Here is an 81174-nt window from a genome sequence, read left to right as displayed (position 1 = left end):
ACTCGACGTCTACATCCACTGGTACAACGACGAACGCATCTCAATAAAGCTCAAGGGCCTGAGTCCGGTCCAATACCAGGCCCAGGCCCTCGCGGCTTAGGCTCCCTACGTCAGGGTCCAACTTTCGGGGACCACTTCACACGGCGTGGCGGGGCCTTTCGCGTCTTTTCAAGAAAGTTCCAAGCAGTCTGTCGCACTCTCTACGCCATGAAGAAGACGACAAGCACAATGCTGGGCGCGGTGTGGATCGCCGGTGCGGCGACGATCGGTTTCGCGGCGCCCGCCCAGGCAGGCGACGGTCCGGTGAATCTGCCGCTGACAGACGATGTTCGCGCCGAGCTGGTCCAAGCAGGTGCGGTCCTCACCGGGCATCCGGCGTCGGAGTTCACCGGTTTGCGGCCCGGAAAGTCCTTCTACGCATATGTGCCCGAGGGCGACGTGTATTACGCGGCTGCGAAATTGGACGGCGCAAAGACCGAGGAGGCCGCTATCAATCTGCAGGACCAGAACAGCTACATGATGTTCCGCAAAGCCGGCGATCCGGGAGCGACGTGGGTTCCGACCGCCGCCGGCTTCGGGCCCATACCCGCGGGTCAAGCTCCGTGCCCGATCCCACAGTCCGTTCGTGACGTCTGGCAGTGGCCGGCGGGCAAATGCTATCCGCCCACCGCCTGAGGCTCGCCGTGGCGGCGGCGCTCAGCGCGACACCGCTGTTCATGGCGAGTTGTGGGGCCACGCCCAGCCGCCAGGCCGCGCCCCCTCCCCCGCCGGCATATGCACCTCAGGTGGTGCTGCCCTTCGGCAACTTCATCAACCACCCAGCGGGTTTGGCGGTGGACGGCACGTCCAACATCTACGTGCTCGACTCGAAGTACGGCCAGGTCTGGAAGCAGACTGCAGGTGCGGATCGGCCAAGCCCGTTGGCCTTCGACCAGATCGGCCAGCCGACCGACGTCGCGGTCGACAACCAGAGCAACCTCTACGTCACCGACGGTTACCACCACCGAGTGGTGAAACTCGCACCGCCAGTGCGCAATCCGATCACACTGCCGTTCACAAGTCTGGACCAGATCGCCGGGGTGGCAGTGGATGCTGCCGACAACGTCTACGTCGCGGACATGGGCACCGATCGGGTGTTGCGGTTGACACCTGGCGCAAGCGCCCCGGCTGCCCTTCCGTTCACCGACCTCGGCGAGGTTTCCGGCGTCGCGGTGGACGCGGACGGAAACGCCTACGTCAGCGACTCGAAGGCCAAGCGCGTACTGAAGCTGTCGGCAGGCGCCACGACCCCGACGGTGCTTCCGTTCGGCGCCCTCACCCAACCGACTGCCGTCGCGGTGGACGCCGCCGGCAACGTCTACGTCTCGGACTACCGCGCGAACCGCGTGCTGGAGCTACCCCGGGGCGCCGATAGGCCGACCGTGCTGCCGTTCACCGGCCTCGACAAGCCCTCGGCGGTGGCGGTCGGCGGCTCCGGCGCGGTCTACGTGATGGACAGCGGGAACTTCCGAGTGCTCGAACTGCCGATACGCTCCAGCTAGCTTGCTAGCATGCTAGCCTCGTCGGTGTGGGCGAGGAGGACGTCAAACAGTTCAACGTGTACCTGCCGGTCAGCCTGATCAGACGGGTCAAACACCACGCGATCGAGACGGAGTCTTCTCTTTCCGCGTTGGTGGCCGATGCGCTACGGACCTACCTCGACGCGAACGGCACGCAATCGACCAAGGAGGGCTGAATGACGACCGAGGGCATGAAGCCGTGTTCCTGGAAACTCACAACTGGGGCAAGTCGGCGAAGTTCTTTCAGATGCTGGGCTATGAAACCGAATTCGCGACCGACCACAACTCCGGCCAACTGCGCCGAGGTGACGGCCCCTACCTGTTCATCGCCGAGGTGCCCGAGACCGAGCCCACCCGTAGGCATCTCGTGTTCGGGGTGCCTGATGCCGACGCATTCGAACTCGACGACTCAGTCGAGGTCGTCAGCGCATGGGAGGACACCCATTGGGGCACGCGGTTGATGACGGTTCGCGACCCCGACGGCCGCGAGTGGAAGCTGCAGGCGCCGAAGTGAGTACCACTTCCGCGCCCGACAGCACCGCGGTCCGCACTGCGCTGTGGCGCGCACTTCACGTCGAACTCGACGCGCCACCGCATGTGCTCGACGACACCGTCGGGTTGCGGCTAGCGGATCCCGATCCGGATTGGCGGGCGCGCGGCGACATGCATCCCGACGGCACCCGCGCGTTTCGTGCGTCGATCGTGGCGCGCGCACGGTTTCTGGACGACCTCGTGATCGACCGCGCCGCCGCTGGTGTCGGGCAGTACGTCATACTCGGCGCCGGCCTGGACAGCTTCGCGCAACGCCATCCCGACGTCGCGGTGCGGATCTTCGAGGTGGACCAACCCGGCACGCAGGACTGGAAACGACGCAGGCTCAACGAGATCGGCTACCCGCCAGGACCGAACCGGCAGTTCGTGCCCGTCGACTTCGAGCGCGGCGAGGCGTTCCCGGACGCGTTGCGGGCCAACGGCTTCGACACCGACCGCGCTGCGGTGGTGTCGTCCATGGGCGTCAGCATGTACCTGACCAGGGAGGCGACGGAAACCACGCTTCGGCAGATCGCCGCGTTCGCGCGCGGATCGGTGCTGACGATGACGTTCATGCTGCCGCTGGACCTGACCGACGCCGCCGAGCGCCAGATGCAGCAGTCGGTCGAGGCCGCCGCGGCCGCCTCGGGGACACCGTTCATCAGTCACTACGCGCCTGCGGAGATGGTCGAAATGTGCCGCGCGGCCGGGTTTTCCGAGGTCGAGCACGTCAGCCCCGACGATCTCGCAGCGCGCTACTTCGCAGGCCGCACCGACGGTCTGCGGCCACCGACAGCCGAACAACTGATCGTCGCCACCGTTTAGACTCTGGGCGCATGAGTAGCCAGCGAGTACCCGGCGGGGTGGTGCACAAGCTGCCCGCGGACCTGCGCACGGCGCTGATCGGCAACGCCACGGCATTGGCCGCGTGGAAGGACATCACGCCGTTGGCCCGCAACGAGTTCATCTGCTGGGTCGAGGACGCCAAGCAGCGCAAGACCCGCGAGCGGCGCATCCGCCGCACGCAGGAGGAGTTGGAGGAAGGCATGCGCAGGCCGTGCTGCTGGCCCGGGTGCAAACACCGCGAGCGCACGGGTAAGGCCTAACTCATCGCGCGGGCCAACGCGATGTGCCCCTCGAAGCCGGACCACTCGGCGCGAGCACGGTACCGATCGTGCAGGTCGCGGTAGCGGTCCTGGTCGCCGCGGGCTTTGGCCAGCAGTGCGTTGCACCGCAACAACGGCAGCTCGTGGTACAGGAATCCGGGCTCGGTGGGCATCGCCGCCAACTCGTCGATGGCGGTCTGCGCCGCGTCGAGGTCGCCTCGGCCGAGTAATGCCTCGACGAGGACGGTGGTGCACCATCCGCGATTCGTCATCTCCCCGGCCTGCATTTCGTCATGCAGTACGGCACGACACAGCGCGATCGCGCCGTCGTGATCGCCGAGTCGGGTCTTCTCCGCCGCGACGTCGATGTCGACGCACCAGGCGGCGACGATGAGGTTGCGGTGCTCGCGCGCCACCTGACGAGCCCTGTCGAGCAGTTCGAACCCCAGCGTTCGGTCGGCGCCCTCGCACCGCACCAGGACGAGCCCGCGCGTGAATTCCGCGTTGGTGAGCGTGAAGTCGTCCCCGAACTGGCTGGCGATCTCCAGTGCCTCGGCCGTATCTCGCAGCGCGTCCTCATCGGCCAGCAGCGCCCAACTCTGAGTGGCGATGTACTTGAACATGACGACCGCGCAGAACGTGAACTTGTCGGTGTCGCGGGCCAGGCGGACCGCGTCGTCGAAGTCTTCGCGCCAGCCGGGAACACCCAACGCACACCGCGCCGATGCACGCATCACAAGCGCGAATGCCAGCGGTGAGCCGACGATCAGATTGCCCATCGTGGGATCGCCACCGGACAGGTCGATGGCACGCTGGCTCAATTGCATGGCTTCAGTCACCTCGCCGACCGCCCACTTGACGATCATCGCGGTCATCAACAGGCCAACCGTCAGTTCGGGGTCACCGATCGAATCGAGGCGCTCCACGTGTTCTGAGGCCAATCGTGAAGCGTCCCGGTACTTTCCGTAGAACTGCATCAACGTGACGAGCCCCGTAGTCCCGATCACAAGGGAGCGTTTGTCGCCCGCGGTGGTCGTCAGGTCGCTCAATTCGTCGAAACAGGCGTCGTCCAGGCTGCCGCCGGCCCGCCATATCGTCGCGCACAACCAGGTGCGTGGGGCGATGCGCATGGCCATCCGGCCGTCGGCGTCGTCGGGCAACCGGTCGGCGACGGTCCGCGCGCGCTCCCAACTCATCCGCGCGCCAGCGATGTCGCGGTGCCGCAACCAGTCTCCGGCTCGCATATGCCATTCGAACGCCGCCGGCAAATCGTGCGCCGCCTCCAGATGGTCGGCGACCAACGCGGCATTCTCCTCCACCGATTCGGGATCGCGAGCCGCAATGGCGGCGGCCACCCGACGGTGCAGTTCGGCACGATCGGACTTCAGCTGCGATTCGTAGGCCACCGCACGGATCAGCGGATGGTGGAATGCGTACTCTTCGCCGGTCGACCCGACAGGATCGATCAGTTGGCCCGCCACCAGTGAATCGATGGTGGGCTCCACACCCAAGGCAGTGACCAGGTCCACGCGGAAACGCGCACCGATCACCGCCGCAGCACTCAACGTGCGCTTGGCCGACTGCTCCAGGCGGTCGATGCGGGCGGCGATCGTCGCCTGCAACGTCGCGGGAACGCTGACGTCTGCTATCTCGGCCGTGGACGTGTATGCACCTGGCTTGCCGTGCAACACTTTTCGCTCCGCCAGATCACGCACGATCTCTTCGGCGAAATAGGGTGTCCCGGCCGCTCTTTCGGCGATGATATGGCCGACAGCAGCGACGGTCGGATCAGTGCCGAGCAACTCGGCGATCAGAGTGGCGGCCTCGTCGTCGGTCAGAGGTTCGAGGGCAATGGTTCGCGCGCCCGATATCGCCGCCGGGGCGCCCCGGTATTCGGGTCGGTAGGTGACGATCACCAGCGACGGGGTCTGCGAGATGACGGCGAACAGGTCGACGAGCATCGACTCGCTCACCGCGTCGAGCCAGTGCGCGTCCTCGACCACATAGACTGCCGCGCGTTGCCGCTCCAACAACGTCGCAGTCACGAGAGCCGTCAGCCGCCGTCGCCGCGCATCCGGGTCGATGACGGGCAGTTGGGCAGCCGGGTCGGCGATTCCGAGCAGGTCGTCGAGCAGCAGCATGCTCTCGTCATCCGCCTCAGTGACCCTGTTGCGCAGGGACTCTCGGGCGGTCCGCGGGTCCAGCCCCGTTACGCCGTTGGCAGCTCGCAGGAGTTGAGCCACCGCGTAGAACGGGACGTGGCTGGCGTGCGATTCGCAGTGTGCGGTGAACACGTCGACACCGTGCGCCGTCGCGATGGCCGAAACCTCGCGCGCCAGACGGCTTTTCCCGATCCCGGGCGGACCGACCAGTTGCACCACCGAGCCATGGCCTTCGATCGCGTGGTCCAGTAACTCCTCGACCGCCTTCAATTCCGCCTGTCTGCCGACGAGATTGGATTCCACGCGTCTGACGGGTTCCTGGCGGTCTGCCATCCCCCGCAGCCGGTAGGCTGGGACCGGGTCACCTGCGCCCTTGATGTTCACCAACACCTGTTCGCTCAGAGTTGCCGTGTGCTCGACCAGCCGTGCGGTGGACGCGCTGAGCATCACGCCGCCCGGTGGTGCGACGGACTCCATCCGCTGGGCCATGCCTACTTGCTCACCGATCGTGGTGTAGCCGAACCGTCCGGTACCGATGTCACCGGCGATCACCTGACCCGAGTTCAACCCGACCCGCAGCCGCAGCTCGATGCCGTCGCGGTTTCGGACGTCGACGGCTAACTGTTTGACATCCTGCTGAATCGCCAGACCTGCGAGGCAGGCGCGCACCGCGTGATCCTCCAACGCCACTGGCGCGCCGAACATGGCCATGATTCCGTCACCGGTGAAGCTGCCGACGGTGCCGCCGAACCGCGCGACGGAGCGTGCGGACCGCTCGGCGACCTCCGCCATGATCTCGCGCAGTCGCTCAGCTCCGACCGCCGCGGCGATGTCCATGGAGTGCACCACGTCGGCGAACAGCACCGTGACTTGCTTGTACTCCGCCGAACGGCGCACCAGTGGCAGCCGGGCCCCGCAGTCGGCGCAGAACTTCGCCGCCGGGCCGTGCGGCGCGCCGCAGGTCCCGCAGATCAGCGCCGTCGCCCCACCGCCGACCTTGGCGTCCACGTCAGTATCGTGTCACCGCTAGCCAGCAATGTCAGGGATATCGAGGTGGTCATCGCCGATCTCAGCGAGCACGCGCGTCCGGCGCCATACCCGCGGCTGCGAAAACACCGGGAGCAGATAGCCTTTCGCGTTGGGCTGTCCAAAGACCGAGCACGAGGTTCGCCTAGAGTGAAGGCCGATCAGACAGGGGCGCACACTCGATAGCGTCTGGTGAATGATCACAACGCGTGAAGTCACCTATGACGCAGATGGTCTCACCATGGCCGCCTACCTGGCGCGACCGCAGGGCGACGAACTCCGGCCGGCGGTGCTCATCGGACACGACGGAGTTGGTCTTCTCGACTACCAACGTCGCCGCGCCGACGATTTGGCGCAGCGCGGTTACATAGCCCTGGCGATGGATTATCACGGCGGCCAAGTGTTCTACGGTGACCCGGATGCGATGCTGGCCCGGGTCATGCCGCTGATGGCAGACGCAGACCGAATGCGGGCCATCGGCTGCGCCGCACTCGACCTCCTACTCGCGGCGCCTGGTGCTGACCGAAACCGCCTCGTCGCTCTCGGCTACGGCGCAGGCGGTCGTATCGTGCTGGAACTCGCCCGCGGCGGAGTGCCGTTCAAGGCCGTCGCCGTAGTACATCCCGGCTTGCCAGAAGCCCGACCTGATGACTGGACGAATGTGACCGGTTCGTTCCTTCTGTGCACCGGCTCCGAAGACCCGATCTGCCGCCCCGACCAGCTCCTGACATTTACGCAAGCGCTCCAAGAAGCAGGGGCCGACTGGCGCGTGAACGTGTACGGCGGAGCCGAGCATGCCTTCTGGGCTCAGCCAACAGGCCCCGACGGGTTGCCCACTGCGGGAACCACTCACCAGACGCCCACCGTGCCCGGCGTGAGCTACCACCCGGAGCAGACGGTGCGAGCGTGGCGGGCAGTGCTCGACCTGTTCGACGAGACGTTCGCTACTCCAGCGTCGTCCGCCTGAGCAGGCCGCCATATCGGCGCGCTAGAAGTCCCAGTCCTCGTCTTCGGTGTTGACGGCCTTGCCGATCACGTAGCTGGATCCCGAGCCGGAGAAGAAGTCGTGGTTCTCGTCGGCGTTCGGTGACAGCGCCGACAGGATCGCCGGGTTCACATCGGTCTCGTCGCGCGGGAACAGCGCCTCATAGCCGAGGTTCATCAGCGCCTTGTTCGCGTTGTAGCGCAGGAACTTCTTGACGTCCTCGGTGAGCCCGACCTCGTCGTATAGGTCCTGGGTGTACTCGACCTCGTTGTCGTACAGCTCGAACAACAGCTCATAGGTGTAGTCCTTGAGCTCCTGCTTGCGGGCGTCGTCCTCGATCGCCAGGCCGCGCTGGTACTTGTAGCCGATGTAGTAGCCGTGCACGGCCTCGTCACGGATGATCAGCCGGATCATGTCCGCGGTGTTGGTCAGCTTGGCGCGGCTGGACCAGTACATCGGCAGATAGAAGCCCGAGTAGAACAGGAAGCTCTCCAGCAGCGTGGAGGCCACCTTGCGCTTGAGAGGCTCGTCGCCCTTGTAGTACTGCATGACGATCTCGGCCTTGCGCTGCAGGTTCGGATTCTCCTCCGACCAGCGGAACGCGTCGTCGATCTCAGCCGTCGAGCACAGCGTCGAGAAGATGTTGCTGTAGCTGCGCGCGTGCACCGACTCCATGAACGCGATGTTGGTGTACACCGCTTCCTCGTGCGGGGTCAGCGCGTCGGGAATCAGGCTGACCGCACCGACGGTGCCCTGGATGGTGTCAAGCAGCGTCAAACCGGTGAACACCCGCATGGTCAACTGCTTCTCGTGTGCGGTCAGCGTGTTCCACGACGGAATGTCGTTGGACACCGGCACCTTCTCCGGCAACCAGAAATTACCGGTCAGCCGGTCCCACACCTCAGCGTCTTTTTCGTCCTGCAGACGGTTCCAGTTGATGGCCGAAACACGGTCGATCAGCTTCATGCCATCACTCACGAGAACCCCATTTCGCCGCAGAAAGCCCTTTGCCGCTCAAGCCCGATGTCGCCGGCCGTGGCGGCTCCGAGCCCTTCCGACACTACCCCTGGGGTGCGACAACGGCCGGAACCGCGACATCTTGTGTTGGCGTGTCGCCTTACTTTGACGAGCCGGCCCCGAGGAACTTGTACTCCGAGGCCTTGAACTTGCGGGTCGACAGCCAGTACTGCCAGGTCATCCCGCTCCACAGCGTCCGGTTCACCCCGTGCTCGTCGAGGTACCAGCTCTGGCAACCGCCCGTGCTCCACACCGTGCCCGCCAAGTGCCGCTGCAGTTCGGCGTTGTAGGCGTCTGACGCTTCCCGCGTCGGTGCCAGGGCCTGCGCGCCGGCCTTCTCCACGGCGGCAATCGCGTGCGCGGCGTAGCGGATCTGCGATTCGATCATGAACACCACCGAGTTGTGTCCCAGCGCGGTGTTGGGGCCGAGCAGGAAGAACAGGTTCGGCATATCGGCGATGGTGATGCCGTGCAGCGCGGACACGCCCTCGCGGGTCCACCGGTCCCCCAAGTCCTCGCCGCCGGGGCCCTTGATGTCGACATAGGTATACGAGTCGGTGACGTGGAATCCGGTGGCGAACACGACGACGTCGACGTCGCGTTCGACCCCGTCGGCGGTGACGATGCCACGGGGCGTGAACCGGGCGATCTTGTCGGTGATCACCTCGGTTTTCGGGTTGGCGATGCCGACGTAGTAGGTGTCGGAGTTGAGGATTCGCTTGCAACCGGCGCGGTAGTTCGGGGTGAGCTTGCGGCGCAACTCGGGGTCTTTGATCGACCGCCGGATGTTGTAATTCCCCATCAGCTCACCGATTTTGAGCAGCCTGGGCTGTTTGGTCATGGCGAAGCCGACGGCCTCGTGGATCCAGTAGATGCCGGCCCGCATCGCCGCCCTGGTGCCGGGAACGTAGGTGAACACATCACGCATCCTCTGCGGGATCGGGTTGTTGGGCCGCGGCATCACCCACGCCGGGGTGCGCTGATAGAGATGCAGCGCACCGACGTCCTTGACGATTTCGGGCACGATCTGGATCGCACTGGCGCCGGTGCCGATCACCGCGACCCGCTTACCGGTCAGGTCGACGCTGTGGTCCCACTGTGCGGAATGGAAAGCGGCGCCTTCATATTCGTCGAGCCCCTCGAATTCGGGGATCAGCGGGATGTGTAGCCCGCCGACGCCGGAGACCACGAACTGCGCGACAAACTCGCGGCCGTCCTTGGTGAACACGTGCCAGCGCAACTCATCGTCGTCCCAGTGCGCACGGTCGACGTGGGAGTGAAACGAGATGTAGCGGCGCAGCCCGTACTTCTGGGTCACCCCCTTGAGGTAATCGAAGATCTCCGGCTGAAACGACCACATGTGCTTCCAGTCCGGCTTCGGCTCGAACGAGAACGAGTACATGTGCGACGGGATGTCGCAGGCGCAACCGGGATAGGTGTTGTCGCGCCAGGTGCCGCCGATCTCGCCGGCCTTCTCCAGGATCAGGAACTCGACGCCCCGGCGCTGGAACTCGATGGCCATGCCGAGGCCCGAGAAGCCGGTGCCGATGATCAGCGCGCGGGTGTGCACGGGCTGCTGTGTGCTTTCCGCAGCCCGCTCCGGGGCGACCGTCATTAGGAGTCCTTCCTGGGAACGCGGGTACCGGGTATTTCCGGCTCCCAGATTAGCGGTCGCGGCCCTCGCCGCCAACGATCCAGCCAATGGTGCTGATCAGGTGGCCGAAACCGCGCGGTCGGCGGAGCGGTGCCGATCAGGGTCGAACGTCTCGAAGTGGCCCGAGCCGACCATCCCGATTCCGCGCTGCGGCAACCGGAAGTCCCCGAGGCGGGCCTGGCGCAGCAGCGGTCCGGTGCGGCCAAGGTCGCGGCCGTCCAGCACTGCGGTCGAGTTGGCGACCACCCACAACTGCTTGGGCGCCATCGTGTAGCACTGCCCGTTCGGGGCACGGCCGGTCAGCCGGACGTCGCCGACGCCCAATGTGCGGCGCGCGAGGCGGCTCAGCCGCCTGGAGACGGTCGGGTCGGCCCATTTCTCGTCGGGCAGCCGGCCGCCGATCTTGCTCATCAGCCGGGTGGCTCGCGACGTCTCGAAGTCGACGGTCCAATGCAGTGTTCCGGGAATCCGGATCACCGCCGACCACGGTCCGACCCAGCCGACTTCGATATCGCACTGCACGGTGGGGTTGGCCGTGGCCGCGCTGAAATAGCGGGCACAGCTGTGCTGTCCCGGCGTGGTCGCGTAGAACGTCCAGTTGCACGACGGGTCGCGGTGCCACACCGAAACATACGGTGGCGCAAACGATGTCGCGGGAATATGGCGCATCGCCAAGTAGTGCCCGTTGTCGAACGGCAGTCCCATGATGCCGAATCCGACGAATCGCTCGTCGTCGCCGGCAGGCAGCATCGGGTTGGCCAGCACGGCCGCAACGGTGTCTTGTGGGGTGAGTTGTTTGGTCATGCACCGATGGTCAGCCGCGGCACGGCCGCACCACATGAGGCGTCTGCCCCAAATTTCGTCAGGCGACGTGCTCGCGGCGGCGCACACCCTCGTGCAGCGGCAGGTCGGCGTCGATCTTGATGCCGAGCAATTCGCAGGTGCCGTTGATGGACCCGACCATGATCGTGGTCAGGTGCGCGACGAACTCGTCGGGCGGCATCCGGCGGGGGCTGTCCTGTTCGGTGCCCAGCCACCAGTCGGTGGCCGAGGCGATCGAGCCGAACGCGGAGTAGGCGGCCAACTCGAGAGCGGTGGCGTCCAGTTCCATGTCCCGCAGCTCGTTGTCGAACATGTTGGCCATCGCCAACGTGATCTCGCGGCCTTCGTTGAGCGCACGCATGGTCGACTCGCTCTGCTCGGCGAAGCGGCCCTGGATCAGGAACCGCAGCACGTTCGGGTGCTCGTCGACCAGCCGGACGTACTGTTCGACGCTGCGGCGGATCACCTCGCGCGCGGGATCGGTGGACAGATTGATCGACGGGAAGATCGCCGCCCACAACATGTCGCGCAGCCGTTCCCCGACGGCCTGGAACAGGTCTGACTTGTCGGTGAAATGCCGGTAGATCTTCGGTTTCGCAGTGCCCGCCTCTTCGGCGATCTCACGCAGGCTCAATTCCGGTCCGAGCCGGTCGATCGCCCTGAACGCGGCGTCGACGATCTCCGACCGCACCTTCTTGCGGTGTTCGCGCCAGCGCTCGCTGCGGGCGTCCACCTTGACACCCGGCTCGGCCGAACGTGACCTGGACCCTCGTCGCACTCGCCCACTGTACCGCCCGAGGGTCGCTGACCTGCTCAGACCGACCGGCAACACCGGCTTCCGCCGCGCTGGCCAGCTGAATTTGCTTGCCAAACACCGACCCGTCACCCTGGGTAATATTCGTGCGACATCCCAAGAACGAGAGAGACGTATGACGCAGCGTTACGACCTGGTCATCGCGGGTGGCGGGCCCTCGGGCTCGGCCGCGGCGTGGCAGGCCGCGCAGACCGGCGCCAAAGTGGTGGTTCTGGACAAGGCCGAGTTCCCACGGGCCAAACCGTGTGGTGACGGCCTGACCGCCCGCGCGGTGAGCTATCTGCAGAAGATGGGCCTAGCCCACGAGGTCGCCGAATTCCACCGCGTCAACCGCGTCACGGTGTTCAGCCCCAGCCAGTGGGAGTTGTCCTTCCCGAAGCGGCCCGGCATGCCGGATCACGGCCACACCGTCAGCCGTGAGCACCTGGACACGCTGTTGCTCAAGCACGCCGAGTCGGCGGGCGCCGAGGTGCGTCAGTCGTCGGAGGTGACCGGGCCGATCGTCGAGAACGGCCGCGTAGTGGGTGTGACGTGCAAGAGCGGTGAGAAGGTGTACGGCGACGCGGTGATCGCGGCCGACGGCGCCTACTCCCCCATCAAGCGGGCGCTGAAGATCGACTCGGAGTACAACGGCTACTCGGCGATCGCGATCCGCTCCGAGATGCACGCCAACCGGCCGGATTCCGACAGCCTCGACATCTATCTGAAGCTGGCGTTCCAGGGCGATCAGCTGCCCGGCTACGGCTGGGTATTCCCAATGGGCAACGGCCTGTTCAACATTGGACTCGGTTACGTCAACAGCTACAAGAACTGGCAGTCCATCAACGCCACGCAGTTCCTCGGCGAGTTCCTGCGCACGCTGCCGCGCGAGTGGGAATTGCCGCCCATCGAGGAGTTGAAGAAGAACAAGAGTGTGCGTGCGTGGCGGCTGCCGATGGGCTTCACCGCGTGGCCGCCGTGGCGGCCCGGCGTGCTGTTCACCGGCGACTCGCTTGGTGCGGGTAAGCCGGCATCCGGTGCGGGCATCTCCAAGGCGCTGGAATCCGGTTTGGCCGCAGGCGAATGCGCGATCGCCGCGCTGCAGAACGGCGGCCCCGACGACTTCACCAACTATGCGCAGCGGATGGAAGCCGCGTGGGGCAAGGAGTACCGGCGTGGCCGCTACTTCCACAAGCTGCTTGGCTACCCGAAGTTCGCGAACGCGGGCATCAAGATGATCGACAACGCCGCCTTCCGCGACCGGATGCTCAAGGCGTTGTACAAGAAGGCGCAGGGCCCGCAGCACACCGTCAAGAAGTAATCGCTGTGCCCGAGTGGCCACTTACGGCACGCGAATTCGCTTGTCGTGTGCGATAACCGGCCATTCGGGCGGCGCGCTTACCCCGTCTTGAACAGCTGGGTGACCTTGATCAGCAGTTCGTAGACACCGTAGAGGAATGGGATACCAGCCCACGCCCACGCCAGCGCGATGTACACCTTCGGCACGGTGGGCTGGTATTCGTGGAGTTCACCCTCGGTCATCGCACAGCCTCCTCGACTGCCGCGTCGGATTCAACGGATTCGGTTGGCTCGTGCCACTTCTGGTTGACGGGCCTGATCAGTTCGTTGCAGACCAGGCCGACGACCAACAGCGCGATCATGATCGAGAACGACAGCGTGTACAGCGCCGGACCTGACTTGCCCGCGGCCTCCTGGCTGTCGGCGATCGCGTTGACGATGATCGGCCCGAGAATGCCCGCCACCGACCAGGCCGTCAGGAGCCGACCGTGGATCGCGCCCACCTGATGAGTGCCGAACAGGTCGCGCAGGTAAGCGGGAACGGTCGCGAAACCGGCGCCGTAGAACGACAGGATCAGCATGGTGGCGATCAGGAACACGACCTTGTTCGAGTTCTGCATCACCGTGAGCGTGAGATACAACAGCGCACCCACGCCGAGGTACATCCGGTAGGCGTTCTTGCGGCCGATCACATCGGACAGGCTTGACCAACCGATGCGGCCCAACATGTTCGACAGCGACAGCAGGGCCACATAACCGGCGGCGGCGGCGGCGAGCGCGGCAGCGGCGGCGTTGCCGGGGAAGAAGTCCTGATAGATCGGCGACGCTTTCTCCAGGATGCCGATCCCCGCAGTCACGTTGAAACACAACACCACCCAAAGCAGCCAGAACTGCGGCGTCTTCAGGGCGTTGTTGGCCGACACCTGGCCGACGGAGACCATCGTGCCCACGGTCGGGGGCGCCGGTGTCCATCCGTGTGGCTTCCAGTCCGATCGCGGCACCCGCACCAACAACCAACCCAGCGACATGAACACCGCATACACCAACCCATGCACCAGGAAGGTTTTCGAGATGCCTGCTGCGGTGGCGCCGAACAGGCCGAGCATCGCCGTCGACCACGGCGATGCGATCAACGCACCACCACCGAATCCCATGATCGCCAACCCGGTGGCCATCCCGGGCTTGTCGGGGAACCACTTCATCAAGGTCGAAACCGGGGAGATGTACCCGATGCCCCAGCCGATTCCGCCCAGCAGGCCATAGCCGAGCAGCACCAACCAGTACGTGTGCAGCGCCAGTCCGGCAGAACCGACCAACCAGCCGCCGCAGAAGCAGCACATCGCGACGAACATGGCGGCGCGCGGGCCTCTGCGGTCCACCCAGGTGCCGAAGACAGCGGCGGAAAGGCCGAGCATGACGATGCCGACGGTGAACGGAAGGGCGCTCAGGGTTCCGGAGATGTGCAGCGCGCCTTCCAGCGGTTTCTTGAACACGCTCCACGAGTACGCGGCGCCGATCGACAGGTGGATCGACAACGCGGCGGGCGGCACCAACCAGCGACTCCAGCCTGGCGGCGCGATGATTCGTTCCCGACTGAAAAATGGCGCATTCACAGGAGTGGTGTATCACGGTTGGGGACCTGCTGACACGTCGAGGTGATTCACGAAAGTTATTGTCGGACAGTAATATTCCGGCGTTTACTGTTGCCGGCCGCACTGCGGGCAACTTTGGTCTAATCCTCTGACTGTCAGCTTTCAGGCCGCAGGCAAATCTCGGCCCGGTCGCGGGCGACGGTGACCGAGTCGCCGCCCGCATCAGGCGTGTTCGCTTTCCGTAAAACAGCCGGCTACTCGGCGGCTCCCTAATCCCCTACTCGCGTTGCACGCCGTATCCCCGTCCAGCGACCGGCCGGTAGCGGTGTGTGCCCCGTTCCGGCGAGCGGTGCGTCTTTTCAAAATTGGCTGCACCAGGCCGCCAGCAGTGCAAACAGGCGGTCCCGCCCACGAAAAGAGACGCCCATGCACACCACCACCATGCGGCGGCTGATGGCCTCAGCCGCTCTCGCCACAGGACTCGCCGTCGGATTCGCAGCGGCTGCCGACGCCCAACCAAACAACTCGACGATGTCGGATTACTGGGAGTGCGTCGCCGACCATCCCGACAAGGTCGGCGCCGAAACGTGCTGCATCTTCTACGGCGGCACGTGGGACCCGAGCCAGTACATGTATGAGTGCAGTCTGGACCGCGGCGAACCGCCGAAATCCACGCTCGACACTGTTTCGGTCGACCCGGGTACCTCGGCGCCACCGAAGGGTCCGCGGGTCACGCCGGGTCGTCTCGCCGAGCTGGTGCGATGAACATCCAGGGCTCGTTGGTCGCCGCCGTGATGGTGAGCGGCCTTGCTATCGGACTCGCCGCGAACGCGGCCGCCGCTCCGGTGAGCGACGACTTCTGGGAATGCGTCGCCGATCATCAGGACACCGACGGCATCGGTGTGTGCTGCGTCTTCTACGGAGGCGACTACGACGAACGCACCGGCGAATGCTGGATCGACCACGAGGCGAAGCTAGAGGAGGCCGGCCCCGGCCCCAGCGTTCCGCCGAAGCACTCGGTGCTGACGCGGGTGGATCGCCTGCCCGTTTTCGCGATGGGCTAGCGCGACCCCGACGAGTGTGGACTCATTGCACGGTCACTTCCGCTTCGCGTGTACCGACTCCACACTCGTCGGGAGCGTTCGTGCGGGCCACGTTTTCGCGTTACGGTCACCAATATGAAAGGCGCCACGCGGCCGTACCGGATGACCGCGCGCGCCGTCAGCACCGCGCGTACGGCCACCGCGATACTCGAAGCCACTTGGGAACTGTTCGCCGACAGGCCCTTCGCTGAGATCACCCTTGCCGACATTGCCGCCCGTTCCGGAGTGCGGACGCAGACCGTGTTGCGTCGGTTCGGTGACAAGGATGCGGTGTTCGCCGCCATGTTCGCCGAAATGGGTAGCGAAGTGGTCGAACGCCGCGGCCGGGCCCGTCCCAATGTCCTCGACGACGTGGTCGCCAATCTGGTTCACAACTACGAACTCTCAGGCCGACTCACGCTCAAGATGCTCGCCGAAGAGGCCACTACCCCGGCGGTTCGCGACATCCTCGCCGCCGGCCGGACGGGCCACCGCAGATGGTGTGAGCAGGCTTTCTCCGACACTCTCGCCGGCCTGCCCAGGGCCGAGCGTAATCGCCGGTTGGCGCAACTGGTCGCCATCTGCGATGTGCACACGTGGGAGGTGCTACGGATCAACTCGGGACTCAGCAAGCGCGCGACCAAGGTGGCGCTCATCGAGATGCTCGCGCCGCTCGTGGTGGACCACGGTGCGTAACCGTTGGAGTCGGTCGTTGGCGCACCGGCAGCGGCCACCAGAACCACCGTCCCAGCAGCGCGGCGATCGACGGTGTCATGAACGACCGCACGATCAGGGTGTCGAACAGCAGACCCAGCGCGATCGTCGTCCCGATCTGTCCGAGCGCCCGCAGGTCGCTGTAGATGAAAGCTGCCATGGTGAAGGCGAACACCAACCCGGCGGCGGTCACCACCGACCCGGTGCCTGCCATGGACCGGATGATGCCGGTGTTGATGCCCGCGTGGATCTCTTCCTTGAACCGGGACACCAACAGCAGGTTGTAGTCCGAGCCCACCGCTAGTAGCAGGATGATGGACAACGGCAGGATCACCCAATACAACTGGATACCCAGGAGATATCGCCAGACCAACACCGATACGCCGACCGAGGCGCCCAGTGACAGTGCCACCGTGCCGACGATCACCAACGCCGCCACCAGGCTTCGGGTGATGAACAACATGATCAGCAGGATCAGGCTCAACGACGCGATGCCGGCGATGATCAGGTCGTAGTGCGCCATCTCGGCGATGTCCTTGTACGTCGACGCCGTGCCGCCGATATAGATCTTCGACCCCGCCAACGGTGTCCCCTTGACCGCTTCTTCGGCTGCGTGCCTGACCGGATCGATATGCGAAATGCCTTCCGGCGTCGCGGGATCCACGTCATGGGTGATGATCATCCGCGCGGCCTTGCCGTCCGGCGACAAGAACAGCTTGAGCCCGCGCAGGAACTCCGGGTTACTGAACGCCTCCGGCGGCAGATAGAACGAATCATCAGTCTTCGACGCGTTGTAGGCCGCCCCCAACTGCGTCGAGTTCTCCAACGCCTTGGCGGTCTGGTCGTAGATCCCCGACGTGGTCGCATGGTTGGTCATCGTCAGGTCGCGGTTGGTCTCCTGGTTGGCGATCTGCGGCGGAATCAGCGCCAACAACTTCGGCTGCAACTCATCGAGCTTGGCGATGCTGCCCGAGACGTTGGCCAGCTGATCGGTCAACTCGTTGATGCCGTCGAGCGCGTCGAACAGCGACCGCAACGCCCAGCACGCCGGGATGTCGAAACAGTGCGGCTCCCAATAGAAGTAGTTCCGCAGCGGGCGGAAGAAATCGTCGAAGTCGGCGATCTTGTCGCGCAGGTTCTGCGCGGTGGCCACAGTGTCCTGAAACGCCTGACTCTGCTCGTGGGTGATCGCGCTGGATTGCTGCTGCAACGCGTACTGCTGGCGCAGCACGTCGATCGAGTCGTTGATGACCTGAACCTGCCGCAGCAGGTCGGAGGCCCGATCCTGTTGGAACGGCAGGTTGTTGATCTGTGCGGCGCTGTTGGCGCTGAGCTGGAACGGGATCGAGGTGTTGTCCAGCGGCGTGCCCAACGGTCGGGTGATCGACTGCACCTGGGCGATGCCGTCGGTGTGGAACACCGCCTTGGCCACCCGCTCCAATAAAATCATGTCGGTGGGATTGCGCAGATCGTGGTCGGCCTCGATCATCAACAGTTCAGGATTCAGCCGCGCCTTGGAGAAGTGCCGCTCGGCGGCCGCATACCCCACATTCGACGGCGCACTGGCCGGCATGTACTCGCCGATGTCGTAGCTGACCTTGTACCCGGACAGCGCCGCCAGCCCGATGAACGCTAACGCCATCGTGGCGATCAGGATTGGTCCCGGCCACCGCACGATCGCGGTCCCGATCCGCCGGGAGGTGCGCGTGGCGGTCTTACGCTTGGGGTCCAACAGCCCGAACCGAGCGCCCACCGCCACCACCGCCGGTGCAAGGGTCAGAGAGGCGACCAGTGACACGAGCACGCCGATCGCCGCCGGGATGCCCAGGCTCTGGAAGTACGGCAACCGGGTGAAGTACAGGCACGCCGCCGCACCCGCGATCGTCAGCCCCGATCCCAGGATCACGTGAGAGGTCGACCGGTACATATTGTGGAAGGCAGCCTCTCGGTCCACCCCCCTGTTGCGCTGCTCGTGGTAGCGGCCGAGCAGGAAGATGACGTAGTCGGTGCTGGCGGCGATGACCAACAGTGTCAAGATGTTCGTCGAATACGTCGACAGCCCAATGAGTCCCACGTTGGCCAAAAACGAGACGAGCCCCCGCGCGGCCGCCATCTGAACCAGCACCGTGAGCAGTGCCAAAACCATGGTTACCGGCGATCGGTAGACGATCAGCAACATCACCGCGATCACCGCGACCGTCAGCAGCGTAACCGGCACAGTGCTCGCGTTGCCGATCTCGAATTGGTCGGCGATTTGCGCGGCCGAGCCGGCGACGTAGGCGTGAATGCCCGGTGGTGCAGGCGTTTTGGCGATGATGTCGCGCAGCGCGTCGACCGACTCCAGCGACAGCGCCTCACCCTGATTGCCCGCCAAAAACACCTGCACGTAGGCGGCTTTACCGTCCGGGCTCTGCGAGCCCGCCGCGGTTAGCGGATCGCCCCAGAAATCCTGCACATGTTGCACATGCTTGGTGTCGGCGTTGAACCGCTTGACCAACTCGTCGTAGTAGCGGTGCGCCTGCGCACCCAACGGCTGATTCCCCTCCAGCACCACCATCGCAGCGCTATCGGAATCGAACTCACCAAACACCTTGCCGATGCGCTGAAACGCCTGCAGCGACGGCGAACTCGGCGAGCTCAACGCCACGTTGTGCTCTTCGCCGACCTTCTCCAGCTGCGGCACGAACACGTTCGTGATCGCCGCGGTCGCCAACCAGAACAACGCGATCGGCACACACAACCGTCGCACCCATATGGCCAGGTGTTGGCTCATCCGGATTTGTCCAAGCAGTAGGTGAAGGCGTTCAACGCGTTGACCGTTCTCTCGTCCTTGACCACGTCGTCGATCTTGATCCGGCAGCCCAGCGAGTCACTGTCGCCCTGGGCGGAGACGTTGACGAAGACGGCCGGCTGGGTGGTGGTCGTGTCGTAGGTCCACGGCAGCGTCGCATTGTCGACCCGCTGCGGCTGGGCGTTGACATCGGTGTAGGTGATGGTCGCGACCGTGTCCGGCGGCCCGAACACCTCCATCACCACATGCTTCGGGTTGAACGCGTGAATCTCGTTGGCCGCCCCGCTCGGGGTCGAGGTGACGTCCTTGGAGCCGAATATCCCGTTCAGCCGATACACCGCGAACCCCGCCAACGCGGCCACCAGCACCGCCACCAAAACCATCCAATGCCGCAGCACTCGTGACTCAACCCGTGTGTACCGCAACCGAAATCAGCTATGCCGGCACGACGTTGTGGTTGAGGCGGAACATGTTGGTCGGGTCGTACGTCTTCTTGACGGCGGCGAGTCGCGCGTAGCATTGCGGCCCGTAAATCGCGATTGCGTCGGCCGCCTCTTCGGGAGCGAGGTTGTTCACCACCCGCCGGTCACCCTGCCACGGCGCCATGCCGTCGAGCAGCCCGGCGACCGATTCTTTGAGCCGCTGCTCCTCTGACAATGGACCGACTTCGACGCCCAGCAGGACGTACGGCAGCCCCCTGGTCGCCACTGCGTTGGGCACTTCCGGCTGCCGATCCCAGGCGCCGCCAAGCGCACGCAGCTCGGCGATCCACAGGGTGGTGTCGGAGTCCGCGCCGACGAGGTCGACCAACTTGTCCTGTGCCTTCTCGGGAAACTCCCGCAGCGTGATGCTGCGCTCGTAGTAAGGCAATGGGTCGGTCGGCTCGCTGTGGATCGACGCGACGTCGGCGTACGGCATGTCCGCGACGGTGTCGAGGACCGCCGGACCGATCGCCCGCAGCGGCGCAATCATCCGTTCGCCATCCTCGACGGTGCCCGTGTAGGCGATCCGTAGCGACACTGTGAACGCATCGCGCAGCGGTTCGGGTATTTCGGGCAGTGGCGGCAGGCGCAGCGCGGCGAATGAGGAACTCATGGTCTCCGGCGTGGTCGGGTGCCACGCCGTCCAGGCTCGCAGGACATCGGCCATGCGCTCGCCAGGGAAATAGAGCGCGCCGCCGTAGAGGCGGGGCACCGCGAACAGGTCGAATTCCAGCGCCGTGACGACTCCGAAGTTGCCCTTGCCGCCGCGCAGCGCCCAGAACAATTCCGGGTCCGAATCCGCGTCGACATGCCGCAGTTCGCCGTCCGCGGTCACCAGGTCGACTGCGCGCACGTGGTCTGCGGCGTACCCGTGAGAGCGGCCTAGGGTGGGACTGAGACCGCCGCCCAGGGTGTAACCGATGACCCCTACCGTGGGATTCGACCCGTTGAGCGGTGCCAGCCCCACTTCGGCCGCCTTCTGCACCACATCGGCCCAGATCGTTCCGGCGCCGACTCTGGCCGTGCGACGGACGGGGTCAATGGTGACTTCACTCATCCGGTGCGTCGTGATCAGCACGGCGCCGCGCGCTGTGCCGACTATCTGATGGCCGGTGGTCTTCACCAGGACCGGCCGGTGCTGTCCCGCCGCGAACTTGACTGCCGCCTGGACGTCAGCGGTGCTCTGTGCGACCACGATGACCGCGGGCGCCAGTTCGTGATTCAGGTTGAAGACGGCGCGTTCCGCGTCGTATCCCGCGTCACCTGGCAGCAGAACCTGGCCTGCCACCGCCCTTGCGAAGGCCTCGGCCTCCTCTCGCTGCACCGGCGGAAGAGACGAATCATCGAAAGACATGGGGGCGCTCTCCTTCTTTCAAGTGAGGTAGGCCAGAGCAGGGACGACAGACAGTCCGAACGCATCCGGCTCATGGAATGTCGTGTGCCCAAGCACCTTCTGGCTCGTGCGTCCCGCCACATCCCGAGCACGGCGGCGGCCGAGACTTTTCACGTTACCAACACTAACGCGAAATTCTGGCGGCTGGGACGTCGATCGGCTGCCTCAAAGCCCTGCGGGATTAACCCTCCCAGGCCTACCGCGAAGGGTGAAACATGCCCTGTTGGGTAGCACTCGTACGACGAATCACACTGCCCATCACTGCATTTCCTTTGATATCGCTGAAGCGGCCAGCGTTCGATTCAAGGTGGATCAGCGAACCATGAGGGCCGGGCTCGGCCGTCGACGACGGGCATGTTCGTGGCCAGAAACAGTGACGAGGAACACGATTCCCAACAGATGGGGTATCGAGATATTCGCGTTACTTCCATACAGGCGAAATGTGTTCAACGCCGTTGTCCTGAAACAAGGGTCGCCACAGCGCGCCTCGAGCCCGCTGCATCAGTGGTCATGAAAGTCAAGAGACGGAGCGCCTGCTATGGAGCCGACACGGCAAAGTTATGACTACATCGTGGTGGGTGGAGGAACGGCGGGTTGCGTCTTGGCAGCGCGACTATCCGAAGACCCGACCATTCATGTGCTGTTGATCGAGGCAGGCGCTCGTGAGCCATTGGAAGCCATGGCGGTGCCTGCGGCGTGGTTGTCATTGCTTGGAAGCACTGCCGTCTGGGGTGACAGTGGTGCGGTCAATGCCTTCACGGGTACGCGAGTCGCAACGCCTCGCGGTCGTGGCCTTGGTGGTTCGTCGAGCATCAACGGCCTCGTCTTCGTGCGCGGTCACCATACCGGCTACGACGCGTGGACACGATGCGGCGCACCCGGGTGGGGCTTTGACGACTTGTTGCCCTACTTTCGGCGCTCGGAGACTGCGACGAACGGTGACCCGGCTGTCCGCGGAGTCGACGGCCCGCTGATCGTGGGCACCCCGCCTACCCCTAATCCCATGATCGCCGCCGCTGTGGAGGCCGCCGTCGAGGTTGGTTGCGGACGAGCGGGCGACCTCAGCAGTGGCCTTGAAATCGGCTTTGGCTGGCCCGATTTCAACATCGTGAACGGGGCGCGCCAGAGCGCCGCCGACGCATACCTGATCCCCGCAATGAACCGGTCGAACCTCGACGTAGTGACCGACGCTTTGGTACGCCGTGTGGTGGTGGCCGATGGACGTGCCACAGGTGTTGAGTTCAAAACCGGTGGAACCACGGCGACGGTGGCCTGCACCCGCGAAATCGTGCTCACGGCGGGAGCTATCGGGTCGGCGCAGTTGCTCCTGTTGTCCGGCATCGGTGCGAGCGAGCACCTGCGTGCAGTGGGTGTGAAGCCCGTGCTCGAGCTACCCGGAGTCGGCGCCAACCTGCAGGACCACCCGTTGGCTTGGCTGACCTACGAGGCCAGTCAGCCCATTTCCTCGATACCGGCCAACGCAACGGGCGAAGCCATGGGGTTCATCCGCACGAGCCTCGAGTTCGACGGGCCGGACTTACAATTCGTGCTCCACAGCCTGCCGTTGCCTGTGCCGACGCTGCCGACACCGGAGCATGGCTACTCCATCATGTTCTCGGCGATCAACCCGCACAGTCGGGGCAGGATACGGCTCGCCGGCCCCGACGCCGGCATGCTGCCGGAAGTGGACCCCAATTACCTGGCCGATGCGCGTGATGTCGCGACCATGCGCGCGGGCTTACGGCTAGCCCGCCGAATCGGTGAGGGTGAAGCTCTGGCCGGTTGGCGCGGCGCAGAAGTCCATCCGGGACCGCACGTCGACGACGCCGACGACTCATTGGACGAATACCTTCGGCTCAGTCTGCGGTGTTACTTCCACTACGCGGGCACATGCCGGATGGGCGGCGACGAGATGGCTGTCGTCGATCCGCAGTTGCGGGTACGCGGCATCGAAGGTTTGCGCGTAGCCGACGCTTCGGTGATGCCCTCGATAGTCACCGCCAACACCGCCGCAACCGTCTACGGCATCGCCGAACGCGCCGCCGACCTGATCCGCACCCAGCACCACACGTAATCGACGATTGCTCAGTCACTTCAGACTGTTTCGTTCTCAGAGTCCAGCAGACTGCCGGACTCACCGTCGCGGGCGGCGGTGCGGAATCTGTCTCGATAGGCCTTTGGCGAGAGGCCGAGGTGGGCGATGAATGCGCGGCGGAGGCTCTCGGTGCTGCCGAACCCTGCCAAGTGCGCGGTCTCGGAGACGGTGCGGCCAGCGTCAAGCGCCGAGCGGGCGGCGTCGATTCGCGCCAGTTCGACGTAATTGGCTGGGGTTGTTCCGAGTTCGGATCGAAACAGCCGTGTCAACTGTCGGGTGCTCAGGGATGCGCGCGCGGCAAGACTTTTCACACTGTGGTCCGCGCCAGGGTTGTACGCAATCGCATCGGTGACCGCTCGCAGCGCGGACTGAGGTGGCGGACTGGCCTCGACCAGCGTCGAGAATTGTGATTGCCCCCCTGCGCGTTTCAGATACACGACCAACCAGCGGGCCACGTCGCGGACGAGGTCGGTGCCACAATCCTGTTCGACCAGGGCGAGCGCGAGGTCGATCCCCGACGACACCCCGGCCGAGGTGAAGACATCACCGTCACGGACGAAGATCGCGTCTGGCTCAACGGTGATGTCGGGAAAGGCGCGGGCGAGCAACCGAGTTTCGTGCCAGTGCGTGGTGGCACGTCGGCCGTTCAGCAGACCGGCCTGCGCGAGGATGAACGACCCCGTGCAGACGGACGCCAGACGCCGGGTCCGGCCGGCCACCGCTTTGACGGCCGCGACCAGCGTGGGATCAATCGCCCGCGCAGGCAGATTGTCACTGCCGGCGACCAGCACGGTATCGGCGACTTCTATTGACCAGAGGCTGTCAGTGACACCTAGCCGGGTTCCGATCGACGTCGTCACATCGCGCCCATCCACCGACGCGATCCTGAGCTGATAATCCGCGCCGAACCGGTTGGCTTCGGCGAAGACTTCGGCCGCCCCCGCGACATCTAACAGCGTCACCCCGTCGAAAACGACGACCACCACCACCCGCGAATGCGCATCGGCTTGCACCACGCATGCCATTGTGTCCCTTTTTGAGGGCATGAGGTCGCAATAGCCGTGCGTTTATGACATTGAACCGGCACAGAGTGGTAGATGCAGCCCCGCCCTAGGAGAGATGACCATGGCCCCTCAGCCGACCCACACCATTGCCGGCGTGGCGATCCCCGACACCGCACTGGTGCGCGAAGTGACTGAGTTCATTCGCGACTCCGAAGACGACGTGCTGTTCGACCACTCCCGCAGGGTGTTCCTGTTCGCCGCGCTGCAGGGCCGTCGCCTCGGCCTGCAGACAGATCCCGAATTGCTCTACGCCGGGGCGATGTTCCACGACTTCGGCCTCACTCGACGCTACCGCTCCTCGGTGCTGCGCTTCGAAGTCGACGGTGCCAACGCGGCACGCGACTTCCTGCTGGACCGCGGAGTCGACAGGGCTGACGTACGCAAGGTATGGCTGAGTATCGCGCTGCATACGACGCCCGGAGTGACTCAATTCCTTGACCCCGAAATCGCGTTGGTCAAGGCCGGTGTCGAGACCGACGTGGTCGGCGTCGGCCGCGACCAACTCTCTTCAGATGCGATCACAGCCATCACCACTGCTCACCCGCGCCCGGATTTCAAACGCAGCTTCCTCGCCGCCTTGGCCAACGGCCTAAAACACCGGCCGCACACCACCTTTGGCGTCATGAACGCCGACGTACTCCAGCACTACGACCCCACATTCGTCCCCGACGACTTCGTCGACATCGTCCTCAGCAGCTCCTGGCCTGAATAACCACCCCATCATCAGATCGACAAACGAGAAAGGTCCTCCGAAATGAGCATCCGATTTCTGGCAATGGTAGGAAGCCCGCCTACCGCGTCTTCGCCTCCCCTGCACGGTGCGGGGAACCCTCGCCAAGCCGCCGGGCACGGTGCGCGATGTTGAGCGAATTCCTTGTGGTTGCAAACACTCCGGGCGTGGGGTGCGCAGATGTGGAATAAGCGCGACGACATGATTGTGCGCAGCCAACTGCCGTACAACGCCGAGCCGCCACCCTCGGTGTTGGCGAGTAGTGAGATCACCCCGGTGGATGCGTTCTATGGCCGCAATCACGGACCCTTTCCGGACATCGCCATCGACGAGTGGCAGCTGACCGTCGACGGGCTGGTCGACAAGCCGCTCACCCTGGACTACGAGGACCTGACCACCCGGTTCAATCAGCACTGGGTGATAGCCACGCTGGCGTGTGCGGGCAACCGGCGCGCGGAGCTGCTGCGCGTGCGGCCGATACCCGGCAAGGCCCCCTGGGATCGCGGTGCGATCTCGACCGCCAAGTGGCGCGGCGTACGGCTGTCAGACATCCTGCATGCGGCTGGCGTCCATCAGGATGACGGCCTTCATGTGGCGTTCGTCGCGCCGGACGTCGCGCAGGAGGCGCGGCCCGTGCAGTCCTTCGGCGGCTCCATCCCGCTCAGGAAGGCGATGGCTGACGAGGTGCTACTGGCCTGGCAGATGAATGGCCAAGCGCTACCACGCGCCCACGGCGGCCCTGTGCGCGTCGTCGTCCCCGGATACATCGGGGCCCGCAGCGTCAAATGGGTCACCGGGATCACGGTTCAATCCATCCCGTCACAGAACTACTTTCAGGCTCTCGATTACCGGATCCTGCCACCCGAGGTGGACGCCGATACTGCGGGACCGGGCGAGGGCATTTCGCTGTCCACGCTCGAACTCAACTGCGACATCTTGGTTCCTGACGACGGTGACCAGGTCGCGCCAGGTCCGCTGACCATCCGCGGGTACGGGATCGCCAGCGACGGCCACAGCGTCGCGCGGGTAGACGTGTCCATTGACGGCGGGGGCAGCTGGCAGCAGGCCAACCTTCATCGCGCGCCAAGTCAGTGGGCGTGGCGGCCCTGGTCGCTCACCGTGGACGCGAAGCCCGGACCTTTGAGCGTCATCGCGCGGGCCTGGGACGACACCGGCCTGCTTCAGCCGGAGTCCGCGGCTTCGTTGTGGAATCCGCGCGGGTACGGCAACCATGCCTGGGCCCGCATCGAGCTGACCGTCGGGACCACATCGGAGTTGCGGCATCCCGATCCCGAACCGGAAAACGCGTAACGGTCGCGCACCACCCTCAAAGGAGAGCCGAAGATGAATGTTTTGGAGCTAAACTGCAGTGCAGCAGCGGATTTCGATCAGGGCGAGGTGTATTTCATAGGTAACGCCACCACCTTGATCCGGTTCGGCGGGCTGACGATCCTGACTGATCCCGCCTTCCTGCACAAAGGTGAGCACGTCCATCTGGGCCACGGCATCTGGGCTCGACGCGAGGTCGAGCCCGCCTGCCAGATCGCTGACCTGCCGCCGATCGACTTGGTGGTCTTGTCGCACTACCACGGCGATCATTTCGATGACGTCGCCGCACAGGAGCTCGACAAGAAACTGCCGATCGTCTCAACGGCCGACGCAGTGGAAAAGCTCGGCGGTCTAGGCTTCGAACAGGGCCATGCGCTGGGTACCTGGGAATCGCTCGTGGTGCACAAGGGCGACGCGACGCTGAACATCACCGCCATGCCGGCCAAGCACGCCACCGAGGAGGAAGTCGACGGGCTGTTGATGCCTGTCAATGGGCACCTGCTCGACTTCAGCAGGGGCTCCGATCACCTGTACCGGCTCTACATCACCGGTGACACGATGCTCGTCGACAGCCTCGAGGAGATCCCGCGCCGGTATCCCGACATCGACCTCGGTCTGGTGCACACCGGTGGCACCACATTCCTCCTCACCGTGGTCACGATGACCGGCGAGCAAGGAGTCAAGGCCGTCGAGATCACCAAACCGAAGACCGCCATCCCGATCCACTACAACGACTTCTCGGTCTTTCTCTCCGGACTCGACGACTTCAAGAAGGCCGCCCAGACCTCAACGGCCAGCGCCGAATTCGTCTACCTCGCGCACGGTGAGACCTACACGTTCAAACCGCATGGGTGAAGGTCCTACGCCAGCCGGCCTCATAGCATGCAGCTGACGCAACCCTCCACCTCAGTGCCCTCGAGAGCCATCTGGCGTAGCCGGATGTAGTACAGCGTCTTGATTCCCTTGCGCCAGGCGTAGATCTGCGCCTTGTTCACATCACGCGTGGTTGCGGTGTCCTTGAAGAACAGCGTCAGGCTCAGACCCTGGTCGACGTGCTGTGTCGCCGCGGCGTACGTGTCGATGACCTTCTCGTAGCCGATCTCGTAGGCGTCCTGGTAGAACTCCAGGTTGTCGTTGGTCATGTACGGCGCCGGGTAGTACACCCGGCCGATCTTGCCTTCCTTGCGGATCTCCACCTTCGACGCGATCGGGTGAATCGAACTGGTCGAATGGTTGATGTAGCTGATCGAGCCCGTCGGCGGAACCGCCTGCAGGTTCTGGTTGTAGATGCCGTGCTTGCCCACCGACTCCTTCAACCGAGTCCAATCCTCTTGCGTCGGAATGTGAATGCCCGCATCGGCGAACAACTGCTTCACCTTGTCGGTCTTCGGCTCCCACACCTGCGCGGTGTACTTATCGAAGAACTCGCCGGTCGCGTACTTCGACTTCTCGAAGCCCTTGAAGTGCGCGCCGCGCTCGATGGCGATCTTGTTCGACGCCCTCAGCGCGTGATACAGCACGCAATAGAAGTAGATGTTCGTGAAGTCGATGCCCTCTTCGGAGCCGTAGAAGATGCGCTCACGGGCCAGGTATCCGTGCAGGTTCATCTGCCCCAACCCGATCGCGTGAGAGTCGTTGTTGCCCTGCTCGATCGACGGCACCGAGTAGATGTGCGTCTGATCGGATACCGCCGTCAACGCTCGGATGGCCACCTCGATGGTCTGGGCGAAGTCCGGCGAGTCCATCGCCTTGGCGATGTTCAGCGAGCCGAGGTTGCACGAGATGTCCTTGCCCACTTTGGCGTAGCTCAGGTCATCATTGAACACCGACGGCGTCGACACCTGCAGAATTTCCGAGCACAAGTTGGAGTGCGTGATCTTGCCCTCGATCGGATTGGCCCGGTTCACCGTGTCCTCGAACATGATGTACGGGTAGCCCGACTCGAACTGCAACTCGGCCAGCGTCTGGAAGAACTCGCGCGCCTTGATCTTCGTCTTGCGGATCCGCGCGTCGTCGAGCATCTCGTAGTACTTCTCGGTCACCGAGATGTCCGCGAACGGAACGCCGTACACCCGCTCGACGTCATACGGCGAGAACAGGTACATGTCCTCGTTCTTCTTCGCCAACTCGAACGTGATGTCCGGGATCACCACGCCAAGCGAGAGCGTCTTGATCCGGATCTTCTCGTCGGCGTTCTCCCGCTTGGTGTCCAGGAAGCGGTGGATGTCCGGATGGTGCGCGTGCAGATACACCGCGCCGGCGCCCTGGCGCGCACCGAGTTGGTTGGCGTAGGAGAACGAGTCCTCCAACAGCTTCATGATCGGGATGACGCCGGAGCTCTGGTTCTCGATGTTCTTGATCGGCGCGCCGTGTTCGCGAATGTTGGACAGCAGCAACGCGACTCCACCGCCGCGCTTGGACAGCTGCAGCGCGGAGTTGATGGAGCGTCCGATCGACTCCATGTTGTCCTCGATGCGCAGCAGGAAGCAGCTGACCGGCTCACCGCGCTGCTTCTTGCCCGAGTTCAGGAACGTCGGGGTGGCCGGCTGGAAGCGGCCGTCCATGATCTCGTCGACCAGCTTCTCCGCCAGCGACGTGTCCCCCGCGGCCAGCGTCAGCGCCACCATCACGACCCGGTCCTCGAACCGCTCCAAATACCGCTTACCGTCGAATGTCTTCAGCGTGTAGCTGGTGTAGTACTTGAACGCGCCGAGGAACGTCGGAAACCGGAACTTCTTGGCGTAGGCCCGGTCCAGCAGCGTCTTGACGAAGTTGCGTGAATACTGGTCGAGCACCTCGCGCTCGTAGTACTCCTTCTGGATCAGGTAATCCAGCTTCTCGTCGTAGTTGTGGAAGAAGACCGTGTTCTGGTTGACGTGTTGCAGGAAGTACTGATGGGCGGCCTCGCGGTCCTTGTCGAACTGAATCTTGCCCTCGGCGTCGTACAGATTCAGCATCGCGTTGAGGGCGTGGTAGTCCGTCTCCCCCGGCAGCGCACCCGGCGCGTCGGTCGTTACAGGCTCTGCAGCTGTGACGGTTGGTGGCACGTCTGGTCCTTCCAAAAGTCTTCCAAGCCCGCGCGGACGGCTTCCACGTCGTCGGGGGTTCCCATGAGTTCGAAGCGATACAGATACGGCACACCGCACTTGCGGGAAACCACGTTGCCCGCGTAGGCGAACTCGGCGCCGAAGTTGTTGTTGCCCGCGGCGATGACGCCGCGGATCAACGACCGGTTGTGTTCGTTGTTCAGAAACGCGATGACCTGCTTGGGCACGTAGCCGCCATCGTTGATGTCCGGGGTGGCGCGCCCGCCGCCGTAGGTGGGCAGCACCAGCACGTACGGCTCATCGACCTCGATGCGTCCGTGCAACGGGATCCGGATGGCGGGCAGCCCCAGCTTCTCGACGAAGCGGTGGGTGTTCTCCGACACGCTGGAGAAGTAGACGAGGTTGCGCGGTGTCATCTCGACGTCCCCTCCTTTCCGCCTTTCGGAGTACCCCTTCTTTATGCCGTCGCCGCGACCGCCCCGGACAGGGCCTTGATGCGGTCCGGCCGGAACCCCGACCAGTGCTCGTTGCCGGCGACCACGACGGGTGCCTGCAGGTAGCCCAGCGCCATGACGTAGTCGCGGGCCTCGCTGTCCAGGGTGATGTCAACCTTCTCGTAGGCGATGCCCTGCTTGTCCAGCGCCTTGTAGGTGGCGTTGCACTGCACGCATGCGGGCTTGGTGTACACGGTGATCGAAGGTTGCGTCATCTTCGGTACGGCTCCTCTGCGGACGGACTGGCAACTGGTCGGTTACTGCTTGTCGCTGAAATTCAGCGGCCCTCGGGCCCTCAAAATTCCAGGCGTCCGGGGCTGCTGCCCGGTGCGTCTGGGAACCGACACCGCCGGACTTCTGGCCTCCGGCCGACCCTGGAAGGTACATGTACCGGTGGGGGTCTGTCGGTGCTCGAAACACTACACCTAGTGTCTGACATTACGAAGGGATACAAGATGTTCTGAATAACATTTCTGAAATTCCCTGGTCGTAAGCTGTCAGCCAGCGTTTGGCCGGGCGTGTCGCATGTCACATTCGGGTCGTGTCGCGGCGCGTCACCCTGGTCTACCACCGACCACCGACAGGCCTGGCGGCGCGAACTGTCACGGTGACGTAACAGCAAAGCGCAAATCAGCAGCGCGCCTTGGCGGGCTCACAGATCCGGGTACCGGGCGGAAGGGTCGGCGGGGCGCCAGCGGGCGAGGCCGGCTTGGCCCTCCCGATGCCCGAGACGACCGTCAGCACCATCAGCGACAGAGTCCGAGTGAATCCGCACATACCCGAATGCTGCGGCGCGCGGACCAGCGCCGTCACGAGTAGTGCACTACCCGACCTCGGCTGCCAGCTTCCCTACGACATCACGCACATTCGCGGCGATCTCCGCGTTCTCCCGGGGATGTCTGCCGTCGAACGCCGTCGTCTGCACCGACAGCTTGAGATCCTCCACCACCTGCACACCGGCGATGCCGAACGACTTGCGCGTCTCGTCGTGCGCCCACACGCCGCCGTAGCGGCCGTGCGCCGTTCCGATCACAGCGACCGGTTTGCCCTTCAGCGCGCCGTTGCCGAAGGGGCGCGACAGCCAGTCGATTGCGTTCTTCAGCACGCCGGGGATGCTGCCGTTGTATTCCGGGGTGACGACGAGCGCCGCGTCGGCGTCAGCGGCCGCGGCGCGCAGGGCCTTCACCGGCTCGGCAACGTCTTCGGTGTCGATGTCCTCGTTGTAGAACGGCAGCTCGCCAAGCCGGTCGAACAGCTGCAGGTGCACGCCTTCGGGGGCGGACTCGGTCGCGAGCTCGGCCAACTGACGGTTGATCGAGGCAGCGCGCAGGCTTCCCAGCAGCACCAACAACTTGGCGTCGGACATCTCTACGTTCCCTTCCATAGTCAGGAGATCATCGCACGCGCCAACCGGACCATGGTCCGATTTATTCCGCCTGAACTAAACTGCAAACATGACCGCTTCTCACCCGCTGCGCGAGTTGCAGGTCACCGATCAAGCGCCCCAGGAGCGGGGCGACGCTGCCCGCAACCGAACGTTACTGCTCGACGCCGCTCGCCGCCTGATAGCCGAGCGCGGCGCCGAGGCGGTCACCACCGATGACATCGCCACGGCGGCAGGGGTTGGCAAGGGCACGCTGTTCCGGCGCTTCGGCAGCCGAGCCGGGTTGATGATCGTGCTGCTCGACGAGGACGAGAAGGCTCAGCAGCAGGCCTTCCTGTTCGGGCCGCCGCCGTTGGGCCCCGGTGCGCCCCCATTGGATCGGCTGCTTGCCTATGGCCGCGAGCGGTTGCGGTTCGTGGTGGCCCACCAGGCGCTGCTGTCGGATGCCAACCGCGACCCGCTGGTGCGGTTCAACGAACCGATGATGCTGCATCATCGGCACATTCAAGTGTTGCTCGAACAGGCAGGCACCACCGGCGACCTCGACGCCCAGGCGTACGCCCTGCACGCCCTGCTCGACGTCGACTACGTGCATCTCCAATTGAACGAACGCGGCCGGACACTCGACCAACTGGGCGACGCGTGGGAAAGCGTGGCGGGCAAGCTCTGCGGCCGATGACGCCTCGTTGGATCCTGCACGTCGACCTCGATCAGTTCCAGGCCGCCGTTGAGGTGCGTCGCAGGCCCGACCTGGCCGGGCTCCCGATCATCGTCGGCGGCAACGGCGATCCCGACGAGCCACGCAAGGTGGTCACGTGCGCGTCGTATCCGGCCCGTGCGTTCGGCGTGCACGCGGGCATGCCGCTTCGCACCGCGGCCCGCAAGTGCCCCGACGCGACGTTCCTGCCGCTCGACACCGCGGCCTATGACGAGGCCTCCGAAGAAGTGATGAACCTGCTGCGCGACCTCGGCCACCCCGTCGAAGTATGGGGCTGGGACGAGGCCTATGTCGGCGCCGACGTCGAGGACCCGGTGCGACTGGCCGAACAGATCCGACAAGTTGTAGGCCAGACGGAGTTGTCCTGTTCAGTGGGTATCAGTGATAACAAGCAGCGCGCCAAGGTGGCCACCGGCTTCGGCAAGCCGGCGGGAATCTACCGACTCACCGATGAGAACTGGATGGCCGTGATGGGCGACCGCGAGGTCGATGCGCTGTGGGGCGTCGGCCCGAAAACCGCCAAAAAGCTTGCGGGACTCGGCATCACCACCGTCGCCGACCTCGCCGCGACCGATGCCACGCTGCTGACGTCGACGTTCGGGCCGACCACCGGGCTGTGGATACTGCTGCTGGCCAAGGGCGGCGGCGACACCAACGTCAGCGCCGAGCCATGGGTCCCCCGCTCACGCAGCCACGTCGTCACCTTCGCGCAGGATCTCACCGACCGCGCCGAAATGGCGTGCGCGGTAGACGATCTGGCTCAGCAGACGCTCGACGAGATTGTCGAACAGGGCCGTGTCGTCACCCGGGTCGCAGTCACCGTGCGCACCAAGACCTTTTACACCAGGACGAAGATCCGCAAGCTCCCCGCGCCGACCACCGACGCCGAGCCGGTCAAGCGGACCGCGCAGGAACTGCTCGCCCAGTTCGAGCTCGACCGCCCCGTCCGACTGCTCGGCGTGCGACTGGAACTCGACGCACCGGAAGGCGGGCACTGAACGACATGCTGCAGACGGTCGCAATTCGCGGGTACCGCTCGCTGCGCGACATCGTGCTGCCACTTTCGCGCCTGACAGTCATCACAGGCGCCAACGGCACCGGGAAGTCGTCGTTGTATCGGGCGTTGCGCTTGCTCGCCGACTGCGGCCGCGGTGAGGTGATCGGCTCGCTGGCCCGCGAAGGCGGCCTGGAGTCGGTGTTGTGGGCGGGCCCGGAACAACTCGGTGGCGCGCGCCGGACCGGACGGGTCGAGGGCACGACACGCACCGGGCCGGTGTCGCTCGAACTGGGTTTCGCCTCAGACGATTTCGGCTATCTGATGGACCTCGGACTGCCACAGATGGCGGGGCACAGATCGTTGTTCGCCCTCGACCCCGAGATCAAGCGCGAAGCGGTGTTCGCCGGTCCGGTGATGCGCACAAGCACCACACTGGTGCGCCGCACCCGCGACTACGCGGAGGCCAACGCGGAATCCGGCAGGGGGTTCGACGAGATGACGCGCTCGCTGCCCGCCTACCGCAGCGTGCTCGCCGAATACGCGCACCCCGGTGCGCATCCCGAACTCGCCGCCGTCCGGCATCGGCTGCGTAGCTGGCGGTTCTACGACGGCTTCCGCGTCGATGCGGCCGCGCCGTCGCGCCACCCGCACGTCGGCACCCGCACGCCCGTCCTCTCCGACGACGGCAGCGACCTGGCCGCAGCGGTGCAGACCATCATCGAGGCCGGCTTCGATGACCTCGCGCGCGCAGTGGCCGACGCGTTCGACGGTGCCACGCTGTCGGTGGCGGTCCGCGACGGGTTGTTCGATCTGCAGTTGCAGCAGCGCGGCATGTTGCGTCCGCTGCGCGCCGCCGAATTGTCCGATGGCACATTGCGTTTCCTGTTGTGGGCCGCCGCCTTGATGTCCCCCCGGCCCCCTTCCCTTATGGTGCTCAACGAGCCGGAGACCTCACTGCATCCGGAGCTGGTGCGGCCGTTGGCCTCGCTGATCCTGGCGGCGGCGGCGCATACTCAGGTGCTGGTGGTCACCCATTCGCGGGCGATGCTGGAGTACCTGGACACGGTGCCGGTCGCCGAGGCCGACGGGGACAGCGTGGTCGAGATCGAGTTGTACAAGGAGCTCGGTGAGACGCGGGTCAAGGGCCTTGGCATGCTGACCGCCCCGCCATGGGACTGGGGTAAGCGCTAGACGCGGGACTGCCGCAGCGCACGACTGAACAGCACGTTGGCCTGCCGCATCGCAACGCTGTAGGGCCACCACGCCGTTCGCTTGAATAGATACAGCGCACGTATGTCGGCCGACGTGTAGATCAGGAAGCGGTTGCGGCGCACGCCGGCGAGGATCTTGTCGGCGGCGCGTTCCGGCGACACCGCGTGCCCGCTGAACCGGTCCGTCCACCGCTTGACGTTCGGGTCCTCGCGATCCACCCCTGCGATCTGAACCGTCTGCACCAGGGGCGTTTTCACCGCACCGGGCACCACCACCGACACCCCGATGCCGTATCGGGCCAGGTCGAAGCGGAGCACTTCGGACAATCCGCGCAGGCCGTACTTGCTTGCGCTGTAGGCCGCATGCCACGGCAGCGCGACCAGCCCGGCGGCCGACGACACGTTGACCAGGTGCCCGCCATTGCGCGCGGCCAGCATGGGCGGAATGAATGTCTCGATGACGTGGATGGGCCCCATCAAGTTGATGTCGATCATCGACTTCCAGTGCTCGTGGGTGAGCTTGTCGACTGTGCCCCAAGCGGATACGCCCGCGATGTTCATCACGACGTCCATCGGCGCGTGGTTCACGTGAATGTGGTCGGCGAAGGCGGCGACGTCGTCATAGCTGGCGATGTCGATCACCCGGGACTCGGGCACCTCGGCGCCAAGCGCCCGTGCGTCGGCGACCGACTTCTGAAGGCCCTCGGCGTCACGGTCGGTGAGGTACAACTCGGCACCCTCGACGGCCAGCTTCAGCGCGGTCGCCCGGCCGATGCCGCTGGCGGCTCCGGTGATGAAACAACGCTTATTCGCAAAGCCGCTTTCCCGGAAGACGCCAGCCATGGCGCTGAGACTACCGGTCAGGCCAGAACGCACTGAGCCACAGTCGCTCCACGATGTCGATGGCGCGCGCCGGATCCTGCCCGCGGCCGACGAAGGTGCTGTCGTGCGTGAGCGTCATCGTCGTCACCGCGGCCATCGTCCGCACCAGCGCGGGCACGTCGTCGGAGATCGGCCTGGCGTCGGGATCCTGTTCGAGCAGGGTGATCAGCTTCTCGATCACGCTGTCGTAGAAGTCGTCCATCATCTCGCGGATCTGCGCGTCGGTGTACCGGGCGACCTCGCAGGCCGACAACACCGGATCGTCGTTGGCGTAAACCGCCGCCGCGCTGCCCACCATCCGCTTCGCGAACGCGGCGGGAGTCTCCCCCGGCTCACGCGGCGCGAAGTGGTGAGTCAGTTCGTCGAGCAACTCGCCGGCGTCGGCGAGGATTGCCGCGAGCACCGCGTACTTGGAATCGAAGTAGAAATAGAAGCCGGATCGCGCGACACCGGCCCGCTCGCTGATCGTGCTGACCGAAAGGTCGGCGAACGAGCGCTCCTGAAGTAGCTCGCGAACCGCCGTCACGATCGCCTCACGTTGCCGGTCGCCTCGGGAGCGGCGGACCTGCTGCGGGGCGGGTTGGGCACTCATTGCCCTAGACCTTTGCACTCACGCCGCGCCGGATCAAAACTTGACATGCGTCAAGTGTGGCATTCAGGATGAAGATTGGAGTGACAACGGCCACAGTCTTTTTGCCGACAGGAGCATGCATGGCGACGATCAGCACCAAGGACTACCTGTTTGACCAGGCCAAGCGCCGGTTGAAGCCGACTCCCGTCACCATTCCGGGGATGGGACTGGCCGAGAAGCGGCTCCGCAGGCACGACTTCAAGCAGTTCCCGTTGGCGCAGCCGCCCGCAGGCAGTGGCATGAAGCCCGTGATGGGTGACGCCGGTCTGCCGATCATCGGCCACATGATCGAGTTCTTCCGGCTCGGTCCGGACTTCGCCATCGAGATCTACCGCAAATACGGTCCGATCCATTATCAGTACTCCCCTGCACTGTCCTCGGTGATGGCGCTGGGCCCCGACGCCACTCAGGCGGTGTTCTCCAACCGCAACAAGGAGTTCTCGCAGCGCGCGTGGGATCCGGTGATCGGGCCGTTCTTCGACCGCGGCCTGATGCTGCTCGACTTCGACGAGCACATGTTCCACCGTCGGATCATGCAGGAGGCGTTCACGCGCACCCGGCTGTCCGGCTACGTCGACCACATCGACAAGGTGGCCAGCCAGGTGGTGGCCAACGACTGGGCCGCCAACGACTCGCGCTTCCTGTTCCATCCCGCCGCCAAGGAACTCACCCTCGATATCGCGTCGGTGGTGTTCATGGGCCACGAGCCTGGCACGGATCGGGAACTGGTGACCACCATCAACCAGGCCTTCACCACCACCACCCGGGCAGGCAACGCGATCATCCGCAAGCCGGTGAAGCCGTTGACGTGGTGGCGCGGCATCGAGGCCCGCAAGACACTCGAGGACTATTTCTCGGCTCGGGTCGCTGAGACCCGCGGTCACGAACGCAGCGACATGCTCAGCGTGTTGTGTCAGGCCGAGGACGAGGACGGCCAGCGGTTCACCGACGACGACATCGTGGCGCACATGATCTTCCTGATGATGGCGGCCCACGATACGTCGACCTCGACGATGACGACCATGGCCTACCACCTGGCCGCCAACCCGGAGTGGCAGGACCGCTGTCGCGACGAGTCGGCCCGGATCGGCGACGGCCCGCTGGACATCGAGGCGCTGGAGAAGCTGGAAACCTACGAGCTGGTGATCAACGAGGCGTTGCGGATGGTCACCCCGCTGCCGATGAACTTCAGGCGGGCGGTGCGCGACATCGACCTGCTCGGCTACTTCATCCCGGCCGGAACCGATGTGGTGACGTGGCCGTCGCTCAACCACCGCCTGCCCGAATTGTGGACCAATCCAGAGAAGTTCGATCCCGAGCGCTTCGCCGAACCCCGTTCCGAGCACAAGAAGCATCGGTACGCGTTCGCGCCGTTCGGCGGCGGTGCGCACAAGTGCATCGGAATGGTCTTCGGGCAGTTGGAGATCAAGACCGTGATGCACCGCCTTTTGCGCCAGTACCGGTTGGAGCTTCCGCACCCGGGCTACAAGCCGCGCTACGACTACGGCGGAATGCCGGTGCCGCTGGACGGCATGCCGATCGTGCTGCGGCCGATCCGCTGACGGTGTGCGCCGAAACGGCATTCCAGCACGCCTCTTCTCGATCTTTCGGTGCTGGAATGCCGTTTCGGCGAATGATCAGGCGTCGGTCAAGAGGCGGTTCGCGCAGGCGATGATCGCGCGCAGCGCCGACTGTGTCGGATCGTCGGACCAACCCATCGCCCATTGTGACCGGGCGCCGTCGGAACCCTGCACGAACGTTGCGATGTGCGCGCCGGCCGGAACCTGGTGGAAGGCAGTCATTTCGAGCGCGATGCCTCGTTCGTAGAGCATCTCGGTCAGCGCGGCGACCGGGCCGTAGGCCGCGGCCGACGACGTGCTGATGCGATCACCGACCGCCAGCGTGGCTTGGTAGTGGCGGGGATGCGGGCCCAGCCGGGATGACGGCTGCTCGGCATCGGTGCACTGCCAGTTGCCGAGCCGCAGCGGGCCCGGGCTGTACGCGTATTCGTCGTGGAACGCCTCGAAAGTCATCGCGTCGGCCTCCTGGCGCAGGCCGCGTGGCATCAGGCCGGTCATCCGTGCCGCGAACGAGGTGGAGGTCGGCGGCGCTGCGCTGGTTGCGAAAGAGATTGAAGAGATTGTCATGTGTGCCGGTCTTCTCGATCGAGTTGAGTGACCGACGTAGTAGCTCGACCCACAGCGGAGGGTCGGTCAGGATCAGACCCCGCTGCGGGTTGCTACTACGAGTCGCTTCGGCACGTCCGCGATGTTAGGCGCTCGAGCCGACCCTGTGCAACGGCTTTTTCCTTCGTCTTCGGGATAACACCCTGAGCAATTGTTCGCCTATCGGCTGTCTACGGGTGATCGCCGGTGGGATTCTCATAGGACCCTGGAGGATGGGCAACGTCCTGCGTAAACGGCGAGGGACCACTATTGAACAGTCAGAATCCTCGTCACCGTGACGACACGGTCCCGATGGGCGAACGAGTCGGTTCGTTTCGGTATCTGCGCGCCGAGGATCGCTGGGAGTGGTCGGAAACCGTCGCTCAGATCCATGGATACAGGGCCGGCCAGGTGCAACCCACCACCCCGATGGTGATGTCGCACAAGCATCCGGAGGATACCGACCACGTGCGGCGGCTCATCGAGGCGATGACGCGCGAGGGCAGGCCGTTCTCCAGTCGGCACCGAATCGTCGACACGCGCGGCCGCATCCATCCGGTGGCGGTGATCGGCGAGCGACTGACCGACGACATGGGCAACGTGATCGGCAGCCAGGGCCTGTATGTGGATCTCAGCGATGTCGACGATGCGGTCATGGTCGAGGAAGCGATAGCGGATTTCACCGAGCATCGGGCGATCATCGAACAGGCCAAGGGCGCGTTGATGCTGACGTACGGCATCTCGGCGGACCGTGCGTTCGACATTCTGGTGTGGCGCTCACAGCAGACCAACACCAAACTTCGAACGCTGGCCACCCAACTGCTTCACGATCTGACCTCTGAATTGCAGGTATCGGCAGGCATCCGGGAGCGCGCAGATCATCTGCTGCTGACCGCACACAAGCGGGTGCGCTCACCGCTGCCACGGCGCGGAACGCGCAGCGACGCCTGCTAGCGCACCGCTCCTGCCAACAACGGCAGGAACGGACGGTGGTTGGCCCTGCCGTCACGGCGAAGCGGCATGCTGTCCCGCGACGCCGCATACCAGGCGTCGCGGGTGATCTCAGTCAGATCCAGCGCGCGGCCACACAGCGCGGCGATGGTGTGCAGCAGCAGCGCGCCTGCCCTGCCGTTGCCCTCGCGGAACGGGTGGATGTGGTTGTAGTCGGCGTAGAGCCGGGCCAGCCGGTACGCCAGCCCGGCGGGCTCGAGTCCGGCGCCGGTGGCCGCCAGCGCGCGGGTGGTTTCGTCCAGCAGCGCCATCAGCCGGGCGAGGTGTGACTGCCACACGAAAAGCGAATCGTCGTGCCGCAGTTCGGTCACCCGGTAGTTGCCTGCCCACGGGTAGACATCGGCGAACAGGTGTTGGTGAATAGCCCGGACATTGACGCCGTCGATGCCGATGTCGCCGTCGGCGAGCATCCGATGCCAGGCGATCATGCGGCCCGCGGTGGCGACGAATTCGAGTTCTGCCAGCGCGGTTTGCGAGTCGACGCCGAAGTTGTTGCGCAACACCGTCGTTCCCGGGATCAGGTACCGCCGGTTGCGCCGGAAGAGCTGCCGGTAGTCCCGTGCAGGCGGCGACGCCTTCGAGTGCCGCTCCCGGTAGGCCGCGAGGTAGTCGTCGAAGGACACCTCGTCGCGCGCCAACCGCGTCAGCGCGTCGACATGCGCGTCGGTCGGCCGCCAGCCTTCCAGGCGTTCGGCGGCCAACGTCTGGTCGATGGCGTGCCGCAGCGGGGTCGGCAGTCCGTCACGGGTGATCATGATCATGAGATGGCGCGCTCGACGGTGACGATCGACCGCGAGCAGACACATAATCGCCCAAACGGCGCGAATATGTGCGACTTTGAGTCTGCCGGGCGATACGAGGTCCCCACTATTTGCCCTGATGGCTTTATCATTGGTCCATGGCGACAGACGGCAGCGCGGCCAGGGTGACAAAAGATGACCTGTTCAGCCGGGTGAACCCGGGGCGGGCCTCCGAGATGATCGTCGACCAGATCCGTCTGCTGATTCGCGACGGCTCGCTCAAGCCGGGCGACCGGTTGCCCGCCGAGCGTGAACTCGGCGAGAAGTTCGGGGTCAGCCGGGTGACGGTGCGCGAGGCCTTGCGCGGACTCGAGGCCAACGGCATGGTCACCATCAAGGTGGGCGCCCGCGGCGGCGCATTCGTCACCGCCCCCACCAGCGCTCGCCTCAGCGAGGGCATCATCGACCTGCTTGCACTTTCCGAGCTGACCGACAAGGAAGTCACGGAGGCGCGACAGATTCTCGAACTCGGCATCATTCCGTTGGTGTGCGAGCGAGCCACCGAGGAAGACATCGCGGATCTGCTCGAGATCTGTGACCGGGGCGACGAAGCGGCGGCGAAGGGGTCGTATCCGATGTCGCTGTCCGCGGAGTTCCATGCCCGCGTCGCCCGCGCCAGTCACAACGCGGCGATCGTCATGCTGGCCGAATCGTTCCACGGCCCGACACTGCGATCGCTGCAGCACGTCAAGGACGACCACCCCGAGATGGGTATCCGCGGCAACCGCGAACACCGTCAGTTCGTCGCGGCGATCAAGAAGCGCGATGTCGAGAAGGCCACCGCCGTGATGCGCACCCACATCGGCCGCACCGCGCGGCATGTCTCAAAGGGCAAGTGAGTCAAGGAAGTCGATGACGCGCGCCGGCGCCGTGTCGGCGGTCTGCTCGGCTACCGGCACGTCCCAGTACTGCGCGGCGGGCAGGCACTCCTGCAGGTACCGCGCCGCGGACGGCGCGTGCGAGGTGTCCTCCCCCGGCACGATCAGCGCGGCAACGTCGGACGCCAGAAGGTCTTCCGGCTCGGCACCCGGCACGGTGTCGCGGTCGAACAGCAGCCTGCTCATGCCCGCGACGATCGTCTGGTATCGGCCTGCGTCGAACTGCGCGTAGCGGGCGGCGAATTCCGGGTCGCTGCGGAGCACCGACACCCACGGGCCGACGCGCCCGTCGTCGGAGAAGCCCGCCTCCGTCACACCCGCCAACGCGACCACGCCGGCAAGCCCGCGCTCCGCGACGTACGCAAGATGGGCCGTGAACCGGGCGTGCTGCTTGCGGCGGTACTGCGGGCCCCCTGCGGGCGAATACAGCACCATGCCCGCCACCCGATAGCGGTGCGTCGTCGCGAAAAGCGTTGCGATGGAACAACCCACACACGCACCCATGATGTGGACCCGACTGTAGCCGAGGTGGTCGAGCAGCGCGACGCCCTGGTTGACGTAGTCGGTCCAGCTCACCCGCTCCAGCCGGCCGCCGGAGCGGCCCGCCTCTCGCTTGTCGAAGGTGATGCAGGTGAACCGTTCGCGTAGCTGCGCCAGCATGCGAGTGCGGCGGTACAGTCCATGGGTTTCCCAGCTGTCCATGCTGGCGTTGAATCCGCCCGGTGAGAACATCAGCAGCGGCGGGCCTGATCCCGCCACCTCGTAGCGGGTCACGATGCCGTCGGCGACGGTCGTGGCCGCGGTCATCGCTTCAGCCCGCCCGCGATCTGGCGCGCGGATCGCACGTCGTTGGAGTACGCGGTGATCGCGTCGTGCACGATCTGCGCGACGTTGGCGTAGGTGTCCGGCGGTGAATCCAGCGCGTCGGCGCTGTAGCCGATCGCCGCGGTGACCATCCGCATCCGGCCGTCCAGCCATGGCCCGCCGCCGAAGCCGCCGACCACGGGTATCGACACCGCCTCGGCGACGGCGGCGCCGACGGTCGGCCCGGAGTTGGTGAAGTTCAGCAGCGCGGCTCCCGCGTCCTCGAGACGCTTTGCCTCGCCGACGATCTCGTCGAGCATCTCGTCGGGTACCACATCGCCGGGCTTCGGCGTCGCGCTGTAGGTGACCCCGTACTTCAGCGACGTCTGCGGGGTGATCCCGAACTGCGCGAACACCGGAATGCCTGCGCGCGCCACCGCGGTCACGGCGTCGAGGTGTTCAGACGCGCCGTCGAGCTTGACCATGTCGACGCCGGCCTCCTTGACGAACCGGATCGCCGCCCGCACAGCGCTTTTCGCGCCCTCCTGGACAGGTCCGAACGGGAAGTCGCAACTCACCAGCGCACGTGTGACGCCTCGGCGTACCGCCTGGCAGACCACCATCATCTGTTCGACGGTGATCTCCAGCGGGTTGGCCTGGCCCCACAGGTTGACGCCGACGGTGTCGCCCACCGAAACCAGGTCGACGCCCGCGCGGTCCACGATGCGCGCCATCTGGTAATCCCATGCGACCACGCCGACGATCTTGCGGCCGTCGCGCTTGTACGCCTGCAGGTCGCTCAGTTGCACCTTGTCGGTCATGCCGCCTCCTACGCCCGCAGAGCGGTGAGCACGTCGATCACGTCGCGCTCGTCGGCACTGACCATCAGCACGCGCGCGTGCGGGCGGATGGCCGCCACCGTGGCAGTGACGAGCGCCTGCTCGCCAATCACCAAGCCGGCGGTCATGATTCCACGCACGGTGCACGCCGCGCCGATGATGGTGGCCGCCGCGGCGTCACTTTCGGTGGTGGCCACCATGATCACCACATCCGCGTCCTCGAGTTCGGCGAGCAGGCTGGACACCGCGCCGTCGGCGGACCGCAGCACCACCGACTCCGAACCGCCGTCGCCGACCGGCCCCGCCGGCTCGGCCAGCGAGAAGAACCGCGCATGTCCCCATTGCTCGCGGGAGATGCGATTGACGATCGCGTCCGCACCGGCGTCCAGTCCGACGATGCGCGCGCCCCGGCGCCCGCGGATCGGCCGGTCGATGCGGTAGCGCATCTCGGCGGCCGTCGTAGCCCTGGCGCAACTGCTGCCGAAGATCGGCCGTGCGGTCATACCGACGACTGCCGAACGCCCTCGCGTACCGACAGGTCTTCGCGACAGGCCTCGATGAACGACGCGTCCCGCGGCAACACCACCGCGGCTGAACGCACCCTGTGATGAGCCGGGTCCACACCCGGAGGCGTGGTTCCGTTGTCCCGCAGCGCCTCAACGGCCTTCTTCAGCTTCTGCCTGGCCTTGATGATGCCGGTGTCGGCTGACACCAACATCTCCTTGGTGCGGTCCACGATCGGGCCCATGCTCTCCTGCAGCGACGCATCCTGCATCGCGATGCCCTTCACACCGGAATACGTGTCACCACGCTTCTGCGCTTCGCGGTCGATCAGGTAGTCGTTGTCCTTGTTGGCCTTCGGGCGATACGTGCCGGGAATGTTCTCGCTGTGCACGCCGTGGCCGTCGCGCATCGCTTGCACCTCGGCGGCGGTCAAAGCACGCACCGGGTGGTAGTCGAACGAGTACGCCCAGCAGTTCTCGTCGTCGATCGGGATCCAGAAGTGGCCGTGCACAGGGTGATCCCCGCGCGGCGGCACCATGGTGAAGCACGGCATCACCCAGGGAGTGATCCGCCAGTAGTAGGTGTCGTCCTCGGCGTTGCGTCTGGCCCCGACGAACAGTCCGCCCTCGAAGTCGGCCACCTCGAAGTAGGGCTTGAGGTCGGCCATGTTGTACTCGTTGCCCTTGGTGCCCTTGAACAACGGGTCGCTCTTCAGCCCGCCGGAGTGCAGGAAGGACACGTGGCTGGAGTCGATACCGCCCTCGAACGCCTGCAGCCAGTTGCATTCCTGCCAGCGCTTGGACGTGTAGGTCTGCTCGGGCGGGACGAGGGCGAACTCGAACTCCGGCAGCGGCGGCTGCTTCTCCGGATCGCCCATGTAGGTCCAGAGCACGTCGCCGATCTTGACCAGCGGGTACGACGTCAGCTTCACGTGCGCGCAGAAGTTGCTGTTCTCCGGTTCCGACGGCACCTCGACAGCCTGGCCGGTGACGTCGTATTTCCAACCGTGGTAAGGGCAGCGCAGACCCGAGCCCTCGTTGCGGCCGAACCACAGTGACGCGCCGCGGTGTGCGCAGAATTCGTCGATCAAGCCGTACCGGCCGTCGCTGTCGCGGAATGCGACCATCCGCTCGCTCAGTAGTTTCACCCGAACCGGAGGGCAGTCGTTCTCGGGGAGCTCCTCGGCGAGCGTCGCCGGGATCCAGTACTGCCGGAACATCTCGCCCATCGGCGTGCCCGGACCTGTACGGGTCAAAAGCTCATTGATCTCTGCCCTAAGCACCGTCCACCCTCTCAGCTGTCCTCGTCACAATGCTCCAATTGTAATACCATTAGTACTTCAGGCCAACCCATGGAACCAGAAAGGCAGCTACATGATCGGAATCATCGGCGTCGGCGATATGGGACAGCCGATGGCAGGCCACATGGTCGCCAACGGCTTCGACGTAATCGCTTACGACGTCGACGCCGACCGGTTGGCGACGGCCGCCGCCGCAGGTGCGGCATCGGCATCCGGTCTCGCGGAACTGACGACCAGTAGCGACATCATCGTCGCGTGCCTGCGCACCGATGACCAGATGGAATCCGTCGCAGTGGAATTGGCGGTACACGGCAAGGCAGGTCAACTCGTCGTCGTCGCTGGGACGCACAGTCTGGATTTCATGCAGCGCCTGGCCGCGATCTTCAAGCCGAAGGAGATGCGGCTGATCGACGCACCGGTCGTGTTCGGCGCGCAGGGCGCCAAGGACGGCAACCTGCTGTCGCTGTGCGGCGGCGACACCGCCGATGTGGAGCGGGCGCGACCGGTGATGATGAGCTACAGCCGGGGTGTCGAACATGTCGGACCGCTCGGTGCGGGTCAACTCGCCAAGACGTGTAACAACCTGCTGCACTGGGTGCACTGCGTCGCGAACTTCGAAACGCTGGCGATCGCAAAGCGATACGGGGTCGATGCGCAGCGCATGCGCGAGGTCCTGCTGAAGTGTCCCGGCGACAACGGCACATTGCGCCGTTGGGACAGCACGCGGTTCACCTGGCAGGAGAAGGACATGGATTTCGTCCTCGACCTCGCACAGAACGGTGGACTGGTCTTGCCGCTGACCGGTCAGATCGACCAGCTGATCAAGACGCTGACCGCAGCGGACGTCGCCGATCTGTTGTACGGGCCGGAGTGCAGCTATCTGGGCCGCCGCGTCGCGCCGTTGGCCAAGGCCGAGGGCGGGTTATAGCGACAGCCCGGCGACTTCCAGCCGGCCGGCGTAGTGCCGCCAGCGCGACAAGTCGTTGAACGTGGAGCCCAGATCGGGCAGCTCGTGCCGGTCGTCCTCGGTGAGCACCTGGGGCCGACCGCCGAGCAATGCCACCTCGGTCGTGATGCGGGCCAACTCGACGAGGTCGAGGGCGCGCAACGTCGCCTGTTCCACCGACTCCCCCACGGTCACGATGCCGTGTCCGCGTAACAGGCACACCTTGGCGTCGCCGACGGCGGCCGCGACAGCTCTGCCCAGCTCGGGCGTGCGGACCAGCACCGAGCGCGGGTATACCGGGATGCCGTCATGCGCCAGTCGGGAGGCCGGAATGTTGTAGGCGCCGAACACCTGTCGCAGGCCGATCCCGGCCAGGTCGACGACCATCACCTCGCGCGGGTGGGCGTGCACCACTGCCTGCACGTCGGGCCTGGCCCGGAACAGTTCGGTGTGGATGTGGAACTCGTTGGGCACCGCATACCCGCCGTCGAGCTCGCCGTGGCCGTTCAGGTCGACGACGCGAACGTCGTCGGTTTCGGTGAACAACAGCCCGCGATCCTGAGGACCGCGGCAGCGCAGAAGGATTCTGTCCTCGTCCAATCGGACGCTGACGTGGCCGAGGACATCGGCGGCCAGTCCCTGCTGGCCCAGGATGCGGCAGGCGGTGGCGACGGTGGTCGACAAATCGCTCATGTCAGGACTGCGGCCCGGCCCGCTGGATTCTCGTTTGCCGAGAACACCAGCGATTTGATGGTCACCGGCACCGTGTTCGACGGATGCCGTATCCGACCCAGATCGACGAAATCGAAGTCACGTAACTCGATTCCGTCGAGGATGAGCAGATCGTTGGATACCTCGAGCTCGTCACGCAGGATGGTGCCGAGCGTGAGCGCGATGTCGCCGTCGATCATCAGATAGACCGGGTGCCCGTGGGCCATCCGCCAGCGCAGTCCCGCCACCACACCTTCGGCGAACGCACGCAACCGTCGGTAGCTCGGCGTACCGGTCCAGCGCAGCGCCAGCGCCACATCGGCCGCCGCGTCGTGCAGCCCGAACATCGACAGATGATGTTCGATCGCCGACGCCACCGCATCGCGGTCGACCACCTCGCCAAGCGCATATTCCGGCCGTGCCACTTGCAGGTTGCGTCTCGGCAGCGTGCTGTCCGGCACCGGGATGAAACTGGTGATCCCGCTGAGTTGAACGGTGTACTCCGACGCGCCGAGCACGGTCGCACGGATTCGTTGCGCCGCAACCAGCACGGGCGCGGGCAGTTCATCGGCGCGCTCGGCGAGCGCCAGCCCGAGGCGACGGCCCAGATCACCGAAATCCCTTGTCTCGGTGCGGTACACGTACTCCGCGACTCCGCCGGAGAAGATGATGCCGTCCACGCCCTGCACCGCGATGGGGCCGGTCAAGAACAGCGGCTCCGCCGATGGCTCGCCGCGCACCGCCGCGATGACCTGGTCGGCCATTTCGGAGGCGATCGCGTCCAGGTCGGCCGACGACACCCGACTGCCGAGATCGAGATCGAGGCCGACCGCGGCGGCGTGCCTGCGACCGCCTGGTTCGATGCGCGTGACGGTGTCACCGTCGACCGCGATCAGCCGCCCGCCGACGTGGATGGCTGCGGTGGCAAGTACGCGTCCGCGATCGGTGATCGCGAGCTTGGTTGTGCCACCGCCGATGTCGATGTTCAGGATGCGTTCCCAGCCGTCATGCGAGGCGCGCACCGCACCTGACCCGTACGCCGCGAGCATGGCCTCCATGTGGTGACCGGCCGTCGCGCAGACCAGGTCGCCCGCCCGCTCGGCGACCACCGCTGCGATCCGTTCCGCATTGCGGCGGCGTAGCGCCTCGCCGGTCAGGATCACCACGCCGGTGTCGACGTCCTGCGGTTGCCGCCCCGCTCCGTCGTAGGCCGCGTCGAGCATGCGACCCAGCGCCGCGGCGTCGATCTGCAGATCGTCGGTGTACGGCGTCAACTCCAACTCCGACTCGAACAGGGTGTCCCTGGACACCACGACGTACCGGCTGGTGAGGTCCTCGCCGCGTCTGCGCAGCGCCAGCCTCGAGAACACCACCTGCGTGCCGGAACTGCCGATGTCGATGCCGACGCTGTGCAGAGTGACGTTGTCCTGCTGCCAGATCGGGTTGTCGGCGAGCGGCAGATCGGGTTCGTCGTGTTCGTGGTCGGGATCGTGGGTCATGCCGGCGACGCCACCGGCACCTGCTCGCCCGGCTTCGGCGGCAGATCCGCCAGTTCGGCGGCGTAGGCATCATCCATCTGCGGCACCAGGCCGTTCTCCGCGAGCGCCTTGGCGAATGTGTCGCGGACGATCGGCGACTCGTCGGCGTAATCGATCTGATCGCCACCGATGCGCTGGCTGATCCACGCCTTCGGGACCCCTTGCGCGTTGCGCACCGACACCACCTCGTGCTTGAAGGCGAGGTAGCGCGCAGGCGTTGCGCCCGTGTTGAAGTGCTGGTGGAACCACATGTTCGGCGGCACGATCAGCGTGCCGGGCTGCCAGTCGTAGCGACGGGGTTCTTCGCCCTCGGGCCACATCAGCGAGAAACCGTGGCCGCTCAGGATGATCACGTGGGCACCGGGTCCGTGCCGGTGGCCCTTCTTGTAGGTGGCGGTGCCGAACTGCGAGATGTGGCTGTTCATCGACCCCTTGGCCATCGAGAAGCGGATGTGTCCGCCGCCGGCGCCGCGTTCCTTGGCCGAAATCAACGGCAGATCAATGGTATTGGCTACAAAGTTGGTCTTCAGCAGCAGGCCGTCCTGCTCGTCCTTCGGCGCGAAATAGTCCGGCTCACCGGCGAATCGCCCGACGAAGTCGTGCGCGGTGTTGAACACGAAATCGGCTTCGTCGTAGAGGTTGATCACCGGAGGCAGGTTCGTCGAGGAGACGAACCGCGCAGCGGTGGTGCCGGACCCGTTGAAGTGCTGGTGCCACGTGTTGAGCGGAATCGCGAACATCGCGCCTGGCCCCCACTCGAAGGTCACCTTCGCTCCGGCGTCGTTCCACACCGACGTGGACCCATGACCGGACAGCACCAGGATCATCTCTTCGAACAGCTGCCGCTGCGGTGCAAGTTCCCCACCTGCCGGGATCTCGCACACGTAGCAGTCGTTGGAGGTGCGCGAGGCCTCGTGGTTGATGAAGACTCCGCGTCCGCCGCGGCGTGCCCACGGCTTCAGCTCAACGGTGTTGAGGTCGGGGACGTAGTGGGCGCTGATGATGTCGAGGCCCTCGTCGCGGACCCACCGTACGTAGGGCGAATCCTTTTCGGTGGCGAACTTTTTCGCCAGAGCGTCGGAAACGATTGCGTCTTTGGCCACGTGCATCCTCCATCAGCAGTTTGACCTAATGGTATTACCAATTGAATGAGTGTCAAGGTCAGGTCGACACAGTCGCGTCCTCATCTTGGTTGACGCCTTGGTACGCGCGCACCGGGTTAGGCCTGGCGACGAAGACGCCGGCATAGACCGCCGCGAGCACGCCGCCGACGGTCAGCGCCGTCACGGGACCGAGTGCGCCCGCCACCGCGCCGACCAGTGTGTCGCCGAGGGCCGGACCGCCGCGCGAGGACATCTGATAGATCGCCGATACCCTTCCGCGCAATTCGTCTGGCGTCTCGAGTTGCACGGCGGCATGGCGGATCGTGGTGGCCATCGCGTCGAATGCTCCGATCAGCAGCCCCGCCGCGACGGCGATCACGAACAGATGCGCCTGTGCCAGCGCGACGTTGGAGAGTCCGTACAGCACCGTCGACACCAGCAGCACCCTGCCCAGCCGCCGCGTCCTATCGACCACTCGGAACACCGTGTACGTGGCGAGCAGTGCGCCCGCGGACGGGGCGGCGGACAGCACACCGTAGCCCTGCGGACCCACGTGAAAGACAGTGGCGCACAACGCGGGCAGTACGACACGGTATGCGCCGAACAGCGTCGCCGAGAGGTCCAGCGACATCAGCATCCAGATGATCTTGCGGCCCTTGACGAATCGCGCACCCTCGATGAGCTGCCACCACACCGACGTGTGCGATCCGGCTCCTTCGAGTTTCGCGACGCGCAGCACCTGCAAGATGACGACCAGCACCGCGTAGGTACCCGCATCGACCGCATACATCAGGCCCGGGCCGGCCATGCCGATGAAGATGCCCGCCAGGGCGGGACCCAGCAGCACCGCGATCTCGCGCGACGGGTTGAGCAACGCGAACGCCTGGGGCAACTGTGTGCGCGGCACCAGCGCCGGGATCAGCGCCTGCCTGGCCGGCTGGTCGAAAGTCGCTGCGGCGGTGGTCAACACGACGGACACCAACACCTGCCAAGCCACGATACGGCCGGTGAGCGTCAGCGCGGCGAGGCCGCCGGCCACCACCATCGCCACCGCCTGCGACCACTGCAGCAGCCTGCGGCGGTCCCACCGGTCGGCGAACACGCCGCCGAGCGGGCTCAACACCAGCAGCGCGACGGCCTGTGCGGCACCGACCAACCCGGTCTGAGCGACCGAGCCGGTCAGTTGGTAGACGTGGTAGAGATTCGCCGCGACGGTCCCCCTGGTGCCGATCTGGGAGAAGACCACGCCCGCCCAGTAGAGGTTGAAATCGCGGTTTTTCAGTACTTCCGCAACACGCATACTCGCGGTCAGTCGACGGGGACGAGCGACAGCTTGCCTGGCTGCATGTCCAGGTACACCGTGGTTCCCGGCGCATGCGAGATGTGCGGCAGGCAGCGCGCACGGATCTCGTGCTTGCCGACGGCCACCACGTGGTCGACCGCGTCGCCGAGGAACGCGCGGGTGGTGACATTGCCTTCCCACACGTTCTCCGCGCCTGTCGGATGGTCGGTGGTCAGCATGACCGCCTCCGGCCGGATGGACACCACCACCCCGGTTCCCGGTTCGACGTGCGCACCCGACTCGAGTGTCAGGCGGCCGTCGCGCGTCTCGACGACGTGCCGGTCACCGCTTCGCGACGCGACGGTGCCGTCGATGAAGTTCGACGTCCCGATGAACTCCGCGACGAACTTGCTCTGCGGGTTCTCGTAGATGGCGCGCGGCTTGCCCAGCTGAACCACCTCGCCCGCCTTCATCACGGCGATGCTCGACGACAGTGAAAGGGCCTCGATCTGGTCGTGCGTCACGTAGATCGACGTGATGCCGAGTTCCCGCTGCAGTCGCTTGAGCTCGAAGCGAAGCGACTCACGGAGTTTGGCGTCCAGGTTGGACAGCGGCTCGTCGAGCAGCAGCAGCGACGGCTCGATCACGATCGCACGCGCCAGCGCGAGCCGCTGCTGCTGTCCACCGGACAACTTGGTGGCATGCCGGTCGGCGTACTGCAGCAGTTCCATGGTCTCGAGCACCCGTTCCACGCGTTCGGTGATCTCGCGCTTACCGGGACGATGCCGCCGCGGCCGCACCCGCAGCGGGAAGGCGACGTTCTCGAAGACGCTCATGTGCGGCCAGATCGCGTACGACTGGAAGACCATTCCGAGTCCGCGCTTGTTAGCAGGGACATTCACCCGCTTCTGTGTTTGGGCGCCCGCCGCGAACAACACGTTGCCGCCCACCGAGACGACGCCGGCGTCCGGTTGCTCGAGACCCGCGATAGACCGCAGCGTCGTCGATTTGCCGCAACCCGACGGCCCGAGCAAGGTGAACAACTCACCGGGTTCGACCTTGAAGCTGACGTCGTTGACGGCGAAAACCCTTGCCGGCTCACCGTTGTTTGCGGGGGCCGACCCGCGGTTCCGGCGTTTCTGTCGTTCACCGTCGAACGTCTTGACCAAGTTCTGGACTTCGAGCACGTCGGTAGTTCCTTTCCAACCAGATCAATCCTGCTTGAGGCCGACCTTGGCCCCGAGCTTGTAAGCGACGGTGACCAACACCACCAGCGTCAGCACCATGACGACTCCGAGCGCGGACAAGACGGTGAATTGGCCGTTCTCGAACTGCTCGAAGATCAGGATGGACAGCACTTCGTTTCCTGGGCTGTACAACAGGATTGAACTGGACAGCTCGCGGAACGATACGACGAGGATGTAGATCCAGCCCGCGACCAAGCCCGGCATCAGCAACGGAAGCAGCACCCGGCGGAACGTCTGCCACCAACTGGCGCCGTTCACCATCGCCGACTCCTCCAGTTCGTTGGAGATCTGCTGCATCGAGGTGACCGAGTACCGCATGCCGTACGGCAGGTACCGGGTGCAGTAGGAGATCAGCAGGATGAACAGCGTTCCGTAGATCGGAATGGGGCTGCGAAGGTAGACGAAGCTCAGCGCCAGACCCATCACCAGGCCGGGCACCACCAGCGGCATGAAAGCCAATCCGTCCAAGATCTTTCGACCGCGGATCTTGGAGCGCACCACGATCCAGGCGGCCACCGCCATCACCGCCATCACCAGCGTCGCCGACGACAGCCCGAGGATCAGCGAGTTCTTCAGCGCCGTGATGGCGTCCGCGGTGTGTGCCAGCGCCCGGTAGTTCTCCAGCGTCATGGACTTGAACGTGTCCTTCGACGGCGGCGCGTAGAACTTCAGCAGCGAGGTGTACAACAGCACCAGCAGCGGTGCGATGACGGTCAGCAGGAAATAGCCGATGATCAGCACGCCTGCCACGGGCCGCCACTTGCCGAGTTCCATTGGCCGGGGCCGAAATCCCTTGCCGGTCACCGTCTGGTAGTTCTTGCTGGCGCGCCCGGCGAAGTTCGAGATCGCGACACCGAGTACGGCGATGATCAGCAAGCCGATCGCCAATGCGCCCGCGGCGGACAGGTCCGGCGGATAGTCCCGCAGCACGAAGTAGATCCGGCTGGTGAACACGTATGTGCCGTTCTGCAGACCCAGCAGTGCGGGCACCTCGAAGCTCTCCAAGCTGCGCACCACCATGATCAGGACCGCGGCCACGATCGCAGGCCGGGCCAACGGCACGGTGACCTTACGGAAGACGGTCCACCGGCCTGCGCCCGACATCAACGCCGACTCTTCCAACGACGGGTCCATCGAGCGGAACGAGGCGACCATGAGCAGGAAGACGATCGGCGACAGTTGCAGGCCCTCGACCCAGATCATGCCCCAGATGCTGAACACGTCGATCACCGCGTGCCCGAAAACCGGCTCCAGGTAGTGGTTGATCAATCCAATATCCGGGCTGCCCAACAGGATCCACGCGATCGTGTAGAGGATGCCCGGTATCACCAGGGGGATTATGGATGCGGCGAAGAACAGCGCCTTGAACGGGACGTCGGTGCGAACGTTCAGATACGCCAACCCGGTGCCGAGCACCAGCGACACCGCCGCAGCGCCCACCGCGAACAACAACGAGTTGCCGACCAGGTCGAAGATCTGGTGGTTGCCGTATGCCCGTTCGAACCCCGAGAACGTGAACCCCGTTGCGTCGAAGAACGTTCCCCAGAACAGGTAGTACAGCGGCACGAGCGCCAGATAGGCGATGACAAGGGTCACCACGCCGAGAGTCAGGAATTTCGTGTTGGGCAGGAAGCGCCGCCAACGGCCGGGCTGGGTCGGTACTGGACCGACCGAGGGCGCCGGGGCGGCCGGCCGAGTCGGTGTGGCAGTCGTCATGTATTCACCTCAATGCGTCGGGCTGGCCGGGCGTGCGGCGCTCAGCCGCCGATCTTGTCGCTTCGGGACAGCAGCGCCTCGTAGCGGTCGCTCCATTCCTTCTGCTTGTCCAGAAGCTGTTTGACGTCGACGGGAATGACCTCGATTCCCTCCAAAGGGTCCTTCAGGTTCGCCGGCTCGATCGACGGGGTCAGTCCCTGATCGACGAACACCTGCTGGCCTTCGGTGAACAGCCAGTCCTGGAAAAGCAATGCAGCGGCGGGATGCGGGGCGGATTTCAGCGGGGCGGCACCCTGCGGACGGGCAATCACCGGTTGCACGAACGGCTGGTAAGCCACCGGCGCGCCCTTGTTCACCGCCTTCTGCACGATGTAGCTGTAGTTCGACGCCGCCACCGAATACTGTCCGGCCGAGAGCATTTCGCCCATCACGGTGTGGCCCTTGACCACCTTCGCGCCATTGGCCATATCGGCGAAGATCTTGTCGATATCGGCATCGCTCTTACCGTGTTGCTGCCAGTACTCGTAGAGCGTCAGATACCAGTCGTAGTCGTTGAGCTCCATTGCGAGCGCGCCGTCCCACTTCGGGCTGGCCAGGTCTTCCCACGACTTCGGCTGGTCGCCCGCGGGCACCTTCGTGGTGTTCCAGCTGGGGGCGAACAGGTTGTATCGGTCGGCCGTCCAGTTGTCGAACTTGCCCTCGTCGCCCACCAGGTCGCGACGTTCGCCGGTGTAGGGCTCCACCAGTTGCTCCTTGCCCAGCGACGCCATCTCCAGCGCGTCGGTTTCGACGACGTCGGCGCCGGCGTGGTTGGCCCTGGCCTCTTGCAGGATGCGTTGCAGCACAGTTTCCGAGTCAGCGCGGTACAGGTTGACCTTGATGCCGGTCTGTTCGGTGAACGCCTTCGTGACAGCATTCGCCACGTCGCTCGTCATCGACGTGTACACCGACACTTCGCCTTCGGTCTTCGCGTCCTTGAGCAAGGTGTCGCGGCGTTGCTGGCCTTTGAGGCCCTCGTACTGCTGGAATTTCGAGGCGCCATTGTTCTGCCCCGACCCGCTTGGCGGCGCAGTCGGCGGCGCGCCGCATGAGACAAGGGCCAGCGTCAGGCCGACGGCCGCCACCAGATGACCGTGTCGAAATGTCATGTGCCTCGAGTCCTCACTGTTCATGTCCGCCGGCGCCGACTGCGCCGGATTCTGGCCCCCGTTGACGGCCTGTCGATCTCTGAGCTTTGGGCTGATGGGTCGTCGGCAATCTCTGGACTTATTGTATGACCATTAGTGTGATTCCTATCATGTCCGAAGCCTCCTGTGAAGCCCTTCACCGAAATATTGTCTGCTGAACGAACAGAAAGATCCAGAGGATTCTGCACAGCAGAAAACGCACTGTGCCGCCTTAGGGCGACCAGCGCGTTGGAGTTCGGTCCGGCGGCCGGTGAGGGCAAGCCGCCGGACCGAAGTCTGGGTCAGGCTGAGGCGTCGGCCAATTCGCCTGCCGGCTTGTCAGCAGCGGAGGCAGGCTCGAAGAAGTGCGTGTTGTCATAGCCCAGGTGCTTGAACACCCGGTTCTGTGCGTTGAACAGCCGCAGCGGCGTGCCGTCTGCCGCGAAGAGCTGGCACACGTGGTTCTGCGGCACATACAGGGTGTTGCCCTGCTTGATCTCGTACCGCTTCGGCTCCAAAGCGATACGCGCGTAGTACTTCTCGGCGATCTCCGCCTCGACCTCCCACTGCAGCGCGTAGCCGCCGCCGGACAGTACGTAATACACCTCGTCGGCCATCTTCCAGTACTTGCCGGAATGGCCACCTGCCTCGATTTCGAGCTCGAAGGCGTCGATGCTGAAAATCCTGCCGTCGGTGCGCTCCGGCGAGGCGATGGTCCGCACCCGCCCCAACGGGGTCTGCTCCCAGACGGTGTCCGCCGGGCTGATCACCTTCTTGCGGTCCAGCACGCCAGGAGTCCAGATCCGCGACCAGTCCTCGCGCGGCCCGAACGCGGCCTCGTTCTCGACCGGTCCGCTGCGGCCCTGCTGGATCAGACCCATGAACATCCAAGTGCACTTTGCCTTGACGACCAGAGCCAACGCCTTCTCGTCATAGGGGTTGAAGTGCCGGTGCACCGAGTCGGTGTGCACATAGACCAGATCGTCTTTGGCCCAGTCGTAGCGCTGGTCGTCGTGAATCTCGTAGCCGCGGCCTTCGAGGATGTAGAACGCCGCTTCGTTCTGGTGGCCGTGGCCGTGGTTGGACGACTGCGGCGGCAGCTCCACGAAGTGAACCTGGACGGTCTGGGTGAGGAAATCCTCGTCACCGGGGCCGATTCGCCACCAGGTCCGTGATTGTTCGCTGTCTCCGGAGTGGGCGACCTTGGCGTCGTCGACGACGAACGCATCGTCGCGGACCCGCTCGACCTCCAGTTGCTGGCGCCGGAATTCACCGAGCCCATAGGTCTCCGAGGTCAGTCCGCGGACGAATACGCGGCCCTTCTTCCCCATACTGTTCTCCTTCGACGAGCCTTCAACTGTAGAATGGTTTTACCATTAGCATCGTAAGCGGCGTCACAACCGATGTCCAGCCACACTCGGCACCGCGGGCGTCAGCCCGGCAATCACGTCCTCGAGCAAGCGCACATTGCACATCCTCGGGAACACCTTCTCCATGAAGAAGGTCCGCTGCTCGGCGAAGCCGTGGCAGCACTCCGGAATGATGGTGATCTGGAAGTCCATATCACGGGCGTCGTACGCGGTGGACGCGATGCCGACGTGAACCGAGCCACCGACGAGCAGGATCGTGTCGATGTCGCGGCTGCGCAGCGAGAGTTCCAGATGCGTCCCGTGAAACGCCGACCAACGATGCTTGGGCACGTCGTAGTCCCCCGGTTGCGGTGCGATCTCGGCCAGCACCGACAGTGCCGGTGACCCCGAGGCGTGCGCAGGCAACGGTTGGTACGGGTTGTCCGGTCCCCACGGCCGGAAATGGCTGTCGGTGTCGGCGATGGTTCGGGCGAAATCGGCGCCGTCCGCACGATGGTCGGCACGGGCGTAGAAGATCGGCACCCCAACCGTGCGACAGGCGTCGATCAACCGCTTCGTCGGGCCGATCGATCCGGCGGCCTCGATGGGCTCGCGGTAGGCCTCCAGCATGTCGAACACGACAAGACCGGTGGCGCGGTAATCGTAGTGAATCATTGGCTATCGACTCCAAACATATTGTGAACTCAGTGTTGACGCGTGTTGCTGGCGAAGTCGTAATCGTCGGCGATGGTCGACGTGAAGCGCCAACGCACCTGCCCTGACTGCTGCTTCGAGGCGACGGTCCGCAGCCACGACACCATCAGCTCGAAGGTTTCGCGGGCCTGCTCCGCGCGGAACCGGCCGGGCATCGTGTCGTTGAGCCAGCCGTGCGGTAGGTCCGGGTACAGCACGAAGTCGTAACTGCGCCGGGCGTCTTCGAGATGGCCACGCAACCGCCGGACGTGCTCGACGGACATGGTGTGGTCTTTTTCTCCCCAGATGCCCAGCACCGGCGCTGCGCCGGCCTTGATCAGCTCCACATACGGCGCCGCGCGCAGTTCGCCGATTTCGTACTCCCGTGGTTGCGCGCCACCGTAGAGCAGTACCGCGGCGGCGACGTCGTCGCGTGCCGCGTCGGCGACGATCCCGTAGCTGCCGGTTCGGCAGATTCCGACGACGGCGATGGGCGTCCCGCGCAGACGGGGTTCAAGGCCGCGGACGTATGCCGCCGCCGCGTCGAGGTGCCGCAGCGCTGCGGCGTCACTGATGTCGGGCAAGCGCTCGTGTTCATCGGACAGGTCCATGTCGGCAAAGAAATCCGGTGCCACCGAAGCGAATCCGGCAGCTGCGAACTTCTCGGTGAGTTCGACGGTGTGCCGCACGACGCCGTAGCGCTCGTGGCAGATGATCACGATCGGCAACGCGGCGTCGACGTCGTTCGGGATGGCCACCCAACCGTAGGAGTCCTGCCCCAGCCGGGTCAGCTCGCCTGGCGGGATTCGATCACTCGGCTCGCGCTCCTCGGCGGTCCGCAGGGGCGGGACGCCTTTCGGCTCTACACACATGTCCTGTGTTCCTCTTTCACCGGATCGCTCTGTCCTGACGCGGATGTACATCCGCTGGGCGGACTGCTCAGGATCCCGTTACCAGTTGGTTGTACTCTTCGGCGATCTTGGCGCGGTTGGCCACCAAGTCGGCGACGTCCAGATCGACCACCTGCGCGCCCGCCAACGGGTCGTGTGCCGTGGGCAGTGGCGGCAGCGCGCGCAACTGCTGGTCGACCGCGGCGCCATCGGGCCCGAGTTGGAAGTCCAAGTACAGCGCCGCCCCGGCGGGATTGTCGGTGCCGCGCATCACGCCGCCTGCGTCGTATCTCACCACCACCGGGGAGACGATGTGGCCGGTGCCCTCCCCGAAGGCCACATGCGCGCCCTTGTCGACGAGCCGGTTGACCGACTGGGTGTAGACCGACAGCGCCACGTCGAACTGGCCCGCGGCCAGCAGTTCGGCCTGCACCGTGTGGCCTTTGGCGGTCTTGGAGTTCGCCGCAATCTTCCGGAACATCGTCGAGATGTCATCGTCCGACATACCCTGCTGTTGGTAATAGCGTCGCACGGTGGCGTACCAGTCGATATCGCTGTACTCCATGCTGATTCGACCGTTCCATTTCGGGTCGGCGAAGCCGGCGTAATCGGCGGGCAGATCGGCCGGCGTCAGCTTTCCGGTGTTGTAGCCGGCGACGAAAGCCAGCCGCCGCACCCCCGTCCATCCCGTCGACTTGCCCGCGTCGGGCATCGCGTCACGGTACGGCGAGCGGTAATCGCCAAGCAGGCCCTTGGATTCCACCGCCGTCATATCGGTGGCCGGCGCCACGAGCACATCGTTGGTCAGCTTGTGCGCGGTGGCCTCCTGTACGACGCGTTGCAGGACGGTCTCGGAGTTGGCGTTGTAGACGTTGACTTTGATGCCGTATTTCTTGGTGAACGCATCGGCCATCGCCTGCTCGTCGTTGAACGCCGAGTACACCGTCAGTTCGCCTTCGGCCTTCGCGGCTACGACGAGCGCGTCGTCGCGCTGCGTCCCGGTCAGCCCGTCCCACGGCTTGCTCGAGGTCGGCGCAGCCTGGCCGCCATCAGACCCGGAGTGCGACGGTGCGCCGCATGCCGCGATCAGCGTGGCCGCCAAACCGATGGCAACCACCGCCATCCCCCGTGCAGGTCGATGTCGAAGGCGCATCGGTCGTTCCTTCCTGATCAGGCGTCGACAGACTCCGTCGTGAGAAATTCGACCGCGGTGACCAAGTCGTCCGCGGCGAGCTCGTTCGGGTCGCGCGTGACCTCCTGGCGCAGTGTCAACGCCGACAGCATCAGCTTGCGCACCCGGCGCCCGTCCAGACCCGCGCACGCGTCGGCGAGCTTGGCGTGCAGTCCGTCATCGTTGGCCAGCGGGCGCACCCCCGGCCACAGCACCGCCAGCTCCTGCAGACTGTGCCGAATGATCTGCCCGATCGTCGTGGTGTCCGGCAGCGACAGCCGCAGCACCAGATCGGCGCGCGACAGAAACGCCTCGTCGACCGCGTCGGTGAAATTGGTCGTCGCGACGAACAACACTCTCGGCAGATCGGCGGCGACGGCGTCGATCCCGGCCAGCAGGGCGTCGGTGGCGCGATGCACGTCGACCGGGTTGGCGCCGAACGACGCGGCCGACCGGCGCACCGCAAAGCTCTCCACCTCGTCGATGAGCACAATCGTGTGCGGACGGCGCGCCGCGAGTTCGGGAATCGTGTCCGTCATCAATTGCGTGATGTTGCGCTGACTTTCGCCCAACAGTTCGCTGGGAAAGGCGTGCGGGTCGATCTCGACGTAGGTCGTCGCACCGCGTGGGGCCACCGACCGCGCCGCCATCTGCGCGAGGCCGCGGGCCAACGTCGTCTTACCCGTGCCCGGCGGACCGGACAGGATGATCAGACCGTGAGGCAGCCCGGCCAGGTTGGCCAGTGCGGGCCCGTGCAGCAGCGTCAGCAGCGCGTGGTTGAGCAGACGCTCCTTCACACCGGGCGCGGTGAGGATGTGGTCCCACGGCCCGTCGTGATGATCGGCGGGCAGCACGTGGACGGACAACACCCCGGGCGGCAGTGCTTTTGGCGTCACGGCCATGTCGGCCGCCTCACCTCCGGCCAGTCGACGGTGCTAATGTCACCGGCCTGCGCATCCCTGATGTGCTGCGGCGGCTCCTCGAAGAGCACCATCGGATCCATCAGCACCCGCATGGTGTCGAGCAGGCTGTCGAACATGTGGATCCGCACGACTTTCGCGGTCTTCTCCGGATCGTCGTTGAAGTGCTGGTGCCACAGGAAGTGATCGACGACGATGAGGTCGCCCTTCTTCCACGGGTAGTCCGTACCGCCTTCGGGTTCGGTGCCGAGATAGCTGTGGCCGCTGCCTTCGAGGACGTACAGCCACGCCTCACCGGCGTGCCGGTGCATCGACTGGCCCCGACCGGGCCCGATTTCGAACATCGCCATTGAGATGCCCGACGCCTGATAGCCGTTCGCGCGGTCGAGCAGAAACGTCGTCCTGGTGCCGCGCGGGGTGGGCAGCAACTCGAGTTCGTCCCAGTCGGTGTGCAGCCGTCCCGAGCGCCGGGCCCGCTGATCGCGGGCCAGCCTGCGGATCCGCCGGGCGTACGGGTCGTCACCGGTGACCTCTCCGGAATAGGCTGGCCGGCCGGGCAATTCGGTGACCGGCGTGTGTCCGGCGTCCTCGATGATCGACATCCCCATTGTCTCCAGCAGTGGCTCGCTGGAGAACGTCAGGTAACGCGCGGTGACGTCTCCGTCGTTGCCGGACCGGTGCCAGGCCCACGCCGGTATGTGCAGCGAATCGCCTGGGCCCCAGTTGATTCGCTGACCGTCGATCTCGGTCCAGCCGTGACCTGCCACCACCAAAACCATGGCGTCCCACGAATGCCGATGGATGGTGGACACCACGCCGGGGTCGAACTCGTGGGCAAGGGCGTCCATCGAGCGGGTCGGGCGATCGCCGTCGGCACCGACATACACACCGACGCGGGTCCCGCGCTCGGTCTCGACCATGTTCACGTCTTCGAGGGCGACAACAGTCTTCTGGTAGCTGCGCCACTCCTCGATGAAGTCGGCCCGTCGCTTCTTCTGCACGTGATAGTGCGAGACCTTCGTGGTGGTGTGCGTGGTCACGTCAACCTTTCCGTTGTTCTGTTGCCCTTGCGTTTTCGAGGTCGCGCGCCACGGTTACGTCTTGCCGCCCGCGTCGGTCACGCTCTTGTACGTGTCGCTCCACTTCTGGGCGTTGTTGAGCAGCTCCTCCTCGGGCACCGAGACCGTCTGCACACCGGCCAGCGGATCCTCGGACGTCGGGATCGCACCGATTCGATTCGCTCCCGCGATCGCCTTCTGACCGTCGGTCAGCAGGAAGTCGAAGAACAGCATCGCCGCGGCGGGATGCTTGGCCGACTTGACCAGTCCCGCGCCGTTTGGCCGCAGCACCACCGGTTGCACCGGCTTGCCGTCCTTGCGCCAAGCTACCGGCGCGCCCTTTTCGGCGGCGTTGTCAACGGTGTGCGAGTAGATCGACACCGCGACGTCGAATTGGCCTGCGGCGAGTAGCTCGCCCATCACGGTGTGGCCCTTGGCGATTTTGGCGTTGGCGCCGAGATCGTGGAAGAAGGCCATGATCTGGTCGTCGGACTGGCCCTGCGATTTGTAGAACTCGTACATCGCGGCGAACCAGTCCACGTCGCCGAGTTCAAGGCCGACTCGGCCCTTCCACTGCGGTGCCGTCAAGTCGCGCAGCGACTGCGGTTCGGTGCCCGCAGGCACCTTGGCGGTGTTCCAGCCGATCACGAACGCGTTGAAGCGGTCCGCCGTCCAGCCGTCCTTGCGGCCCTCCGGCCGGACCTTGTCCCGCAGTTCGCCCTTGTACGGGTAGAGCAGCTGCCGTTGCTGCATGGCGTTGAGTTCACCCGCATTGGTCTCCACCAGGTCCGCGCCCTGGTAGTTTGCGCTGGCCTCCTGCAGCACACGCTGCAGCACCGTCTCCGAATTCGCCCGGTACGTCTCGACTTTCAGCCCGTACTTGTCCTCGAAGGCTTTCACGACGTCGTCCATGTCGGTGTTCGACGTGTACAGCGACAGCGTGCCGTCCTTCTTGGCGAGGTCGAGCAGCGTCTTGGTGCGCTCCTCCCCGGTCAGCCCGTTGATCTGGTCGTAGACCTGTTGCGCCGCGGTCGCGCCCGCCGGCGCGGAACCGGTGTTGCTCGCGGTAGGGCTGCCGCCGCACGCCGCGGTCAGGAGCAACACCAGAGCCACCACCACATAGCTAGCCGAACGAATTCTCACGGCTCACTCCTCATGATCTGCCACTGTGAATGGACTGACATTCAGACCATCAGTGTGATTTCTATCATGCCCGCGCGTTCCTGTGAAGCCCCTGTTCCGCGCCGAACGTTCCTTACCGCTCGAATTTCGCGCGAAATTTCGAGCGGTAACGAACGTTCGGCAGCATCGAAACTCAGATGACGAACGCTTCCGTCGTCTCCGGTGCGAACAGGTCAGCGGGTTGATACCGGGCGCGGGACAATCCCTGCGCGTGGTGATAGCCGAGGAACGCGTCGAGCACGTGTTCGTTGTCGGCCAGGCCGTAAGACCAGTAGTCGCGGCCGAGCAGTTCCCGCGACTCCTCGAGATGCTGGATCAGCCACGGCTCCATGAACCGCAGCGCCGACGAATCGTAGATGCGTTCGTAGGCCAGATCGCGCGCCCGCACGCACGCCTTGTACAGCGACTGCGCGATCCACCGATGCCGTTCGTAGAGTTCGGCACGGATCACGACCACGTGCATGATCGGGAAGATCCGTGTCGCCGCGAAGTACTCCCTCTCGACGGCGACCACATCCTCGAACAACCGCTTGACCCGCTTGTCGCCGTCACGGAACGGGCTGGGCACCCGCGGCGTGTACAGCGCGTCGATTTCCCCGTCGGCGAGCATCCGGGCAAGCGTGGCGCCTGTCGGTATTGGACGGATGTCGAGTCCGGTGTCCACCTTGCCCTTCTCGATCCGACCCGGTGTCTCCTGGCCGCCGGTGAAGTAGGTGACCGAATCGATCGGCACACCATGGTGTTCGGCGAGTATGCCCCTGATCCACACACCCGCCGTCAGCTGGAACTCCGGTGACGCCACCCGCTTACCGCGCAGGTCCGACGGCACCGAGATGCCGGCATCCGCGTTGATGTACACCCCGCCGTGGCGGAACATCCGCGAGGTGAACACCGGAAGCGCGACGAACGGGCGCGCATCGCGGTCCAGCGTCGCGACATAGGTGGACAGCGACATCTCCGCGACGTCGAATTCGCGGTGCCGCAGCATGCGGAAGAAGGTCTCCTCCACCGGCAGCCGAAGGTAGGTCAGGTCGATGCCGTCGGCGCGCACGCTGCCGTCCTCGAGCGCGCGGGTGCGGTCGTAGTCACCGCACGCGAACGTCAGATGCAGATTGGACATCCACTCACCTTCCTGCGGCGGCAAGCCGCCGCTGCAAACGCGGGTACGCGCGGCGGGCATTCAATTCGACGATTGCTTGCCGGTTGATGTCCGTCAGCGCGAGGTTCTCGACGTAGACCAAGGTGTCGTCCCATGCCACCCCGGTCTCCGGGTCGGCACCTCGTACCGCGCCGAGCATCTCAGAGGCGAACAGGATGTTTTCCGCCGGAATCACGTTGGCCAGCAGATCGATTCCGGGTTGGTGGTAGACGCAGGTATCGAAGTACACGTTGCGCAGCAGTTCGGCGGGATCCGGTCTGCCCAGCCGCTCCGCCAGCCCGCGGTACCTGCCCCAGTGGTACGGCACCGCCCCGCCGCCGTGCGGAATGACGAAGGTCAGGGTCGGAAACTTCACGAACAGGTCGGCGAGGACGAATTGCATGAAGACGCTGGTGTCGGCATTGAGGTAGTGCGCACCGAGGGTGTGGAAGTTCGGGTTGCACGACGTCGAGACGTGCACCATGGCGGGCACTTCGAGTTGCACCATCGCCTCGTACAGCGGATACCAGTACTCGTCGGTCATCGGCGGCGTGGCCCAGTAACCGGCCGAAGGATCGGGATTGACGTTGCATCCGACGAAGCCGAGTTCCTCGACACAGCGCCGCAATTCGTCGACCACCGGGCCGAGTTCCCCGTCGGGGGTCTGCGGCAGCTGCGCCACCGGGGCGAAGGAGTCGGGGAACAGTTCGGTGACCCGGTGCACGAGGTCGTTCGACGCCCTGGCCCACTCGACAGCGGTGGCCTGGTCGCTGATGTGGTGTTCCATGCCGGAGGCCTTCGGCGAGAACAACATCAGGTCTCCGCCGCGCTCGCGCAGCAGCCGCAGTTGGTTGCGCTCGATGCTGTCCCGGATCTCATCGTCGGTGATCCGCGCCGGGGACGGCGGTGGCAACGACGGGTCCTCCAACGCGGCGAGCTGATCGGTGCGGAACCGCTGCTGTTCGGCAGGCGCGGTCGTGTAGTGGCCGTGGACGTCGATGATCATTGCGACGCCTGCCCGTAGTCGACATAGCGAAGGCCGAGACGTTCGAGTTCGCCTCGCATGTCGTTGATGTCGAGGAACAGCTCGCCGCGCTGATAGCGCTCACGCGAACGCGCCTCTTTGTCCTCCCTGGCCTTGGCCGCTGCCAACACCTCGGCCGCCTTCGCACGCGGCACCACCACCACGCCGTCGTCGTCGCCGATGATCACGTCGCCGGGTTCGACCGCGGCGCCTGCGCACGTCACCGGAATGTTCACCGAGCCGAGCCGCTTCTTCACGGTGCCTTGCGCGGACACGCACTTCGACCAGACCGGGAACTTCATCTCGGTCAACTCGGCGATATCGCGGCAGCCGGCGTCGATCACCAAGCCGCGCACCCCGCGTGCCGCCAACGTCGTTGCCAGCAACTCACCGAAATAGCCATATTCCGAGATTGATTCGGGTGCGACCACCAGCACGTCGCCTGGCTGGCACTGTTCGACGGCGACGTGGATCATCCAATTGTCGTCGGGCGGCAGGCTCACTGTGACGGCGCTCCCGCACACCCTCGCGCCGGTGTAAATAGGCGTCATGTACGGCGCGACCAGACCGGTGCGGCCCTGCGCCTCGTGGATGGTCGCCACCCCATACTGGCCGAGGGCGTCACGGACGTCGGGGTCCGGTCGAGGTGGATTGCGGACGACGATCGGTGTGCTCACTTGTCTTTCCCCAGCCATGGCATCAGCGAGATGTGGATGACGTCCTCGTCTGCGGTGTCACCGGCGAGCGCGTGGATCGCACGGTCCACCTGATCGAGGCCGAACTGATGTGTGGACAGCCGCTCGAGCGGGAAGCGGCCCGAATTCAGTTGCTGCAACGCCAATTCGCAGGCCCGGTAGCTGTGTCCGCGGGCACTCTTGATGGTGATTGCCTTCTCGGTGAGCAGCTTGATCGGAAAGTCGGGGAACGCCACCAGCTCACCTTGGATCAGCAGTGTGCCCTCGCGGCGCTTGAGCACATCGATGCCGAGCAGCACCGGCCCGACACCGGCACGCGAGGTGCAGTCCAGCACGAAGTCGACGCCGCGGCCGCCGGTGAGATCCATGACGGCATCGCGCGGGTTGACCTGGTCGATGTCGATCACGTCGTCGGCGCCGAGTTCGAGGGCGAGATCCAGTCGCGCCTTGTCGCGCGTCGTGCCGGTCAGGACGATCTTCGACGCGCCCGCCTGCTTGCAGGCCACCACCTGCGAGAGGCCCTGCTGACCGGGACCCTGGATCAGCACGGTGTCGGCGTACCCGACACCCGCTGCCAGCAGCGCCCATTCGATGCCGTTCGACAACGGGGTCACCAGGCCGGCCAGTTCGGCGCTCACCCCATCCGGAACCTTGTGCAGCACGGCGTTCCACGGCAGGTACATGTATTCGGAGAAGCCGCCCCACAGCGTGCCGGGGTTCTCCGCCGAGGTGTAGCCGTACCGGCGGGCGTCGGCGTTCGTGCGCCAGTCTGTGGCTTCGCAGTGCCGATATTCACCGATGCGGCACCATTCGCAGTTGTAGCAGCCCACGTAGTGCTCGACGAAGACGCGGTCGCCTTCGGTGACGCCGTGCAATTGCTTGAACTTCTCCCCCGCCGCCGCGATGGTGCCGACGTTCTCGTGACCCATGATCACCGGATCGTCGAAGGGCGGTTTGGCGTACATCTTCACATCGGTGCCGCAGATGCCGGCGACCTCGACCTTGAGCAAGGCGGAGTCGTCGGACAACTCGGGCATCGGGAGCTCTCTGATTTCGGTGGTGCTGGGGGCGACCCGCACGGCGGCCAGAACACTCGCTGCCATCTGTCTCCTTCGTCGACCCATATGGCATTATGGTCATGCCAATGTACCAAACCACGGTCGCGACGACCAGGGACGGAGAGCCAACGATGTCTGAACCTGTGTTGACCACAGTCACCCGAACCCAGGGGGCCAACCAGGCGCTCAAGGACGGCTCGGTGACCCCGACCGGCTTCTCGTTTCAGTTCGAGGAAATTCCGGTGTTGGTCAAGGGGTTTCGCCGGATGGTGCGCTCGCTGGAATTCGACGTCAGCGAGATGGCGCTGACCACCTATCTGACCGCCCGCGAGCACGGCGTCGCATTCACCGCGCTGCCCATCTTCCTGGTGCGCGGCTTCCACCACGGCGCGATCCGGTACAACACCAAGTCTGCCATCCGCACCCCGAAGGACCTCGAGGGTCGCCGCGTCGGGGTCAACCGCGGTTACACCGTGACCACCGGTGTCTGGGCCCGCGGCATTCTCGCCAGCGAGTTCGGCGTCGACCTGCAAAGTGTGCGGTGGGTGCTGTCCGGCGACGAGCATGTGACGTCGTACGTGCCGCCCGCCAACGTGGAACCGGCCAACGGTGACCTCGCGGACATGCTGATCAACAACGAGATCGACGCCGTGATCGGTGTCGACGTGCCGCATCCCGACGTCGCACCGCTGATCCCCGACTCGGACGACGCCGCCATCCGCGCCCTGCGTGAGCGCGCCTTCTACCCGATAAACCATCTGATCGTGGTGAAAGACTCCGTGCTGCAGCGCTATCCGAAGGTGGCACGCGCGGTGTTCGATGCGTTCAGCGAGGCGAAACAACGCTACGTCGCCCAGTTGCGCGACGGCGCCCTCACCGATCGCGTGCTTTCGCCGGTGCTGCAACTCACCGGAGCCGATCCGCTGCCCTACGGCATCGAAGCGAACCGCCCGATGCTCGAGCAGTTGATGGAATTCGCCATGCAGCAACGGATCTTGACCCGTCCCGTCGACATCGACGAGATGTTCGCCGACGTCGAGTGATCCGCGAGGCCGCAGTTAGCGTGCGGCTCACTCGCACTTCCTCGCGATAACTGCGGCCTGGCGCGACCGCCGTTGCCGACTAGGCGCCGATCGCCTGCGGAACGATCAGATCACGCAGCGCGACCTTGCTGTCCGCCGCGGCGCCGGCATGAATGGTCGCGCCCAGGCTGAGCGCCTTGCGGACCGCCATGTAGTCACCCGGCATGTTGACGGCATCCACCGCCAGTAGCGCGTCGTCGCGGTAGTACAGCACCGAGAAAGACTCCGCCGCGATGTCGCCGCGCACCACGTACTCGTCGTGTCCCGCTGACAGGCCTGCGATTTGGAGTTTGAGGTCGTACTGGTCCGACCAGAACCACGGCACGGCCTCGTTCGGTACCCGTTGGCCCATCAGTGTCGCCGCCGCGGTCTTGGCCTGGCTGATCGCGTTCTGCACCGATTCCAGCCGCACCCTGCCCTCGCCGGTGAGTGGGTGGGGCTGCACCGTGCAGTCGCCCGCGGCGACCACGGTGGGATTACTCGTGCGGGCGAACCGGTCGACGACGATGCCGCCGGCGGACGCGAGCCCGAGTTGGCGCGCCAGTTCGGTGCACGGTTCGACCCCGATGCCGACGATGACCAGGTCCGCCGGGATCTGGCTGCCGTCGGCCAGCGTGACGACCTGCACCCGGTTGCGCTTGCCGCCAAGCGAAATCACCTTCGTGCCGAGCCTGACGTCGACGCCGCGGCCGATGTGGGCGCCACGGTAGAACTCCGACACCACGGGCGCCACCGCGCGACCGATCAGCCGGTCGGCCGCCTCGACGACGGTCACCGCCTTGCCCTGCGTGCGGGCGACCGCGGCCGCCTCGAGTCCGATGAAGCCGCCGCCGATCACCACCACCGACTCGGCGTCGGACTGCAGCGCCCGCAGCACCGTGGCGTCGTCGGCGGTGCGCAGATAGGTGACGCCGTCGAGATTGGCGCCCGGCACGGTCAGCTGCCGCGGTCGCGCGCCGACCGTCAGCGCCAGCCGATCGAAGTCGAGCACTCGCCCGCTGGCGGTCCTTGCCGTTCCTGGGGGGCCGCCGGCATACAGATCGACCTTCTCGACGCGTTCACCGGTGATCAACGTGATGTCCTGCCCGGCAAGCACCTCCGGCGCCCGCAGCCACAGCTGCTCGAGTTCCGTGTTGCCGTGCAGATAGGCCTTGGACAACGGCGGCCGTTGATAGGGCGCGTACGGTTCGGCGCCGACGAGGGTGATCGGGTCGGTCTCACCCGCATCGCGCAGCGACACCGCCAATTGCAGCCCCGCTTGACTGGCCCCGATGATCAGGGTGCCCGCCGGCATCGTCACTGCTCCGCCGGTACGTGGACGGTGAGGCCGTCGAGCGCGTCGGTAACCGCGATCTGACAGGACAGCCTGCTGGTTTGCCGGCGGTCCGCGACGCCGAGGTCGAGAAGGTCGTCCTCCATGTCCTTCGCACCGCCGACTCTCGACGCGAACTCGTCGTCGACGTAGACGTGGCAAGTGGCGCAACTGCAGTTGCCCCCGCATTCGCCGATGATGCCGGCGATGCCGTTGCGCACGGCGACGGACATGACCGACTCACCGGCATTGGCGTCGACGACGCGCTGGGCACCGTCGAGGGTGATGAAGACGACCTTCGGCATGCAATCTCCAGGACTGAAGTGATGGTCTAACCATTCTACCTTAGCTGATGACGGGCGGGTACCTCAAGGCCTATGGTGTTACCATAAGGCCACTGCCTGGATGTTGCGACCACTAGGACCGTCACATGCGCATCGCGATCGCCGCCGACCACAACGCCGTATCGATGAAATCGCGCCTCGCGGCTTGGCTGCGCGAGCGCGGGCACCAGGTGGACGATCGCGGAGTGCACGACGACGGCGAGGTCGCGGACTACCCACCGCTGTGCGCGGACGTCGGATCGCGAGTGGTCGGCGGCGACGACGACTTCGGAGTAATACTCGGCGGCAGCGGCTGCGGTGAACAGATCGCGGCGAACAAGATCTCCGGCGTGCGGGCTGCCCTGTGCCACTGTGTCTTCACCGCCGAGATCGCGCGTGCGCACAACGACGCCAACGTCCTGGTGATGGGCGTCAAGGTGGTGGCCCCCGACCTGGCCGAGCGCATTTTGCAGGTGTGGCTCACCACCGCGTTCAAAGGCGGCCGCCACCAGTTGCGTGTGGACCAGATCAGCGCACTCGAACGCGGGGAGTCGCTGATATGAGCCGCGTTCTGGTGCTGCTCCGGCACGGCGAGAGCACCGCCAACGCCGACGACGTGTTCGGAGGCTGGCTCGACTTCCCACTGACCAACCGCGGCCGTGATCAGGCTGCCGCGGCGGGCACTTTGATCCGCGATGCGGGCATCTCCGTCGGCACCGTGCACACCTCGTTGCTGACCCGTGCGGTCGAGACCGCCGATATCGTTGTCGCCGAGACCGATTCGGGTATTCCGGTGCGACGGAGCTGGCGGCTCAACGAGCGCCACTACGGGGCGTTGCAGGGCCGGCGCCGCAGCGAGGTCCGCAGGGAGTTCGGCGCGCAGATCTACGCCGACTGGCGACGGTCGTATCACCTGGCTCCGCCCGCGCTGAGCCCTGACCATCCACAGCATCCCCGACGGGACCCGCGTTATGGCGCGTTGCCTGCGCACGAACTGCCCGCCACCGAGTCGCTGGCGGCCGTCCGGCGCAGGCTGGTGCCGTACTGGCAGGACGCGATTGCCGCGGATCTCTCCGCCGGGCACGCCACCCTGGTAGTGGCCCATGGCAATTCGCTTCGGGCAATGTGCATGCATCTGGACGGTCTGACACCGCAGCAGGTGAGCGCGCTGCACATTCCCACCGGCGTCCCGCTGCGCTATGACCTCGACGATTCATTGCGGCCGTTGGTGGCCGGCGGCGTTTACCTCGATCCGGCCCGCGCCGCGGCGGGTATCGCCGAGGTCGCCGCCCAAGGCACCCGCTGACTCGCCCTCGGGGAACAGATGGGCGATCCGTTCTGTGGTGCGGCGCGCCCTCGCGCCTGTAGTGGCCGCGCCGACGACGAGGACCATCAAACCGAAGCCGACGATCACAACCAATGCCGGACGGGTGGCGGCGATGAACGCCGACGCGTTCATAGCCGAAATGTGGGAGCTCAGAATCGATCCGACGATCGCGACTCCGAGACTGGTGCCGATGTTGCGGCTGGTCGTCGCGACCGCGGCGGCCACCCCTGCATGGCTGCGTGGCATCCCCGATACCGCGGTGTTGGTGATCGGCGCGTTCACCGTGCCCTGCCCCACACCGAAGGCGAGATAACTGGCCAGCACGAAACCGAGCGGAGTGTGGACGCTGAGGAACAGCAGCATGGTCGCACCGATGCAGATCATCGTTCCGGCAAGCAGCAGTGACGGCCGTGGACCGAATCTGCCAACGGCACGGCCGGAGAGCGGCGAACACAGCAGCACAGTCAGGCCGAGCGGCACGGTGCACAGGCCCGCCTGCAGCGGCGACAACCCGCGAATCGTCTGCAGGTAAAGGGTGTTCATGAACAGGAAACCGCCGAACGCACCGAAGGCGCAGATCGCGATCAGCGTCGCACCGGAGAACGGCACACTGCGGAAGAAGCGCAGTTCGATCAGCGGGTCGGTGCGCCGCGGTTCGTGGACCAACAGCACGGTGAGCGCGGCGGCGGCGAGGCCGAACAGCGAAAGCGTCTGCGCGGAAACCCAACCCGCATGCTGCGCCTCGATGATGGCGTAGACGCAACTGGCCAACATCACCACCATCGCCACCTGACCAATTGGGTCGAACCGGCGCGGTTGCGGTGAGCGGGATTCCGGCACGAATAGCGCCGCGGCGCCCAACGCGACCGCTCCTATCGGCAGGTTGATCCAGAAGATGGCCCGCCAGTCGAGCAGTTCGACGAGCATGCCGCCGACAAGCGGACCGATAGCGATGCCGATCCCCAACACGCCGCCCCAGATGCCGATCGCACGGGCGCGGTCGCGTGGCTCGGTGAAGACGTTCGCGATGATCGACATCGCCACCGGATTGAGCATCGATCCGCCGAGCGCCTGCAGCATCCGGAAGGCGACCAGCCAGCCCACCGACGGCGCCAGGCTGCACAGCAGTGATGCGCCGACGAAGATCGTCAGCCCGATCTGGAAGGTGCGGCGCCGACCGACCCGATCCGCGGTCGATCCGGACAGCAACAGGAAACTGGCGAGCACGACGACGTACGCGTCGATGGTCCACTGCAACCCGGAGATCGGGGCGTCGAATTCTGCGCTGATCGACGGCAACGCGACGTTGACGATCGTGGTGTCCATGCTGACGATCAGCACGCTCATACAGCAGATGCCGAGCACCAGAAACTTCCGCCGGCGGCCGCGCCCCATTGACACGATGGTAGCCGCGATGGGCTGATGGACCAATTGTCTATCCATAGCCCGGTGTCCTCGAATTGACATTCGGCTCGCACGCGTAGTCAGGTATCTGCCGTGGACTGGCTATTCTTGGGCGGCGCGGGCGTGCTGGGCGGGCTGACCGGCAGCATCGCCGGCCTCGCGTCGGTGGCCACGTATCCGGCGCTTCTGCTTGTCGGGCTGCCGCCGGTGACGGCCAACGTCACCAACACGGTTGCGCTGGTGTTCAACGGTGTCGGGTCGGTGTTGGGATCGCGACCTGAGCTCGAGGGTCAGGGTAAGTGGATCGCCCGCATCGCGCCGGTGGCCGCACTCGCAGGCGCGGCGGGCGCCGCGTTGCTGTTGTCCACGCCGGCGGACGGTTTCGAGAAGGTGGTGCCGATCCTCCTCGGGTTGGCGTCACTTGCGATCCTGATTCCGCGCCGCGGCAACCAGCATGCCCGCATCGCCGATCACCGTCGCCACACGGTCGCGACGCTTCTCGAGGCCGGCGCCATCTTTGTCATCTGTATCTACGGCGGCTATTTCGGCGCCGCAGCGGGTGTGCTGCTGCTTGCACTGCTGTTGCGTGCCGGCCAAGCCACACTGGCGCATGCCAACGCGGGCAAGAACGTGATCCTCGGGATCGCCAACGGTGTGGCGGCATTGATGTTCGCAGCGCTGGCCCCCGTGCACTGGGCTGCGGTGCTTGCGCTGGGCGTCGGATGCCTGGTCGGTTCACGCCTGGGTCCGATCGTGGTGCGGCATACGCCTGCGACGCCACTGCGCGCCGTGATCGGCATCGCCGGCGTCGCGCTGGCCGTCAAACTCGGCATCGACGCGTACACCTAGGGAACTATCGCAATTCGATGCCCATCCGGTCTGCCAATTCGTCCATGCCGACTTCTAGGGCCACCTCGCCGCGTCGGTACAGAGCGTCGAACAAGTGCGAATCCGATTGGCGGGGAAAGTAACAAATCACTTTGCGCACGCGCCCTGCGGCCAGCAGCGCGGCCAGACCGGTGTCTCCGTTGCCCGCGTTGTTGCTGACGATGGTCAGATCGCGGGCGCCCTGTTCTATCAATGCGTCGATCAGCGTGGTGGGCATCCCGGCCATGCCGAATCCTCCGACCAGAACCGTTGATCCGTCGCGGATGCCGTCGACCGCCTCGGCGGCCGACTCGCAGATCACGGTGCGACTCACGCGTCTGCCTCCTCGGCGAGCACTCTGTTCGCGATCCGAAACGCGGTATTGGCGTCCGGCACGCCGCAATAGATCGCGGACTGCAACAGCACCTCCTTGATCTCGTCGCTGCTGAGGCCGTTGCGGAGCGCGGCGCGCACGTGCATCGCCAACTCTTCGTGGTGGCCGCGGGCCACCATGGCGGTCAACGTGATCATCGAACGGGCGCGGCGGTCGAGTCCCGGCCGCGTCCAGATGGTGCCCCACGCGTAGCGGGTGATCAGGTCCTGGAACTCGGCGGTGAACTCGGTGGTGCCCGCGATCGCGCGGTTGACGTGCGAGTCGCCGAGCACCTCGCGGCGCACCGCCATGCCCGCGTTGTAGACGGGATCTCTCGGTGCCAGGTGGCCGATGATCAGACGGGCGATCCGGCCTGGGGCTTCCGCGGGCGCGAGGTGACCGACACCGTTGAGGACGATCATCCGACCGTCCTTGACGCTCGAGGCAATCCGTCCCAGCGACTCAGGTGGCGTCGGTACGTCGTCGGCGCCGCCGATCGCCAGCACCGGCGTGGTGATCTCGCCGAGTCGTTCGCTGACGTCGAACTCCGCCAGCGCCTCACACGCTTGCGCATAGGACTCGTCGTCGGTGGCTCGCAGGGCGCCGACCAAGGTGGCGACGACGTCGGGCCGCCGCTCGGCGAAGCCGGCGCCGAACCAGCGTTGCGTCGCGAGTTCGACGACGGCGTCGGTGCCCGATGCGCGCACGGAAGCCGCCCGTGATGCCCAATCCTCGGGCCTGCCGATGACTGCGCCGGTGCACGCGAGGGCGGCCGTCGTCACCCGCTGTGGAGCATCGAGCAACAGTTGCAGCCCGACAGCACCGCCGATCGAATTGCCTGCGTAGTGAAAGGCGCTGCGCGGCGCGATCTGATCGGCGAGCGCGAGCACGCCCGCGGCCAGGTCCGGAATCCTGAACCGATTCGCCGGGCTGCGGCCGTGTCCCGGTAGATCCCAGCCGACGACGTGCACATGTTCGGCAAGGAGTTCGGCGCAGGCGCCCCACAACGCGGATGCCGATGTGCCCACCGACGGTCCGAGCAGCAGCAGAGCGGCGCCGCGCGGTCCGCCGAAATCGGTGCCGACTAGTTCCGGCACGGTCATATCGCCTCCTTCAGGTGGTGGCGCGCGCGTTGCAGTGTCGCGTCGATCAAGAAGTCCGTCGCGCCGGTGTAGTTCGAAAGTGCGGGTCGCCCAGTCAATTCGGACATCGAGCGCTGCTCGGCCAGCAGGTCACCTGCGGCCGTCAGGTTCGCCGCCGCGCGGTCGGTGTCAATCCTCAGCCCCTCGAGCAGTTCGGTGGTGTGCACGGCGGCCACAACCGTGCGTCGGGCGAGCGTGCGCATGGTGGCCCACTCGGCGTGCCACGCCCCGTCGGAGCGTTCGTCGACACTGGCCGCCGCAGCGGTGTGCAGGGTGGCCGCCAGCGCGGGGGCGGTCAGCGCGGCCCGCCGAACCAGTACCGACAACACCGGGTTGTTCTTGTGCGGCATGGTCGACGAACCACCGCCTCTGCCCTCGGCCAGTTCACCGATCTCGTGCCTGCTCCCCGTCGCAATGTCGGCAGCGATGTGTCCCCATGCGTCACAACATGTCACGAGCGCATCGCCGATGCGGGTGAGCATCGAACGGGTGGTGTGCCACGGCCCGGGGTACGCCAGATCCAGCGCGGCGGCGAGTCGCGTCGACAGCGATATGGCATCGGCAGGCGATCCGGTCAGTTCCGTCGTCGCGGCGAGCGTGCCTGCGGCCCCGCCCGCCTGGACGGGCAACGGGGGCAGTGCCGCGACGGTGTCCGCGGCGTCCAGCACCGCAGACAGCCAATTCGCGATCTTCATGCCGACCGTGCTGGGCAGTGCGGGCTGAGTCAGTGTGCGCGCCACCATCGGATCACGCTGGTGGCGTTCGGTCAGCGAGATCAAAGCGCCTATCTGCGAGGACATTTCACGACGCACCGCCGACAGCGTGTCCCGTGTGCACAGCATCAGCGCGGTGTCGATCACGTCTTGACTGGTCAGTCCGCGGTGCAGCCAGCGCGCGGGTTCGCCGCCGGTTCGCCGGCGCAGCACTGCGAGCAGGCCGGGCACCGGGTTGCCGTCGGCTTCGGCAGCGACGGCGATTGTCTCGGCGTCCTCAGAGGAGACGACGGCGGTCAGGTCGGCACGCGCGGCGGGCGGCGCGACTTCGGCGTCCACAAGTACTGCGAGCCAAGCGTTTTCGACCGACACCAGCGCCGTCAGCAGCGCCGAATCGGTGAACAGCGAGCCGGCGCGGTGATCACCCGGCCAGTACAGGTCGGTCATCGGTGTTGGCCCCGGTAGCGCAGGAACACCGTCTCGTCGGCGCCTTGCAGCCTGATGTCGAACCGCAGGCCGCGATCGTCGGGCACCGCGATCAAGGTGTGCCGCCGGTCCGGTGGCACCGAGTTGAGCAGTCCGTCGTCGGCAACCCGGCCGTCGGGTACGTATGCGCGGGTGAAGAGCCGGTTCAGCAGGCCGCGGGCGAACACCGTGACGGCGTAGAAGGGCACCGAATCGGGTTGCACCGGGCCGGGTTTGACCGTCGTGAAACTGTAGTGCCCGTTGGCGTCGGTGCTCGCGCGTCCCCACCCGGTGAAGGTCCACCCGTCGCGTCGCAACGAACCCGCCGCCGTCGGCACCGCCCCGTTGGCATCGCCCTGCCAGATCTCCACCAGCGCATCGGGCACCGGGGCGCCTGCGCCGTCGGTGACGACGCCGTGCAACCGAATCGCACCGGGCGATCCGGGTGGGACGAGTTCGTTGCCTCTCTCAAACGGCAGGGCATAGCCGAAGAACGGCCCGATCGTCTGGCCCGGCGTCGCGGTCAGGGTGCTCATCGGACGTCCTCAAAGGGTGTCCGGGCGGCGCCGGTCAACACGATGTCCCACCGGTAACCGGTGGCCCATTCGTGGCTGGTGACGTCGTGGTCGTAGGTGGCGACAACCCGATCACGGGCCTTCTGGTCGGTGATCGACTGGTAGATGGGATCCAACGCGAACAGGGGGTCACCGGGGAAGTACATCTGGGTGATCATCCGCTGGGTGAAATCCGTTCCGAACAACGAGAAATGGATGTGCGCGGGCCGCCACGCATTGTGGTGGTTGCGCCACGGGTACGGTCCGGGCTTGATCGTGGTGAATCGGTAGGTGCCGTCGTCGTCGGTCAGGCATCGCCCGACGCCGGTGAAGTTCGGGTCGAGCGGCGCGGGATGCTGATCACGCTGATGGATGTACCGTCCCGCGGCGTTGGCCTGCCAGATCTCGACGAGTTGGCCGCGCACCGGTCTGCCGTCGCCGTCGACGATTCGTCCGGTGATCACGGTGCGCTCGCCGATCGGTTGGCCGGTGTGTTGGATCGTCAGATCCGCCTCCAGGGGGTCCACGTCGGCTTGGCCGAAGCACGGTGCCCACAGCTCGATCGCTTCCGGATCGACCTGATGCAGTTCGTGATGCGGATGGCGCAGCGTACTGCTGCGGTACGGCGGATAGTGCAGCCGCGGTTGGGTTTCCTCGACGCCGGCCCGGTGATAGTCGGTGTGGATCGCCGCGATCTCCGCGGTGATCTCCGCTTGCCCTGTCATAGCCCGCACGGTACCGGCGACATCGCACGGTATGAAGGTTAGGCTTCCACTCAGCGAAAGGGTGATCAAATGGCCGGGAACACGTCGGTGCCGGGAGCGACCGTCACCTCCCGGCTGCTGGCGCTGCTCGGCGCGTTCGGCGAGCATCACCGCAGCCTGACCCTGTCGGAGATCGCCAGGCGCGCCGATCTCACGCTGCCCACGACTCACCGGCTGGCCCGCGAGCTCGTTGCGGGCGGCGCGCTGGACCGCCTCGACGACGGCCGCTATGTGATCGGCCGGTTGGTGTGGGAGGCCGGCTTGCTGGCACCGGTTCAGGGCAGGCTGCGACAGGTGGCCGAACCGTTCCTGCACGACGTGTTCGCGGCGACGATGGCGACCGTGCATCTGGCGGTGCGTGACGACGACGAGGTGCTGTACCTGGACCGGATGCAGGGCCGGGCGTCAGTGCCGATCGTCAGCACCGTCGGCACCCGACTGCCCATGCACGCCACCGGTGTCGGGAAGGTGCTACTGGCGCACTCCCCTACCGAGATCCATGACCGGGTGATGGCCAACCTGAGCCGGATCACGCCGTACACGATCACCCGGCCGGAGCTACTCGAACCGCAACTGCAGCGGATCCGGCGCGACGGCGTCGCGACCACCACCGAGGAGATGTCGCTTGGCGCTTGCTCGATGGCGGTTCCGGTGGCGCAGTCCTCCGACGGTGCCGTGGTGGCGGCGATCGGCGTCGTCGTCGCGAGCCTCAAACGCGACAGGCAGCGGCTACTGGGCGCGCTGCAGGTGGCGGCGCGCGGCATCAGCAGGCTGCTCTAGTCGACGCCAAATGGACTGTCGCCCTTGGCCACCTGGGTGCCGACGTCGATCAGGTTCTGGGCGTTGGAGTGCAGTCGCTCGCCGGCGTCTCTGCTCGCCTGCCCGATGAGGTAGCGCGACCATGTGCCCTCGATGACGATGCCGAGTTTGAAGCACGCCATCGCGACATACCAATTGAGGCTTGATGTTTCGCGGCCGCCCGCGGCCAGGTAGGCGTCGAGCAGTTCACGTCTGCTGGCCAGGCCGCCGAGCGCGGCGAGTTGCGCGCCGGCGGTGATGGTGTTCGTCTCCAGCGGCCAGCAGATCAACATCCAGCCGAGGTCCAGCAGCGGATCGCCGACCGTGCACATCTCCCAGTCCACGAACGCGGCCAGCTCAGGCTTGTCGCGGCGCAGCAGCACGTTGCTCAGATGCGGATCGCCGTGCATGATGCCGGGCTTGCCGTCCGGCGGGCGGTTGGTCTCCAGCCAGTCCGCCAACTCGGTGACGGCCAGCGATTCGGGCGAATAGCGGTCGTGCCGATAGCTTTCCAGCAGCCGCAAGAATTGCGGAACCTGCCGTTGCAGAAACGAACCCGGCCGTTTCAACTCCGCGAGCGGACTGCCCTCCCATACGACGTTGCCGAGTTGCGCGAGGCTCGCCGCATACGACAGGCCGACCTGGTGCCGCCAATCGACGTAGTCGACGTATGCCTGCTCCATGCTGTCGCCGGGATTGAAGCCGTCGACCTCTTCCATCAGATAGAACACCACCCCGAGCACGTCGAGGTCGTCGCAACCCGCAATGAAACCCGGGTGCGGCACGGTGGTGCCTGCCAGCGTTCGCAGCGCCGCGATTTCGCGCAACATGGTGTTGTTGCTCGTCGGCCGCGGATGCAGTGGCGGTCGCCGCAACACCATCGGACGACCGTCGATGTGCACCCGCACCACAATGTTCTGCGTGCCGCCGGTCAACGGTTCGACATCGGAGACCTCGGACCCGAGGCCCTGTTCTCGCACCCAGCGCCGCAGCGCAGCCTGGGCTTCGTCGGTCAGAGTCGGAAGCTGCTGGGCGTCGTTGGGCACACCGACATGTTGTCAGGCCTTGCGCGCCGTCACGAGCAGGTACTCCCATTCCATGGTGTGGTCACCGTGTAGGACTGCGTCGCCGACGCGGGCGATCGCGTCGTCCAGTTCCGCTACCCGGTCCGCTTCGTCCTCGATGTTGCGGTACGCCGCGATGGTGGGCCCGTAAGTGGCCTTGAAGTAGTCGCGGAAGCCAGCGCCGTCGGCGAAGTGGTGCACAGCCAGCATCCGGCGCTCCGTCCGAAGGTCGGTGACGCGGTCGCCGAACAGCTCGCGGACGTGATCCTCTTGTCCCCACAGCGGCGGTGGTTGCGCACCCGGCGGCGGACCGGGCATGTACGGCTTCATGGTCGCGAACAACTTGCCGATGTGCCCCTCGGGCGTCCAGTTGATCAGGCCGATCCTGCCGCCTGGCTTGGTCACCCGGACCAATTCGCCCGCTGCCAGTTCGTGGAACGGGGCGAACATCACGCCGATGCACGACATCACCACGTCGAACTCGTTGTCGCCGAACGGCAGTGCGTGGGCGTTGGCCTCACGCCACTCGAGCTGCACACCCTGTTCGGCGGCGAGCGCACGGCCGCTTTCCAACAGCTCGGGACACAGGTCGCTGGCGATCACGCTGGCGTTGGTCCGTGCCGCCGGAATGGCGGCGTTGCCGGTGCCGGCGGCGACGTCGAGGACGCGGTCCCCCGGACCCACTTCGATGGCTTCGACCAGCGCGGGTCCCAGCGGGGCGACCAGGTCGGCGGCGAGTTTCGGGTAATCCCCCGAAGCCCACATGGCTCGGTGTTTGGCGGCGATCTGGCTGTGGTCAACAGCCGCGGTCAGGTTGCTCATGTCTGACATCGTCGGTCGTCACATCACGGCGAAACCAGTCACAGATCTGTACTGGGGCTGGTTCCATATCTGTACTGGGTGCGGACCGGGGAGGTGACGCGATGTCCGGATACGGCCAGTTCTGTCCGGTGGCCAAGGCGATGGAGCTGCTGGACGAGCGCTGGACGATGCTCGTCGTCCGGGAGCTGCTGCTGGGCAGCAGGCACTTCAACGAGCTGCGCCGCGGGGTGCCGAAGATGTCGCCCGCCTTGCTGTCGAAGCGGCTGAAGTCGCTGACCCGCGCGGGCGTCGTCGCGCGCGATGAGGTCGACGGCCGGACGATGTACTCGCTGACCGAGTGCGGCAAGGAGCTCACCGACGTGGTCGAGGCGCTGGGCGCATGGGGCGTGCGCTGGATCGGCGAACTCGGCGAGGAGGACCTCGATCCGCACCTGCTGATGTGGGATATGCGCCGCACCATTCCGATCGAGGAATGGCCGCGGACCCGCACCACGCTGGCGTTCCGCCTGGACGGGGTGTCGCCCAAGGCGTCGCGCTGGTGGCTGGTCGTCGCCGACGGCGAGGCCGATGTGTGCGATTTCGACCCCGGCCACGAGGTGGCGGGAACTGTGGAAGCCAGCCTCCGGACGCTCACCCGGATCTGGCGCGGAGACACCAGTTGGCAACACGCGCTGCTCGACGGCAGCGTCGCGGTGTCCGGTCCGGCCGACGTGCGCAGGGCCATCCCGGGATGGATCGGTCAGAGCGCGCTGGCCAGCGTGCCGCGCCCGGCCTGACCTACTTGTCCTCGTAGCTCAGGCAGGACTCCGCCCCGTCGATGACACCCGACCGGAACGCCTTGACGCGCGCCCATCCGGCACCCTGCCGCTCGACGTCACCCTCGCCGCGGAACACGAGCAGCGCCTTGATGCCTTCGTCGAGATCGCCCGGCGAGATGTGGTACGTGCTGGTGTCCGGCCGGTTGTACAGAATCACGCTCGCGGTGTAGCCGCCCGCCATGCAATCGGCCCGAAGCGTGGACGTCTTCTCGTCGGAGTCGTCACCCAGTCGGGTCAGCGCTGCGAGCCCGTATTGAGTGGCAAGCAACGTGGCGACGGCGTAGTCGCCGCCCTGCCGGTACACCTCGGGCATCGCACGGACGTTGTCCCAGCCGACGTAATCGTCTGGGACGCAATAGAACAGAGCGTAGCCCTCGGCGGACTGTCCGCCGCACATCGGCGGCGAGTCCGGGTGGTACGCCTCGATCCCGCGGACCGGCGGCCACTGCTCGCCCGCGGTCAACTCCGGGTACACGTGCGTCCAGTAGTCCTCGAGGTCGTACGGCACACCGTTGACGATCGAGTCGTAGGGAGCATCGCCGCCGCGCGCTGCATCTTCCTCGTCGTTGAACGGCAATTCGAGCACCATTGGTTCGTCGTCGCGGTAGTCCTTGCACCTCTGCGGTCCGTTGTCGAACCCGTCCTGGAACGCGCTGACCCGGTCGAAGCCGCTTCCGTGCGCATTCGGGTCGATGTTGGACGTGCCAGGGGTGTCACGCAGATCGAGGATGCCCGCCAGCGCGGTGTCCAGGTCGGCGGCGGACACCTTGAACACCCCTTCGTCCTTGGCGTGTTTGGACCATGCGCCCGCGAAGCAGTCCGCCTGCAGTTCCTTGGTCACGGTCCGCGCGGTGAAGTGCGACCGGCTTTGAACCGCATGCCCCCATTCGTGCGCGAGCACCACGGGGATGACGAAGTCGCCGTATTTGCCCTGCAGTTCGGGCAGCAGGCCCTCGGCGTCCCACGCGACCACATCCTTGGTCGAGCAGTAGAACGCGTTGCCCGCGACCTCACTGGCATCCTGCGCGCAGGGCGGCACGCCACCGGCCGACGGCACGACAGCGTAGAAGCCGCCTTTCACCGGTTCGTACTCCTCGCCGTAGAGCTTCGGGTACTCGGTGCCCCAGTAGTCCTGCAGATCGGCGATGGCCTGGATCGCCAGCTTGTTCACATTCGATGAGGTGTCGCCGTGGATCTCGACGCTGCTCGTGTCAGGGGCGCCGCCTCGGGCCTTGGTGTCGGTGGGTATCTGCGGCTTCGGCCCGCCGCACGCCGCTAGGAGCAAAACGACAGCAACCGCTGACCACGCCTGGATTCGCATGGGCAAACATTAGCGGCGGTGCTGAGAATTGGCTTGGAAAGTGCCGAAACAAGATCAGTCAAGGATCCGGCGCGCGACGTTGGTGGTGATCAGGTCGAGCAACTCGTCGCCACGGCCGGCCAGGATGGTCCGGATCGCGTAGAGCGAGAACCCCTTGGCCTGCTCCACCGTGATTGCCGGCGGGATCGACAACTCCTGCCGTGCGGTCACCACGTCGACGAGTGCCGGACCGTCATGTGCGAACGCGTCGCTCAACGCCTGCGGCAGCTCGGCTGGCTTCTCGACGCGACGGCCGAAGATCCCCATCGCCTGTGCGACGTCGGCGAAATTCGGGTTCACCAGATCCGTGCCGTAGTTGACGATGCCCGCCGCCTTCATCTCCAGTTCGACGAAGTTCAGCGACGAGTTGTTGAACACGATCACCTTCACTGGCAGTCGGTTCTGGATCAACGTGACGAGCTCGCCGAACATCATCGTCAGCCCGCCGTCGCCGGCCAGCGCGACCACTTGGCGGTCGCGGTAGGCGGTCTGCGCGCCGATGGCGTGCGGCAGCGCGCATGCCATCGTGCCGTGGTTGAACGATCCGACCATCCGTCTGCGTCCGTTCATCTTCACGTAGCGCGCCGCCCACACCACAGGCGATCCGACGTCGACGGTGAAAACCGCATCGTCGCTGGCAAGCTGATTGGCAAGTCCCGCAACATATTCCGGCCTAATGGGCGACCGGTCACGGTCGTTGACGGCCAAATCGTCCAGCGTCTTGCGGGTCTTGCCGTAGTGGCGCAGCGAGCGGTCCAGATGCTCGCGCTGGTTCTTCTGTCGCAGCAGCGGTTGCAGGGCGGCCAGAGTGTCTTTCACCGTGCCGACTAGGCCGAGTTCGAGCGGAACGCGACGGCCGAGGTTGCGGCCGCGGATGTCGACCTGAATCACCTTCGCGTGGTCGGGATAAAACTGCTGATACGGAAAGTCGGTGCCCAACATCAGCAGTGCGTCGGACTCTTTGATCGCCTTGTATCCCGACGCGAACCCGAGCAGACCCGTCATGCCGACGTCGAACGGGTTGTCGTATTCGATGAACTCCTTTCCGCGCAACGCATGTACGACGGGCGCGTTCAGCGTCCCCGCCGCGGTCATCAACTCGTCGTGGGGGGGGGGGGGGGGCCCCCCCCCCCCGCCGCGTGCGGCCGCCCCCGCCGGGGGGGGGTGGGGGGGGGGGGGCCCCGCCCCCGCCCCCGCGCGGCCCCCCC

The 81174-nt window shown here is 65.6% G+C and carries 82 protein-coding genes and 1 pseudogene; 29 read left to right on the top strand and 54 right to left on the bottom strand.

Annotated features, from left to right (window positions below; all coding sequences use genetic code 11):
• The 7 genes from A5724_RS32865 to A5724_RS04900 all read left to right on the top strand — a co-directional run.
• Positions 1-100 (top strand): IS3 family transposase (locus A5724_RS32865; RefSeq protein WP_156752132.1); only part of this gene is annotated, 100 nt, incomplete at its 5' end.
• A 107-nt stretch (positions 101-207) separates the two neighbouring features.
• A complete protein-coding gene (locus tag A5724_RS04925; protein ID WP_156752131.1) occupies positions 208-675 on the top strand; it encodes a hypothetical protein in 468 nt (155 codons plus the stop codon).
• A 110-nt stretch (positions 676-785) separates the two neighbouring features.
• On the top strand, positions 786-1541 hold the full coding sequence (locus A5724_RS04920) for an NHL repeat-containing protein (protein WP_067797108.1): 756 nt from the start codon (positions 786-788) through the stop codon (positions 1539-1541).
• Positions 1542-1567: 26 nt separating this feature from the next.
• Positions 1568-1735, top strand: a complete 168-nt coding sequence (locus tag A5724_RS04915) for a ribbon-helix-helix domain-containing protein (protein WP_067797105.1) — start codon at positions 1568-1570, stop codon at positions 1733-1735.
• Positions 1732-2073 (top strand): VOC family protein, encoded by a 342-nt coding sequence (locus A5724_RS04910; protein ID WP_067797103.1) that lies wholly within the window; start codon positions 1732-1734, stop codon positions 2071-2073. Before A5724_RS04915 ends, A5724_RS04910 begins: the two co-directional genes overlap by 4 nt.
• On the top strand, positions 2070-2915 hold the full coding sequence (locus A5724_RS04905; protein ID WP_067797143.1) for a class I SAM-dependent methyltransferase: 846 nt from the start codon (positions 2070-2072) through the stop codon (positions 2913-2915). Before A5724_RS04910 ends, A5724_RS04905 begins: the two co-directional genes overlap by 4 nt.
• Positions 2916-2926: 11 nt before the next feature.
• Positions 2927-3196, top strand: coding sequence for a YdeI/OmpD-associated family protein (locus A5724_RS04900; RefSeq protein WP_067797100.1), 270 nt, complete (start codon positions 2927-2929; stop codon positions 3194-3196).
• On the opposite strand, the gene A5724_RS04895 is transcribed toward A5724_RS04900, so the two are convergent.
• The gene (locus A5724_RS04895; RefSeq protein ID WP_255397188.1) at positions 3193-6366 is read right to left on the bottom strand and encodes an adenylate/guanylate cyclase domain-containing protein; all 3174 of its coding nucleotides are present in this window, start codon (positions 6364-6366) and stop codon (positions 3193-3195) included. The two genes, A5724_RS04900 and A5724_RS04895, sit on opposite strands and share 4 nt — an antisense overlap.
• A gap of 214 nt (positions 6367-6580) precedes the next feature.
• On the opposite strand from A5724_RS04895, the gene A5724_RS04890 reads away from it, so the two are divergent.
• The gene (locus A5724_RS04890) at positions 6581-7351 is read left to right on the top strand and encodes a dienelactone hydrolase family protein (protein WP_067797098.1); all 771 of its coding nucleotides are present in this window, start codon (positions 6581-6583) and stop codon (positions 7349-7351) included.
• Positions 7352-7372: 21 nt separating this feature from the next.
• Here A5724_RS04890 and nrdF read toward each other — a convergent pair whose 3' ends face one another.
• The 4 genes from nrdF to A5724_RS04870 form a co-directional block, all read right to left on the bottom strand.
• Positions 7373-8335 (bottom strand): class 1b ribonucleoside-diphosphate reductase subunit beta, encoded by a 963-nt coding sequence (gene nrdF, locus A5724_RS04885; RefSeq protein ID WP_067797095.1) that lies wholly within the window; start codon positions 8333-8335, stop codon positions 7373-7375.
• A 151-nt stretch (positions 8336-8486) separates the two neighbouring features.
• Positions 8487-10001 (bottom strand): NAD(P)/FAD-dependent oxidoreductase, encoded by a 1515-nt coding sequence (locus A5724_RS04880; RefSeq protein ID WP_067797093.1) that lies wholly within the window; start codon positions 9999-10001, stop codon positions 8487-8489.
• A 96-nt stretch (positions 10002-10097) separates the two neighbouring features.
• Positions 10098-10844: a hypothetical protein gene (locus tag A5724_RS04875; protein ID WP_067797137.1), complete on the bottom strand. Its 747-nt coding sequence runs from the start codon at positions 10842-10844 to the stop codon at positions 10098-10100.
• Positions 10845-10902: 58 nt separating this feature from the next.
• Entirely contained in the window at positions 10903-11640 is a 738-nt protein-coding gene (locus A5724_RS04870) for a TetR/AcrR family transcriptional regulator (protein ID WP_067797090.1), read from the bottom strand.
• Positions 11641-11791: 151 nt separating this feature from the next.
• Here A5724_RS04870 and A5724_RS04865 point away from each other — a divergent pair, with 151 nt between their 5' ends.
• Positions 11792-12976, top strand: a complete 1185-nt coding sequence (locus A5724_RS04865) for an NAD(P)/FAD-dependent oxidoreductase (RefSeq protein ID WP_067797087.1) — start codon at positions 11792-11794, stop codon at positions 12974-12976.
• A 77-nt stretch (positions 12977-13053) separates the two neighbouring features.
• Here the strand turns inward: A5724_RS04865 and A5724_RS33590 are convergent, their stop codons facing one another.
• Both A5724_RS33590 and A5724_RS04860 read right to left on the bottom strand, forming a co-directional pair.
• Complete coding sequence (locus A5724_RS33590; RefSeq protein ID WP_156752130.1) at positions 13054-13197, bottom strand: hypothetical protein; 144 nt, start codon at positions 13195-13197, stop codon at positions 13054-13056.
• Positions 13194-14567: an OFA family MFS transporter gene (locus A5724_RS04860; RefSeq protein WP_067797084.1), complete on the bottom strand. Its 1374-nt coding sequence runs from the start codon at positions 14565-14567 to the stop codon at positions 13194-13196. Before A5724_RS04860 ends, A5724_RS33590 begins: the two co-directional genes overlap by 4 nt.
• A gap of 405 nt (positions 14568-14972) precedes the next feature.
• Here A5724_RS04860 and A5724_RS04855 point away from each other — a divergent pair, with 405 nt between their 5' ends.
• The 3 genes from A5724_RS04855 (at position 14973) to A5724_RS04845 (ending at position 16324) form a co-directional block, all read left to right on the top strand.
• Positions 14973-15311, top strand: coding sequence for a hypothetical protein (locus A5724_RS04855; protein ID WP_067797081.1), 339 nt, complete (start codon positions 14973-14975; stop codon positions 15309-15311).
• Positions 15308-15610 (top strand): hypothetical protein, encoded by a 303-nt coding sequence (locus A5724_RS04850; RefSeq protein WP_067797078.1) that lies wholly within the window; start codon positions 15308-15310, stop codon positions 15608-15610. The genes A5724_RS04855 and A5724_RS04850 overlap by 4 nt, the downstream gene beginning before the upstream one ends.
• Before the next feature lie 114 nt (positions 15611-15724).
• Positions 15725-16324: a TetR/AcrR family transcriptional regulator gene (locus A5724_RS04845; protein ID WP_067797075.1), complete on the top strand. Its 600-nt coding sequence runs from the start codon at positions 15725-15727 to the stop codon at positions 16322-16324.
• Here the strand turns inward: A5724_RS04845 and A5724_RS04840 are convergent.
• The 3 genes from A5724_RS04840 to A5724_RS04830 are packed head-to-tail and all read right to left on the bottom strand — an operon-like array spanning position 16281 to position 20969.
• A complete protein-coding gene (locus tag A5724_RS04840; RefSeq protein ID WP_067797072.1) occupies positions 16281-19115 on the bottom strand; it encodes an RND family transporter in 2835 nt (944 codons plus the stop codon). The two genes, A5724_RS04845 and A5724_RS04840, sit on opposite strands and share 44 nt — an antisense overlap.
• Entirely contained in the window at positions 19112-19516 is a 405-nt protein-coding gene (locus A5724_RS04835) for an MmpS family transport accessory protein (RefSeq protein WP_067797134.1), read from the bottom strand. Before A5724_RS04835 ends, A5724_RS04840 begins: the two co-directional genes overlap by 4 nt.
• 52 nt (positions 19517-19568) lie before the next feature.
• Positions 19569-20969, bottom strand: a complete 1401-nt coding sequence (locus A5724_RS04830; protein ID WP_082964861.1) for an FAD-binding oxidoreductase — start codon at positions 20967-20969, stop codon at positions 19569-19571.
• 577 nt (positions 20970-21546) lie between these two features.
• Between A5724_RS04830 and A5724_RS04825 the strand changes: the two genes are divergently transcribed.
• Entirely contained in the window at positions 21547-23082 is a 1536-nt protein-coding gene (locus A5724_RS04825) for a GMC family oxidoreductase (RefSeq protein WP_067797065.1), read from the top strand.
• Positions 23083-23102: 20 nt separating this feature from the next.
• Here the strand turns inward: A5724_RS04825 and A5724_RS04820 are convergent, their stop codons facing one another.
• The gene (locus A5724_RS04820; protein ID WP_067797131.1) at positions 23103-24092 is read right to left on the bottom strand and encodes a GlxA family transcriptional regulator; all 990 of its coding nucleotides are present in this window, start codon (positions 24090-24092) and stop codon (positions 23103-23105) included.
• A 136-nt stretch (positions 24093-24228) separates the two neighbouring features.
• On the opposite strand from A5724_RS04820, the gene A5724_RS04815 reads away from it, so the two are divergent.
• The 3 genes from A5724_RS04815 (at position 24229) to A5724_RS04805 (ending at position 27081) form a co-directional block, all read left to right on the top strand.
• Positions 24229-24879 carry an HD domain-containing protein gene (locus tag A5724_RS04815; protein WP_156752129.1) on the top strand — a complete coding sequence of 217 codons (651 nt, stop codon included), beginning with the start codon at positions 24229-24231 and terminating at the stop codon, positions 24877-24879.
• 198 nt (positions 24880-25077) lie between these two features.
• Positions 25078-26208, top strand: a complete 1131-nt coding sequence (locus A5724_RS04810) for a sulfite oxidase (protein ID WP_067797059.1) — start codon at positions 25078-25080, stop codon at positions 26206-26208.
• 33 nt (positions 26209-26241) lie between these two features.
• Positions 26242-27081: an MBL fold metallo-hydrolase gene (locus tag A5724_RS04805; RefSeq protein ID WP_067797056.1), complete on the top strand. Its 840-nt coding sequence runs from the start codon at positions 26242-26244 to the stop codon at positions 27079-27081.
• 20 nt (positions 27082-27101) lie between these two features.
• On the opposite strand, the gene nrdE is transcribed toward A5724_RS04805, so the two are convergent.
• The 5 genes from nrdE to A5724_RS04785 all read right to left on the bottom strand — a co-directional run bounded on the left by nrdE (position 27102) and on the right by A5724_RS04785 (position 31133).
• The gene (nrdE, locus tag A5724_RS04800) at positions 27102-29273 is read right to left on the bottom strand and encodes a class 1b ribonucleoside-diphosphate reductase subunit alpha (protein WP_082964860.1); all 2172 of its coding nucleotides are present in this window, start codon (positions 29271-29273) and stop codon (positions 27102-27104) included.
• Positions 29240-29689 (bottom strand): class Ib ribonucleoside-diphosphate reductase assembly flavoprotein NrdI, encoded by a 450-nt coding sequence (gene nrdI, locus A5724_RS04795; RefSeq protein ID WP_067797050.1) that lies wholly within the window; start codon positions 29687-29689, stop codon positions 29240-29242. The genes nrdE and nrdI overlap by 34 nt, the downstream gene beginning before the upstream one ends.
• Before the next feature lie 41 nt (positions 29690-29730).
• Positions 29731-29982: a redoxin NrdH gene (locus tag A5724_RS04790; protein ID WP_067797047.1), complete on the bottom strand. Its 252-nt coding sequence runs from the start codon at positions 29980-29982 to the stop codon at positions 29731-29733.
• Between the two features lie 415 nt (positions 29983-30397).
• Complete coding sequence (locus A5724_RS33585) at positions 30398-30544, bottom strand: hypothetical protein (protein ID WP_156752128.1); 147 nt, start codon at positions 30542-30544, stop codon at positions 30398-30400.
• Positions 30545-30590: 46 nt separating this feature from the next.
• Positions 30591-31133 carry an NADPH-dependent FMN reductase gene (locus A5724_RS04785; protein ID WP_067797043.1) on the bottom strand — a complete coding sequence of 181 codons (543 nt, stop codon included), beginning with the start codon at positions 31131-31133 and terminating at the stop codon, positions 30591-30593.
• Between the two features lie 88 nt (positions 31134-31221).
• On the opposite strand from A5724_RS04785, the gene A5724_RS04780 reads away from it, so the two are divergent.
• The 3 genes from A5724_RS04780 to A5724_RS04770 are packed head-to-tail and all read left to right on the top strand — an operon-like array spanning position 31222 to position 34057.
• Positions 31222-31830, top strand: a complete 609-nt coding sequence (locus A5724_RS04780) for a TetR/AcrR family transcriptional regulator (RefSeq protein ID WP_067797040.1) — start codon at positions 31222-31224, stop codon at positions 31828-31830.
• Entirely contained in the window at positions 31827-32867 is a 1041-nt protein-coding gene (locus A5724_RS04775) for a DNA polymerase IV (RefSeq protein ID WP_067797038.1), read from the top strand. Before A5724_RS04780 ends, A5724_RS04775 begins: the two co-directional genes overlap by 4 nt.
• A gap of 5 nt (positions 32868-32872) precedes the next feature.
• Positions 32873-34057, top strand: coding sequence for an AAA family ATPase (locus tag A5724_RS04770; RefSeq protein WP_067797035.1), 1185 nt, complete (start codon positions 32873-32875; stop codon positions 34055-34057).
• On the opposite strand, the gene A5724_RS04765 is transcribed toward A5724_RS04770, so the two are convergent.
• Entirely contained in the window at positions 34054-34920 is an 867-nt protein-coding gene (locus A5724_RS04765) for an SDR family oxidoreductase (protein ID WP_067797128.1), read from the bottom strand. The genes A5724_RS04770 and A5724_RS04765 overlap by 4 nt on opposite strands.
• A 10-nt stretch (positions 34921-34930) precedes the next feature.
• Positions 34931-35551: a TetR/AcrR family transcriptional regulator gene (locus A5724_RS04760; protein WP_067797032.1), complete on the bottom strand. Its 621-nt coding sequence runs from the start codon at positions 35549-35551 to the stop codon at positions 34931-34933.
• Positions 35552-35670: 119 nt separating this feature from the next.
• Here A5724_RS04760 and A5724_RS04755 point away from each other — a divergent pair, with 119 nt between their 5' ends.
• Positions 35671-37152 (top strand): cytochrome P450, encoded by a 1482-nt coding sequence (locus A5724_RS04755; protein ID WP_067797029.1) that lies wholly within the window; start codon positions 35671-35673, stop codon positions 37150-37152.
• Between the two features lie 75 nt (positions 37153-37227).
• On the opposite strand, the gene A5724_RS04750 is transcribed toward A5724_RS04755, so the two are convergent.
• Positions 37228-37737, bottom strand: coding sequence for an alpha-isopropylmalate synthase regulatory domain-containing protein (locus tag A5724_RS04750; RefSeq protein WP_197518549.1), 510 nt, complete (start codon positions 37735-37737; stop codon positions 37228-37230).
• 330 nt (positions 37738-38067) lie between these two features.
• On the opposite strand from A5724_RS04750, the gene A5724_RS04745 reads away from it, so the two are divergent.
• Positions 38068-38709 carry a PAS and ANTAR domain-containing protein gene (locus A5724_RS04745; RefSeq protein ID WP_067797023.1) on the top strand — a complete coding sequence of 214 codons (642 nt, stop codon included), beginning with the start codon at positions 38068-38070 and terminating at the stop codon, positions 38707-38709.
• On the opposite strand, the gene A5724_RS04740 is transcribed toward A5724_RS04745, so the two are convergent.
• Positions 38706-39521, bottom strand: a complete 816-nt coding sequence (locus A5724_RS04740) for a Fic family protein (protein WP_067797125.1) — start codon at positions 39519-39521, stop codon at positions 38706-38708. The genes A5724_RS04745 and A5724_RS04740 overlap by 4 nt on opposite strands.
• 143 nt (positions 39522-39664) lie before the next feature.
• On the opposite strand from A5724_RS04740, the gene A5724_RS04735 reads away from it, so the two are divergent.
• A complete protein-coding gene (locus A5724_RS04735; RefSeq protein ID WP_067797020.1) occupies positions 39665-40405 on the top strand; it encodes a FadR/GntR family transcriptional regulator in 741 nt (246 codons plus the stop codon).
• Here A5724_RS04735 and A5724_RS04730 read toward each other — a convergent pair.
• The 4 genes from A5724_RS04730 to A5724_RS04715 are packed head-to-tail and all read right to left on the bottom strand — an operon-like array spanning position 40391 to position 43846.
• Complete coding sequence (locus A5724_RS04730) at positions 40391-41251, bottom strand: alpha/beta fold hydrolase (protein WP_067797016.1); 861 nt, start codon at positions 41249-41251, stop codon at positions 40391-40393. The two genes, A5724_RS04735 and A5724_RS04730, sit on opposite strands and share 15 nt — an antisense overlap.
• Positions 41248-42069 carry a 3-methyl-2-oxobutanoate hydroxymethyltransferase gene (locus A5724_RS04725; protein WP_067797012.1) on the bottom strand — a complete coding sequence of 274 codons (822 nt, stop codon included), beginning with the start codon at positions 42067-42069 and terminating at the stop codon, positions 41248-41250. The genes A5724_RS04730 and A5724_RS04725 overlap by 4 nt, the downstream gene beginning before the upstream one ends.
• Before the next feature lie 8 nt (positions 42070-42077).
• The gene (locus A5724_RS04720) at positions 42078-42590 is read right to left on the bottom strand and encodes a 3-methyl-2-oxobutanoate hydroxymethyltransferase (RefSeq protein ID WP_067797009.1); all 513 of its coding nucleotides are present in this window, start codon (positions 42588-42590) and stop codon (positions 42078-42080) included.
• A complete protein-coding gene (locus A5724_RS04715) occupies positions 42587-43846 on the bottom strand; it encodes an aromatic ring-hydroxylating dioxygenase subunit alpha (RefSeq protein ID WP_232004697.1) in 1260 nt (419 codons plus the stop codon). The genes A5724_RS04720 and A5724_RS04715 overlap by 4 nt, the downstream gene beginning before the upstream one ends.
• Before the next feature lie 118 nt (positions 43847-43964).
• On the opposite strand from A5724_RS04715, the gene A5724_RS04710 reads away from it, so the two are divergent.
• Positions 43965-44819, top strand: a complete 855-nt coding sequence (locus A5724_RS04710; RefSeq protein WP_082964859.1) for an NAD(P)-dependent oxidoreductase — start codon at positions 43965-43967, stop codon at positions 44817-44819.
• Here the strand turns inward: A5724_RS04710 and A5724_RS04705 are convergent.
• The 18 genes from A5724_RS04705 to A5724_RS04620 form a co-directional block, all read right to left on the bottom strand.
• A complete protein-coding gene (locus A5724_RS04705) occupies positions 44814-45530 on the bottom strand; it encodes a class II aldolase/adducin family protein (protein ID WP_067797003.1) in 717 nt (238 codons plus the stop codon). The two genes, A5724_RS04710 and A5724_RS04705, sit on opposite strands and share 6 nt — an antisense overlap.
• Positions 45527-47047: an ethanolamine ammonia-lyase reactivating factor EutA gene (locus A5724_RS04700; protein ID WP_067796997.1), complete on the bottom strand. Its 1521-nt coding sequence runs from the start codon at positions 47045-47047 to the stop codon at positions 45527-45529. The genes A5724_RS04705 and A5724_RS04700 overlap by 4 nt, the downstream gene beginning before the upstream one ends.
• Positions 47044-48195: an ethanolamine ammonia lyase-activating protein gene (locus A5724_RS04695; protein ID WP_067796995.1), complete on the bottom strand. Its 1152-nt coding sequence runs from the start codon at positions 48193-48195 to the stop codon at positions 47044-47046. Before A5724_RS04695 ends, A5724_RS04700 begins: the two co-directional genes overlap by 4 nt.
• Positions 48196-48247: 52 nt before the next feature.
• Positions 48248-49489: an MFS transporter gene (locus A5724_RS04690; protein ID WP_067796992.1), complete on the bottom strand. Its 1242-nt coding sequence runs from the start codon at positions 49487-49489 to the stop codon at positions 48248-48250.
• An 8-nt stretch (positions 49490-49497) separates the two neighbouring features.
• Entirely contained in the window at positions 49498-50658 is a 1161-nt protein-coding gene (locus A5724_RS04685) for an ABC transporter ATP-binding protein (protein WP_067796990.1), read from the bottom strand.
• 24 nt (positions 50659-50682) lie between these two features.
• Positions 50683-52434 (bottom strand): iron ABC transporter permease, encoded by a 1752-nt coding sequence (locus A5724_RS04680; RefSeq protein WP_067796987.1) that lies wholly within the window; start codon positions 52432-52434, stop codon positions 50683-50685.
• Between the two features lie 41 nt (positions 52435-52475).
• Positions 52476-53582: an ABC transporter substrate-binding protein gene (locus A5724_RS04675; protein ID WP_067796984.1), complete on the bottom strand. Its 1107-nt coding sequence runs from the start codon at positions 53580-53582 to the stop codon at positions 52476-52478.
• A 320-nt stretch (positions 53583-53902) separates the two neighbouring features.
• On the bottom strand, positions 53903-54931 hold the full coding sequence (locus A5724_RS04670; RefSeq protein WP_067796980.1) for a cupin domain-containing protein: 1029 nt from the start codon (positions 54929-54931) through the stop codon (positions 53903-53905).
• Between the two features lie 63 nt (positions 54932-54994).
• The gene (locus tag A5724_RS04665) at positions 54995-55624 is read right to left on the bottom strand and encodes a cysteine hydrolase family protein (RefSeq protein ID WP_067796977.1); all 630 of its coding nucleotides are present in this window, start codon (positions 55622-55624) and stop codon (positions 54995-54997) included.
• A 29-nt stretch (positions 55625-55653) separates the two neighbouring features.
• The gene (locus tag A5724_RS04660; RefSeq protein ID WP_067796974.1) at positions 55654-56514 is read right to left on the bottom strand and encodes a dienelactone hydrolase family protein; all 861 of its coding nucleotides are present in this window, start codon (positions 56512-56514) and stop codon (positions 55654-55656) included.
• 67 nt (positions 56515-56581) lie between these two features.
• Complete coding sequence (locus tag A5724_RS04655) at positions 56582-57685, bottom strand: extracellular solute-binding protein (protein WP_082964856.1); 1104 nt, start codon at positions 57683-57685, stop codon at positions 56582-56584.
• A 17-nt stretch (positions 57686-57702) separates the two neighbouring features.
• Entirely contained in the window at positions 57703-58605 is a 903-nt protein-coding gene (locus A5724_RS04650) for an AAA family ATPase (RefSeq protein ID WP_067796969.1), read from the bottom strand.
• Positions 58596-59663, bottom strand: coding sequence for a cupin domain-containing protein (locus A5724_RS04645; RefSeq protein WP_067796966.1), 1068 nt, complete (start codon positions 59661-59663; stop codon positions 58596-58598). Before A5724_RS04645 ends, A5724_RS04650 begins: the two co-directional genes overlap by 10 nt.
• 54 nt (positions 59664-59717) lie before the next feature.
• The gene (locus A5724_RS04640; protein ID WP_067796963.1) at positions 59718-60824 is read right to left on the bottom strand and encodes an ABC transporter substrate-binding protein; all 1107 of its coding nucleotides are present in this window, start codon (positions 60822-60824) and stop codon (positions 59718-59720) included.
• Positions 60825-60996: 172 nt separating this feature from the next.
• Positions 60997-61983: a 4,5-dihydroxyphthalate decarboxylase gene (locus tag A5724_RS04635; protein WP_067797120.1), complete on the bottom strand. Its 987-nt coding sequence runs from the start codon at positions 61981-61983 to the stop codon at positions 60997-60999.
• Between the two features lie 4 nt (positions 61984-61987).
• Positions 61988-63007, bottom strand: a complete 1020-nt coding sequence (locus A5724_RS04630) for an amidohydrolase family protein (RefSeq protein WP_067796960.1) — start codon at positions 63005-63007, stop codon at positions 61988-61990.
• Positions 63004-63702 (bottom strand): 4-carboxy-4-hydroxy-2-oxoadipate aldolase/oxaloacetate decarboxylase, encoded by a 699-nt coding sequence (locus A5724_RS04625; protein ID WP_232004696.1) that lies wholly within the window; start codon positions 63700-63702, stop codon positions 63004-63006. The genes A5724_RS04630 and A5724_RS04625 overlap by 4 nt, the downstream gene beginning before the upstream one ends.
• A complete protein-coding gene (locus tag A5724_RS04620) occupies positions 63699-64823 on the bottom strand; it encodes a zinc-binding dehydrogenase (RefSeq protein WP_067796954.1) in 1125 nt (374 codons plus the stop codon). The genes A5724_RS04625 and A5724_RS04620 overlap by 4 nt, the downstream gene beginning before the upstream one ends.
• A gap of 86 nt (positions 64824-64909) precedes the next feature.
• Here A5724_RS04620 and A5724_RS04615 point away from each other — a divergent pair, with 86 nt between their 5' ends.
• Positions 64910-65821 carry a 4,5-dihydroxyphthalate decarboxylase gene (locus tag A5724_RS04615; protein ID WP_067797117.1) on the top strand — a complete coding sequence of 304 codons (912 nt, stop codon included), beginning with the start codon at positions 64910-64912 and terminating at the stop codon, positions 65819-65821.
• Between the two features lie 79 nt (positions 65822-65900).
• Here A5724_RS04615 and A5724_RS04610 read toward each other — a convergent pair whose 3' ends face one another.
• Together A5724_RS04610 and A5724_RS04605 are read right to left on the bottom strand one after the other, a co-directional pair.
• Positions 65901-67154, bottom strand: coding sequence for an NAD(P)/FAD-dependent oxidoreductase (locus tag A5724_RS04610; protein ID WP_067797114.1), 1254 nt, complete (start codon positions 67152-67154; stop codon positions 65901-65903).
• A 2-nt stretch (positions 67155-67156) separates the two neighbouring features.
• Positions 67157-67477 carry a 2Fe-2S iron-sulfur cluster-binding protein gene (locus tag A5724_RS04605; RefSeq protein ID WP_067796951.1) on the bottom strand — a complete coding sequence of 107 codons (321 nt, stop codon included), beginning with the start codon at positions 67475-67477 and terminating at the stop codon, positions 67157-67159.
• 125 nt (positions 67478-67602) lie between these two features.
• On the opposite strand from A5724_RS04605, the gene A5724_RS04600 reads away from it, so the two are divergent.
• Entirely contained in the window at positions 67603-68058 is a 456-nt protein-coding gene (locus A5724_RS04600; protein ID WP_067796949.1) for an RpiB/LacA/LacB family sugar-phosphate isomerase, read from the top strand.
• Positions 68055-68801: a 2,3-diphosphoglycerate-dependent phosphoglycerate mutase gene (locus A5724_RS32860; RefSeq protein WP_082964855.1), complete on the top strand. Its 747-nt coding sequence runs from the start codon at positions 68055-68057 to the stop codon at positions 68799-68801. The genes A5724_RS04600 and A5724_RS32860 overlap by 4 nt, the downstream gene beginning before the upstream one ends.
• On the opposite strand, the gene A5724_RS04595 is transcribed toward A5724_RS32860, so the two are convergent.
• A complete protein-coding gene (locus tag A5724_RS04595; protein ID WP_067796947.1) occupies positions 68709-70217 on the bottom strand; it encodes an MFS transporter in 1509 nt (502 codons plus the stop codon). The genes A5724_RS32860 and A5724_RS04595 overlap by 93 nt on opposite strands.
• Positions 70218-70319: 102 nt before the next feature.
• On the opposite strand from A5724_RS04595, the gene A5724_RS04590 reads away from it, so the two are divergent.
• Positions 70320-71075 carry a sulfite exporter TauE/SafE family protein gene (locus A5724_RS04590; RefSeq protein WP_067796942.1) on the top strand — a complete coding sequence of 252 codons (756 nt, stop codon included), beginning with the start codon at positions 70320-70322 and terminating at the stop codon, positions 71073-71075.
• A 22-nt stretch (positions 71076-71097) separates the two neighbouring features.
• Here A5724_RS04590 and A5724_RS04585 read toward each other — a convergent pair.
• The 5 genes and pseudogenes from A5724_RS04585 to pcaH all read right to left on the bottom strand — a co-directional run.
• Positions 71098-71427: pseudogene (locus A5724_RS04585) on the bottom strand (3-oxoacid CoA-transferase subunit A); the annotation flags it as partial.
• Positions 71424-72569 (bottom strand): 4-carboxymuconolactone decarboxylase, encoded by a 1146-nt coding sequence (gene pcaC, locus A5724_RS04580; RefSeq protein WP_067796939.1) that lies wholly within the window; start codon positions 72567-72569, stop codon positions 71424-71426. The gene pcaC and the pseudogene A5724_RS04585, both read right to left, overlap by 4 nt.
• Positions 72566-73768 carry a 3-carboxy-cis,cis-muconate cycloisomerase gene (gene pcaB / locus A5724_RS04575; protein WP_067796936.1) on the bottom strand — a complete coding sequence of 401 codons (1203 nt, stop codon included), beginning with the start codon at positions 73766-73768 and terminating at the stop codon, positions 72566-72568. Before pcaB ends, pcaC begins: the two co-directional genes overlap by 4 nt.
• Positions 73765-74322 (bottom strand): protocatechuate 3,4-dioxygenase subunit alpha, encoded by a 558-nt coding sequence (gene pcaG / locus A5724_RS04570; RefSeq protein ID WP_067796933.1) that lies wholly within the window; start codon positions 74320-74322, stop codon positions 73765-73767. The genes pcaB and pcaG overlap by 4 nt, the downstream gene beginning before the upstream one ends.
• Entirely contained in the window at positions 74319-75065 is a 747-nt protein-coding gene (pcaH, locus tag A5724_RS04565) for a protocatechuate 3,4-dioxygenase subunit beta (protein WP_067796930.1), read from the bottom strand. Before pcaH ends, pcaG begins: the two co-directional genes overlap by 4 nt.
• A 69-nt stretch (positions 75066-75134) precedes the next feature.
• Between pcaH and A5724_RS04560 the strand changes: the two genes are divergently transcribed.
• On the top strand, positions 75135-75884 hold the full coding sequence (locus A5724_RS04560; RefSeq protein ID WP_067796927.1) for an IclR family transcriptional regulator: 750 nt from the start codon (positions 75135-75137) through the stop codon (positions 75882-75884).
• On the opposite strand, the gene A5724_RS04555 is transcribed toward A5724_RS04560, so the two are convergent.
• Together A5724_RS04555 and A5724_RS04550 are read right to left on the bottom strand one after the other, a co-directional pair.
• Positions 75881-76948 carry a phosphotransferase family protein gene (locus A5724_RS04555; protein ID WP_067796924.1) on the bottom strand — a complete coding sequence of 356 codons (1068 nt, stop codon included), beginning with the start codon at positions 76946-76948 and terminating at the stop codon, positions 75881-75883. The genes A5724_RS04560 and A5724_RS04555 overlap by 4 nt on opposite strands.
• Before the next feature lie 12 nt (positions 76949-76960).
• Complete coding sequence (locus A5724_RS04550; RefSeq protein WP_067796921.1) at positions 76961-77788, bottom strand: class I SAM-dependent methyltransferase; 828 nt, start codon at positions 77786-77788, stop codon at positions 76961-76963.
• 101 nt (positions 77789-77889) lie between these two features.
• On the opposite strand from A5724_RS04550, the gene A5724_RS04545 reads away from it, so the two are divergent.
• A complete protein-coding gene (locus tag A5724_RS04545) occupies positions 77890-78564 on the top strand; it encodes a helix-turn-helix domain-containing protein (RefSeq protein ID WP_067796918.1) in 675 nt (224 codons plus the stop codon).
• 1 nt (position 78565) lies between these two features.
• Here the strand turns inward: A5724_RS04545 and A5724_RS04540 are convergent, their stop codons facing one another.
• Both A5724_RS04540 and A5724_RS04535 read right to left on the bottom strand, forming a co-directional pair.
• Positions 78566-79927: a neutral zinc metallopeptidase gene (locus tag A5724_RS04540; RefSeq protein WP_067796915.1), complete on the bottom strand. Its 1362-nt coding sequence runs from the start codon at positions 79925-79927 to the stop codon at positions 78566-78568.
• A gap of 54 nt (positions 79928-79981) precedes the next feature.
• A partial coding sequence (locus tag A5724_RS04535; protein ID WP_369830603.1) for a thiamine pyrophosphate-dependent enzyme occupies positions 79982-81174 on the bottom strand: 1193 nt, incomplete at its 5' end.

This window comes from Mycobacterium sp. ACS1612 (genome assembly GCF_001667505.1).
In the GTDB taxonomy this organism is placed as follows: Bacteria; Actinomycetota; Actinomycetes; order Mycobacteriales; family Mycobacteriaceae; genus Mycobacterium.
Note: the sequence above shows the minus strand (reverse complement) of the source record. Positions and strands in the feature narration are given on the sequence as shown.

What these genes read in the sequence shown, in the direction of transcription:
- A5724_RS04840 (WP_067797072.1), bottom strand. Translation starts at nt 19,115, where the DNA reads ATGAGCCAACACCTGGCCATATGGGTGCGACGGTTGTGTGTGCCGATC.
- A5724_RS04740 (WP_067797125.1), bottom strand. Translation starts at nt 39,521, where the DNA reads ATGATCACCCGTGACGGACTGCCGACCCCGCTGCGGCACGCCATCGAC.
- A5724_RS04545 (WP_067796918.1), top strand. Translation starts at nt 77,890, where the DNA reads ATGTCCGGATACGGCCAGTTCTGTCCGGTGGCCAAGGCGATGGAGCTG.
- A5724_RS04925 (WP_156752131.1), top strand. Translation starts at nt 208, where the DNA reads ATGAAGAAGACGACAAGCACAATGCTGGGCGCGGTGTGGATCGCCGGT.
- A5724_RS32860 (WP_082964855.1), top strand. Translation starts at nt 68,055, where the DNA reads ATGAGCCGCGTTCTGGTGCTGCTCCGGCACGGCGAGAGCACCGCCAAC.
- pcaC (WP_067796939.1), bottom strand. Translation starts at nt 72,569, where the DNA reads ATGACCGTGCCGGAACTAGTCGGCACCGATTTCGGCGGACCGCGCGGC.
- A5724_RS04900 (WP_067797100.1), top strand. Translation starts at nt 2,927, where the DNA reads ATGAGTAGCCAGCGAGTACCCGGCGGGGTGGTGCACAAGCTGCCCGCG.
- A5724_RS04880 (WP_067797093.1), bottom strand. Translation starts at nt 10,001, where the DNA reads ATGACGGTCGCCCCGGAGCGGGCTGCGGAAAGCACACAGCAGCCCGTG.
- A5724_RS04655 (WP_082964856.1), bottom strand. Translation starts at nt 57,685, where the DNA reads ATGCGCCTTCGACATCGACCTGCACGGGGGATGGCGGTGGTTGCCATC.
- A5724_RS04630 (WP_067796960.1), bottom strand. Translation starts at nt 63,007, where the DNA reads ATGATCATCGACGTCCACGGCCACTACACGACCGCGCCTGCCGAACAG.
- A5724_RS04865 (WP_067797087.1), top strand. Translation starts at nt 11,792, where the DNA reads ATGACGCAGCGTTACGACCTGGTCATCGCGGGTGGCGGGCCCTCGGGC.
- A5724_RS04810 (WP_067797059.1), top strand. Translation starts at nt 25,078, where the DNA reads ATGTGGAATAAGCGCGACGACATGATTGTGCGCAGCCAACTGCCGTAC.
- pcaH (WP_067796930.1), bottom strand. Translation starts at nt 75,065, where the DNA reads ATGACAGGGCAAGCGGAGATCACCGCGGAGATCGCGGCGATCCACACC.
- A5724_RS04730 (WP_067797016.1), bottom strand. Translation starts at nt 41,251, where the DNA reads ATGACCGCGGCCACGACCGTCGCCGACGGCATCGTGACCCGCTACGAG.
- A5724_RS04875 (WP_067797137.1), bottom strand. Translation starts at nt 10,844, where the DNA reads ATGACCAAACAACTCACCCCACAAGACACCGTTGCGGCCGTGCTGGCC.
- A5724_RS04770 (WP_067797035.1), top strand. Translation starts at nt 32,873, where the DNA reads ATGCTGCAGACGGTCGCAATTCGCGGGTACCGCTCGCTGCGCGACATC.
- A5724_RS04600 (WP_067796949.1), top strand. Translation starts at nt 67,603, where the DNA reads ATGCGCATCGCGATCGCCGCCGACCACAACGCCGTATCGATGAAATCG.
- A5724_RS04775 (WP_067797038.1), top strand. Translation starts at nt 31,827, where the DNA reads ATGACGCCTCGTTGGATCCTGCACGTCGACCTCGATCAGTTCCAGGCC.
- nrdI (WP_067797050.1), bottom strand. Translation starts at nt 29,689, where the DNA reads ATGACACCGCGCAACCTCGTCTACTTCTCCAGCGTGTCGGAGAACACC.
- A5724_RS04805 (WP_067797056.1), top strand. Translation starts at nt 26,242, where the DNA reads ATGAATGTTTTGGAGCTAAACTGCAGTGCAGCAGCGGATTTCGATCAG.
- A5724_RS04665 (WP_067796977.1), bottom strand. Translation starts at nt 55,624, where the DNA reads ATGATTCACTACGATTACCGCGCCACCGGTCTTGTCGTGTTCGACATG.
- pcaG (WP_067796933.1), bottom strand. Translation starts at nt 74,322, where the DNA reads ATGAGCACCCTGACCGCGACGCCGGGCCAGACGATCGGGCCGTTCTTC.
- A5724_RS04605 (WP_067796951.1), bottom strand. Translation starts at nt 67,477, where the DNA reads ATGCCGAAGGTCGTCTTCATCACCCTCGACGGTGCCCAGCGCGTCGTC.
- A5724_RS04830 (WP_082964861.1), bottom strand. Translation starts at nt 20,969, where the DNA reads ATGTCTTTCGATGATTCGTCTCTTCCGCCGGTGCAGCGAGAGGAGGCC.
- A5724_RS04850 (WP_067797078.1), top strand. Translation starts at nt 15,308, where the DNA reads ATGAACATCCAGGGCTCGTTGGTCGCCGCCGTGATGGTGAGCGGCCTT.
- A5724_RS04690 (WP_067796992.1), bottom strand. Translation starts at nt 49,489, where the DNA reads ATGCGTGTTGCGGAAGTACTGAAAAACCGCGATTTCAACCTCTACTGG.
- nrdF (WP_067797095.1), bottom strand. Translation starts at nt 8,335, where the DNA reads ATGAAGCTGATCGACCGTGTTTCGGCCATCAACTGGAACCGTCTGCAG.
- A5724_RS04540 (WP_067796915.1), bottom strand. Translation starts at nt 79,927, where the DNA reads ATGCGAATCCAGGCGTGGTCAGCGGTTGCTGTCGTTTTGCTCCTAGCG.
- A5724_RS04720 (WP_067797009.1), bottom strand. Translation starts at nt 42,590, where the DNA reads ATGACCGCACGGCCGATCTTCGGCAGCAGTTGCGCCAGGGCTACGACG.
- A5724_RS04785 (WP_067797043.1), bottom strand. Translation starts at nt 31,133, where the DNA reads ATGTCCGACGCCAAGTTGTTGGTGCTGCTGGGAAGCCTGCGCGCTGCC.
- A5724_RS04680 (WP_067796987.1), bottom strand. Translation starts at nt 52,434, where the DNA reads ATGACGACTGCCACACCGACTCGGCCGGCCGCCCCGGCGCCCTCGGTC.
- A5724_RS04765 (WP_067797128.1), bottom strand. Translation starts at nt 34,920, where the DNA reads ATGGCTGGCGTCTTCCGGGAAAGCGGCTTTGCGAATAAGCGTTGTTTC.
- A5724_RS04825 (WP_067797065.1), top strand. Translation starts at nt 21,547, where the DNA reads ATGGAGCCGACACGGCAAAGTTATGACTACATCGTGGTGGGTGGAGGA.
- A5724_RS04695 (WP_067796995.1), bottom strand. Translation starts at nt 48,195, where the DNA reads ATGCACGTGGCCAAAGACGCAATCGTTTCCGACGCTCTGGCGAAAAAG.
- A5724_RS04845 (WP_067797075.1), top strand. Translation starts at nt 15,725, where the DNA reads ATGAAAGGCGCCACGCGGCCGTACCGGATGACCGCGCGCGCCGTCAGC.
- A5724_RS04595 (WP_067796947.1), bottom strand. Translation starts at nt 70,217, where the DNA reads ATGGGGCGCGGCCGCCGGCGGAAGTTTCTGGTGCTCGGCATCTGCTGT.
- A5724_RS04750 (WP_197518549.1), bottom strand. Translation starts at nt 37,737, where the DNA reads ATGACAATCTCTTCAATCTCTTTCGCAACCAGCGCAGCGCCGCCGACC.
- A5724_RS04675 (WP_067796984.1), bottom strand. Translation starts at nt 53,582, where the DNA reads ATGACATTTCGACACGGTCATCTGGTGGCGGCCGTCGGCCTGACGCTG.
- A5724_RS04660 (WP_067796974.1), bottom strand. Translation starts at nt 56,514, where the DNA reads ATGTGTGTAGAGCCGAAAGGCGTCCCGCCCCTGCGGACCGCCGAGGAG.
- A5724_RS04700 (WP_067796997.1), bottom strand. Translation starts at nt 47,047, where the DNA reads ATGACCCACGATCCCGACCACGAACACGACGAACCCGATCTGCCGCTC.
- A5724_RS04725 (WP_067797012.1), bottom strand. Translation starts at nt 42,069, where the DNA reads ATGACCGACAAGGTGCAACTGAGCGACCTGCAGGCGTACAAGCGCGAC.
- pcaB (WP_067796936.1), bottom strand. Translation starts at nt 73,768, where the DNA reads ATGACCGACCTGTACTGGCCGGGTGATCACCGCGCCGGCTCGCTGTTC.
- A5724_RS04705 (WP_067797003.1), bottom strand. Translation starts at nt 45,530, where the DNA reads ATGAGCGATTTGTCGACCACCGTCGCCACCGCCTGCCGCATCCTGGGC.
- A5724_RS04790 (WP_067797047.1), bottom strand. Translation starts at nt 29,982, where the DNA reads ATGACGCAACCTTCGATCACCGTGTACACCAAGCCCGCATGCGTGCAG.
- A5724_RS04620 (WP_067796954.1), bottom strand. Translation starts at nt 64,823, where the DNA reads ATGGCAGCGAGTGTTCTGGCCGCCGTGCGGGTCGCCCCCAGCACCACC.
- A5724_RS04560 (WP_067796927.1), top strand. Translation starts at nt 75,135, where the DNA reads ATGGCCGGGAACACGTCGGTGCCGGGAGCGACCGTCACCTCCCGGCTG.
- A5724_RS04650 (WP_067796969.1), bottom strand. Translation starts at nt 58,605, where the DNA reads ATGGCCGTGACGCCAAAAGCACTGCCGCCCGGGGTGTTGTCCGTCCAC.
- A5724_RS04550 (WP_067796921.1), bottom strand. Translation starts at nt 77,788, where the DNA reads ATGAGCAACCTGACCGCGGCTGTTGACCACAGCCAGATCGCCGCCAAA.
- A5724_RS04855 (WP_067797081.1), top strand. Translation starts at nt 14,973, where the DNA reads ATGCACACCACCACCATGCGGCGGCTGATGGCCTCAGCCGCTCTCGCC.
- A5724_RS33585 (WP_156752128.1), bottom strand. Translation starts at nt 30,544, where the DNA reads ATGTGCGGATTCACTCGGACTCTGTCGCTGATGGTGCTGACGGTCGTC.
- A5724_RS04635 (WP_067797120.1), bottom strand. Translation starts at nt 61,983, where the DNA reads ATGTCCAATCTGCATCTGACGTTCGCGTGCGGTGACTACGACCGCACC.
- A5724_RS33590 (WP_156752130.1), bottom strand. Translation starts at nt 13,197, where the DNA reads ATGACCGAGGGTGAACTCCACGAATACCAGCCCACCGTGCCGAAGGTG.
- A5724_RS04610 (WP_067797114.1), bottom strand. Translation starts at nt 67,154, where the DNA reads ATGCCGGCGGGCACCCTGATCATCGGGGCCAGTCAAGCGGGGCTGCAA.
- A5724_RS04670 (WP_067796980.1), bottom strand. Translation starts at nt 54,931, where the DNA reads ATGGGGAAGAAGGGCCGCGTATTCGTCCGCGGACTGACCTCGGAGACC.
- A5724_RS04755 (WP_067797029.1), top strand. Translation starts at nt 35,671, where the DNA reads ATGGCGACGATCAGCACCAAGGACTACCTGTTTGACCAGGCCAAGCGC.
- A5724_RS04735 (WP_067797020.1), top strand. Translation starts at nt 39,665, where the DNA reads ATGGCGACAGACGGCAGCGCGGCCAGGGTGACAAAAGATGACCTGTTC.
- A5724_RS04815 (WP_156752129.1), top strand. Translation starts at nt 24,229, where the DNA reads ATGGCCCCTCAGCCGACCCACACCATTGCCGGCGTGGCGATCCCCGAC.
- A5724_RS04760 (WP_067797032.1), bottom strand. Translation starts at nt 35,551, where the DNA reads ATGAGTGCCCAACCCGCCCCGCAGCAGGTCCGCCGCTCCCGAGGCGAC.
- A5724_RS04780 (WP_067797040.1), top strand. Translation starts at nt 31,222, where the DNA reads ATGACCGCTTCTCACCCGCTGCGCGAGTTGCAGGTCACCGATCAAGCG.
- A5724_RS04710 (WP_082964859.1), top strand. Translation starts at nt 43,965, where the DNA reads ATGATCGGAATCATCGGCGTCGGCGATATGGGACAGCCGATGGCAGGC.
- A5724_RS04890 (WP_067797098.1), top strand. Translation starts at nt 6,581, where the DNA reads ATGATCACAACGCGTGAAGTCACCTATGACGCAGATGGTCTCACCATG.
- A5724_RS04745 (WP_067797023.1), top strand. Translation starts at nt 38,068, where the DNA reads ATGGGCGAACGAGTCGGTTCGTTTCGGTATCTGCGCGCCGAGGATCGC.
- A5724_RS04835 (WP_067797134.1), bottom strand. Translation starts at nt 19,516, where the DNA reads ATGGTTTTGGTGGCGGTGCTGGTGGCCGCGTTGGCGGGGTTCGCGGTG.
- A5724_RS04615 (WP_067797117.1), top strand. Translation starts at nt 64,910, where the DNA reads ATGTCTGAACCTGTGTTGACCACAGTCACCCGAACCCAGGGGGCCAAC.